The sequence below is a fragment of the Enterococcus malodoratus genome (genome assembly GCF_027659535.1).
In the GTDB taxonomy this organism is placed as follows: Bacteria; Bacillota; Bacilli; order Lactobacillales; family Enterococcaceae; genus Enterococcus_A; species Enterococcus_A malodoratus.
In genome coordinates, this window is record NZ_JAQDPG010000005.1 from 57672 (window position 1) to 173014 (window position 115343).

At 41.3% G+C, this 115343-nt stretch carries 121 protein-coding genes, 1 tRNA gene, 1 riboswitch and 1 other annotated feature (2 of these 124 cut by a window edge); of the genes, 17 read left to right on the plus strand and 105 right to left on the minus strand.

Going from position 1 to position 115343, the window contains the following annotated elements:
* Both smc and rnc read right to left on the minus strand, forming a co-directional pair.
* On the minus strand, positions 1-689 hold the 5' portion of the coding sequence (gene smc, locus PGP85_RS09365) for a chromosome segregation protein SMC (protein WP_270327268.1). 2905 nt of this gene lie to the left of the window's left edge; the window shows 689 of its 3594 coding nt (coding positions 1-689); the start codon lies at positions 687-689; its stop codon lies beyond the left edge, outside the window.
* Positions 690-724: 35 nt separating this feature from the next.
* Entirely contained in the window at positions 725-1420 is a 696-nt protein-coding gene (rnc, locus tag PGP85_RS09370) for a ribonuclease III (protein WP_010742798.1), read from the minus strand.
* 167 nt (positions 1421-1587) lie between these two features.
* On the opposite strand from rnc, the gene PGP85_RS09375 reads away from it, so the two are divergent.
* Entirely contained in the window at positions 1588-2091 is a 504-nt protein-coding gene (locus PGP85_RS09375) for a cysteine hydrolase family protein (protein ID WP_090407582.1), read from the plus strand.
* A 37-nt stretch (positions 2092-2128) separates the two neighbouring features.
* On the opposite strand, the gene PGP85_RS09380 is transcribed toward PGP85_RS09375, so the two are convergent.
* The 6 genes from PGP85_RS09380 to PGP85_RS09405 form a co-directional block, all read right to left on the minus strand.
* Complete coding sequence (locus PGP85_RS09380) at positions 2129-3589, minus strand: GH25 family lysozyme (protein WP_270327269.1); 1461 nt, start codon at positions 3587-3589, stop codon at positions 2129-2131.
* A gap of 170 nt (positions 3590-3759) precedes the next feature.
* Positions 3760-4005 (minus strand): acyl carrier protein, encoded by a 246-nt coding sequence (gene acpP, locus PGP85_RS09385; RefSeq protein WP_034708719.1) that lies wholly within the window; start codon positions 4003-4005, stop codon positions 3760-3762.
* A gap of 115 nt (positions 4006-4120) precedes the next feature.
* Complete coding sequence (plsX, locus tag PGP85_RS09390; protein WP_010742794.1) at positions 4121-5122, minus strand: phosphate acyltransferase PlsX; 1002 nt, start codon at positions 5120-5122, stop codon at positions 4121-4123.
* 41 nt (positions 5123-5163) lie between these two features.
* On the minus strand, positions 5164-7197 hold the full coding sequence (gene recG / locus PGP85_RS09395) for an ATP-dependent DNA helicase RecG (RefSeq protein WP_270327270.1): 2034 nt from the start codon (positions 7195-7197) through the stop codon (positions 5164-5166).
* Positions 7198-7375: 178 nt separating this feature from the next.
* Positions 7376-9058: a DAK2 domain-containing protein gene (locus tag PGP85_RS09400; protein WP_270327272.1), complete on the minus strand. Its 1683-nt coding sequence runs from the start codon at positions 9056-9058 to the stop codon at positions 7376-7378.
* 29 nt (positions 9059-9087) lie between these two features.
* A complete protein-coding gene (locus PGP85_RS09405) occupies positions 9088-9450 on the minus strand; it encodes an Asp23/Gls24 family envelope stress response protein (protein ID WP_010742791.1) in 363 nt (120 codons plus the stop codon).
* 319 nt (positions 9451-9769) lie between these two features.
* On the opposite strand from PGP85_RS09405, the gene rpmB reads away from it, so the two are divergent.
* Positions 9770-9958: a 50S ribosomal protein L28 gene (gene rpmB, locus PGP85_RS09410; RefSeq protein WP_010742790.1), complete on the plus strand. Its 189-nt coding sequence runs from the start codon at positions 9770-9772 to the stop codon at positions 9956-9958.
* Positions 9959-10275: 317 nt separating this feature from the next.
* A complete protein-coding gene (locus tag PGP85_RS09415) occupies positions 10276-12873 on the plus strand; it encodes a YfhO family protein (protein WP_270327275.1) in 2598 nt (865 codons plus the stop codon).
* Between the two features lie 47 nt (positions 12874-12920).
* On the opposite strand, the gene PGP85_RS09420 is transcribed toward PGP85_RS09415, so the two are convergent.
* The 6 genes from PGP85_RS09420 to rihB all read right to left on the minus strand — a co-directional run bounded on the left by PGP85_RS09420 (position 12921) and on the right by rihB (position 19718).
* Positions 12921-13874 carry an ABC transporter permease gene (locus tag PGP85_RS09420; protein WP_270327277.1) on the minus strand — a complete coding sequence of 318 codons (954 nt, stop codon included), beginning with the start codon at positions 13872-13874 and terminating at the stop codon, positions 12921-12923.
* Entirely contained in the window at positions 13871-14998 is a 1128-nt protein-coding gene (locus PGP85_RS09425) for an ABC transporter permease (protein WP_010742787.1), read from the minus strand. The genes PGP85_RS09420 and PGP85_RS09425 overlap by 4 nt, the downstream gene beginning before the upstream one ends.
* The gene (locus tag PGP85_RS09430) at positions 14991-16526 is read right to left on the minus strand and encodes an ABC transporter ATP-binding protein (protein ID WP_408639894.1); all 1536 of its coding nucleotides are present in this window, start codon (positions 16524-16526) and stop codon (positions 14991-14993) included. The genes PGP85_RS09425 and PGP85_RS09430 overlap by 8 nt, the downstream gene beginning before the upstream one ends.
* Positions 16527-16616: 90 nt before the next feature.
* On the minus strand, positions 16617-17696 hold the full coding sequence (locus tag PGP85_RS09435) for a BMP family lipoprotein (RefSeq protein ID WP_251865352.1): 1080 nt from the start codon (positions 17694-17696) through the stop codon (positions 16617-16619).
* 47 nt (positions 17697-17743) lie between these two features.
* Positions 17744-18610, minus strand: a complete 867-nt coding sequence (gene rbsK, locus PGP85_RS09440) for a ribokinase (RefSeq protein WP_270327282.1) — start codon at positions 18608-18610, stop codon at positions 17744-17746.
* A gap of 154 nt (positions 18611-18764) precedes the next feature.
* Positions 18765-19718: a ribosylpyrimidine nucleosidase gene (gene rihB, locus PGP85_RS09445; protein ID WP_010742783.1), complete on the minus strand. Its 954-nt coding sequence runs from the start codon at positions 19716-19718 to the stop codon at positions 18765-18767.
* A gap of 102 nt (positions 19719-19820) precedes the next feature.
* Here rihB and yeiL point away from each other — a divergent pair, with 102 nt between their 5' ends.
* Positions 19821-20492 carry a transcriptional regulator YeiL gene (gene yeiL / locus PGP85_RS09450; protein WP_270327286.1) on the plus strand — a complete coding sequence of 224 codons (672 nt, stop codon included), beginning with the start codon at positions 19821-19823 and terminating at the stop codon, positions 20490-20492.
* Positions 20493-20540: 48 nt separating this feature from the next.
* Here the strand turns inward: yeiL and truA are convergent, their stop codons facing one another.
* From truA to rpsL, 39 genes are all read right to left on the minus strand, one after another.
* A complete protein-coding gene (truA, locus tag PGP85_RS09455; protein WP_010742781.1) occupies positions 20541-21287 on the minus strand; it encodes a tRNA pseudouridine(38-40) synthase TruA in 747 nt (248 codons plus the stop codon).
* A gap of 156 nt (positions 21288-21443) precedes the next feature.
* A complete protein-coding gene (locus PGP85_RS09460; protein ID WP_010742780.1) occupies positions 21444-22016 on the minus strand; it encodes a DUF6434 domain-containing protein in 573 nt (190 codons plus the stop codon).
* 129 nt (positions 22017-22145) lie between these two features.
* Positions 22146-22943, minus strand: a complete 798-nt coding sequence (locus PGP85_RS09465; RefSeq protein ID WP_010742779.1) for an energy-coupling factor transporter transmembrane component T family protein — start codon at positions 22941-22943, stop codon at positions 22146-22148.
* Entirely contained in the window at positions 22933-23802 is an 870-nt protein-coding gene (locus PGP85_RS09470; protein WP_270327288.1) for an energy-coupling factor ABC transporter ATP-binding protein, read from the minus strand. The genes PGP85_RS09465 and PGP85_RS09470 overlap by 11 nt, the downstream gene beginning before the upstream one ends.
* Entirely contained in the window at positions 23778-24614 is an 837-nt protein-coding gene (locus PGP85_RS09475) for an energy-coupling factor ABC transporter ATP-binding protein (protein ID WP_270327289.1), read from the minus strand. The genes PGP85_RS09470 and PGP85_RS09475 overlap by 25 nt, the downstream gene beginning before the upstream one ends.
* Before the next feature lie 253 nt (positions 24615-24867).
* On the minus strand, positions 24868-25248 hold the full coding sequence (gene rplQ, locus PGP85_RS09480) for a 50S ribosomal protein L17 (protein ID WP_010742776.1): 381 nt from the start codon (positions 25246-25248) through the stop codon (positions 24868-24870).
* 27 nt (positions 25249-25275) lie between these two features.
* Positions 25276-26214, minus strand: a complete 939-nt coding sequence (locus PGP85_RS09485; protein ID WP_010742775.1) for a DNA-directed RNA polymerase subunit alpha — start codon at positions 26212-26214, stop codon at positions 25276-25278.
* 79 nt (positions 26215-26293) lie between these two features.
* Positions 26294-26683, minus strand: coding sequence for a 30S ribosomal protein S11 (rpsK, locus tag PGP85_RS09490; protein WP_010742774.1), 390 nt, complete (start codon positions 26681-26683; stop codon positions 26294-26296).
* A 24-nt stretch (positions 26684-26707) separates the two neighbouring features.
* A complete protein-coding gene (gene rpsM / locus PGP85_RS09495; protein ID WP_010742773.1) occupies positions 26708-27073 on the minus strand; it encodes a 30S ribosomal protein S13 in 366 nt (121 codons plus the stop codon).
* A gap of 18 nt (positions 27074-27091) precedes the next feature.
* Complete coding sequence (gene rpmJ / locus PGP85_RS09500; RefSeq protein ID WP_010742772.1) at positions 27092-27208, minus strand: 50S ribosomal protein L36; 117 nt, start codon at positions 27206-27208, stop codon at positions 27092-27094.
* A gap of 33 nt (positions 27209-27241) precedes the next feature.
* Complete coding sequence (infA, locus tag PGP85_RS09505) at positions 27242-27460, minus strand: translation initiation factor IF-1 (RefSeq protein WP_010742771.1); 219 nt, start codon at positions 27458-27460, stop codon at positions 27242-27244.
* Between the two features lie 173 nt (positions 27461-27633).
* Positions 27634-28281 (minus strand): adenylate kinase, encoded by a 648-nt coding sequence (locus tag PGP85_RS09510; protein ID WP_010742770.1) that lies wholly within the window; start codon positions 28279-28281, stop codon positions 27634-27636.
* A gap of 62 nt (positions 28282-28343) precedes the next feature.
* The gene (gene secY / locus PGP85_RS09515) at positions 28344-29645 is read right to left on the minus strand and encodes a preprotein translocase subunit SecY (protein WP_090407621.1); all 1302 of its coding nucleotides are present in this window, start codon (positions 29643-29645) and stop codon (positions 28344-28346) included.
* The gene (rplO, locus tag PGP85_RS09520; RefSeq protein WP_010742768.1) at positions 29645-30085 is read right to left on the minus strand and encodes a 50S ribosomal protein L15; all 441 of its coding nucleotides are present in this window, start codon (positions 30083-30085) and stop codon (positions 29645-29647) included. Before rplO ends, secY begins: the two co-directional genes overlap by 1 nt.
* 40 nt (positions 30086-30125) lie before the next feature.
* Entirely contained in the window at positions 30126-30305 is a 180-nt protein-coding gene (gene rpmD, locus PGP85_RS09525) for a 50S ribosomal protein L30 (protein WP_010742767.1), read from the minus strand.
* A gap of 14 nt (positions 30306-30319) precedes the next feature.
* Positions 30320-30820, minus strand: a complete 501-nt coding sequence (gene rpsE / locus PGP85_RS09530) for a 30S ribosomal protein S5 (RefSeq protein WP_010742766.1) — start codon at positions 30818-30820, stop codon at positions 30320-30322.
* Positions 30821-30840: 20 nt separating this feature from the next.
* A complete protein-coding gene (gene rplR / locus PGP85_RS09535; RefSeq protein WP_010742765.1) occupies positions 30841-31197 on the minus strand; it encodes a 50S ribosomal protein L18 in 357 nt (118 codons plus the stop codon).
* 52 nt (positions 31198-31249) lie between these two features.
* Complete coding sequence (gene rplF, locus PGP85_RS09540; RefSeq protein ID WP_010742764.1) at positions 31250-31786, minus strand: 50S ribosomal protein L6; 537 nt, start codon at positions 31784-31786, stop codon at positions 31250-31252.
* Between the two features lie 31 nt (positions 31787-31817).
* Positions 31818-32216: a 30S ribosomal protein S8 gene (gene rpsH / locus PGP85_RS09545; protein WP_010742763.1), complete on the minus strand. Its 399-nt coding sequence runs from the start codon at positions 32214-32216 to the stop codon at positions 31818-31820.
* Positions 32217-32248: 32 nt separating this feature from the next.
* On the minus strand, positions 32249-32434 hold the full coding sequence (locus tag PGP85_RS09550) for a type Z 30S ribosomal protein S14 (RefSeq protein ID WP_028020384.1): 186 nt from the start codon (positions 32432-32434) through the stop codon (positions 32249-32251).
* A 17-nt stretch (positions 32435-32451) separates the two neighbouring features.
* Positions 32452-32991 (minus strand): 50S ribosomal protein L5, encoded by a 540-nt coding sequence (gene rplE, locus PGP85_RS09555; protein ID WP_010742762.1) that lies wholly within the window; start codon positions 32989-32991, stop codon positions 32452-32454.
* 26 nt (positions 32992-33017) lie between these two features.
* On the minus strand, positions 33018-33329 hold the full coding sequence (gene rplX / locus PGP85_RS09560; RefSeq protein ID WP_010742761.1) for a 50S ribosomal protein L24: 312 nt from the start codon (positions 33327-33329) through the stop codon (positions 33018-33020).
* Between the two features lie 35 nt (positions 33330-33364).
* A complete protein-coding gene (gene rplN, locus PGP85_RS09565; protein WP_010742760.1) occupies positions 33365-33733 on the minus strand; it encodes a 50S ribosomal protein L14 in 369 nt (122 codons plus the stop codon).
* Between the two features lie 55 nt (positions 33734-33788).
* Positions 33789-34055: a 30S ribosomal protein S17 gene (gene rpsQ, locus PGP85_RS09570; RefSeq protein WP_010742759.1), complete on the minus strand. Its 267-nt coding sequence runs from the start codon at positions 34053-34055 to the stop codon at positions 33789-33791.
* 21 nt (positions 34056-34076) lie between these two features.
* Positions 34077-34268, minus strand: coding sequence for a 50S ribosomal protein L29 (rpmC, locus tag PGP85_RS09575; RefSeq protein WP_010742758.1), 192 nt, complete (start codon positions 34266-34268; stop codon positions 34077-34079).
* Positions 34258-34692 (minus strand): 50S ribosomal protein L16, encoded by a 435-nt coding sequence (gene rplP, locus PGP85_RS09580; protein ID WP_010742757.1) that lies wholly within the window; start codon positions 34690-34692, stop codon positions 34258-34260. The genes rpmC and rplP overlap by 11 nt, the downstream gene beginning before the upstream one ends.
* 2 nt (positions 34693-34694) lie before the next feature.
* Positions 34695-35351, minus strand: coding sequence for a 30S ribosomal protein S3 (gene rpsC / locus PGP85_RS09585; protein WP_010742756.1), 657 nt, complete (start codon positions 35349-35351; stop codon positions 34695-34697).
* A 13-nt stretch (positions 35352-35364) separates the two neighbouring features.
* A complete protein-coding gene (gene rplV / locus PGP85_RS09590) occupies positions 35365-35712 on the minus strand; it encodes a 50S ribosomal protein L22 (RefSeq protein WP_010742755.1) in 348 nt (115 codons plus the stop codon).
* 21 nt (positions 35713-35733) lie between these two features.
* The gene (gene rpsS, locus PGP85_RS09595; protein ID WP_270327298.1) at positions 35734-36012 is read right to left on the minus strand and encodes a 30S ribosomal protein S19; all 279 of its coding nucleotides are present in this window, start codon (positions 36010-36012) and stop codon (positions 35734-35736) included.
* A 42-nt stretch (positions 36013-36054) separates the two neighbouring features.
* Positions 36055-36888 (minus strand): 50S ribosomal protein L2, encoded by an 834-nt coding sequence (gene rplB, locus PGP85_RS09600; protein WP_010742753.1) that lies wholly within the window; start codon positions 36886-36888, stop codon positions 36055-36057.
* Between the two features lie 44 nt (positions 36889-36932).
* The gene (locus PGP85_RS09605) at positions 36933-37223 is read right to left on the minus strand and encodes a 50S ribosomal protein L23 (RefSeq protein WP_010742752.1); all 291 of its coding nucleotides are present in this window, start codon (positions 37221-37223) and stop codon (positions 36933-36935) included.
* Positions 37223-37846, minus strand: coding sequence for a 50S ribosomal protein L4 (rplD, locus tag PGP85_RS09610; RefSeq protein ID WP_010742751.1), 624 nt, complete (start codon positions 37844-37846; stop codon positions 37223-37225). Before rplD ends, PGP85_RS09605 begins: the two co-directional genes overlap by 1 nt.
* Before the next feature lie 27 nt (positions 37847-37873).
* Entirely contained in the window at positions 37874-38503 is a 630-nt protein-coding gene (rplC, locus tag PGP85_RS09615; protein ID WP_010742750.1) for a 50S ribosomal protein L3, read from the minus strand.
* Positions 38504-38524: 21 nt separating this feature from the next.
* Entirely contained in the window at positions 38525-38833 is a 309-nt protein-coding gene (gene rpsJ / locus PGP85_RS09620) for a 30S ribosomal protein S10 (RefSeq protein WP_010742749.1), read from the minus strand.
* A 294-nt stretch (positions 38834-39127) separates the two neighbouring features.
* Complete coding sequence (locus PGP85_RS09625; RefSeq protein WP_270327301.1) at positions 39128-39880, minus strand: type 1 glutamine amidotransferase domain-containing protein; 753 nt, start codon at positions 39878-39880, stop codon at positions 39128-39130.
* 186 nt (positions 39881-40066) lie between these two features.
* On the minus strand, positions 40067-41254 hold the full coding sequence (gene tuf, locus PGP85_RS09630; RefSeq protein WP_010742747.1) for an elongation factor Tu: 1188 nt from the start codon (positions 41252-41254) through the stop codon (positions 40067-40069).
* A gap of 161 nt (positions 41255-41415) precedes the next feature.
* On the minus strand, positions 41416-43500 hold the full coding sequence (fusA, locus tag PGP85_RS09635; RefSeq protein ID WP_010742746.1) for an elongation factor G: 2085 nt from the start codon (positions 43498-43500) through the stop codon (positions 41416-41418).
* Between the two features lie 80 nt (positions 43501-43580).
* Positions 43581-44051, minus strand: coding sequence for a 30S ribosomal protein S7 (gene rpsG / locus PGP85_RS09640; protein ID WP_010742745.1), 471 nt, complete (start codon positions 44049-44051; stop codon positions 43581-43583).
* Between the two features lie 44 nt (positions 44052-44095).
* Positions 44096-44509: a 30S ribosomal protein S12 gene (gene rpsL, locus PGP85_RS09645; protein WP_010742744.1), complete on the minus strand. Its 414-nt coding sequence runs from the start codon at positions 44507-44509 to the stop codon at positions 44096-44098.
* Positions 44510-44917: 408 nt separating this feature from the next.
* Between rpsL and rpiA the strand changes: the two genes are divergently transcribed.
* Positions 44918-45598 (plus strand): ribose-5-phosphate isomerase RpiA, encoded by a 681-nt coding sequence (rpiA, locus tag PGP85_RS09650; protein ID WP_270327303.1) that lies wholly within the window; start codon positions 44918-44920, stop codon positions 45596-45598.
* 131 nt (positions 45599-45729) lie between these two features.
* Complete coding sequence (gene gpmA / locus PGP85_RS09655) at positions 45730-46416, plus strand: 2,3-diphosphoglycerate-dependent phosphoglycerate mutase (RefSeq protein ID WP_270327304.1); 687 nt, start codon at positions 45730-45732, stop codon at positions 46414-46416.
* Between the two features lie 85 nt (positions 46417-46501).
* Here gpmA and PGP85_RS09660 read toward each other — a convergent pair.
* The 5 genes from PGP85_RS09660 to PGP85_RS09680 all read right to left on the minus strand — a co-directional run bounded on the left by PGP85_RS09660 (position 46502) and on the right by PGP85_RS09680 (position 50116).
* A tRNA-Leu gene (locus PGP85_RS09660) sits at positions 46502-46585 on the minus strand.
* Between the two features lie 74 nt (positions 46586-46659).
* Entirely contained in the window at positions 46660-47286 is a 627-nt protein-coding gene (udk, locus tag PGP85_RS09665) for a uridine kinase (protein ID WP_270327306.1), read from the minus strand.
* Between the two features lie 71 nt (positions 47287-47357).
* Positions 47358-48044 (minus strand): YjjG family noncanonical pyrimidine nucleotidase, encoded by a 687-nt coding sequence (locus tag PGP85_RS09670; RefSeq protein ID WP_090407627.1) that lies wholly within the window; start codon positions 48042-48044, stop codon positions 47358-47360.
* Positions 48045-48055: 11 nt separating this feature from the next.
* Complete coding sequence (locus tag PGP85_RS09675) at positions 48056-48772, minus strand: 16S rRNA pseudouridine(516) synthase (protein ID WP_270327309.1); 717 nt, start codon at positions 48770-48772, stop codon at positions 48056-48058.
* An 84-nt stretch (positions 48773-48856) separates the two neighbouring features.
* Positions 48857-50116 carry a hypothetical protein gene (locus PGP85_RS09680; RefSeq protein ID WP_270327312.1) on the minus strand — a complete coding sequence of 420 codons (1260 nt, stop codon included), beginning with the start codon at positions 50114-50116 and terminating at the stop codon, positions 48857-48859.
* A gap of 600 nt (positions 50117-50716) precedes the next feature.
* On the opposite strand from PGP85_RS09680, the gene PGP85_RS09685 reads away from it, so the two are divergent.
* The 3 genes from PGP85_RS09685 (at position 50717) to PGP85_RS09695 (ending at position 53363) form a co-directional block, all read left to right on the plus strand.
* On the plus strand, positions 50717-51334 hold the full coding sequence (locus PGP85_RS09685) for a 50S ribosomal protein L25/general stress protein Ctc (protein WP_010742738.1): 618 nt from the start codon (positions 50717-50719) through the stop codon (positions 51332-51334).
* A 212-nt stretch (positions 51335-51546) separates the two neighbouring features.
* The gene (locus PGP85_RS09690; RefSeq protein ID WP_010742737.1) at positions 51547-51870 is read left to right on the plus strand and encodes a DUF960 domain-containing protein; all 324 of its coding nucleotides are present in this window, start codon (positions 51547-51549) and stop codon (positions 51868-51870) included.
* 122 nt (positions 51871-51992) lie between these two features.
* Positions 51993-53363: an MATE family efflux transporter gene (locus tag PGP85_RS09695; RefSeq protein ID WP_090407633.1), complete on the plus strand. Its 1371-nt coding sequence runs from the start codon at positions 51993-51995 to the stop codon at positions 53361-53363.
* 3 nt (positions 53364-53366) lie between these two features.
* Here the strand turns inward: PGP85_RS09695 and PGP85_RS09700 are convergent, their stop codons facing one another.
* The 4 genes from PGP85_RS09700 to rpsO form a co-directional block, all read right to left on the minus strand.
* A complete protein-coding gene (locus tag PGP85_RS09700) occupies positions 53367-53900 on the minus strand; it encodes a hypothetical protein (RefSeq protein ID WP_090407637.1) in 534 nt (177 codons plus the stop codon).
* Between the two features lie 173 nt (positions 53901-54073).
* Positions 54074-56071 (minus strand): KUP/HAK/KT family potassium transporter, encoded by a 1998-nt coding sequence (locus tag PGP85_RS09705; RefSeq protein ID WP_010742734.1) that lies wholly within the window; start codon positions 56069-56071, stop codon positions 54074-54076.
* A 290-nt stretch (positions 56072-56361) separates the two neighbouring features.
* Positions 56362-58491 carry a polyribonucleotide nucleotidyltransferase gene (gene pnp, locus PGP85_RS09710; RefSeq protein ID WP_010742733.1) on the minus strand — a complete coding sequence of 710 codons (2130 nt, stop codon included), beginning with the start codon at positions 58489-58491 and terminating at the stop codon, positions 56362-56364.
* Between the two features lie 274 nt (positions 58492-58765).
* Positions 58766-59035, minus strand: a complete 270-nt coding sequence (gene rpsO, locus PGP85_RS09715) for a 30S ribosomal protein S15 (protein ID WP_010742732.1) — start codon at positions 59033-59035, stop codon at positions 58766-58768.
* Between the two features lie 266 nt (positions 59036-59301).
* Here rpsO and def point away from each other — a divergent pair, with 266 nt between their 5' ends.
* Positions 59302-59865, plus strand: a complete 564-nt coding sequence (gene def, locus PGP85_RS09720; RefSeq protein WP_010742731.1) for a peptide deformylase — start codon at positions 59302-59304, stop codon at positions 59863-59865.
* A 13-nt stretch (positions 59866-59878) separates the two neighbouring features.
* Here def and PGP85_RS09725 read toward each other — a convergent pair whose 3' ends face one another.
* The 8 genes from PGP85_RS09725 to PGP85_RS09760 all read right to left on the minus strand — a co-directional run bounded on the left by PGP85_RS09725 (position 59879) and on the right by PGP85_RS09760 (position 67716).
* Positions 59879-60409, minus strand: a complete 531-nt coding sequence (locus tag PGP85_RS09725; RefSeq protein ID WP_010742730.1) for a transcription repressor NadR — start codon at positions 60407-60409, stop codon at positions 59879-59881.
* Between the two features lies 1 nt (position 60410).
* Positions 60411-61244, minus strand: a complete 834-nt coding sequence (locus tag PGP85_RS09730) for a chorismate mutase (RefSeq protein ID WP_010742729.1) — start codon at positions 61242-61244, stop codon at positions 60411-60413.
* Between the two features lie 112 nt (positions 61245-61356).
* Positions 61357-62055, minus strand: coding sequence for an NAD-dependent protein deacylase (locus PGP85_RS09735; protein ID WP_270327314.1), 699 nt, complete (start codon positions 62053-62055; stop codon positions 61357-61359).
* An 84-nt stretch (positions 62056-62139) separates the two neighbouring features.
* On the minus strand, positions 62140-63090 hold the full coding sequence (locus PGP85_RS09740; RefSeq protein ID WP_010742727.1) for a transketolase family protein: 951 nt from the start codon (positions 63088-63090) through the stop codon (positions 62140-62142).
* Between the two features lies 1 nt (position 63091).
* On the minus strand, positions 63092-63934 hold the full coding sequence (locus tag PGP85_RS09745; protein ID WP_090407648.1) for a transketolase: 843 nt from the start codon (positions 63932-63934) through the stop codon (positions 63092-63094).
* Between the two features lie 15 nt (positions 63935-63949).
* The gene (locus PGP85_RS09750) at positions 63950-65314 is read right to left on the minus strand and encodes a PTS ascorbate transporter subunit IIC (protein WP_010742724.1); all 1365 of its coding nucleotides are present in this window, start codon (positions 65312-65314) and stop codon (positions 63950-63952) included.
* Positions 65315-65404: 90 nt separating this feature from the next.
* A complete protein-coding gene (locus PGP85_RS09755) occupies positions 65405-65686 on the minus strand; it encodes a PTS sugar transporter subunit IIB (protein ID WP_010742723.1) in 282 nt (93 codons plus the stop codon).
* A complete protein-coding gene (locus PGP85_RS09760; protein ID WP_251865304.1) occupies positions 65686-67716 on the minus strand; it encodes a BglG family transcription antiterminator in 2031 nt (676 codons plus the stop codon). The genes PGP85_RS09755 and PGP85_RS09760 overlap by 1 nt, the downstream gene beginning before the upstream one ends.
* Before the next feature lie 369 nt (positions 67717-68085).
* Positions 68086-68259: riboswitch (Lysine riboswitch) on the plus strand.
* A 126-nt stretch (positions 68260-68385) separates the two neighbouring features.
* On the opposite strand from PGP85_RS09760, the gene PGP85_RS09765 reads away from it, so the two are divergent.
* Together PGP85_RS09765 and PGP85_RS09770 are read left to right on the plus strand one after the other, a co-directional pair.
* The gene (locus tag PGP85_RS09765) at positions 68386-69984 is read left to right on the plus strand and encodes an ABC transporter permease subunit (RefSeq protein WP_010742721.1); all 1599 of its coding nucleotides are present in this window, start codon (positions 68386-68388) and stop codon (positions 69982-69984) included.
* Positions 69985-70022: 38 nt separating this feature from the next.
* Entirely contained in the window at positions 70023-70766 is a 744-nt protein-coding gene (locus PGP85_RS09770; protein WP_010742720.1) for an amino acid ABC transporter ATP-binding protein, read from the plus strand.
* Positions 70767-70804: 38 nt separating this feature from the next.
* Here PGP85_RS09770 and PGP85_RS09775 read toward each other — a convergent pair whose 3' ends face one another.
* The gene (locus PGP85_RS09775; RefSeq protein WP_010742719.1) at positions 70805-71410 is read right to left on the minus strand and encodes a TMEM175 family protein; all 606 of its coding nucleotides are present in this window, start codon (positions 71408-71410) and stop codon (positions 70805-70807) included.
* 170 nt (positions 71411-71580) lie between these two features.
* On the opposite strand from PGP85_RS09775, the gene PGP85_RS09780 reads away from it, so the two are divergent.
* Entirely contained in the window at positions 71581-73083 is a 1503-nt protein-coding gene (locus tag PGP85_RS09780) for a helix-turn-helix domain-containing protein (RefSeq protein ID WP_270327317.1), read from the plus strand.
* A gap of 846 nt (positions 73084-73929) precedes the next feature.
* Here the strand turns inward: PGP85_RS09780 and PGP85_RS09785 are convergent.
* The 9 genes from PGP85_RS09785 to ispE all read right to left on the minus strand — a co-directional run bounded on the left by PGP85_RS09785 (position 73930) and on the right by ispE (position 84654).
* Entirely contained in the window at positions 73930-74649 is a 720-nt protein-coding gene (locus tag PGP85_RS09785; RefSeq protein ID WP_270327319.1) for an ABC transporter ATP-binding protein, read from the minus strand.
* A gap of 4 nt (positions 74650-74653) precedes the next feature.
* The gene (locus PGP85_RS09790) at positions 74654-77080 is read right to left on the minus strand and encodes a hypothetical protein (RefSeq protein ID WP_270327320.1); all 2427 of its coding nucleotides are present in this window, start codon (positions 77078-77080) and stop codon (positions 74654-74656) included.
* A gap of 184 nt (positions 77081-77264) precedes the next feature.
* Entirely contained in the window at positions 77265-78236 is a 972-nt protein-coding gene (locus PGP85_RS09795) for a ribose-phosphate diphosphokinase (RefSeq protein WP_010742715.1), read from the minus strand.
* Positions 78237-78333: 97 nt separating this feature from the next.
* Positions 78334-79701, minus strand: coding sequence for a bifunctional UDP-N-acetylglucosamine diphosphorylase/glucosamine-1-phosphate N-acetyltransferase GlmU (glmU, locus tag PGP85_RS09800; protein ID WP_010742714.1), 1368 nt, complete (start codon positions 79699-79701; stop codon positions 78334-78336).
* Positions 79702-79904: 203 nt separating this feature from the next.
* Positions 79905-80723: a pur operon repressor gene (gene purR, locus PGP85_RS09805; RefSeq protein ID WP_090408647.1), complete on the minus strand. Its 819-nt coding sequence runs from the start codon at positions 80721-80723 to the stop codon at positions 79905-79907.
* A 343-nt stretch (positions 80724-81066) separates the two neighbouring features.
* Positions 81067-81897 carry a metal ABC transporter permease gene (locus PGP85_RS09810; RefSeq protein ID WP_010742712.1) on the minus strand — a complete coding sequence of 277 codons (831 nt, stop codon included), beginning with the start codon at positions 81895-81897 and terminating at the stop codon, positions 81067-81069.
* On the minus strand, positions 81870-82550 hold the full coding sequence (locus PGP85_RS09815) for a metal ABC transporter ATP-binding protein (RefSeq protein WP_010742711.1): 681 nt from the start codon (positions 82548-82550) through the stop codon (positions 81870-81872). The genes PGP85_RS09810 and PGP85_RS09815 overlap by 28 nt, the downstream gene beginning before the upstream one ends.
* A 20-nt stretch (positions 82551-82570) precedes the next feature.
* Positions 82571-83536, minus strand: a complete 966-nt coding sequence (locus PGP85_RS09820; RefSeq protein ID WP_177184097.1) for a metal ABC transporter substrate-binding protein — start codon at positions 83534-83536, stop codon at positions 82571-82573.
* 266 nt (positions 83537-83802) lie between these two features.
* On the minus strand, positions 83803-84654 hold the full coding sequence (gene ispE / locus PGP85_RS09825) for a 4-(cytidine 5'-diphospho)-2-C-methyl-D-erythritol kinase (RefSeq protein WP_177184098.1): 852 nt from the start codon (positions 84652-84654) through the stop codon (positions 83803-83805).
* 253 nt (positions 84655-84907) lie between these two features.
* Between ispE and PGP85_RS09830 the strand changes: the two genes are divergently transcribed.
* Positions 84908-85312, plus strand: coding sequence for an Hsp20/alpha crystallin family protein (locus PGP85_RS09830; protein WP_270327327.1), 405 nt, complete (start codon positions 84908-84910; stop codon positions 85310-85312).
* A 43-nt stretch (positions 85313-85355) separates the two neighbouring features.
* Here PGP85_RS09830 and mprF read toward each other — a convergent pair whose 3' ends face one another.
* The 9 genes from mprF to yfmF form a co-directional block, all read right to left on the minus strand.
* Positions 85356-87917 carry a bifunctional lysylphosphatidylglycerol flippase/synthetase MprF gene (gene mprF, locus PGP85_RS09835; RefSeq protein ID WP_090408652.1) on the minus strand — a complete coding sequence of 854 codons (2562 nt, stop codon included), beginning with the start codon at positions 87915-87917 and terminating at the stop codon, positions 85356-85358.
* Between the two features lie 180 nt (positions 87918-88097).
* On the minus strand, positions 88098-89654 hold the full coding sequence (gene rny / locus PGP85_RS09840) for a ribonuclease Y (RefSeq protein ID WP_010742706.1): 1557 nt from the start codon (positions 89652-89654) through the stop codon (positions 88098-88100).
* Positions 89655-89905: 251 nt separating this feature from the next.
* Complete coding sequence (gene recA, locus PGP85_RS09845) at positions 89906-90955, minus strand: recombinase RecA (protein ID WP_010742705.1); 1050 nt, start codon at positions 90953-90955, stop codon at positions 89906-89908.
* Positions 90956-91077: 122 nt separating this feature from the next.
* On the minus strand, positions 91078-92325 hold the full coding sequence (locus tag PGP85_RS09850; RefSeq protein WP_270327328.1) for a competence/damage-inducible protein A: 1248 nt from the start codon (positions 92323-92325) through the stop codon (positions 91078-91080).
* Between the two features lie 94 nt (positions 92326-92419).
* Positions 92420-93001 (minus strand): CDP-diacylglycerol--glycerol-3-phosphate 3-phosphatidyltransferase, encoded by a 582-nt coding sequence (gene pgsA, locus PGP85_RS09855; RefSeq protein ID WP_010742703.1) that lies wholly within the window; start codon positions 92999-93001, stop codon positions 92420-92422.
* Positions 93002-93034: 33 nt separating this feature from the next.
* A complete protein-coding gene (locus PGP85_RS09860) occupies positions 93035-93901 on the minus strand; it encodes a RodZ domain-containing protein (RefSeq protein ID WP_270327329.1) in 867 nt (288 codons plus the stop codon).
* A gap of 224 nt (positions 93902-94125) precedes the next feature.
* The gene (ymfI, locus tag PGP85_RS09865) at positions 94126-94851 is read right to left on the minus strand and encodes an elongation factor P 5-aminopentanone reductase (RefSeq protein WP_010742701.1); all 726 of its coding nucleotides are present in this window, start codon (positions 94849-94851) and stop codon (positions 94126-94128) included.
* A gap of 44 nt (positions 94852-94895) precedes the next feature.
* A complete protein-coding gene (gene yfmH / locus PGP85_RS09870) occupies positions 94896-96206 on the minus strand; it encodes an EF-P 5-aminopentanol modification-associated protein YfmH (protein WP_270327330.1) in 1311 nt (436 codons plus the stop codon).
* Positions 96199-97461 carry an EF-P 5-aminopentanol modification-associated protein YfmF gene (yfmF, locus tag PGP85_RS09875; protein WP_010742699.1) on the minus strand — a complete coding sequence of 421 codons (1263 nt, stop codon included), beginning with the start codon at positions 97459-97461 and terminating at the stop codon, positions 96199-96201. Before yfmF ends, yfmH begins: the two co-directional genes overlap by 8 nt.
* Before the next feature lie 337 nt (positions 97462-97798).
* Here yfmF and mscL point away from each other — a divergent pair, with 337 nt between their 5' ends.
* Positions 97799-98239 carry a large conductance mechanosensitive channel protein MscL gene (gene mscL, locus PGP85_RS09880; RefSeq protein ID WP_010742698.1) on the plus strand — a complete coding sequence of 147 codons (441 nt, stop codon included), beginning with the start codon at positions 97799-97801 and terminating at the stop codon, positions 98237-98239.
* Between the two features lie 28 nt (positions 98240-98267).
* Here mscL and PGP85_RS09885 read toward each other — a convergent pair whose 3' ends face one another.
* The 13 genes from PGP85_RS09885 to PGP85_RS09945 all read right to left on the minus strand — a co-directional run bounded on the left by PGP85_RS09885 (position 98268) and on the right by PGP85_RS09945 (position 111287).
* Positions 98268-98513 (minus strand): Veg family protein, encoded by a 246-nt coding sequence (locus tag PGP85_RS09885; RefSeq protein ID WP_010742697.1) that lies wholly within the window; start codon positions 98511-98513, stop codon positions 98268-98270.
* A gap of 113 nt (positions 98514-98626) precedes the next feature.
* Positions 98627-99184 (minus strand): sigma-70 family RNA polymerase sigma factor, encoded by a 558-nt coding sequence (locus PGP85_RS09890; RefSeq protein ID WP_010742696.1) that lies wholly within the window; start codon positions 99182-99184, stop codon positions 98627-98629.
* Between the two features lie 70 nt (positions 99185-99254).
* Positions 99255-99782, minus strand: coding sequence for an NYN domain-containing protein (locus PGP85_RS09895; RefSeq protein WP_010742695.1), 528 nt, complete (start codon positions 99780-99782; stop codon positions 99255-99257).
* Positions 99782-100615, minus strand: a complete 834-nt coding sequence (gene rlmB / locus PGP85_RS09900; RefSeq protein WP_010742694.1) for a 23S rRNA (guanosine(2251)-2'-O)-methyltransferase RlmB — start codon at positions 100613-100615, stop codon at positions 99782-99784. Before rlmB ends, PGP85_RS09895 begins: the two co-directional genes overlap by 1 nt.
* The gene (locus PGP85_RS09905; RefSeq protein WP_010742693.1) at positions 100605-101003 is read right to left on the minus strand and encodes a Mini-ribonuclease 3; all 399 of its coding nucleotides are present in this window, start codon (positions 101001-101003) and stop codon (positions 100605-100607) included. Before PGP85_RS09905 ends, rlmB begins: the two co-directional genes overlap by 11 nt.
* Positions 101003-102412, minus strand: a complete 1410-nt coding sequence (gene cysS, locus PGP85_RS09910) for a cysteine--tRNA ligase (protein WP_010742692.1) — start codon at positions 102410-102412, stop codon at positions 101003-101005. Before cysS ends, PGP85_RS09905 begins: the two co-directional genes overlap by 1 nt.
* Complete coding sequence (gene epsC, locus PGP85_RS09915; protein WP_010742691.1) at positions 102405-102938, minus strand: serine O-acetyltransferase EpsC; 534 nt, start codon at positions 102936-102938, stop codon at positions 102405-102407. The genes cysS and epsC overlap by 8 nt, the downstream gene beginning before the upstream one ends.
* A 300-nt stretch (positions 102939-103238) precedes the next feature.
* Positions 103239-103436, minus strand: a binding site (T-box leader).
* Entirely contained in the window at positions 103433-104890 is a 1458-nt protein-coding gene (gltX, locus tag PGP85_RS09920; RefSeq protein WP_270327332.1) for a glutamate--tRNA ligase, read from the minus strand. (Overlaps the previous feature by 4 nt.)
* Before the next feature lie 96 nt (positions 104891-104986).
* A complete protein-coding gene (locus tag PGP85_RS09925) occupies positions 104987-106141 on the minus strand; it encodes a PIN/TRAM domain-containing protein (RefSeq protein WP_010742689.1) in 1155 nt (384 codons plus the stop codon).
* Positions 106142-106226: 85 nt separating this feature from the next.
* Positions 106227-107600: a DNA repair protein RadA gene (radA, locus tag PGP85_RS09930; protein WP_010742688.1), complete on the minus strand. Its 1374-nt coding sequence runs from the start codon at positions 107598-107600 to the stop codon at positions 106227-106229.
* Positions 107601-107630: 30 nt separating this feature from the next.
* Positions 107631-108137: a dCTP deaminase/dUTPase family protein gene (locus PGP85_RS09935; protein ID WP_010742687.1), complete on the minus strand. Its 507-nt coding sequence runs from the start codon at positions 108135-108137 to the stop codon at positions 107631-107633.
* A gap of 176 nt (positions 108138-108313) precedes the next feature.
* Positions 108314-110113, minus strand: coding sequence for a glycerophosphoryl diester phosphodiesterase membrane domain-containing protein (locus PGP85_RS09940; protein ID WP_010742686.1), 1800 nt, complete (start codon positions 110111-110113; stop codon positions 108314-108316).
* Positions 110114-110330: 217 nt separating this feature from the next.
* Positions 110331-111287, minus strand: a complete 957-nt coding sequence (locus PGP85_RS09945) for a cation diffusion facilitator family transporter (RefSeq protein ID WP_010742685.1) — start codon at positions 111285-111287, stop codon at positions 110331-110333.
* Between the two features lie 139 nt (positions 111288-111426).
* Here PGP85_RS09945 and PGP85_RS09950 point away from each other — a divergent pair, with 139 nt between their 5' ends.
* On the plus strand, positions 111427-111798 hold the full coding sequence (locus PGP85_RS09950; RefSeq protein ID WP_270327336.1) for a TIGR02328 family protein: 372 nt from the start codon (positions 111427-111429) through the stop codon (positions 111796-111798).
* On the opposite strand, the gene PGP85_RS09955 is transcribed toward PGP85_RS09950, so the two are convergent.
* Both PGP85_RS09955 and PGP85_RS09960 read right to left on the minus strand, forming a co-directional pair.
* The gene (locus tag PGP85_RS09955) at positions 111788-112534 is read right to left on the minus strand and encodes a TIGR03915 family putative DNA repair protein (RefSeq protein ID WP_034708729.1); all 747 of its coding nucleotides are present in this window, start codon (positions 112532-112534) and stop codon (positions 111788-111790) included. The two genes, PGP85_RS09950 and PGP85_RS09955, sit on opposite strands and share 11 nt — an antisense overlap.
* A 5-nt stretch (positions 112535-112539) precedes the next feature.
* Positions 112540-113835 carry a putative DNA modification/repair radical SAM protein gene (locus PGP85_RS09960; protein ID WP_010742682.1) on the minus strand — a complete coding sequence of 432 codons (1296 nt, stop codon included), beginning with the start codon at positions 113833-113835 and terminating at the stop codon, positions 112540-112542.
* 150 nt (positions 113836-113985) lie between these two features.
* Between PGP85_RS09960 and PGP85_RS09965 the strand changes: the two genes are divergently transcribed.
* Positions 113986-114201 (plus strand): zinc ribbon domain-containing protein, encoded by a 216-nt coding sequence (locus PGP85_RS09965; protein WP_010742681.1) that lies wholly within the window; start codon positions 113986-113988, stop codon positions 114199-114201.
* Between the two features lie 45 nt (positions 114202-114246).
* Here the strand turns inward: PGP85_RS09965 and PGP85_RS09970 are convergent, their stop codons facing one another.
* Positions 114247-115343 carry the 3' portion of a C39 family peptidase gene (locus PGP85_RS09970; RefSeq protein ID WP_270327339.1) on the minus strand. It continues 232 nt past the right edge of the window, so only the last 1097 of its 1329 coding nucleotides appear in the window; its start codon lies beyond the right edge, outside the window; the stop codon is at positions 114247-114249.

A 115343-nucleotide genomic window follows, 5' to 3' on the forward strand; every position in this document is an offset into this window, starting at 1 on the left:
GTCAAGCTGACATCCGTCGCAGTCAATTCCTTTTTGAGCGCCAAAAACTCCTTGGCTGCTTCACTTTGAGCAGCTAAAGGAGTCAGCTGATCTTCTAATTCATAAATGATATCTTGAACTCGGCTTAGATTATCTTCTGTCTCAAAAAGTTTCTGTTCCGCTTTGCGTTTCCGCTGCTTATATTTCAAAACCCCGGCAGCCTCTTCAAAGATCCCGCGGCGATCTTCTGGTTTACTAGCGAAAATTGCCTCAACTTTCCCTTGAGATATGATTGAGAAAGATTCTTTTCCTAAGCCGGAATCCATAAATAAATCTTGGATATCCCTTAAACGGCAAGCCTGTCTATTAATGAAGAAGTCACTTTCACCGGTTCGACGATATCGTCTCGTCACACTGACTTCACTAAAGGCTAAGGGCAAGTAATGATCCGTATTGTCCAACACGACCGTCACTTCTGCAATATTCAATTGTTTTCGAGACTCTGAGCCGGCAAATATAATGTCCGGCATTTTGCCTCCCCGCAAACTTTTCGCGGACTGCTCTCCTAGGACCCAGCGAATCGCTTCAGTAATATTACTTTTCCCACTGCCGTTTGGCCCTATGACCGCTGTTACGCCTTGCTCAAATTCGATCTTTGTTCGATCAGCAAATGATTTAAAGCCAGCAATCTCAATTCGTTTTAAATACAAAATGTTCCTCCTAAAATTTCACTAGGAAATGTAGACTAGTTTGCGACAATTTTGCGTAAAGCTTTTTCCGCCGCATCTTGTTCAGCCAATTTCTTCGATTTGCCTTGTCCTGATCCAATCATTTGATCATCAGCATATACATCAATCGTAAAGATTCGTTCGTGTGCAGGACCTTCTTCATTAACCAATCGGTAATCAATCGTGACATCGCCGCTCTTTTGCAACACTTCTTGCAAGCGTGTCTTGTGGTCCATCTCCCGAGTAAAAACTCCAGCTTCAATTTTTGGAAAAATCACAGTCTGAATGAAGTTTAATGCTACATCATAGCCTTGATCCAAATACAAAGCACCCAGAAAAGCCTCAAACAGGTCACATAGGAGCGCTGCACGATCCCGTCCACCAGAATTTTCTTCCCCTTTGCCTAACATAATATACAGATCGAAATGACACTCTTTCGCAAATTTCGATAAACTTTCTTCACGTACGATCGCCGAACGCAGACGTGTCAAACGTCCTTCCGGCAAATTTGGATAATGGTGATACAAATAGTCCGATACCTGAATTTCTAAGACAGCATCCCCTAAAAATTCTAACCGTTCATTATCTGAAATATTCATGTTACGGTGTTCATTCACATATGATGAGTGGGTAAACGCCTGTTCTAATAGGTTAACATCGTGAAAGACGATGCCGTAGTTTTCTTTCAATTCATTGATCAACTGTGTATCCATGGGCTCATTCCTTTTTTTGAGATTTCCATCACGCTTCATTATACTGTTTTTTCCCCAATTTTTAAATCAGAAGTCGTGATCGTAGGAAATTTTCAAAAAATGATCGAATTTTTTCTTCTCCTCGTCAAAAAAATGCTAAAGTAGAAAAAACGACCGGAGGAATTACGATGGAAAAAATTTCTGACGCATTAGTGATTATTGATTTGCAAAAAGGAGTTTGTTTCGGTGAACAAACAATTGATCATTTCAATGACTTGATCACACTCGTCAATCAGCGTATAAAGCTTTATCGCGACCAAGATAAGCCGATTCTTTTCATTCAGCACTGCGACGAAGACTTAATTCCGAATTCAGCAGCTTGGGAAATCGTAGATGAACTTGCTCGCAAAGACAGTGATATTGTTATTCAAAAGACTCATGCTAATTCCTTCTATCACACTGACCTGCAAAAGGTATTGCAGCAACAGCAAATAAATAAGCTGGAAATCTGCGGAGCACAAACCCAATACTGTATTGATACGACCGTAAAATTTGCTCATGGTTTAGGGTATCAGTTGACCATGCTGAAGAACGCCTCAACGACTTACGCTAATCGGTTTCTTTCAGCAGCTGACACGATTGCCTTTTATGAGAATATTTGGGACAAGCGCTTTTTGCATTTGATTCAATAAAAAAACTTCGTCTCAGAGGACGAAGCTTTTTTATTCTTTATTTTCCGTACCACGCGACACCTTCATAACGCCAACCAACTTGGGTTAAATTATCTCGTTCATTGGTATTCAGCGTGTAATGGTGCGTGCCTGTTCTTGCATTCGGATTGTAGAGTCGGTATAAAAGCTGTCCGCCTCCAGAATACCAAGAAATTCCCTCATAACGCCAACCGGCCTTTTTTAAACTATCTCGCTCTGAGGTATTTAAGGTATAGTGATGATCACCAGCATTCGGATTGTACATACGATAGACCGGATTTCCATTTTGCGGTGCATTCCAAGCAACGCCTTCATAACGCCAGCCAGCTTGGGTCAGATTATTTTTTTCGTTGTTGTCACGTGTATAAAAGTGTTCCCCGCTATTAGGATTATACAATCGATACATCGCGTCTGTTCCAGCAGGACTCGTATCTGGATTTGATCCTTCTGACGTATCAGCCTGAAAAATCCCAGTATAGTCAGCGGAAACATCAAATGTGCCGTTAACACTTGGAAAGGTCACTAGTGAAGACCATTGCCAAGCTCCATAGGCCGTATAGTAATTATCAGCAGATAAATTATAGGGATACGCCGCTACCCAAATATTTTTATTTCCTAACGTGTTTCCATTCAGCAAACCATTGCTGAGCCAGCCATAACTAGCATAATGTCGCACATTTCCATACCCTAACCGATGTAGCTGATCTGCAAATGAAGCAGAATCATTTGTATGATTTCCTTGATTGACGATACCAGGCGCCTCGATATCATTCACCATTACCGTTGATTTTGCTAATCCAATCCGATTTGCGTATGCCGCGAAATAATTTGCTTCCGCGCGTGCGCTCTCATCTGAAGTGAACCAGCTATAATGATATGCTGAAACTTTTAATCCTGCTGCTTTAGCATTTGCAATCTGGGTAGGTGCGTAAGGATTTTGATAAGACGTACCTTCTGTCAATTTCACAACCACACCTTTTACTCCGTAAGATTTCATCTTTTGAAAATCAGCAACGCTCACATTTCCATTGTAAGATGCGATATCGACAAAACTCTTTGTTGGCAGATTGGTATTTGCTGCGGAAACAGTGGGTAAAGAATACAGTTCTAAATCAAAAAGATTGGTTTCGTTCGAGCTATCGGTTTTATTTAAATCAGAATGTTCTGTCCCATCAGGCAGATAATAACTTCCTGACTCATTCTCACCACCCATTAATGCCGAATCAATTTGTGCATTTTTTTCTTTGGCGGCCTCTTTAGCTTGTTCAACCTTATCTTGAATCTCAGCTTGTGCTTGATTATCTTTTTGTTGTACTGCGGCTTGTTCTAACCCATCTGATTGGGCTTGTTTTTCAACTTGCTGCTGCTCATTTTGCATGGTATTTCCAGCTTCTGGTGCGCGTTCTTCAGCAGATACATTTCCAGAAACAAACAAACCCATCAATAAAAGACTGCTTAAATATAATTTATTCTTAATCATCGTATGATTACTCCAAACATTTCAAGTTGCGTTTACTATACGCCCGTGTTTTCGAGCTGGCAACTTTCGTTCATTTTTAAGCTTTTTTTGTGAGAAAACGTGAGGATTGTGAAAAATTCGTCCGTGGATGATAAAAAAAATGCACTGACTATTGTCAGCGCACCTTGTTGTTAAGCTTGGTTGTTTTCCATAATGTAATCAACTGCAGCTCCAACTGTTTCAATTTTTTCAGCATCTTCATCAGAGATTTCTGTTCCGAATTCATCTTCCAATTCTAAAACAAATTCCATAATACTGATTGAATCTGCATTTAAGTCGTCTTTGATACTCAATTCAAGAGTTACTTTGTCCTTATCAATTTCAAAGTGATTTGAAATTATTTCAGCAACTTTGCTAAATACTTCTTCACGAGTCAACAACATTCACCTCCGCCTGATCAACTAATATTCGTCTATGTTTTACCAGAAGGTCACAGTTCATTTTACTGATGTTTATCTGCTTTGTCTACCTTTTTCGGGAATTTATCTGGTGCTATTTGTCTTTAGGTGTTTCGAAAAACTGGACCAATTGACCTACTACATTCGTCTCTAGCATCAGGTAGATTTGATCAATGGTATTCGCTACAGCTTCCGGACCGGTTGATCCATGCGTTTTAATGACTGGTGCTTTTAGACCAAATAATACAGCACCGCCGTGAGCCGAATAATCTAGCTTGTCTTTTAGGCCATACAAAGTATCTTTCAACATTGCTGCACCTAATTTCCCTTTAAGCCCTGCATCATTGATACTGCCTTTCAATAGACTCATTAAGCCCATAGCTGTTCCTTCGATCGTTTTCAACACAGCATTTCCGGTGAACCCATCCGTCACGACAACATCAGCTACACCATTCAACAGCTCCCGTGCCTCTACATTGCCGATAAAGTTGATACTTTCTTCAGCTTGTAGCAATTTGAATGCTTCTTTCGTCAACTCACTGCCTTTTGTTTCTTCCGTACCGTTGTTCAGTAGTCCAACACGAGGAGACTTGATCCCTCGAACATGTTTCGCATAGAAAGAACCCAAAATCGCATACTGATGAATATGTTCTGCTTTATTTTCAGCATTAGCACCTAAATCTAGCATGTCAAAACCCATATCGCTATTTAAAACGGGCAACGTTGACATTAACCCCGGACGTTCAATTCCTTTGATCCGTCCCACCACAAACAAGCCTGCCGCCAATAACGCTCCAGTATTCCCAGCAGAAAAAATCGCATCTGCTCTACCTTCTTTAACAGCTTGGGCAGCTAGGACCATTGAAGCATCTTTTTTACGACGGATCGCCTTAACAGGTTCATCATCACTATTGATTTTTTCATCTGTGTGAATAATCGTAATATTTTTTTCATTTGTAATATATTGACGAATGGCGTCTTCTTTTCCGTATAATTGAAACTCGATATCTGGATGATTTTTTTGCGCTAACATCACGCCTTCAACGATGGCTTTTGGTGCGAAATCGCCACCCATTGCATCTACAGCAATTTTCATGAAAAGCTTCTCTCCCTTAATTTTTCTACAGTATAGCATACCTAATCGAAATATGTTTCCCCAGTTTCTGTTGGTTCTAATGTCTCTGCCAACGGTTCAAAGGATGGCTGTTCACGCCAATTATCTATCTGCCAAATCTGATTGGCTTCGTCGCGAGCCACTTCTAATACATTTGCATCGTTCACCAGATCAGCAACCAAAAACTGCGGCAAACCGGATTGCCGAAAACCAAAAACTTCACCAGGTCCTCGTAATTCTAAATCTTTTTCACTCAAAACAAAACCATTAGTTGTCTCGGTCATGATTTTCATGCGCTCTTTACCCATTTCATTTTTGGGACTAGCAACCAAAATACAGTAAGAAGCATCAGAACCACGACCAACTCGGCCGCGCAGTTGGTGGAGCTGAGCCAATCCAAAACGATCTGCATCCATAATAAACATGACTGTGGCATTCGGCACATTGACGCCGACTTCAATAACCGTAGTGGAAACCAAAATCTGACTTTGATTATTCTTGAATTCTTCCATAATCGCATCTTTTTCGGTATTCTTCATTTTTCCATGCAAAAGACTGACCTGATAAGCTGGTGCGTAGTATTCCTTTAAATGCTCATAAATTTCTGTTGCATTTTTTACATCCAATGCTTCGGACTCTTCAATCAGCGGACAAATTACATAAAGCTGATGACCAGCCTGCAATTCTTGCTTTGCCCAATCTAAAGTGTGTTCCAGCTGCTTTGGTTTGATCCAACTGGTTTTGACTGGAATACGTCCTGCTGGCATTTCATCAATAACGGAAACATCCATCTCACCGTAGGCCGTAATTGCTAATGTTCGCGGAATCGGGGTTGCTGTCATAAACAAGACATCGGGATGCAGTCCTTTTTCTCGTAAGACTCTTCGCTGGTTCACACCAAACCGATGCTGTTCATCAGTAATGACTAAACCAAGATTAGTAAACTGTACGTCATCTTGAATCAATGCATGAGTACCGATCACCACATCAATCTCACCATTTTGCAGACCGGCTAAAATCGCTCGCCGTTCTTTGGTTTTAGTAGAACCCGTCAGTAACGCAGTTGTCATTTCTAACGGATCAAACAATTGATTTAAACTTTCTAAATGTTGTTGTGCCAAAATTTCTGTCGGCACCATCAACGCTCCTTGGAAGCCCGCTGTCATAGTTGCATATAAAGCAATCGCCGCTACGACTGTCTTACCGCTCCCAACATCTCCTTGCAGCAGACGCTGCATGTGCTTCTTGCTGCGCAGATCATAGCAAATTTCGTTGGTTACTCTCTTCTGTGCATCAGTTAGTTCAAAGGGCAGCTCCTGTGTAAATCGTTTCAATCGTTCCACATCGTAACGAATCGCGATCCCATTTTTCTCGCTGCGTTCGCTCTTCTTCAACCCCTGCATCCGCATTTGGAATAAGAAAAATTCTTCAAAGACCACTCGCCGTTTAGCTTGATGGCTCTCTGTCGGATTTTTTGGAAAATGCATCGCCCGCATGGCTTGCTTTCGCGGCATTAGCCGATATTTTTCCAGCAGATAATCCGGCAAGTTCTCGGTTACCTGATCACCGAACTTTTCAAACGCGACCTTGATCAAGTCCACTAACGTACTTTGACGGATTGACTTGCTCACATGGTAGATCGGTGCATATTCTTCCGTTTGTTTACCGCCTAAAATTTTCATTCCCGTCAAAGACTTACGCTTGGCATCCCACTTTCCATAGACTGCCAACTCTTCGCCAACTTCGACTTTATCCTTTAGATATGGCTGATTGAAAAAGGAGACCATGAAGACCGCATGATCTTGCATCATCCGAAACTGCAGCCGGCTTTTTTTATATCCGAAACGACTAACTACGGGGGCCGAAACGATCACACCTTTTAGTGTAACCTTCTCTTGATCATTGATCTCTAATAGATTTTTTTCTTGAATATCCTCATATCGAAAAGGATAGTAGCTCAATAAATCCTCAATCGTTACAATCCCTAATTCGGCTAACGTTTGTGCTCGCTTTGGTCCTACACTAGGTAAAACCGATACGGATTCTAGAATCCTCATAAGATATCCTCCCTTCTATAATTATTTTATTGATCAAACTAGGAATGACTCTACGTCAAAAATAAAGTACGAATTTTCGTATACAGATCGTTTTTTACTTCATATCTAATTAGATGACCATTCACAAAAAGGAGTGTGCCAGATACTCTTGGCCCACTCCCTCCGACTGTTTTACTTGTTATTCTGCTGAAAGCAAGTATGGATAGACCGGTTGTTTTCCTTCGTGGATCTCAACTTCTAGGTCTGGATGACTTGCTTCAATTGCTTCACTTAATTTTTCTGCTTCGGCCTTTGTACCTTCTTCACCGACAATAATCGTGATAATTTCGATTTCATCGCTGATCATTTTGTTCAAGGTATCTAAAGTTGCTTTGTATCTATCGGCTTCGGAAAGAGCGATCTTTCCATCGATCATACCTAAGTAATCACCTTCATGGATTTCCACACCGTCGATCGTCGTATCACGAATCGCATTGGTGATTTGACCGCTGACTACAGATTCAAGCATCTCAGTCATTGCCGACTTATTATCCTCTAGACTTTGATCGCCATTGAAAGCCAGCATCGCTGTCATTCCTTGAGAGACAGTTTTGCTTGGAACAACGGCTACAGGAATATCTGCGACTTCTGCTGCTTGATCGGCTGCCATAAAGATGTTTTTATTATTCGGTAAAACAATTACTTGGTCAGCATTGACCTCTTTAATTGCTTTTAGAATATCTTCTGTACTTGGGTTCATCGTTTGGCCGCCGCTGATTACGTAAGCCACGCCTAAACTTTTGAATAATTCTTGAACACCTTCGCCAGCTGCAATTGCAATCACTGCATAAGGCTGATGTTCTACAGGTTTCGCTTGAAACTCAGCTACTTCTTCATCATGTTCCAAAATCGTTTCATGCTGCAAGCGCATATTATCGACTTTGATTTTGATCAAGGCACCGAATTTTTGACCATAATTCATCACTTCACCTGGATGCTCTGTATGGACATGGACTTTGACGATTTCATCATCATTAACAACAAGTAACGAATCTCCGATACCATCTAAATAGTTTCTGAATGAATCGTAATCAAATTTACTGTCCACGGTTGGGCCTTCACCTAAGCGAACCATAATTTCGGTACAATAACCGAATTTGATATCCGCTGTTGCTAATTGGCCTTGGATACTGCGATGATGTTCGGCATTGACCATTTCGTCCATTTCGGCTGGACTTGGTTCATACGTATCGTCTGCTTGAAATTCACCATTTAAAGCATTCAAAAATCCTTCGTAAATGAACAATAGACCTTGGCCTCCACTATCGACTACGCCAACTTCTTTCAAGACTGGCAGCATATCCGGTGTTTTATCTAATGCCTTTTTTCCATACTTAACAACGGCGGTCATCACTTCGATCACATCATCCGTTTGTTTAGCCTTACGTTCACCAGCTTTTGCTGATTCGCGAGCCACTGTTAAAATCGTTCCTTCAACAGGTTTCATCACTGCTTTATAAGCTGTTTCCACTCCATGAACCAATGCCTTGGCTAGATCTTCCGCATTTAAGGTATCAACCTCTAAGATTGCTTTAGAAAAACCACGAAATAGTTGAGACAAGATAACGCCAGAATTACCGCGTGCTCCCATCAATAGGCCTTTTGCTAACACGTTAGCCAATTCGCCGACTTTTTCTGAAGTAGAATTGACCACGGCAGTTGCGCCACTGGTCATTGATAAATTCATATTGGTCCCAGTATCGCCATCAGGCACGGGAAAAACGTTTAATGAATTGACATATTCTGCATTGACTTGCAGACGTTTAGCGCCAGCCTCTACCATTTCTTGGAATTGACTCGCGCTGATTTCTGTTACCTTCACTTACTTAGTCCTCCTTAAGAACACTGCCCTTAGTCAGGCAGAACACGTACACCTTGAACATAGACATTCACTGAGTTTGCTGTAACCCCAAGCATCGTTTCCAAATTATATTTCACTTTTTCTTGGACATTGCGCGATACTTCTGAGATCTTCGTGCCGTAGCTGACGATCGTATAGACGTCGACCGCGATACCGTTCTCTTCTTGACGTACAACGACGCCGCGTGAATAATTTTCTTTTCTTAAAATTTCTGTGATATTGTCTTTGATTTGATTTTTACTAGCCATACCGACGATACCAAACACGTCAGTAACTGCACCGCCGACAACCGTCGCGATGACGTCGTTTGAAATTTCGATCATACCAGTCTGTGTATTGATTTTCACAGCCATAGTTGTTAGCCTCCTTAAATAGGCCTAATCGCCCATTTTTTCTACTATAACAGTTTATCATAGCCCTATGACAAATAAAAGAAAGTTCCATTGCGATTTGCTGATAAGACGCTCCCTGCTTGCCGCAATCTTCTGCTAACTTTCTTGCATCAAAACTTTTGTTAAAATTTTTACGCTAACAGAGTATAATTTACCTGCAAATCCTTTGAATGTCAATCTTTCTAGAAAAATTCACTTGCTAATCTTGTCATTCTATGCTAAATTGTTTTAGTATGAGCCAAAGAAGCGCTCCAATCAAGGCAAAAGGAGGAAACAACACATGGCAAAAGTTTGCTATTTTACTGGTCGTAAAACAAGAAGTGGAAATAACCGTTCTCACGCTCTGAACGCTACTAAACGTACTGTAAAACCTAATTTACAAAAAGTTCGCGTATTAGTGGACGGAAAACCTAAAAAAGTTTGGGTCTCAACTCGTGCTTTGAAATCTGGAAAAGTTGAGCGTGTTTAATATTATCCAATCAAACCGTTCTTGAAGAACGGTTTTTTATTTTGTCCGTCTACTTTATCATTCACGTAATTTTAGAGGAAATTGTTCACTTTTCGTTCTTTAATTTCAGCCTATACATATTTTTTAGTCATTCTAAACATAATAGAAAAAATGAGTACGACGCTTATCCAGAATAAGCGTCGTACTTTCTTTTATTTATTAAATTTTTGAAAAAAATTTCCAAAAGGTTACGGCTCTTTCACAGCTCATTCACAATATTTCATTCCTTCTATGGTAAAATTTGGATAGTCTGTTGAAAGAAGTTTGGTGATTTTTATATGAAAAACTATCTTAAAGAAAATCGTTGGTATATATTGGCCAGTTTTTTCCTGCCGCTTGCGCTCATGGTGATCGTCTATTTGACGATCGGTATTTATCCTGGATCTAGCCGCAGCGTCTTAGCCAGTGATGCCTTCTCACAATTTTCAAATTTCCACGCAAGTTTTCGGAATATGCTTTTAGGCAAACAAGGCCTTTTTTATAATTGGAATGCCTCCATGGGATTGAATTACCTCTCACTAGTTTCCTATTATCTCGGCGGCTTTTTTACGCCATTAGTAATTTTCTTCCCGAATCAGCTGATGCCTGATGCTCTGTACTTTTTGACGTTGCTGAAAATCGGCGCAGCCGGATTAGCATTCTGGTTTTATGCCAAGGGCAGCTTTAAATTACCTGATTGGTCACGAGTGGCTTTAAGTGTCACCTATGCTTTGATGTCTTTTGCTATCGCACATTCTGAGATTATTATGTGGCTAGACGCCTTTGTCTATCTGCCTTTAATCATCCTAGGAATCAATCGTGTGATGGATCTGAAAAAGCCGACCGTACTTTTTGTTTCCTATTTAATGTTGTTTTTAACCAGCTTTTATATGGGCTTCATGATCGGTGTCTTCTCGGTACTGTACTTCATCGCTCGCTTGATTACAAATTGGAAACTATACAAAAAAAGTATTGTTCCTTATGGTGTCACCTCATTGTTGGCCGGTTTTGCTTCCATGATCATGATCTTGCCATCAATTCTTGATTTGCGAGCAAATGGTGAAGAGCTGTCGCAAATTTCCACTTTCAAAACGGAAGCGACTAGCTGGTGGGATTTTATCGCCAAAAATTTGATTGGATCCTATGATACGACGAAATACGGGTCGATTCCCTTTATTTATATTGGTCTCTTGCCGCTGGCTTTATGTTTATTTTTCTTTATCTGCAAAAAGATTCCTTGGAAAAATAAAATTGCCTACGGCGCAATTGCTGCAATTTTAATCGCTAGCTTCTATATCCAACCCCTGAATTTATTCTGGCACGGCATGCATGCTCCGAACATGTTTTTATTCCGCTATGCGTATTTGCTCTCATTTTTAGTAATCACGTTAGCTGCTTGGGGCTGGGAAAAATTAGATCATGAGAATATTTTACAACTGGTCGCCGTTTGTCTCTTGCTAATTGCACTCTTTGCGATTTTCTGGGGCATGAAAGGGAAAGACTATAATTACCTTAAAAATATTTCACTCTATATCACGATCGGCTTCTTAGCCGTCTATGCGCTGGTCCTTACCGGGCATTATTTCAATAAGATCCCTTTGAAAGTACTCAGCGTTCTATTACTGCTATTAATGTGTACCGAGGCTTTTATTAACAGTGATTTTATGGTCCGAGGTGTCCTAAAAGATTGGAATTATGCGTCACGCAGTCTTTATACTCAGCCATATCCTTCAATTAAAGCTTTAGTTGATGAAACAAAGGATGAAAATAAAACTTTTTATCGCATGGAAAATCTTGATCCTGTCTCTTCCAACGATGCCTTTAATTATGGCTACAGCGGAGTTAGCATGTTTTCATCCATTCGGAACCGCCATTCCTCTGGCTACATGGATCAATTAGGTTTTCGTTCAAGAGGAACCAGTCTGAATATTCGTTACCAAAATAATACCTTATTAGCCGATGCTTTCACTGGGATTAAATACAATATCGCCAAGGCGAAAAACTTGAACAAATACGGCTTCAAGAAAACGAGTACTGTTGGCGAATACAATCTTTTTGAAAATAATTACGAATTGCCGTTGGCCTTTACTGCTCCTCGGAGTATTGATAAATTGCAGGCCTCTCCAAATGACAATTTGGGTACACAAACACAGTTATTCAATGCTTTATCACAAGAACAGTTCCAATACTTCCAGTTCTTGCCGATGACACAAGTAGATACAAAAAACGCCATCGTCACCAACGCTGGCAATATTACGACGATCACGGAAAAACAAGGCAATGTCGCAAAAGATGTTTCTTGGCGCGTACAGGTTCCGGCAAATACGCAGGCTTACTTAAGTCTCTATCCTTACGACTTCGCTGAATTAGAAAGTTCGACTGCCACCGTCACAGCAAACGGCCAGACACGGCAAGCTCAGATTGGTATCAGCGGACAGTATTACGATTTGGGCTACTATCAAAAAGCCACGACCGTCACTTTCACGGCCAACTTTTATGGCACAAAGACAATCAGTTTCCAAAATCCGCAGGTTTTAGCTTTAGACACGGTAGCCTATCAACTAGCTGTCGACAAGATCAAAGACAACGGTGTAGATATGAAGGTGGGCAACCGCAGTGCTGAAGGAACAGTAAATGCTAAAGAAGCTCAGACGTTGATTACGACAATCCCCTACGACGAAGGCTGGACTGCCAAAGTAGATGGTAAAAAAGTAGACACAAAAGCGTTTCAAAATGCGTTTGTCAGCATTCATGTACCAAAAGGAAAACACAAAGTAACCTTTAGCTACTTGCCTAAAGGCTTCATCGCTGGTGCAGTTTCTTTCATTGTTGCCATTGGACTGTTTATCCTTTATCTTCGAACGTTAAAACCAAGAGAAACACATCGTCATTCCTAACTAAAAGGAAGCCCAACAATTAATGTTGAGCTTCCTTTTTTGCTAATCTATTTCGATTTTATGTAGTTGACACCTCCTGCCTTTGGTCCTGTAGCTTTGCCTAAAAAGATTACTAAAACAAGAATCGTCAATACATAAGGGGCGGATTGCAGATAGACATCTGGAATTTGCGAAATGACTGGCAGATTCGCTCCGGCGATGCTGAGATTTTGAGCAAAACCAAAGAACATAGCTGCTCCCATCGTTCCAAGTGGGTTCCATTTACCAAAAATCATCGCAGCTAAAGAGATGAACCCTTGTCCCGCAATCGTAGTGATCGCAAAGCGTCCAGCGATCGATTGCGCGAATACCGCCCCGCCCATTCCACCGAGAAATCCTGAGATCAGTACACCCGCATATCGCATCGCGTATACGTTAATTCCCAGAGTATCTGCTGCCTGTGGATTTTCTCCTACTGAACGCAAACGCAGCCCAAATTTTGTCTTATAAATAATAAACCAAGCAGCCAGTGCTACTACAATTGCAAAATAAGCAGGCAAACTAGTTTTATTAAAGAATAAATCTCCGATGATCGGAATCTTACTCAAGCCTGGAAAATCAAAATAGCCAAACTGTTCTTGGATCGTATCGGTCTGACCTTTACCATAGATCACTTTGATCAGAAAAATTGTCAGCGGCGGTGCCAATAAATTCATGACCGTTCCGCTAATTACGTGATCGGCTCTAAAATTGATCGTCGCTGCTGCATGCAGACAGGAGAATAATAACCCAGCAAATCCACCAACCAAAACACCCAGCCAAGGGGTCAGCGCACCAAATTGATCAGCAAAACTCAAATTGAAAATAACCGAACTGAATGCCCCAGTTACCATGATCCCTTCTAATCCAACATTTACGATTCCGCTGCGCTCTGAGAAAACACCGCCTAATGCCGTTAAAATCAGCGGTGCAGAATAAACGAGTGTTTGAGAAATCAGTGAACTTAATAATTGAATAGTCATTCCAAATCAGCTCCTTCTTGCTTTAACGGCGTTATTTCTAATTTCTCACTTTTTTTTACGATCTTTTTGTTCACGGAAATCTTTGTCAAAGCAACTCGAACCACATAATTGATCCCCACGAAGAAAATGATCAACGGAATGACACTATTCGCCAATTCACTTGGAACACCTGCAAATTGCATACCTTGTCCCCCGAGCTTTAAGACACTGAATAATAAAGCCGACAGAAGAATTCCAACAGATCCGCCATTTCCCAGTAGAGAGACCGCCATGCCGTCAAAACCAATACTAATAGACGAGCCTTGAACGAAATAATTGCCAAAAGTTCCTAGTCCTTGAACTACACCGCCCAATCCTGCTAACAGCCCTGAAATGAGCATTGAGATAACGATCGTCCGTTTACTGCTCATACCCGCATATTCGGAGGCAAACGGGTTGATCCCTACGGAGCGAATCTCAAAACCTAAAGTGGTTCGCTTCATCAAAAACCAAACCAATCCTAAAAAAACCAGCGCCAGAACAAACCCCATGTTGACGCGTGAACCACCGAAAAGATTTGTTAACCAGGGTTCTCGCAATAAGCCATTTGCTCCAACAATTTTAGTAACGCCCTTATTAGAAATGATTTCCGGAGACATCACATTATTGACTATATGATTGGCCATATACAACAGCACATAATTCATCATGATCGTAACGATAACTTCACTCGTACCGAAATAAGCTCGTAATAACCCGGGAATCGCCGCCGCCAAAGCACCAGCCAGTGCTCCCGCAATAATTGCTAATGGAACAACAATAACTTTCGGGGTCGTCGGCATACTAAGCGCCACCCAAATACTTACCACCCAGCCGCACAAGGCCTGTCCGGACAACCCAACGTTAAAGAACCCAGCAGAATTAGCAACCGAAAATCCCAAAGCTGTAAATATCAATGGTCCTGCACCAACTAAAATCTCGCCAATTGAGATGCTGTTTTGGAATGCCGAGCGAAACATCGCTTGATAACCCACGATGGGGTTATAACCCGTTACCAGCATCAGCAGCCCGCCAAGCAGGAAACCCAGAATCACTGAGATAAATGGTACCAATGTATTTCTGATCCGTTCTGAACGGTCATTCATTTGTTTCACCAACCTTTACTAACTCTTTTCGCGCTTCCGCCAAACTATACCCTGCCATCAGCAACCCCAGCTCATTTTCCGACGTCTCTTTTGGATCAACGATTCCAACGATCTCGCCTGCATGAATAACTGCAATTCGATCGGAAACATTTAAGATCTCGTCTAGTTCAAAACTTACTAACAAAACGCCTTTATTTTTATCTCGCTGCTCGATCAAGCGTTTATGGATATATTCGATTGCGCCGACATCCAAACCACGAGTTGGTTGAGCCACAATCAACAGTTCTGGGTCACGATCGACCTCACGGGCAATAATCGCTTTCTGCTGATTCCCGCCAGATAGAGAGGCAGCGGGCGCCTGCTCACTTGTTGTCCGTACATCGTATTCCTCAATCAATCGATTGGCATATTGCTGGATTTCATTAAAATTCAAAATCCCATTTTTGCTGAACGGAGCATGATAATAGGACTGCAATGCAATATTTTCAGATAACGGCAAAGGCAGGATCAACCCATACTTATGCCGATCCTCCGGCACATGACCAACACCCATCTCTGTGATCTCCCGCGGTTTATTATTGGTTGCTTCATTTCCATTAATAGTGATCGTGCCGCTTTCAATTTTGCGTAACCCTGTTAATGCTTGAACCAATTCCGATTGACCATTTCCATCAATTCCGGCAATTCCTAAAACCTCGCCGCGATGAACATCTAAACTCAAATTTTTCACGGCTTCCAGCCCGCGGCTTTCCTTCACCACTAGATCCTTAATAGAAAGGACGACTTCGCCAATACTCGTCGCTTGTTTATCTGTTTTAAAAGAAACCGAGCGCCCCACCATCATATCGGCCAACTCTTGTGAACTGACATCCTTCACATTGACCGTCCCGATATAACGTCCCCGGCGAATGACTGAACAACGATCAGCGACCTTTTTAATTTCATCAAGCTTATGAGTTATTAAAATGATTGACTTCCCCTCTTTAACTAACGTCGCCATAATTTCGATCAGCTCATCAATTTCCTGCGGCGTCAAAACGGCAGTCGGTTCATCAAAAATCAAAACGTTTGCTCCACGGTATAGCGTTTTCAAGATTTCCACCCGTTGCTGCATCCCAACTGAAATATCGCGCACATACGCGTCTGGATCTACCTGAAATCCATAATCATTTGATAAGCGCGTGATTTCTTCTTTGGCTTTTTGCGTGTCCAGCACACCGTTATTGTTGAGTTCGCTCCCTAAAATTATATTTTCCGTTACCGTAAAAGCATCCACCAGCATAAAATGCTGATGAACCATCCCGATTCCTAATTGATTGGCTCTAGTAGGACTCGTAATCTTAACCGCTTGCCCATCCATATATATTTCTCCGGAAGTTGGCTGCAGTAATCCCGATAAAACATTCATCAAAGTTGATTTGCCTGCGCCGTTCTCGCCTAACAAGGCATGGATCTCGCCTTTGCGAATTTTTAGATTGATATCATCGTTGGCTTTGAAGTCGCCGAACTGTTTAGTGATGTTCCGCATCTCAATGACATACTGTTCTTCCGTCACTTTTATTTCACACCTCTCTTGTTCCAAGAGTGCCCGCTAATTACAGTGGGCACGATCAGTCAACTAGTCTTCCGGTGTCTCCGGAACTTTTACATCACCAGCAATAATTTGGTCTTTCGCTTCTTTCACTGCGGTTTTCGCTTCATCGCTTAAGTAGCCGTCCGTCATCGCAACACCGCCATCTTTTAAACCAAAGGATAAGTGTTTGCCGCCAGGAAATTTATCCTTTAAGGCTCTGGTTGAGATATCTTGCACGACGACACCAACCGATTTGATGGTTGAAGCCAAACAGAAATTGCTCTCTTTCCCATCTTTTGATTTATAGTTGCCCTCATCCTGCTGATCACGGTCCACACCAAGCACCCAAACTTTGTCTGCTTCACTTTTTTCCTGATTCAAGGCTTTCGCTTCTGAGAAAACACCCGCTCCGGTACCGCCGGCTGCTTGATAAATAATATCTGACCCATTTTGATAAATGTTCGCCGCTAACGCTTTCCCTTTTGCTGGATCGCCGAAAGACGCCGCATATTTTACATCGACAGAAATGTCTTTATTCATTTTCTTCGCTGTATCTTTTACACCTTTGGTAAAACCAGCTTCATACCGATCGATGACTTTTCCTTCTTCTCCACCAATAAATCCAACTTTGTTTGTTTTAGTCGTATAAGCAGCGGAGACTCCGGCAATGTAACCAACCTCATTATCGCGGAAGGTTGCCGACACTACATTTTTCTTTCCTTCGATTACAGTATCGATAATAACGAAATTCGTTTCTGGATTTTGTCCGGCTGCTGCTTCGATTGAATCCGCCAACAAGTAACCGATCCCGAAAACGGTCTTGAAGCCATTAGATGCAGCGGTATCAATATTCGAAGCAAATTGCGCGATCTCGTTCGATTGAATGTAGTCATAACCACCAACGCCGCGTTTCAATTTTTGTTCCTTGCCCCATTTTTGCAGCCCTTCCCAAGCCGACTGATTGAAAGACTTGTCATCTACTCCACTAACATCGGTCACCATTACGACACTGTGATCCGCATCCTCATTTCCCGACGCGCTGCTTTTATTCCCTCCGCACCCGCTAAAGGTCAGCAAAGCCGCCATTGCTACGACACCCAAAGAAAAAAGTTTTGTATTTTTCATTTTTAAATTCCTCCTATTTTTGACAGCGCTTACTAATTTACGCGTCTTTATCCTTCAATCAATTCTTCGATCCTCGGCATGGCACTTTGCGCTCCTAAGCCTTGGACTGTCTTACTAGCTGCTAAATTAGCAAAGTTGATCGCTTGTTCAAGCACATGATCTTTGGCATAGGAAACTGCAAAAGCAGCGTTGAACGTATCTCCTGCCCCAGTTGTATCGACAACGGGAACTTTATAACTCGGTACCTCAACGAGCTTGTTGCCGTCGTAAAAGCGCACCCCTTTCGCTCCATAGGTCATAATAATTTGATTGGGATGTTCCTGCAAAACAGACTGGGCATCTTGTTTAAATAATTGATTGATCTCAATTTCATTCGGTGTTAAAAAAGTCACCTTAGCCAAATACTCTGGTGCAATCTCCGGCGTTGGTGCAGGATTCAATACCAAACAGACGTTATTTTCAGCACAAAAATCAATCAAATACTCAATCGTAGCAATCGGAATCTCACATTGTGCGATCACGATATCCGCTGCCAAAATTTGTTTTTTATAATCATCTATCAGTGAACGATTCACACATGCATTTGCACCTTGCACCAGAATAATTGAATTATCATTTTCCGCGATTGTTATATAAGCGACACCCGTCGGTTCCGAAACTTGTCTGATGCATGATGTATCCACCCGATTCTCTTCAAAATTTTTCAACACGATTTCGCCATAAGCATCTTTCCCGACACAACCAATCATGGTCACCTCTGCTCCTAACCTCGCTGCCGCAACAGCTTGATTGGCACCTTTTCCTCCAGGCAGCATTTTACTATCCGTTCCAAACATCGTCTCTCCGACTCTTGGGAAACGCTCTGCTTGTACGACTAAATCTAAATTAATACTTCCAACAACAACGACTTTCATTTGCTTTCCTCCTACGTATTCATAAACTATCTCTTAGTTCTAAAAAAAATTCACTATATCACTTCGCCCGTTTTTTTGAACCGCTTACAAAAGATGGAAGAAAAACAATCTTTGTTCGCGGTTAATCAAGTTGTCTCTCTTCCTTTGAAGCGGTTTATTTTACGACAGCATAGACGTCTGAATACATTCGGATACATTCTTCCACTAGATCCCAGAATCGTTCCGCATCAATCTTTTTACCAACCTTTGCATTTGCCTTCTTATTTAGAACATTTAACTCATCGCAGACCGTTCGCCCATAGCTAGGACCACGATTAATATCAATCTCAACAAACATTTCTTGCGTTTCAAAAGCTTCCGGACAAATGAGATAGCCGACACAAGTTGCATCATGTAATGGCCCCGCGGCTAATCCAAAACATTCGAATTGGCTCTTCAGTGTGAAACGCATAATGTCCCCAAATAATTTTGCCGCATCATTGCCGATTGCTTCCATACGTTCAATGATATCCTCTGTACAAATCGTTTGATGAGTCAAATCCAGCCCCATCATGACGAGCGGTGCTCCCGAGCTAAAGACAACATGCGCCGCTTCAGGATCAGCAAATATATTAAATTCAGCAGAAGGCGTGAAATTACCCGTTCCGTAAGCTCCGCCCATTAAAACAATTTCTTTGATTTTAGGAATGATTAACGGTTCCATCCGCATCGCGACAGCAATGTTTGTCAATGGACCAACAGGAACCAGCGTAATATCCCCATCACTCGCTAACAATGTATCAATAATGTATTTGACCGCATTTGTTCCTTCCACCTGCCGATTTAGCGGACCAAAAACTGGACCATCCAATCCAGATTCTCCGTGAACATTATCCGCAACAACCTGCTCACGCACCAACGGCTTTGGCATTCCCGCATAGACATTCGCATCAATATTCAGCAGTTGGGAAACGTTCAAGCCATTCACAACTGTCTTGTCTAACGTTTGGTTTCCTGCTACAATAGTGATTCCCAACAAATCAATTTTCGGGTGGATAGCCGCCATCAACATTGTAATGGCATCATCATGCCCCGGATCACAATCCAAAATAATTTTCCGTTTTTCCATTTTGAAGCCCCCTAAGAAGATTTATTTCCTTTATCTATTTGCATTATATAAAGTTCCTGCTTATGATAAGTATGAGAATTCTCACATATGGGAGGCAGAAAAATGAAAAAGTTGCAAAATGAACAATTAAAACAGCAATTCATTCAAACTTCCGGTTACCTCGATCAATTTTCCTTCGATGTCAGTTTAGACACGCAGTTATTTTTCTTTCCGGCCAATAGTTATCTCGTTAAAGAGAACCAGCCGCCTTCTCATTTATTTTATCTGGTCAAAGGCAAAGCAAAATTATATGACACTTTAGCTAATGGAAAAGTCGCGTTGATCGATTTCTTTTCTCCTCCTTGTTTTATCGGTGAGATGGAACTCGTTGACGAAACTCAGACCGCCTTCAGTGTCCAGGCAATTGAGGACTGTTGGTGTTTGGCTCTAGCAAGGAAAGACTGCCAAAAAAAATTATTGAAGGATGCTCTTTTTCTTCAAAAGCTTTGTATGTATTTCGCACACAAAAACTATCGGAATATCAAAGCCTCTACGCAAAATCAAGGCTTTCCGCTTTCTCAGCGCTTAGCATCCTTTATCCTATTGACTCAAAATGAAGGAAGGTACCGAGAAAAGCACACACAAGTTTTCGAATATCTAGGCGTTTCCTATCGGCATCTACTCTATGTCATCGCCCAATTTGTCGATGATGGGTACCTTAAAAAAGAAAAAAACAGTTACCTCATTCAGGACACTGAAAAATTGATCCAACTTGCCGCAGAGGTAAAAGCCTAAAAAAGCATCCAGCAACAGTCAAAATGACTATTGTTGGATGCTTCTTTTCTATTCGTATTTTACTTCTGCCAAATACAATCCTTCTGGGTGAGCAGTCGGCCCGGCAGCGTTGCGATCCTTCGCCTCAAGGAGCGCCGGAATGCAATCAGCCGGCATCCGGCCATTTCCAATTTTTAACAACGTTCCCACTAAAATTCGAATCATTTTATATAAGAAGCCATTTCCTCGAAAAATGAACGTTAATTCCGTTCCGGCCTCATTGACTTCTAAATCAGCCTGATAGATCGTCCGAACTTTGTCCTCGATTGACCCGCCAGTTGCACAAAAGGAAGTAAAATCATGGGTGCCTAACAAATCCGGCAACGCTCGTCGAATCAAATCCACATCCAGCGGATAGGGATAGTAGGCGGCGTAATAACGGCGAAACGGACTTCGCGGCTTGGCTATCTGAACTTTAAAGTGATAGGTCTTCTCCACGACATGATAGCGCGCATGGAACTCGTCATCCACGATCTCGACTGACGAAACGGCGATATCTTCAGGCGTCTGAGTATCTAAACCAAATCGCATTCGCTCCAATGGACGTTCGTGGGGATAATCAAAATGAATGACTTGACCGATCGCATGAACACCAGCATCCGTCCGCCCCGAACCAAAAATCGTTATAGGATTTCCATTATTCATTTTTTGCAAGGTCTTCTCAACTTCCTCCTGCACCGTACGGCCGTTGGGCTGCCGTTGAAAACCATTGAAATTTGTCCCATCATAAGCAATCACTGCTTTATATCTAACCATTCTCAATCTCCTTTTTCATATTGAGGAATTCATTATTCAAGTCTTGCACCATTCCACTCGTCAACTTAACTACGGATTTTTCTCGTAATAAAACTTAGAGAAAGTGGAATTAATATCCTCAAAATAGAATTCTGCCGGAGTCATTATATCAGCTTTTTAGTCGGATTCCAACGCGCTTAAATCCTGTACATGATATTTATTACTGCCCGGCAATGCTTTTTTGTGTTTCCAGCAAGCGATCGCCTCTTGCAATGATCTTCCTCGGTTATCCGCAAAAAAATCACGAATATACGTATTGTACTCAAACTGTGAATCAATTTTTTTAGGTTTCCTCGCTGCGATCTCCGGATAAATCGCAATTGCTTCACGATACGTTTTTCCGGCATTCTCCTTTAGCCAATTTTGAAAAGCTACCTTGAATACAAACGTGTCACCCAATTCTGATTTAAAAAAAGCACGATGTTTTTCAGAGAAAACAATTCCTTGCTCAATCAAACTATCAAGTGTTAGATATTCTTCCCGAAAAACTTTTTTCTCACTACTCTTACTAGCAAGCCGCTCCCCTGTACGCAAATAATGAGTGATTCTCTGATTCAGATCCGCTTTACTACCTGGTTTCGCCAACCCTTGTTCTTGACAAAAATCCTGCAGCTCCACTTTCAAATAATAATACTCGCTAAATACTTCTGGTGCTAAGCCAGCTTGCAGCTTTGGTCTATTTTCAGTCATTTTTCGTCTCTCCATTGATTTATTTCTTTCATCCTACCATAAGAAAAACACTTCAAGTCTACATGTTTGGATTTTGTGTGCAGGTTTCTAACGTAATAAAACACAAAAAAAGCTTGGATTCCTCCAAGCTTAACTGCGTAAAAAGATTAGTATAATTGTTGCAATCACAAAAACGCCCAAAACCAATGTATCTCGTAACGCCCATTGCAGCTTGCGGTATTTGCTGCGGCCCTCACCACCACGGTAACCACGGGCCTCCATTGCAGTCGCTAGATCCTCAGCACGATTAAAGCTGCTGACAAACAACGGAATAAGCAAAGGAACGATTGCCTTAACCTTCTGAATCAAGTTCCCATCATTAAAATCAACTCCGCGTGCCCGTTGTGCGTTCATAATTTTTTCTGTTTCATCCATCAATGTTGGAACAAATCGTAAAGCAATAGACAGCATCAAAGCAATCTCATGAACAGGCAAATGGAATCTTTTTAACGGATTCAATAAAGATTCGATCGCATCTGACATCGATAATGGCGGTGTCGTTAAAGTTAATAATGTCGACATGAAGATGATTAAAACAAACCGACAGAAAATAAACAGACCATTTTGAATTCCGTAAGAAGAAAGGCTAAATACGCCCCATGACCAGTACAAAGTTCCCCCACGCGTAAACAACATCTGCAACGCTACCGTAAAGATGATCAACCAGATCAGCGGCCGAACCCCTCTTAAAAAGAAATTCAAATTTATCTTTGATAAAAACACTGCGAATAGTGTGAAAGCAGCTAAAAACAAATAACTCTGCCAGTTATTCGCCAAAAAAATAATCCCAATAAAATAAAAACTAGCAACCAATTTGGCGCGCGGATCCAAGCGATGAATCAATGAATCCCCTGGGATATAACGACCGAAAATCAATTTATTCATCATGAGCAGGGCCTCCTGCGTGTTTGACGATCCAGTCCGCCAATTCGTTTTCTGTTAACGGCAGTTCTTTAAATTCTGCTCCTCGTGCTTGCATTTTTTCGGCAAAAGCACTCGCCTGAGGCACGCCTAATTGTTTTTCTTTCAACCACGCAACGTTTTCAAAAACTGTTTGTGGATTTCCATGTTTTACGACAAGTCCATTTTCCAAGACATAGACATAGTCCGCAAAATTTGCAACATCATCCATTAAATGAGTGACTAAGACGATCGTCATATTTTTTTCTTTGTGCAAGCGCCAAAACATTTCCATCATTTCTTTGCGTCCAAGCGGATCTAACCCTGCCGTCGGCTCATCTAAGACCAAAACCTCTGGCTCCATAGCCAAGACACCAGCGATTGCTACACGACGCATTTGGCCTCCAGAGAGCTCGAATGGGGAACGTTCTAAATACTCTTCGTCCATTCCCACTAATTTTAAGTTTTCTTTTGCTAAAATACGTGCGTCCTCATCACTCACGCCAAAATTCTTCGGTCCGAAAGCAATATCTTTGACCACAGTTTCCTCAAATAATTGAGCCTCAGGAAATTGAAAAACGATCCCAACTTTTTTGCGAACCGGTTTCAAATTTTTATTATCGGTCGTCGAAGTAATCGTTCGATCTCCAATTATGACTTTTCCATCGGTTGGTTTCAACAGAGCATTCAAGTGTTGCAGCAAAGTCGATTTTCCACTACCAGTGTGCCCCACCAAAGCGGTATAAGAGCCTTCTTTAATGTTCAAGTCGATATCATATAGTGCACGTTGTTCAAAGGGAGTATTCGGTTGATAAACGTAGCTTACTTTTTCAAAACGGATGTCCATAACCAGTCCATCATCCCTTCTTCATCCAAATAATTCGTTGGTACTGTCACCCCACGAGCTTTCAACGCTGATTTCAATTTCTCAGGAAATGGTAAATCTAATCCTAAAGAAACCAATTCAGGTCCAGCAGAAAAAATTTCATCTGGCGTTCCTTCTTGATATAATTCTCCGTCTCTCATCACCAATATTCGATTGGCACTTGCGGCCTCATCGATATCATGAGTGATCGAAATAACAGTCAGATCGCTTTCTTCTTTAATTTTGTGAATCGTCGCGATAACATCATCACGACCCTCAGGATCTAACATGCTGGTTGCTTCATCCAAAATAATAATATCTGGACGCAAAGCGACTACACCCGCAATCGCCACCCGCTGCTTTTGCCCACCAGATAAGCGAGCTGGCTCACGAGTCGAAAAGTCTTGCATTTTTACTTTTTCCAATGCGTCTTGAACACGACGTTGCATCTCACTACGTTCGATTCCTTGATTTTCTAAACCAAAGGCAACATCGTCTTCCACTGTTGCACCGACAAATTGATTATCTGGATTTTGAAAGACCATCCCCACCATACGGCGAATATCCCAGACGGATTCCTCTGATAATTCCATCCCACCAACGCGGACGGTTCCCTTTTGCGGTAAATGAAGTCCATTGATCGCTTTGGCTAAAGTAGATTTTCCAGATCCGTTATGCCCAACAATAGCGATCCATTCACCTTTGTTGATCGAAAAATTGACATCTTTCAAAGCCGGTGCGGCTTCTTCTTGATAGCTAAATTCAATATGATTGATTTCAATAATTGGCTCCATGGTTACACCCTTCCACCTCTTTGCAAATCTGTTCTAAGCCTAGCAAAAAAGCCTCGTTTTATCAATCCTTGATACTCGATAAAATGCTTTTGTATACCGATCTGTCTTGACAGTATTTTTGGGTATAAAAAAACACTTTATGATGAGTGCCGGCTTCCCAGACATTCTGGGAAGCGGCGCTGAGCTAGACTCGGAGAAAATCTCCAACATCATAACACTCTAAAAGAATCATCTATAAAGTGAAGAGTGATTATTATACAAGTTCTATAACGACCATAGGGGCGTTGTCGCCACGACGAGGTTCAGTTTTTAAGATACGAGTGTATCCTCCTTGACGTTCAGCGTAACGAGGAGCAATGTCATTGAATAATTTTTGTAATGCAGATTCAACAACGATTTCTTCGTTTTCTTCGCGAACTTCAGCTACTTCATTACGCACAAAGCTAGCAGCTTGGCGACGTGCATGAAGATCCCCGCGTTTTCCTAAAGTAATCATCTTTTCAGCAGTTGAACGAACTTCTTTCGCACGAGCTTCAGTCGTAACGATGCGTTCGTTGATAATTAAGTCAGTTGTTAAGTCACGCAACATCGCTTTACGTTGGCTAGATGTGCGTCCTAATTTACGATAACTCACGTAGGTTTCCCTCCTTTGTCAACAATATTAATCGTCTTTACGTAGTCCTAATCCTAGATCATGTAATTTAGCCTTCACTTCTTCAAGTGATTTACGACCCAAATTACGTACTTTGATCATTTCGGGTTCAGACTTATTCGTTAGTTCTTGAACCGTATTAATTCCAGCACGTTTCAAGCAATTGTACGAACGTACAGACAAGTCTAGTTCTTCGATGGTCATTTCTAACATTTTTTCTTTTTGCGTTTCTTCTTTTTCTACCATGATTTCAGCATTTTTCGCTTCATCAGTAAGATTAACAAAAATATCCAAATGTTCAGTTAAAATTTTCGCTGCAAGACTCAATGCTTCTTGAGCAATGATCGATCCGTCAGTCCAAATTTCCATCGTTAATTTATCGAAATCATCACGACGACCAACACGTGTGTTTTCAACTTGATAGTTTACTTTACGTACAGGTGTATAGATAGAATCGACTGGAAGGACACCAATTGGCATATCTTCCTTTTTATTTTCGTCTGCTTGAACATAGCCTCGACCAGGTTTTACTGTTAAGCGAGCATGAAATGTTGCGCCTTCAGAAACAGTACAGATGTACATATCTTTATTCAAGATTTCAACGTCACTGTCAACGATAATATCGCCGGCAGTTACCGTAGCTGGTCCAGTAATATCGATCTCAAGGGTTTTTTCTTCTTCGGCGAATAATTTCAACGCCAAACCTTTGATATTCAAGATGATTTGTACAACGTCTTCTCTTACACCTTTGATGGTTGAAAATTCGTGTAACACCCCATCGATTTGAATATTAGTAATGGCAGCGCCTGGTAAAGAAGAAAGTAGAATACGACGTAGAGAATTACCTAAAGTAGTTCCATAACCTCTTTCCAAAGGTTCAACAACGAACTTGCCATAATCTCTGTCTTCATCAATTTTTGTGATTCTTGGTTTTTCGAATTCAATCATTCTTGTCTTTTACCCCTTTCAAAACGAAAAGTGTCTTGTTCAATGACGTTCCTGTAAAACTCATAGAGTTGGGCACTCATTAAACACGACGGCGTTTTGGAGGGCGGCATCCATTATGAGGTACTGGAGTCACGTCACGAATTGCAGTTACTTCTAAACCAGTTGCTTGCAATGAACGAATCGCTGCTTCACGACCAGAACCAGGTCCTTTAACAGTTACTTCAACACTTTTCAATCCATGTTCCATTGCAGCTTTTGTTGCTGTTTCAGCAGCCATTTGAGCAGCGAAAGGTGTAGATTTTTTACTACCCTTGAAGCCTAATGAACCTGCAGATGACCATGCAACGGCATTACCGCTTGCATCAGTAATCATGATGATTGTATTATTAAAAGTCGAATGAATATGAGCAATACCGGTTTCAATATTCTTCTTCACACGACGTTTACGATTAACTTTCTTTGCTACCATGAAGATTTATACCTCCTTCACTAATTATTTTTTCTTGCCGGCAATAGCGCGAGCTGGGCCTTTACGAGTACGAGCATTGTTCTTAGTGTTTTGTCCACGTGTAGGCAAGCCACGACGATGACGGATTCCACGGTAAGAACCGATTTCCATCAAACGTTTGATGTTTAAGTTAGTTTCACGACGAAGATCGCCTTCAACTTTTAATTTATCAACTTCAGCACGAATAGCGTCAGTTTGTTCATTTGTTAAATCACGTACACGAACATCTTCTGAAACACCTGCATCGGCTAAAACTTGTTTCGCTGTAGTATTTCCAATACCGTAAATATAAGTAAGTGAAATTACCACGCGTTTATCACGAGGAATATCTACTCCTGCAATACGAGCCATACTTAATTACACCTCCAATTATCCTTGACGTTGTTTATGTTTTGGGTTTGCTGGGCAAATCACCATAACACGTCCATTACGACGAATTACTTTACAATGTTCACACATTGGTTTTACTGATGGTCTTACTTTCATGATTATACCTCCTGAAGTTTTACGGAGTACAACTTACTTAAAGCGATAGGTAATGCGACCACGGCTCAAATCGTATGGAGAAAGTTCAACAGTAACCTTATCTCCAGGTAAAATTCTGATGTAATACATCCGGATTTTACCAGATACGTGTGCAAGAACTTCGTGTCCGTTTTCCAATTCGACTTTAAACATTGCATTCGGCAAAGTTTCGACGACTGTTCCTTCGATTTCAATCATATCTTCTTTTGCCACGCAGAGTACCTCCTTGTAGTTGTTTCGCATTTTCACACGATAAAATGGCGGAAACTGCAGTTCCCACCCTAATTCTAAAGTTAACTTCTAAATAACTAGAAGTCAGACTGACAAATTCTATCATAAAACATCGAACTTGGCAAGATAAACTGCATCTCAAGTCGGTAGGCAAATTATTTTTCGATAATCTTTTCTACATCCGCAAATACGGCATCAATTTCACGATCTCCATCAACTGGATACAGCAGAGCTTCTTCATCATAGTAAGCTAAAATTGGTTCACTGTTTTTAACATTCACAGATAAACGATTTTTAACTGTTTCTGGCTTATCATCTTCACGTTGATAGAATTCATGACCACCGCAGCGATCACAAGTTCCTTCTACTTTCGTAGGATTGAAGATTTTATGATAAGTTGCGCCACAATTGCGGCACATGAAGCGTCCTGCCAAACGTTCAACTAACACTTCTTCTGCTACTTGAATTTCAATCACAGCATCAATCTTTTTATTCAAGTCTTTTAACATCTCAGCTAATGCTTTGGCTTGATCCAAAGTACGAGGGAATCCGTCCAACAAGAACCCTTTATCAGTGTCCTTTTGAGCTAAACGTTCCTTCACGATACCGTTAGTAACTTCGTCTGGGACCAAATCCCCTGCATCCATATAAGATTTTGCTTTCAATCCGAGTGTTGTCTCGTTTTTGATTGCTTCTCGGAACATATCCCCCGTGCTGATGTGTGGAATATTGTACGTTGCAACAATTCTTTCTGCTTGTGTTCCTTTTCCTGCCCCTGGCAGCCCCATTAAGATCAGGTTCATTGCTTTCCCTCCTAAGTATTTGAAGCCAGAACGGCGTTGAGGAAAACCCTCAACACACGAATCTATTCTTCATCCATGAATCCGACATAACGTCGTTTTAACATGAGTCCTTCTAATTGTTTTGCAGTTTCTAGCGCAACTCCGACCACGATCAATAGACTAGTACCACCCAGCCCGATTGATTGCGGCAAGTTCCAAATCATTTGCGCGATGATTGGAATCAAGGCGATCAAACCTAAGAAAATAGCTCCGACCACACTTAAACGCATCAAAATTGCAGAAACATATTCTTCCGTACCTTTACCTGGTCTTACACGAGGAATATAACTTCCTTGTTTTTGTAAGTTCTCCGCTAGTTTTTCAGGATTGACCTGAACAAATGCGTAGAAGAAGGTGAAGGCAACAATCAGAACAGTATAAATCGCAGCACCTGGAATCGTGTTATAACTGAATAACTTCGTTAAAACATCATACCAGCCTTCCGCGCTATACTTGCTAGCTAATGCCTGCAATACCGCGTTCGGTGTTGCTATGAATGAGCTGGCAAAGATAACTGGAATAACCCCAGCAGCATTTACTTTTAATGGTAGATAACTGCTTGTTGGCGCGCCAACGACTTGTTTTGTATATTGAATTGGAATTTTTCTTTCGGCTTGTTGGAAGTACGTTACAAAAACGACAATCAACAAAATTGCGACAAGTAAAATTACAACGAAAATAACCGATTTCCAAAGATCACTAGAATCAATGTTTACGAAATAATCATCATAAATATCTTTGATGCTTTGTGGTAATCGAGAAATGATCCCCGCAAAGATAATCATTGATACACCATTTCCAATTCCTTTTTCGGTGATCTGTTCTCCCAGCCAAGTAACAAACATGGTACCCGCTGTAAGAATGACACCAATCGTTACGAATGTTTGAACGTTACGATTTGGTACAAACCCAAATTGCGCAAAATAGTCAAACCCAGCTGTAATACTTACAGACTGAATAAAAGCCAAGACTAAAGTCAAGTAACGAGTTGCTTGATTCAGCTTCTTACGACCGACCTCACCTTGTTTTGACCATTCGACAAATTTAGGAATAATATCCATTTGCAACAACTGAATAACAATTGAAGCAGTGATATATGGAGAAACCCCCATAGAAAAAATTGAGAAGTTTTGCATAGCCGAGCCACTAACCATATTCAGCATTCTGAAAAATGGCATTTCACTCAGACCTTGCAACCCATGCGCATCAACACCCGGTACAGTGATTTGTGCACCTAACCGGAAAATCAATAGCATTAAAACGGTGAATAGAATCCGTGATCGGATGTTCTGAACTTTGAATGAATCCTTTAAAAGTTTGAACATTAAATCACCTCGATTGAACCACCAGCAGCTTCAATTGTTTCTTGAGCATGTTTAGAGAATTTTGCTGCTTTAACGGTTAGTTTCTTGTCTAATGATCCGTTTCCTAAAACTTTGATTCCAGCTTTTTCGTTTTTCACGATTCCAGCTTCAACTAGAGCAACAGGTGTTACTTCAGTTCCATCTTCAAAACGATTTAAGACATCTAAATTGATTACAGCATATTCTTTACGATTCACGTTAGTAAATCCGCGTTTTGGTAAACGACGGAATAAAGGAGTTTGACCACCTTCAAAACCTAAACGTACACCGCCGCCTGAACGAGCCTTTTGACCTTTTTGACCACGTCCAGATGTTTTTCCGTTACCTGATGAAGTACCACGTCCAACGCGGTTGCGAACTTTACGTGAACCTTCGGCAGGTTGTAATTCATGAAGTTTCATTATATTGGGCACCTCCTTAGATTTTAATCATCATTGGTTTTTAAACTTCTTCTACGTCCACTAAATGAGACACTGTGTTAACCATACCTTTGATTGCATCATTAGCAGGTTTAACAACTGTGCTGTTCATTTTCTTTAGACCCAACGCTTTAACAGTATCGCGTTGGTTTTGAGGACGTCCGATAATACTGCGTGTTAAAGTAATTTTCAATTCAGCCATTTCATTCGTCCTCCTTAATTAGCTAAGTTTTCAACAGAAATGCCGCGTAATTGCGCCACGTCTTCTGCTTTTTTCAATTGAGTTAACCCTTCAACAGTTGCGCGAACAACGTTGATTGGTGTATTTGAACCTAAAGATTTAGAAGTCACATCAGCAACGCCAGCTAATTCCAAGACGGCACGAACTGGTCCACCAGCAGCAACCCCAGCCCCTTCAACGGCAGGTTTCATTAAAATACGTCCGCCGCCGAATACACCAATAACTTCGTGAGGAAGCGTAGTTCCTACCATTGGTACTTCGACTAGATTTTTCTTAGCATCTTCGATTGCTTTACGAATTGCTTCAGGTACTTCTTGTGCTTTACCAGTACCAAAGCCTACGTGTCCGTTCTTGTCACCGACAACGACTAATGCTGCGAAACGTAGACGACGTCCACCTTTAACAACTTTAGTAACACGGTTGATCGCAACAACGCGGTCTTCTAATTCCAAATGTTTTGGATCGATATAAACCATGAATGGTGTTCCTCCTTCTCCTAAAATTCTAGTCCATTTTCGCGTGCAGCTTCAGCTAAAGTTGCTACGCGGCCATGGTAAAGGTATCCACCACGGTCAAAGACTACTTTCTTAATACCTTTTTCTGATGCACGTTCTGCGATTAGTTTCCCAACAGCTTGTGCTTGTTCAGTTTTTGTTCCACCTGAAATTTCTTTATCCAAGGCAGAGGCACTTGCTAGCGTCACACCCGCTACGTCATCAATTACTTGCGCGTAGATGTTTTTGTTAGAACGGAAAACGTTCAAGCGTGGGCACTCAGCAGTACCAGAGATTTTGTTACGTACACGCATATGGCGCTTTTGGCGTGTTTTGTTTTTATCTGGTTTTGTAATCACAATTGTCACCTCTATATTTAAGCTGGCCTAAGCCGCATGTAGGTTCAACCTACTATTTACCAGTTTTACCTTCTTTACGACGTACATATTCGCCAACATAACGAATACCTTTGCCTTTATAAGGTTCTGGAGGACGAGTACCGCGGATTTTCGCAGCTAATTCGCCAACTACTTCTTTGTTTGATCCTTTAACCACTACTTGAGTGTTTGCAGGAACTTCGATTGTAACGCCTTCTGGAGCTACGATCTCAACTGGATGTGAGTAACCAACGTTCAATACAAGTTTTGAACCTTGTAATTGAGCACGGTACCCAACCCCGATTAATTCTAATGCTTTTTGGAACCCTTCAGAAACACCAACAACCATGTTATTGAAGTTTGCACGAGTTGTTCCGTGAATTGTTTTCATCTCTTTGCTGTCGTTTGGACGAGTGAATGTTACTTCGTTCCCTTCGATATTCATTGCGATATCAGAAGAGAAAGTACGAGTTAATTCACCTTTAGGTCCTTTAACAGTAACGTCGTTTCCGCTTTGAGTTACTTCAACTCCTGCAGGTAAAACGACTACTTTATTACCAATACGGCTCACTTAAAGACACCTCCTCATGGATTGTTTGATCTTACCAAACGTAAGCTAGCACTTCGCCGCCGACGTTTTTACCTCTTGCTTCTTTATCGGTTACTAAACCTTCAGAAGTAGAAATGATTGCGATACCTAAACCGTTTAATACTTTTGGTACTTCGTCAGCTTTGACATAAGCACGCAAGCCTGGTTTAGAAATACGTTTTAAGTTTGTGATAACACGTTCGTCATTTTTACCGTATTTAAGAAAAACACGGATCATGCCTTGTTTGTCATCTTCGATATATTCAACATCACGTACGAAACCTTCACGTTTAAGGATTTCGGCGATATCACGTTTGATTTTTGAAGCAGGTACTTCTAACGAATCGTGTTTTACCATGTTGGCATTACGAATACGTGTTAGAAAATCTGCAATTGGATCTGTCATGACCATTGAACTGTTTACCTCCTTTATGCGAGTTTGTTTTACCAGCTAGCTTTCTTCACGCCGGGAATTTGACCTTTGTAGGCAAGTTCGCGGAAGCAAATACGGCAAAGATGAAATTTACGATAAACTGAATGTGGACGTCCGCAACGTTCGCAGCGAGTATACTCTTGCGTTGAATGTTTTGCAGGGCGTTTGTTTTTAGCAATCATTGATTTTTTAGCCAATTTTTTCGCCTCCTTGATTATTTTTGGAATGGCATTCCAAGTTGTGTTAATAATTCGCGTGATTCTTCGTCGGTTTTAGCAGTTGTTACAACAACGATATCCATACCACGGACTTTATCAACTAAATCATAATCTACTTCAGGGAAGATCAATTGTTCTTTAACACCTAAAGTAAAGTTACCACGGCCATCAAAGGATTTTTTGCTTACTCCATGGAAGTCACGTACACGTGGAAGTGATACAGACACTAATTTGTCTAAGAATTCATACATTCTTTCTCCACGTAGTGTTACTTTCGCACCGATTGGCATTCCTTCACGCAAACGGAATCCAGCGATTGATTTTTTAGCTTTTGTGATAATTGGTTTTTGACCAGAAATTAACGCTAATTCTTCAACAGCTTTATCTAAGTTTTTTGCATTTGATACCGCATCACCAACACCCATGTTGATGACAATCTTTTCAACTTTAGGAACTTCCATAACTGAATCATAATTGAATTTTTCCATCAAAGATGGTGTAATTTCACTTACAAATTTTTCTTTTAGGCGGTTCATCTATAAGATCCTCCTTCCTTGTTTAATTATTTATCTAAAGTTTCGCCGGTTTTCTTAGAAACACGGACTTTTTTTCCGTCAACCACTTTATAGCCAACGCGTGTCGCTTCTCCGTTTGAAGGGTCGATCACCATAACATTAGAAGCATGAATTGGTGCTTCTACCTCAACGATTCCGCCTTGAGGGGCTTCTTGAGAGGCTTTTTTATGTTTTTTAACGACATTGATGCCTTCAACAACGACTTTATCTTGTTTAGGAAGGGCTTCTAATACAACGCCTTCTTTATTTCTGTCTTTACCAGAGATAACTTTTACTTTATCGCCTTTTTTAACGAACATTACTGTTGCGCACCTCCTTTGGTTGAATCTTTCGATTATAATACTTCCGGTGCCAATGAAACGATCTTCATGAAGTTGCCTTCGCGTAATTCACGAGCGACAGGTCCGAAGATACGTGTTCCTCTTGGGCTCTTGTCATCACGAATGATAACAGCTGCATTTTCATCAAATTTGATATAAGAACCATCAGTACGGCGAGCGCCTGATTTAGTTCGAACGATAACGGCTTTAACGACATCACCTTTTTTGACAACACCACCTGGCGTTGCTTGTTTAACCGTAGCAACAATCACATCACCGATATTTGCGGTTTTGCGACCAGATCCGCCAAGAACTTTAATAGTTAAAATTTCACGAGCGCCTGAATTGTCAGCGATTTTTAAACGGCTTTCTGCTTGGATCACTTGTGTATCCTCCTTTCAGATTTAAAAAACATCTATATAGGAAAATCTCGTGTGATTAGATAATCACTGCTTTTTCAACAATTTCAACCAGACGGAAACGTTTGGTAGCTGATAATGGACGAGTTTCCATGATTTTCACGATATCGCCAATTTTTGCTTCATTGTTTTCATCGTGAGCTTTGTATTTTTTAGAATACTTCATACGCTTACCGTAGATTGGATGGTTCTTCTTGGTCTCAACGACAACAGTGATCGTTTTGTCCATTTTGTCAGATACCACGCGTCCTTGATAAACTTTACGTTGATTTCTTTCTTCAGTCATACTGGAAATGGCCTCCTTCCACTATTTGTCAGCTTGCTCGTGCAACACAGTTTTAATGCGTGCAATCGATTTACGTACTTCTTTAATACGTGCAGTGTTTTCTAATTGACCTGTTGCTAATTGAAATCTAAGATTGAACAATTCTTCTTTTAATTGTTTTTCTTGATCTAGCATTTCGGCAGTGGTTAATTCTCTGATATCTTTAACCTTCATTCGATTCACCACCCATTTCCTCGCGTTTTACGATCTTAGTCTTCATTGGTAATTTGTGAGAGGCAAGACGTAATGCTTCACGCGCAACTTCTTCAGGAACGCCGGCGATTTCAAACATAATCTTACCGCGTTTAACTGGTGAAACCCAGCCTTCAGGAGCCCCTTTACCTTTACCCATACGTACGCCGATGGCTTTTGATGTATATGATTTATGAGGGAAAATCTTAATCCATACTTTCCCACCACGTTTCATGTAACGAGTCATAGCGATACGTGATGCTTCGATTTGGCGGTTAGTGATCCAGTGTGATTCAACAGCTTGTAAGCCGAATTCACCAAATGCGATTTCTTTACCACCTTTAGCTTCTCCACGCATTTTACCGCGGAATTCACGACGGTGTTTTACACGTTTAGGTACTAACATGATTATTTCCCTCCTTTCTCAGTGTTTTTCTTTGTAGGAAGAATTTCTCCACGATAAATCCACACTTTAACTCCTAGTTTTCCGTATGTTGTATTCGCTTCTTCCCAAGCGTAGTCGATATCTGCACGCAATGTATGAAGAGGAACAGTACCTTCTGAGTATCCTTCTGAACGAGCGATATCCGCACCATTCAAACGACCAGATACTTGAGTTTTGATTCCTTTAGCGCCTGAACGCATAGTGCGTTGGATCGCTTGTTTTTGCGCACGACGGAAAGCAACACGGTTTTCTAATTGACGTGCAATTCCTTCTCCGACTAGTTTTGCATCTAAATCTGGTTTTTTGATTTCAACAATGTTGATGTGAACTCGTTTACCAGTTAATTTATTTAATTCTTTTCTTAGGCTTTCAACTTCAGATCCGCCTTTACCGATAACCATGCCAGGCTTAGCTGTGTGGATTGAAATGTTTACACGATTTGCAGCGCGTTCGATTTCAACTGTTGACACAGCGGCATCAGCAAGTTTAGTTGCGATGAACTTACGGATTCTCAAATCTTCGTGTAGAAATTCAGCATACTCTTTTTCGGCATACCATTTAGCATCCCACTCACGGATAATGCCTACACGCATTCCAATAGGATTTACTTTTTGACCCACTGATTATCCCTCCCTATTTTTCTGATACCACAACGGTAATATGACTTGTACGTTTGTTAATTGGTGAAGCTGAACCTTTTGCACGTGGACGGAAACGTTTCATTGTTGGTCCTTCGTTAACAAATGCTTCAGAAACTACCAAATTTTCAACATCTAAGTCAAAGTTGTTTTCTGCGTTAGCAACAGCTGACATCATAACTTTTTCAATGATTCCAGCAGATTTATTTGGTGTAAATTTCAAAATCGAAATTGCTTCCGCTACGCTTTTTCCTCTAATAAGATCGATAACTAAACGCGCCTTGCGAGGAGAAGTGCGAACTGTTTTCGCAGTTGCCTTAGCTGATGTAATTTGTTCTGCCATGTTAATATCCTCCCCTCAAAATTAACGTCTTGTTTTCTTATCGTCGGTGGCATGTCCACGATAAGTTCTTGATGGTGCAAATTCACCTAATTTATGTCCTACCATGTCTTCCTGGATGTAAACTGGCACATGTTTGCGTCCGTCATAAACAGCAATTGTAAATCCTACAAAACTAGGGAAAATTGTTGAACGACGAGACCAAGTTTTAATAACTTTTTTCTTTTCAACACCTTGTTGCGCTTCAACCTTTTTCATCAAATGGTCATCAACGAAAGGTCCTTTTTTCAAACTACGACCCATGGTGTACCTCCTCTCAAAATATGCGACACATAGTCAATGGTTCTATTTAGTCTTACGACGACGTACGATAAGCTTATCAGACGCAGCCTTCTTGTTACGTGTTTTATAACCCAATGCAGGTTGTCCCCAAGGAGATACTGGAGCTTTACGTCCGACTGGAGCTTTACCTTCACCACCACCGTGTGGGTGATCGTTAGGGTTCATTACGCTACCACGTACTGTTGGACGTTTACGCATCCAACGAGAACGACCAGCCTTACCGATGTTGATCAATTCGTGTTGTTCGTTACCAACAGAACCAATGGTTGCACGGCAAGTAGCTAAGATCATACGAACTTCGCCAGAGTTTAAACGTACTAATACGTATTTTCCTTCTTTACCAAGTACTTGAGCACTTGTACCAGCTGAACGGATTAATTGTCCGCCTTTGCCGGGTTTCATTTCAATGTTGTGGATTACAGTACCAACTGGAATGTTTTCAAGTGGTAAAGTATTTCCGATTTTGATATCTGCATCTGTTCCAGATACGATTGTCATGCCAACTTCTAAGCCTTTAGGGGCCAAGATGTAAGCTTTCACTCCGTCTGTATAATGAACTAATGCAATGTTTGCTGAGCGGTTTGGATCGTACTCGATCGTTTGAACTGTAGCAACCACGTTATCTTTGTTACGTTTAAAATCGATAACACGGTATTGACGTTTATGTCCGCCACCTTGATGACGTACAGTGATTCGACCGTTGTTGTTACGACCGGCGTTGTTTTTCAATGGTTCTAATAACGTCTTTTCAGGCGTTGAAGTCGTGATTTCAGCGAAATCAGAACTTGTCATATTACGACGACCATTTGTGGTAGGTTTGTACTTTTTAATCGCCACGTCTAGTTTCCCTCCTACTTACTTTACTAGTGATTTTCTGACGCTTATTCAGCAGCGTCAAAAAGTTGAATTTCTTTTGAGTCTTCAGATAAAGTCACAACAGCTTTGCGACGTTTTTTCGTGAAGCCTTGATATTTACCCATACGTTTTGCTTTTGGTTTAGCATTCATAATGTTTACATTTTTAACTTTAACGTCAAAAGCAGCTTCAACCGCTTGTTTAACTAAAGTTTTATTCGCACGAGTGTCAACTTCGAAAGTATATTTCTTTTCATCCATGTCTAACATAGATTTTTCAGTGATCACCGGGCGTTTAATTACGTCTAGTAAGTTCATTATGCAAGCACCTCCTCAATTTGAGTAAGAGCGGTTTGCGTTGCTAAGATTTTTTCATTAGCGACTACATCTAATACAGTAACGTTGTTTGAAGTAGTTACAGTCACGTTTGATAAGTTACGAGCAGCTAAGCCAGCAACTTCGTTTTCTGTTTCAAGAACAACTAATACCTTAGAATCGATAGACAAGCCAGTTAATACTTGCTTGAATTCTTTTGTTTTAGGTGCGTCAAAGCTTAAAGCGTCAACAGCAACTAAATTATTTTCAGCAACTTTTTCTGACAAAACAGATTTAATTGCTAAGCGACGAACTTTTTTAGGAAGTTTGTAACTGTATGAACGTGGTGTAGGTCCGAAGACGATACCACCTCCACGCCATTGTGGTGAACGGATAGAACCTTGACGAGCACGTCCAGTTCCTTTTTGACGCCATGGTTTGCGACCACCGCCACGAACTGCGCTACGATTTTTCACAGCGTGTGTTCCTTGTCTTAATGACGCGCGTTGCATAACGATTGCATCGTAAACAACACTCTCATTTGGTTCAATTCCGAAGATTTCTTCATTTAAAGTGATGTCACCGTTTTGAGTTCCATCTTGTTTGAATAATGCTACAGTTGGCATTCCTTAGTTCCTCCTTTCCTCTAACTATTATTTAGCTTTTACAGCTTTTTTGATAGTGATTAATGATTTTTTAGCTCCAGGTACATTACCCTTAACTAAGATAGCATTACGTTCAACGTCAACACGAGCAACTTCAAGATTTTGAATTGTCACGCGATTGCCGCCCATACGACCAGCTAATTTTTTATTTTTAAATACGCGGTTTGGTGCAACAGGACCCATAGATCCAGGACGACGGTGGTAACGAGAACCGTGAGCCATTGGGCCGCGGCTTTGTCCATGACGTTTGATAACGCCTTGGAATCCTTTACCTTTAGTCGTTCCGGTAACATCAATGATGTCTCCAGCTTGGAAAGTATCAACTTTCACTTCTTTACCTACTTCATAGTCTCCTAGCTCAACATCTTTGAATTCTCGAATGAAGCGCTTAGGAGCCGTGTTTGCTTTTGCAACATGACCTTTCGCAGGTTTGTTAGACAAAACTTCACGCATATCTTGGTAACCTAATTGAACTGCTTCGTAACCATCATTTTCCATTGTTTTCACTTGTAAAACAACGTTTGGAGTAGCTTCGATAACAGTAACTGGAATTAATTCACCAGATTCTGTGAAGATTTGAGTCATTCCCACTTTTTTCCCTAAGATTCCTTTGGTCATGATTACACCTCCATCTTCTTATTATAGTTTGATTTCAATATTCACACCTGATGGTAAGTCAAGCTTCATTAAAGCATCAACTGTCTTCGGTGTTGGGTTCACAATGTCGATTAGACGTTTGTGAGTCCGCATTTCGAATTGTTCGCGTGAATCTTTGTATTTATGAGTCGCACGGATTACAGTGTAAAGACTGCGTTCAGTTGGTAATGGAATTGGACCTGAAACGCCAGCTCCAGTTCTTTTTGCAGTTTCCACGATTTTATCCGCTGATTGATCTAAAATACCATGTTCATACGCTTTTAAACGGATACGAATTTTTTGTTTTGCCATCTTGTTCCCTCCTTCGCCTATTTTAAAAGTAGACATAGCTCCACGAAAATCTCCGTCACGCTCGTTCGTGGCAAAGCGTCCGGGCGTGTCGCAACCTCTCGTTTCAAAGCCGACGGATTCTTTTCGAACCCCCCAGTGTTTGTTGCACTCCTGCAAACAGCACCTTTATGATTATATTATATGAGACCTATGATTGCAAGGATTTTCTGAGTAATTTTCGATTTTTCGTCCTGTTTTCAGAAAACAGTAAAATTTAACAGATAGAAAAAATTTTCTTTCCTATTATTTAGGTATTCATTTCACCTTTTTTAACAGATGATAAAATCTCTTTGAAAAGGTATAAGCATCTCCAGGCCAGCGAGCTGAAAGATAATTACGATCTTCCGTGACAAATGCTGGTGATTCATTCTTTAGAGAATCACGACGTAGCGAAAAGGCACCTGATTGAAATTGTTTCGAACTTTTCAGACCAGATTTCACTTCATCCTCCACTGTTATTGGATAGGTTCGATAATAATCACCCAGCCATAGCACCGTTAAATAGTACGCACTCATTTCCTGCATTTTTAATAGAGAAGTTGTTTGATAATCATAGAGCACGGATCGTTGATTTTGCGGATTTATCGTTCTAATTGCTAAAATAGTACCATGACAGATCGCACCTATTATTTTCTTTTCAGCAAAGAATTTTGCAACTTTTGCTTGTAAGACCGAGGACTCTAAATAAGTCTTCATTCCTTTATCGTGCCCTCCTGGCAATATAAGTCCATCGTAGTCGCTTACTTTGATCTCCGAATAACTGATCGGATGCTTAAATGCGGTATCCGCACTCATTCGTTGGTACGCCTCGATCGCTGTATCATTTGCCATTAAAAAAGTCTTGAAAACGCCAAAACCTCTACCCGTGATTAGGCGCTCATCCGCAGCAGCAGCCTTTCCGTTGGGCGTCGCAAAAACGATTTCAACCCCTCGGCTCGTTAGGTATTCCCAAGGCACCGCTGATTCTGTTGGATCGAACCCGTAATGAGGCAATGGAATAAGGATCATATTACACCTCTTCTTTCAAAAGATTTACATTGGTATCGTACTAAAATTTTTAATAAATTTGAAACGATAGCATCTAAATCAGTTTTAACCAGCAATTCGAAATGTGAACGTGTAGCTAACAAAAAAAAGAGTCACCGATAAATCGGTGACTCTTTACGTCCGAGCAAATTTTAAGTTGTAGGTTGATTAAGCTTTGATTGTAGTTACAACGCCTGAACCAACAGTACGTCCGCCTTCACGAATAGAGAAACGAGTTCCGTCTTCGATCGCGATTGGGTGGATTAATTCAACTTCCATAGTTACGTTATCACCAGGCATTACCATTTCAGTACCTTCTGGTAGATCAACTACACCAGTTACGTCAGTTGTACGGAAGTAGAACTGAGGACGGTAGTTAGTGAAGAATGGAGTATGACGTCCGCCTTCTTCTTTAGTTAAAACGTAAACTTCTGCAGAGAATTTTGTATGTGGAGTGATTGAAGCTGGTTTAGCCAATACTTGCCCACGTTGGATGTCTTCACGTGCAACACCACGTAATAATGCACCAATGTTATCGCCTGCTTCAGCGTAATCTAACAATTTACGGAACATTTCAACACCTGTAACAGTTGTTTTAGCAGTTGCTTCAGCAATACCTACGATTTCAACTTCGTCACCAACGCGAACTTGTCCACGTTCAACACGACCAGTTGCAACAGTTCCACGACCAGTGATTGAGAATACATCTTCGACTGGCATCATGAATGGTTTGTCAGTATCACGAACTGGTGTTGGGATATATTCATCAACAGCAGCCATTAATTCTAAGATTTTTTCTTCGTATGAAGCATCGCCTTCTAAAGCTTTCAAAGCTGAACCAGCGATAACTGGAGTGTCGTCACCTGGGAAGTCGTATTCTGACAATAAGTCACGAACTTCCATTTCAACTAGTTCTAGTAATTCTTCATCATCAACCATATCCATTTTGTTTAAGAATACAACGATGTAAGGAACACCAACGTTACGAGATAACAAGATGTGTTCACGAGTTTGAGGCATAGGACCATCAGCAGCAGATACTACTAAGATAGCTCCGTCCATTTGTGCAGCACCAGTGATCATGTTTTTAACGTAGTCCGCGTGTCCTGGGCAGTCAACGTGAGCATAGTGACGGTTGTCAGTTTCATACTCAACGTGAGCAGTGTTAATAGTGATTCCGCGTTCGCGTTCTTCTGGAGCACCATCAATTTGTGCGTAATCCATAGCAGTCGCGCCGCCTTTTTTAGCAAGTACAGTTGTAATTGCTGCTGTTAAAGTAGTTTTACCATGGTCAACGTGTCCGATAGTACCAATGTTAACATGGGGTTTTGAACGGTCAAATTTTTCTTTAGCCATTTAAAATGTTCCTCCTAAATGAGTTTTGTTTTTTATTCTGATAGGTCCGTACCGCAGAAGCGATACGAGCCCATATCATCAGTTAATTATTTTACATGAAATACTGTTAAAAATATAGGTCTTTTACTAGAAACCTGCCAAAATCAATTGACTTTTAAGAATTATTCAGCTTTGCCGCCGTTTTTCTTAATAATCTCTTCTTGAACAGATTTTGGTACATCTTCATAGTGGTCAAAGACCATCATGAATGTTCCGCGTCCTTGAGTAGAAGAACGAAGCGTTGTTGCGTAACCGAACATTTCAGCTAACGGTACAATAGCGTTAACGATTTGTGCGTTACCATGAGCTTCCATACCTTCAACACGACCACGACGAGCAGTTACGTGACCCATAACATCACCTAAGTAATCTTCTGGAACAGTAATCGTAACCTTCATCATTGGTTCAAGAATCGCAGGGCTAGCTTTCTTCGCAGCAGCACGGAGCGCCATAGACGCAGCTACACGGAAGGCCGTTTCATTCGAATCGACATCATGGTATGAACCATCATAAAGTTTCGCTTTAATATCAACCAATGGATAACCAGCTAGTACACCGTTTGCCATTGAATCTTCTAATCCCTTTTCAACTGCTGGAATGTATTCACGAGGAACCACACCACCGACAATTGCATTTTCAAATTCAAAGCCGGCACCTTCTTCGTTTGGCGTAAATTCTATCCATACGTGACCGTATTGACCTTTACCACCAGACTGACGTACAAACTTACCTTCTGCATTTGTCGCAGCACGGAATGTTTCACGATAAGATACTTGAGGCGCACCAACGTTTGCCTCTACTTTAAATTCACGACGCATACGGTCGACTAAAACGTCCAAGTGAAGTTCACCCATACCAGCGATAACAGTTTCGCCAGTTTCAACGTTTGTTTCAACGCGGAATGATGGATCTTCTTCAGCAAGTTTTTGTAATGCAATACCCATTTTATCTTGGTCAGCTTTTGATTTTGGTTCAACAGCAACTTCGATAACTGGATCAGGGAATTCGATAGATTCTAAAATAACTGGTGCATCTTCAGCACAGAGTGTATCCCCAGTTGTTGTATCTTTCAATCCAACAGCGGCAGCGATATCACCTGAGTAAACTGTATCAATTTCTTTACGAGTATTTGCATGCATTTGCAAGATACGACCGATACGTTCACGTTTACCTTTAGATGCGTTCAAAACGTATGAACCAGAGTTTAAAACACCTGAATAAACACGGAAGAATGTTAAACGACCTACGAATGGGTCAGTCATAACTTTAAACGCTAGTGATGAGAATGGAGCTGAATCATCAGCCGGACGTTCAGTTTCTTCGTCAGTTTTAGGGTTAAAACCTTTGATTGCAGGTACGTCAGTAGGTGCTGGAAGATAGTCAATGACTGCATCCAACATCAATTGAACCCCTTTATTTTTGAATGCTGATCCACATAAAACTGGATAGAAATCAACAGCTAGTGTAGCTTTACGGATACCCGCTTTTAATTCTTCATCAGTGATTTCTTCACCTTCTAAGAATTTCATCATTAGGTCTTCATCAGTATCAGCAACTGCTTCAACTAATTTTTCACGCCATTCTTCAGCTAACTCTTGATAATCTGCAGGGATTTCAGTCTCTTGGATTTCAGTCCCTAAATCATTTGTGTAGATTTCAGCTTTCATTTTAACTAAGTCGATAATACCAGTGAAGTCATCTTCAGCACCAATTGGTAATTGGATTGGATGAGCATTCGCTTGTAAACGATCATGTAAAGTGCTCACTGAATAAAGGAAGTCCGCACCGATTTTATCCATTTTGTTACAGAATACAATACGTGGTACAGCGTATTCTGTTGCTTGACGCCAAACAGTTTCTGTTTGTGGTTCTACACCTGATTGTGAGTCCAACACAGTTACTGCACCGTCAAGAACACGTAATGAACGTTGAACTTCAATTGTGAAATCCACGTGCCCTGGGGTATCAATAATATTTACGCGGTGACCCTTCCATTGTGCAGTTGTTGCAGCAGAAGTGATCGTGATACCACGTTCTTGTTCTTGTTCCATCCAGTCCATTTGAGAAGCGCCTTCGTGGGTTTCACCAATTTTATGGATTTTACCAGTGTAGTACAAGATACGCTCAGTTGCTGTAGTTTTACCTGCATCAACGTGGGCCATGATCCCGATATTACGAGTATTGTCTAGAGAAAATTCTCTTGCCATTTCTTTGTTTGCTCCTCTCTTAAATTGAAATTAGTATTGTTGAGTCGTTTTTCTGCCAACTTTCGTCGGCAGAAAAAATCTTACCAACGATAATGAGCAAATGCACGGTTGGCTTCCGCCATTTTGTGTGTATCTTCGCGTTTTTTAACAGAAGCGCCAGTGTTATTAGCAGCATCCATAAGTTCTTTCGCTAAGCGTTCTTCCATTGTATGTTCGCCGCGTAAACGAGCGAAGTTAACAACCCAACGCAATCCCAATGTAGTACGACGTTCTGGACGTACTTCAACGGGTACTTGATAGTTAGAACCCCCAACCCGGCGAGCTTTAACTTCTAATACAGGCATAATATTCTCCATTGCTTGTTCGAAAACTTCCAATGGATCATTTCCTGTTGATTCTTTAATTGTGCTAAAAGCATTGTATACGATATTTGAAGCAGTACCACGTTTGCCGTCAACCATTACACGGTTGATTAAACGAGTTACTAACTTAGAGTTATACATAGGATCTGGCAAAACATCACGTTTTGCAATCATTCCTTTACGAGTCATACGTAACTCCTCCTTCCGAAAATATGTCTTATCTATTCGTTTGATTAAGCTTTAGGTTTTTTAGTACCGTATTTAGAACGGCTTTGTTTACGATCGTTTACACCGGCAGTATCTAGTGCGCCACGAACGATATGGTAACGTACCCCTGGTAAATCTTTTACACGTCCACCACGTAATAGAACAACACTATGTTCTTGTAGGTTATGGCCGATACCTGGAATATAAGCTGTTACTTCAATCAAGTTTGACAAACGAACACGAGCATACTTACGTAACGCTGAGTTAGGTTTCTTAGGTGTCATAGTCCCCACACGTGTACAAACTCCACGTTTTTGTGGTGAGTTCACGTTTGTTTGAGCTTTTTTAAAGCTATTATATCCTTTGTTCAATGCTGGTGAATTTGATTTTTCCACCTTTGATTTACGAGGTTTACGTACTAATTGGTTAATTGTAGGCATTCCTTGTTTCCTCCTTCCTCGATTCGCTTTCTAGTACCACACATCCTGGTGGTTCTTTTTCGGCGATAAAAAATAATGCATCCCTGCATTCTCTATCAAGCGTACCTTGACACAGTCAGCACGTCCCATTCGAGAGACCTGTTCACAAAGCACCTTTGTTAGCATACCACGGTTGGATTTTACTGTCAACAAACATTCTGGACTTTTTTCTTCTTTTATTCTCAAGTAGTTTTTTTGCATAAAATATTTGGACTAAGAAAAATTTCATTCTATTCCAATTGGCTTTTTTTCTCATAAAGACAGTAAGTAAACGCATTCACTTTTTTGGTCTTTTTTACTGAAAAGGCTATCTTTTTTCTTTTTTTGCGATTACAATGGACGTAACTTAGCAGAAGGTGGGATTTTTCAATGAATTTGAAAGAGTTAGTTGGGATCGAAGCAGCGAAATATGTCAAAGACGGGATGATTGTCGGATTAGGAACTGGATCTACGGCTTATTACTTAGTAAAAGAATTAGGGCGTCGAGTAAACGAAGAAGGCTTGAAGATTACTGGTGTAGTAACTTCATCTAAAACAGAGGAGCAAGCAAGAGAATTAGGCATTCCTCTGAAAGCTATCGATGATGTAGAATCCGTCGATCTTACTATTGATGGTGCAGATGAAATCAGCGATGACTTCCAAGGTATCAAAGGCGGCGGCGCAGCTCTGCTTTTCGAGAAAGTGGTAGCAACTTATTCAAAAGACTGCATGTGGATCGTAGACGAAAGCAAGATGGTCAATAAACTGGGTAAATTCCCTTTACCAGTTGAAGTCGTACCATTTGGTAGTCATAACGTTTTTCGTTTATTTGAATCGCGCGGCTATACTCCGACTTGGCGCATGAATGACGCCAATGAATATTTGTTAACAGATGGCGGGCATTACATTATTGATCTGCACCTAGATACGATTGAAGATCCTCATGCATTAGCTGAAGAATTGGACACTTGTGTGGGTGTTGTTGAGCACGGATTATTCATTGATATGATATCGCGTGTAATCGTCGGCACGCCAGAAGGGCCAAAAATCCTCGAAGTACCTGGAAAATAATTTTTATAAAAATCCCTTTAAAGCTCGTGATTTGATAAAAAACACACTCAATTTAATGGAAATCATGGCAGAAACATTGTACAATGAATCAGGAATTGAAAATTTCAGAAATTTCAAAAGGAGAGAATGATATGCCAAAATTAGTTTTTTCTCGTCACGGCTTAAGTGAATGGAACAAATTGAACCAATTTACAGGCTGGGCAGACGTTGATTTGGCTCCAGAAGGTGTCGAAGAAGCAAAAGAAGGCGGACGTAAAATTAGAGAAGCAGGAATTGAATTCGATGTAGCTTACACATCTGTTTTAACTCGTGCGATCAAAACTTGTGACTTGATTTTAGAATACTCTGATCAACTTTGGGTACCAACGATTAAATCTTGGCGCTTAAACGAACGTCACTATGGTAAATTGCAAGGATTGAACAAAAAAGAAACCGCTGAAAAATACGGTGACGAACAAGTTCATATCTGGCGCCGTTCATACGACGTATTACCTCCATTGATGGAAGCTACTGACGAAGGTTCAGCAGCACAAGAACGTCGTTATGCAATGTTAGACCCTCGCGATATTCCTGGCGGCGAAAACCTAAAAGTTACTTTGGAACGTGCATTGCCTTTCTGGCAAGATGAAATCGCTCCTGCTTTGAAAGATGACAAAACTGTTTTAGTTGCTGCGCATGGTAATTCATTGCGTGCATTAGCTAAACACATCGAAGGCATTTCTGATGCAGATATCATGGACTTAGAAATCCCAACAGGTCAACCATTAGTTTATGAATTAAACGATGACCTAACAGTAGCTAAAAAATACTATTTATAAAATTCTTCCCGGCTCAATAATTGGGCCGGGTTTTCTGTATAAAAAAAGACATAAAAAGAAAAAATTCTTTTCATGTCTTTTTTTATGCGGCCGAGAAGACTCGAACTTCCACGGTATTACTACCACTAGCGCCTGAAGCTAGCGCGTCTGCCAATTCCGCCACGACCGCGATTATAAATCACTTCTTTATTTTAGCATAAAATAAAGATTTTAATAAAAAAAAACGCTGGGAAACCCAACGCTTTAATCATGACTCAAAAAACTTGCAACCTTTGTAGCAATCAAATCAATCGCTACATGATTTTCTCCGCCTTCTGGCACGATGATATCTGCATAACGCTTCGTTGGTTCAATAAATTGATGATACATCGGTTTCACTACGGTCAGATATTGATCAATCACTGAATCTAACGTTCGACCGCGTTCATTCATGTCACGCTTAATTCGACGAATGATTCGGGTATCGTCATCCGTATCCACGTAGATTTTTATATCCATCAAATCTCGCAAGCGCTCGTCTTCCAAAATTAGAATACCTTCTACTATAATAACTTCCTTCGGTTCCTGTACATAAACTTGATCACTGCGTGTATGTGCTACGTAATCATAAATTGGTACTTCCACCGTTTGGTAACTCGTTAATCCTTTTAGATGCTCGATCAATAAATCTGTGTCAAAGGCAAATGGATGATCGTAATTAGTTTTTAATCGTTCATCAAAGCTGATACCGCTTTGGTCTTTATAATAAGAATCATGCTCCAACATCATAATAGAGTGATTTGGAAATCGATTGTAGATCGCACGACTGACACTCGTCTTCCCACTGCCTGAACCGCCTGTTACACCAATAATGATCGGCTTGTTTTTCATGCAAATAAAACCTCTTTCGTTTTTTCATTAGTCCTATTATAGCGAAACAGCGTTAAATTGCTATTAAAAACTCAAAATTCTTCTAAAATTTGATAGAGGTCGGTCAATTCTTTAATTTGAAATGTCGGTTTGATCTCATTTGGTTCTTGTTGTTGTGGATTCATCCAGATCGTATCAATGCCAGCCACTTGTCCGCCTTTGATATCTGAGGTTAAAGAATCACCAATGATCACCGTCTTTTCCTTATTCAAACGTGGAATCTCAGAAAAAACAATATCAAAAAATTCTTTCATCGGTTTATGAACACCCATTTCTTCAGAGATAAAGAATTTCTTGAAGTACGGTGCTAGACCCGATTTTTTCAACCGCTGATGCTGTGTTACGGAGACACCATTCGTCACGATGTAAAGGTCCTCTTTCTGACTTAGAGCTTCTACGACCTCTAGACTATTTGCGATCAATTGATACCCTTGATTCAAATACTGGCGATAACGTGCTTCGGTATTGGGCCCATCCACTTCTCGTTCATACTGTTCGAAAAATAAACGAAAGCGATTGTCTAGCAGCTCTTGGCGTGACAGCAAACCTGCTTCATGATCGCGCCAAAAACCTTGATTCATTTTTTTATAATTATTTTTTACTGATAATGAGGGTTCTACCCCCATATCTTGGAACAACCAGCTAAGCGCTTGTTCTTCCGCTGCTTTAAAATCTAGCAATGTATCATCAATATCAAATAAAATTGTCTCGTATCGCATCTTCAAACCTTCTATCTAAAATATGTTTTTAATTGTTGAAGCTCCTCTTGTGCCAGTGAACGATAGTCGCCTTGCGCCAAATCTTCCGGCAACTGTAGCGGTCCCATCGTAAGTCGCTTCAAACTTGTTACTTTTTTCCCACAAGCCAAAAACATTTTTTTGACTTGATGAAATTTTCCTTCTCGAATTGTCAGCAATACTTCCGAATGGCTCGGCTCAGAACTCAAAATTTCCAATTGTGCTGGCTGACAACGAATCCCTCCGTGAAAAACGATGCCTTCTTCAAATGCCGAGATATCTTCGTGTGTCACCATTTCATTGACCGTCGCACGATATGTTTTCGTTACCTTGGAGCCTGGTTGCAAAAGATCATACCCTAATTGGCCATTATCAGTCAAAAGTAACAAACCTGTTGTGTCACGATCCAAACGACCGACCGGATACAAGTCGGCCGGCCGTTCAGTTTTCGCGACCAATTCTATTACCGTTTGAAATTTCGAGTCGCTCTTCGCGGTTACAACACCTGCTGGTTTATTCAGTAAATAATAGACATGGTTCGTCTGCAGATTCTGACCATTAACCTGGATTTCATGCAGTTGGCTATCCACGTTGCGCTGCTGATTGAATTCAGCAACACCATCAACAAAGACTTTCTTCATAAGAAACAAACGCTTCATTTCTTTGCGAGTTGTCGCTAAATTTTGTTCGATTACTTTGTCTAACCGCATTTTTGAAACTCCTTCAAATCTGTCGGACTCATTATACCGAAATTTCAAAAAAAGACAAAACCACTTAGGTCTTGTCTTTACATTTTATTCATTTTTGAAGGTAAACGTCACATCATCCAGATTTGTCATTGAAGCAAATTTTTCGTCATACAATCTGACTGACAGTTTGAATTCTTGCTCGTGATAAAGTTTTTCATACGACTCTTTGTCTGTCGCAAACACTAGATACTTCGTTGCCTCTTCCCCAACAGGTAAATCCGTTTTCTCTGCTGTGACCTCGAGTCCATTTTGAGACATCGTTTTTACAGAGTTTCCCATCGTTAATGAACCCGACGTATTGCCAAATTTTATTGGCGCTTTTCCATCATTTTTCACCATAAGTTTGGTCGTCAACAAAACAACACCGGTCTCAAATTTCTTGAAGCGGGAAGCCTGATCTTCATTTGGAACAAATTCAGTAAATTGATAACCGTCTAAGGTCACCTTAATACCTTCAAATTCTTTCGTTTCATTTGGTTCTTTTGAAGCTAGTAGTGTTTTGGTCCCCATATTCTCTACAGTTGCTTTGTCTTGATAGAAAGCACTAGCATCTTCGACTTTCTTTTCACCCTCAACATTGAAAGAGACTGGCTCTTCTTTTTTTGCTAAAACGGCATCAGCTGATTTAAAGCTGTCCTTTTTAGTATAGATACCAGGAATTTCCAGCATTGCTTCGCCGTGTTCGACAATTTTCTCCATCGCCTCTGGTTTTATCGACAATGCTACAAATCCACGAATTTGCGCTTTTTCTGCCACTTCATTATCTTTTTTGATCAGGTCGCTGACTAAGTCTTCCGCTAACAGTTCTTTTTTGCGCATAATTGCGGCATTGTAACCGGTCAGATTTAAAGAAAAACCAGGACCTACGTAAACCTTTTGATCCATCTTGTTTTGAATCGACGCATCCATGATTACTACGCCGCCCTTTTCATGCTGACCACCGAATGGAATATCAAAGTTGCGAGAAAAGTTTTCGATCTGGTAATACCGATAGCCCTCGATCGTTACCTTAGCATCCTCGTTCTCCGATACAATCGGTTCTTTATTTTCATAAAGCAGATTGATCTTTTCCGCTTCCGTTTCCGTCTTCAACACTTTTTCGACTGCTTCCCAATCCCCAGATTCCTCACTTTGTTTTCCTGCATCACTTTCTTTCGTGCTCTCTTTTGTACTTCTTTCAGTCGTTTTTTCGGTTTTGCTTGTTTGCTCACTGCTGCTCGCTGTATCCTCAGATGTGTCGTTACCACACCCTGTCACTAAGACTAACCCCATCAATAAACTTGCAACCAACTTCCACTTTTTCATTGTTACCCTCCATTTTGCTACTTGATACTTTAAGATAGCAGTTTCAAACTAATAAGACAAATACGCTTTCATTCTTATAAAATAGCTCGAAAATCAATAATAAATGGCGGTGACTATTTATAAATCGAAAAAATGAACACTTATCTGCGTGTGTTTATTTTTCATAGTTATTCTTTTTTAATATACACAGCTTATTTATAAAGAAAAAATATTTTCTTTTGATGTCATTTTTGCTCGTCTTTTAGCAAATAATCCCTCGTGTGAAAGTCTTTTCTTAAACTTTTTGGCTTGCTCCTTTTGTCTCTTTTCAATAAAGAAAAGGGATTATCCTTGCAATTTCATGAGATACGTCCTAGAATTTAATTATACGAGTCAGAGATTCGTATGATTAAGTGAATCGACACTTCGGTGTCAAAGGTTTCTCATACACAGCGTTACGACCTGGTAGAGAAAGTTGAACTTAGACTTTTTTTGGACAGTTGTGTATTCAACTGTCTTTTTGCGTTTTCGCGAAGCCATTGTGCTGAGAATAACCCGTCACTTAAATAAAATCTGTCTGAACAAACCACAGACAGTCACATTTTAAGGAGGAATTTGGTTATGGCAGTATCATTGAAAGTAGAAGAAAGAGCAACTCGTCCCCGTTCCGTTCGCAATCAATTGCGTCACGAAGGAAAAGTCCCTGCAGTCGTTAATGGTTACAAAGTAGAAAGCACACCTATCTCAATTGATGAACGTGACTTCTCAAAATTATTGCGTGAAAATGGTGCAAACACTGTTTTTACAATTGAAATTGGCGGCAAAAAAGTAAATACTTTATTGCGCGGATCTCAAATGGATACTTTTACTCATCGTTTAACTCACGTTGAATTATTATCAGTAAACTTATCAGAAGAAACAGAAGCAGAAACAGAAATCAACTTAGTTGGTGAATCTGCAGGCGTGAAAGCTGGCGGTGTATTAACTCAAACACTTTATACAGTAACTGTTTCCGCAACACCAGAAAAATTACCAGAAGGTATCGAAGTAGACATCTCTGGATTAGAAATCGGCGAATCGATCTCTATCGGCGATCTACCTAAAAACGCTGATTACACGATCGTAACGGATGCTGAAGAACAAATCGCAGCGATCCAAGAAGCTCAAGAACTTCCTGAAGAAGACGCTCCTGCTGAAGGCGCTGAACCAGAAGTCATCGGCGAATCAACGGAAGAATAGAAACTTAGCGGGGCATGCCGAAAGATATTTCGGCATGCCTCTTTTTATGGTAGTAACTATCTCTTAACCTGATCAGCAAATGTACGTTCTTTTACTTTTTCTTATATACCAAGCACAATGAGTGGTCTTTTTGGAAAAAAAGATTTACAATAAGTCACTACAAAGCTTACTTGTACTTTAAGTAAGTGATTCCAACTAAAGGAGGAAAATCTATGTTTGAAACATTTGATTCGAAAAAAAGTCGTTATGCCTCTGTCGGTGTGGTGTCCAGCTTGCCGGGCGAGCTGATTGATAGTATCTGGTATATCATTGACTTAGACTTGAAGGGTTTGATCCCATTAGAAAATATCTTAAGTTTTGACTTAATCAACAATGATGGCCATGTCACGATGCACTTCTCTCAAGAGGGAAGCAGCGTTGAGATGGGAATTGATTTACCCTTTGGCTACTCTAATGAGTTTCCGCAAGAGGTCTATGCTTATGATGACGGCAGCCGTCAAACTATTTTGTTGCCGAATGAGATTCGCCAACGTTAGCTGATAGGACAATCCTTTTTTGAGGGTTGTCTTTTTTTCTTAACATTTTAAGCGAGACTCTTGCTTTCAGAAAAATATGTGGTACTATCAATCAGAAAATTTTTTTAGAAAGCAGGAAAAAAATGAAAGAGTTGACTCATGGAAATCCAGCAAAGCTGATTATTCTATTCGCTTTGCCTTTATTTGTAGGAAATGTTTTTCAGCAATTTTATAGCATGGTGGACATGGTCGTGGTTGGGCAGACTTTAGGAAAAGATGCGCTTGCCGCAGTTGGAGCCACCAGCAGTGTCAGTTTTTTGATTATTGGTTTTGCGCAAGGATTGACAGCGGGTCTCTCGATCATTACAGCGCAGCGGTTTGGTGCTAAGGATGCTCAAGGGGTTCGAAAAAGTTTCGCCACCTCTATTATGATCAGCCTCGGAGTAACTGTTGTTTTAACAACTTTGAGTTTGCTATTTTTGCGCCCTTTACTGCTTTTGATGCAAACGCCGCCGGAACTTTTAAATCAAGCGCAAGAATTTATTTCAGTCATTCTAGCCGGAATTTTCGCCTCAATGAGCTTTAACCTTTTATCTAATATGGTTCGAGCGTTAGGTGATAGCCGGACTCCTTTATTTTTCTTGGCATTTGCAGTCGTAATCAATGTTGTTTTAGATCTCGTTTTTATTATTTATTTTCATATGGGGGTTGCCGGAGCCGGATTCGCTACAGTCATTGCACAAGTATCAGCAAGCCTCATGTGTGTCTGGTTTATTCGCAGGAAAATCCCTCTGCTGCAAATCAGCCGAAAACATTTCACTTTCGATAAACAAGATTTCCGAACACATCTAAACGCAGCTTTGCCAATGGGATTTCAGTCATCCATTATTGCGATTGGCGCGGTAATTTTACAATCTGCCCTGAATACGTTAGGAACTGATGTTGTTGCTGCTCAAACAACGGCCAACCGAATCGATCAATTTGCGATTTTGCCTATGATGTCCTTTGGTATCACTATGGCGACTTTCACGGCACAGAATTTAGGCGCGAAGGAATATGGACGAATTTTACGCGGCGTCAAACAATGTTTGATGATGAGTATTGCATTTAGTATTCTTGCCGGTGTGCTGGTAATAACTTGTGGTCACTTCTTCGTCGCTCTATTTGTAAGTCGGAGTGAAGTACAAGTATTTGAATTAGCGCAGACTTATTTCAATATCAACGGTTCCTTGTATTGGGTTTTGGCTATCTTATTTATTCTTCGATACACTTTACAAGGATTAGGACAAGCAAAAATCCCGACAATTGCCGGGATCATGGAATTAGTTATGCGTTCCTTCGCTGCTATTATCTTGACTCATGCCTTTGGTTTTGCAGGTGCTGCTTTTGCTTCTCCTTTGGCTTGGATTGGTTCAACAGCTGTCTTGTTGGCTTCCTACTTCAAAGCGATGAGACATTTGAAAAAATTGGATCATGAACAGCAAGTCCAGCTGCAAATAAAGAGTGAGGCCTAGGCCTCACTCTTTTGCTAGCTGATAGTAAACATTCAGCATATTTTGTGAAAATTCTGAAGTAAACTCTTTGGCTGTATCAATAATCTGGTTGCATCTAGAAAAATAGAGATGAAAATAAATTTGCGAATCATCCTCTAAAATTCGCGCCACTGCCGAAGCATAATTCGTAATCAACAAATCTTTGACTAATTCATCCGACTCCCCAAAAATACCCGTAAAATCCAATCCGCACTCTACAAAATAGAGTTCTACATCAATTAATGCCCGCTGATTTAAGCAGCTTTTTCGGAAGTGCCGCAATAACTCCTTGGCCTTCTCCAAGGAATAATCAATCTTTCCTCGTGGGAAAAATGCTTGATCCAATTTTTGCTTGGTTGCTTTGGCCAAACGTAATCCGTAATCATCTCCCAAAAAACGCGAATCGACAATTTGTTGAGAGACTTCAGAATGTTTGTATAGCTGACAGATCAATTCTCTTAACTGTTCGTCATCCGCTTCACGAAGTTTTTCTCTTAATCCCGATATTGTCATTTCCATTTTGCAACCCTCCCCTTCACTATTTTCTAATCTTAATTTAACTTATTAGCAATAAAAAGAAAAGAGCTTTTGCCTTTTCTTTAAGCCAAAAGCTCTTATTAAGAATAAATTTTTTGGATGAGAGTGTTTGGATCAGTCTTTTCTTAGAGATCGAACTCCCTATTTCTAAGAATCTATATTTTTCGTTCCTTAAGCCATGTTTTTCTTGTTTCACCAACGATCAACGGCACTGTTTCATAGGTTACTTCACTATACTCTATCCCAAACCAGCGTTCTGGAGTAACCGTATGGTGCTTAATTGCCAGTCGTGCCTGCATGACTTGACGATCCCATTTATCTAACTTCGTCGTCGTAGACAATACTTCTTGGATCATCACAAAGCGAAAATCACCAACTTGGCGTCCCGGTGTCAAAGAATAATGCTGCGGTTGTTTTGGCAGCCGTCCTTGTTTCATCAAATCATGAATAATTTGGCGCAAGTAAACATTGACGTCCTGCGCGACACGAAAACCTAAGAACAGCTTGACCTTAACGATGAAATCCGTTCCCATCATATCGATACTGTACTCTTCCGTGTACGGTTCATCCGTTACTTCAACATTTACAAACCAATAGACTTTTGCCCGTTTCAAGCGTTTATCTAAAATCGAGTAGATAAACTGTTGAGGAATTTTATCACCATCCAAGCGCGGAACTAAAAAGACCACGTTGGTTTGATAATATGGAATTTTTTCATCACTATGCAATTCTTGTAATTGCGGGAGATAATCCTTAAAATTCACATCTTGGCTGGCATTTTCTTGTACGCGATTGCTGCGATACCAAATATACATGACACTCAATATCAAGAGTGCCATTCCCACTGCTACAAAACCACCGTGGAAAAATTTGGTAACACTTGAGAGGAAGAAAAAGCCTTCTAACGTACCGAAAAAGAGCAGCATCAAACCGGCTAAAATCCGTGATGTTCCATTTTGCAGTAAATAATGATACAACAAGAAAGTTGTCATCAACATGGTTACTGTAATGGATAGGCCATAGGCTGCTTCCATATGACTCGATGTACGGAACGTCAAGACGATTAACGAACAGGCCCCCCACAAAATCATATTGATCGCGGGAATGTACATCTGCCCAATGCTTTTCCCAGGATACATGATCCGCATTCTTGGCAATAATTTCAGTTTAATCGCTTCAGAGACTAATGTGAACGAGCCAGAGATCAAAGCCTGGGAAGCGATAACCGCAGCGATCGTCGCAAAGACTACCCCGAAAATCATCCAGCCATCCGGTAAAATTTGGAAGAAAGGATTTAAATTTTCGATTCCTTCAATTGAAGCATTGCCCTTCGCATGTAAAATCCATGCCGCTTGTCCCGCATAGTTTAACATTAAACAAAGCAAAACATAGGGCCAGCTGAAACGAATATTCTTTTTACCTACATGTCCCAAGTCAGAATACAATGCTTCGGCACCCGTCGTTGCCAAGAAAATACTTCCCAAAATAAAGATACCCATTTTATTATCGGGGTTGAACAATAAATGGATTGCATAATAGGGATTCAAAGCCTTGATTACACTGAAGTCATACGGAATATTTAACAGCCCCATCAACCCCAAAAATGTAAACCATAAAAACATGATCGGTCCAAAGGCCTTCCCAACGAAGTCCGTCCCAAATCGTTGAATCAAAAATAAAAAGAGCAAAATCACTAATGTAATGATTACAATGACATTTTGATTATTCCCAAACTCTTGATAAAAATCAGGAATCCCCCGCAAACCTTCGATCGCTGTTGTTACTGTTACGGCTGGCGTCAACACACCATCAGCCAGTAATGCCGCCCCACCAATCATCGCCGGCACAATCAAATATTTACCGCCTTTGCGCACCAACGTATACAATGAGAAAATTCCTCCCTCACCATGATTATCGGCTCTTAAAGCGATCAATACATATTTAACGGTAGTTAACAGCATCACCGTCCAAAAAACTAACGAGACCGCACCCAGAACAAAGTCTTGAGTTACAGTACTTAATCCGCCATTTTCTTCCAAAATAGCTTTCATTACATATAATGGGCTTGTTCCAATATCGCCATAAACGACACCCATCGCAATCAACAGCCCTGCCGCTGAAAGCTTTTTGATATGTTCTTTCTTTTTTTCCATTTCGCACACTCCTGTTACAGCCAAATGCTGAATCGGTATTCATTTTTCTATATAAAAGTTTCAAGTTTGCTGCGCGAATCCGCTAAAGCAGGAAGTGAAACTCGCAAAAAAGACCTAAACAACAGCTTCCACTATTGTTTAGGTCTTGCAAATTATCTCTTAGACCAGCGCTGAGCACTAGTTGTTGATCTAAAAGCATAGAGTTTACTCTATGTCGCTACTCCCCTAAAACTTAACCGTATTATCCAGTTTTCAAAGAGAATTGTCAAAGAATACCCTCAAAATAGAAACTATTTTTCTTCTTTTTTGCTTTCTTCTTCTTTCAGCATAGCTTTACGAGAAGCGTTCACACGACCTTGACGATCGATTTCTGTAACCTTAACTAAGACTTCATCACCCATTTTTACAACGTCTTCAACTTTATTGACACGTTCGTTGGCAAGTTGTGAAATATGAACCAATGCGTCTTTGCCCTTGATCAAGTTTACAAAAGCACCAAATTTTTCAACTCGAACGACTTTACCTAAGTAAACTTCGCCGACTTTGACTTCTTTGGTCAATTCTTCAATGATCTTGATGGCTTTCTTGATCATGTCTGCGTCAGATGAAGCGATGCTGACATTGCCGTCTTGATCGATATCGATCTTCACGCCAGTTTCATCAATGATTCCATTGATTGTGTCGCCGCCTTTACCGATAACTGTCTTGATCTTATCTGGATCGATTTGGATCATTTCAATCTTCGGTGCGTATGGGCTTAATTCTTCACGTGGTGCAGCAATTGTATCTGTTAAGACTTCAAGGATTTCCATCCGGGCTTTTTTCGCTTGAACCAATGCTTCAGAAAGGATTTGTTCAGTGATCCCTTGAATCTTGATATCCATTTGAAGTGCAGTGATCCCATCTTTTGTTCCAGCAACTTTAAAGTCCATGTCGCCAAGGTGATCTTCTAGCCCTTGGATATCTGTTAAGATCGTATAGTTTTCACCATCAGAAACAAGTCCCATTGCGATCCCGGCAACTGGTGCTTTAATTGGTACCCCAGCATCCATCAAAGCCAATGTTCCAGCACAAATACTTGCTTGGGAAGAAGAACCATTTGATTCCAACACTTCCGCTACTAGACGAATTGTGTAAGGAAAATCTTCTTCGCTTGGGATAATTTGAGCTAAAGCACGTTCCCCTAATGCACCATGACCGATTTCACGACGACCTGGTGAGCCCGCACGACCTGTTGAACCAACTGAGAATTGCGGAAAATTGTAATGATGGATGAATCGTTTGCTTTCAACTGATCCCAAACCATCAATAATTTGATGTTCGCCTAAAGGAGCCAATGTACAAGCAGACAATGCTTGCGTTTGTCCCCGAGTGAATAGACCAGAACCGTGAACCCGCGGCAATAGACCTGTTTCAGCAGCCAATGGACGAATTTCGTCTAATTGACGGCCATCAGGACGAATTTTGTCGATCGTGATTAACTCACGAACCACATCTTTTTCAAGATCTTCTGCAATTTGTTTTACTTCTTTAGTAATTTGAACTAAATCTTCTGTTTCAACATTTGCAAATTTTTCAGCGTAAACTTCTTTAACGGTTTCTTTAACCTTTTCGATTTCATCTTCGCGATCTAATTTATCCATCGTCATTACAGCTGTTTTCATTGTTGAATAATAGCTGTCGAAGATTTCTTTTTTCAATTCAGCGTCCACTTGTAATAAAGAAATTTCCATTTTTTCTTTACCGACTGCCGCAACGATTTCAGATTGGAAAGCGACCATTTCTTTGATTGCTTCGAAACCAAACAGCAATGCGCCTAGCATATCTTCTTCAGAAACTTCTTTTGCACCAGATTCTACCATGTTGATAGCTTGCTTAGTTCCGGCAACCGTTAAATCGATATCTGATTCTGCATGTTGTTCCACAGTAGGATTCAACACGTATTCGCCATTCACACGACCTACGTCAACACCTGCGATAGGTCCGTCAAATGGAACATCCGAGATAGCTAACGCTAATGAAGAACCAAACATCGCTGCCATCGCTGGTGAACAATCTTGTTCTACACTCATTACAACGTTTGTTACTTGAACTTCATTACGGAAACCATCCGCAAACATAGGACGAATTGGACGGTCAATTAAACGTGCAGTTAATGTCGCATCTGTACTTGGACGACCTTCACGTTTGATAAAGCCGCCAGGGATTTTACCCACTGCATACATTTTTTCTTCGTAATTAATTGTTAATGGGAAAAAGTTCGTATCCTTCGCTTCTTTTGAGGCAACCGCCGCACTTAATACGACTGTATCGCCATAGCGAACTAAGACTGCGCCATTGGCTTGTTTGGCAAGCTGACCGATTTCAACTTGCAGAGGGCGTCCGCCCCAAGTGGTTTTGAAAACTTGTTTTTCTGACATAATTTCTCCTTTTCCCTTTGACCAGTGCGACGCTACTAAACAAATGAAAACAGCGAAATCATTCGCTTCTTGCATTTGGTTAGTAGAGTGACAACACGCCAATCAAAGGTTTTTTTATTTTATCTGAGCTTGGCTCAGATGATTACTGAATTAAAATCATCAGGCTGATTCATTTATACTATATGAATTTTCTATCGTAAAAATTCAAAACAAAAAGTATAACTAGCAAAAAAAGTGAGATTCCTAGGAACCTCACTTTTAATAGTAGTACGAATTAACGACGTAGTCCTAGACGTTGGATTAATTCACGGTAACGTTGTACTTCGTTCTTACGTAAGTAAGCTAACAAGTTACGACGATGACCAACTTTTTTCATTAGACCGCGGTATGAATGGTGGTCTTTTTTGTGGACACGTGCATGCTCATTTAGTTGATTGATTTCTTCCGTTAATACAGCGATCTGTACTTCTGGAGAACCAGTATCTCCTTCATGGCGAGCAAAGTCATTGATGATTTCGTTTTTACGTTCTTTTGATAATGCCATGGTTTTCACCTCTTCCTTTTTTCTTCCTATGACTGAGTAAAGCGTTGGTGAATCGCCTAACCAAGTGATAGGTGGTGCGCTATGCACACTCTAACACTTTACTTTATTTGTTCTAAAAAATCAAGCTGTACAACAATTTAAGCCAATCTTTTAGAATCATTACAATCTTTTTAAGGAACACTATTATTGAAGACAGTTTTTTTACCTTACTTACTTTTTGTGTTAAACTAACGTGATGAAATACAGTATTGAGAGGAGATTTTTTAATGATCACTATGGATGATATAATTCGGGAAGGCCATCCGACATTACGGGCTGTTGCCAAAGAAGTCCCGATTCCTCCAACTGCTGAAGACGTGGAACTTGGAAAAGAAATGTTGCAATTTCTTAAAAATAGTCAAGACCCTGAAAAAGCAGAAGAATTACAGTTACGCGGCGGTGTCGGCTTGGCGGCTCCCCAATTAGATGTCTCAAAACGGATCATCGCGGTCCATGTTCCAAGCGTCGATCCAGAAAAACCGGAGAGCGGTATCAGCACCGTAATGTACAATCCTAAAGTCTTGAGCCACTCGGTCCAAGAAGCTTGTCTAGGCGAAGGTGAAGGCTGCCTTTCAGTTGATCGCGAAGTACCTGGTTACGTCGTTCGCGCTGCAAGAATTACCGTTTCTTATTTTGACGCAGAAGGCGAAAAGCATAAGATTCGTTTGAAAAATTATAACGCCATCGTAGTACAGCATGAGATCGACCACATTAACGGTATCATGTTCTATGATCATATTGACGAAAAGAATCCGTTGCAATTGAAAGACGGTGTCTTAGTCATTGAATAAACGAAAACACCATTCAGGCTGAATGGTGTTTTTCTTCATATAAAATTCCTTTTTCCGAAAGCGCCGCTTTGATCTCTGTTAGATCCTCCAGTGTTTCGTAGGCAATCGTGTGCAGATGAATCCCCGCAGTTAATTCGGACAAAAGTGTCACCTGCAATCTATCGGCCTCTTCAATGAAGTCCGAAACGTCTTGTTGTGATGCCAAATGCAATCCGCCGACTAATTCACCATATAAAGGATGTTCTACCACTACATCGATAACTTCACCGCCATGTTCAACGATTGTACGCAATTCATCTTCGGTCTGTTCGGGACTATGCTGTACCGCGAGCTTACTGATCAATTTTTCCGACTCGCGTTCCAATAAATAGCCGCGAGCAGTCGCAATAATATTTTCTCCTGCGGCTCTCAAAAGGGCCACATCCCCGACCACAATCTGACGGCTTACACTAAATTCTTTAGCAAAGCTCGTGGCACTGATGGGTTTTTCTGCTTGCTGCAACGCTTCTAAAATCTGTGCCTTGCGTCTGTCGCCATCAACCATACTATTCTAACCGCCCTTCTTGATATTTTCTTGACTGTTTCATAATATCCTTAAATGTCTCAACAATCGTTTCACGATAATTCTCATCTTTCACTAAATCGGCAACGTTTGCCAAGACTGTCTCCTCACGAGAGGTATCCAAAACAGCTTTTTTCGTTTGCGCTTTATAAGCTGTGACTTCACTAACCGCCGACATTCGTTTTTCTAACAATGCAATTATTTCACGATCGATGTGATCGATTTTTTCCCGCGCTTGAGTCAGTGCATCTTTGTCCGATTCCTCTTCAATCGTTTTGATGATCTGAGCGGGATTTCCACCTACTACGACATTCGCTGGAAAAGATTTCGTCACCACTGCACCAGCAGCAACGACCACATTATCACCTAGTGTTACACCGGGAATCACTACCGAAGACCCGCCAATCCAGACATTGTTGCCGATCGTGATCGGTTTGCCCAACTCTTGTCCGCTGTTCCGCTTTCCTGGCTCTAATGGATGGCTTGCTGTATATAGTTGGACATTCGGCCCAAACAAACAATTATCTCCAATGGTAATTGGACAAATGTCCAAAAAGACATTGTGGAAATTACAATAGAAATTTTCTCCTACAAAAATATTATAGCCATAATCAAAAGAGATCGTCGGCTCTACATATACCCGATTTTTAGTCCTGCCAAACGTTTGCTTTACAAGCTCTTCCCGTTTTTTCTTATCAGTCTCTTGGTTAATCCCGCGCAATTTAATACGAGCGTCTTTTCGATCTGCCACTAATTCAGGGTCGCCGGAGAAATATAATTTTCCGGCGATCATTTTTTCCTTCTCCGTTAATTCCACACATTTTCCTCCTAATATCTATTAAAAACATTCATTCTTTTTTTGAGTTGCATCCTATTCAACAAACTAGAATAACCAATTTCCCACCTAACTCTGCCAGCCAACGAACAGTTTACACTTTTTCAAAGACCGTTGTTCCATTCGTTTGGACAAAACTATACTCCCCGGTTAGTTGGATCGGTGTTTGATTGATCACTAATACATTCGTGTCTCTGCTTTTTTCATAAATTAAATCACAAAATGGGTGAACTTGGAAGCTTGTGCCCACGATCACTACAAGTTCCGCGTTTCTAACAGCCGCAATCGCCTGTTGAATCACAGCCTCTTCAAATCCCTCACCATACAAAACAATGTTTGGTCGGATTTGTCCCCCGCAATCTTCATGCTGAGCACTTTGTAAATACTCCGACCAATCCACTGATTGATGGCACTTGCGACAATAGCAATCATAAAGCGAGCCATGGAAATTCACTAAGTGCTGACTTCCAGCCGCCGCGTGCAGTCCATCAATATTTTGCGAAACTACCCAGACATCTTTTGTTTTTTCCATCTGAGCCATTGCCTGATGAATAATATTTGGTCGAGCTTTCTCGTGATATAAGTGTTTGACAAATTGGTAAAATTTCTCTGGTTCGTGAATCAAGCATTCATTACTCAACAAATACTCGGGCGCTTCCAGCCCATGATAAACACCTTGTAACGAACGATAATCCGGCACTCCAGAAGGCGTCGAGACACCTGCTCCCGTCAAAAATGTGATTTTTTTACTTTGCTGAATCATTTTTACCGCTTGATCGATTGTGATTTCCATTTCTGTCACCTCAAGGATTAGTATAGTATAAATGCGCGGTAAAATAAAAATAGTTCCCCAGTCAAACGACTTAGGGAACTATTTTTATCTACTTTTTAACTGTTCTAAAATTTTTTCGGTGGTTAGGCCAAACGCCGTTTGTAGAAAATCAGGTGTCCCAACTTGACCGAAGCGTTCGTTGACACCGATTCGTGTCAACGGTATCGCCAATCCATTATCCGCTAGAACCTCGGCTACAGCGCTGCCTAAACCGCCCGTAATCGAATGATTTTCAATCGTAATAACGGCTTTCTTTCCAATAAAACGTTCCAGCAGCAACTCTTTGTCCAGAGGTTTAATAGTAAACATATCGATCACATCCATTGAATTGCCTTCAGCCTCTAGCTTTTCCGCAACCTCTAATGCCTCGGAGACAAGCTGTCCGGCAGCCACTATCAAGTAATCTTGCCCTTCACACAGCAGATTTCCTTTACCAATTTCAAAAGCTGAGCCCGGTGCATAAACATTTTTTACACCCTTTCGATTACCGCGAACATAGTGTACCCCTTTTAATTTCGCAAATTCTTTGATAATCCAATCCATCTGTATCTCGTCTGCCGCATCACAGATTACTACCTCTGGAATCGAACGCAGCAACGCGATATCTTCCCAAGTAGTATGCGTCCCGCCGTTATGCCCAGCCGCAAAACCGGGATCAGAACCAAAGATATTGAGGGTATTCTCCCCGTAAGCTCCGGAAAGATAAATCTGATCTAACACCCGCCGTGTCGCAAATGGACCAAAAGTATGAATGAAAGGTGTGTAACCAGTCAAGCTCAGGCCAGCGGCTACACCAACCATGTTCGCTTCCGCAATCCCTACATTGATAAAACGGTCTGGTGTATTTTCCGCAATATCTGTCCATTTACTTGCACCGCCAAGATCTGCATCTAGAGCGACAACTTTTGGATCATTTGCCATCACATCTTTCAGTGCATCAACCACGGTCGCTCGTAATTCTTTTCCGATTTCATGATTATCTGCCAAGGTAAACATGTTACGCACGCCCCTTTCTTAGTTCCTCTAGGGCTTGGTTTGTAGCGATTTGAACAGCTTCACTAGCAAACTTCACTGAATGATTGGCGTCCATCTCCTCAAAGAATTTTACACCCTGTCCTTTGATGGTATCTAAAACAATGCAAACAGCCTGATCTTCAATTTTTTTGCAATCTTCGATGGCTTGATCGATGGCGATAAGATCGTCACCCTTAACTTTATGTGTGACAAACCCGAAAGCCCGCATTTTCTCTTCAATATCAAAAGGATTTAAAATATCTTGTGTCGTTCCATCTAATTGTTTTTTATTTTCGTCAATAATCACGATACAGCGGTTCAACTTAAAGTGGGCGAGATACTGAAAAGCTTCCCAGCACTGTCCTTCATTCAATTCCCCATCGCCGACGATCAAATAAACGTAATTCTCACTGCCCTGCATGTTCAAACCGGTTGCGATACCGGCTGCCAACGATGTTCCTTGTCCTAAAGAACCCGTGGTGGCGTCAACACCCGGCGTTTTTATGCGATCCGGATGTGAAGGCAAGTTTGTGCCGCCTTCATTCAAAGTCCACAACCATTCTTCATCAAAGAAGCCTACCGCTGACAATGCGCTGTATAACGCGGGGCCTGCATGCCCTTTTGATAATACTAAGCGATCTCGCTTTTCCCATTGCGGATTCTTTGGATCATAAATCATTTGTTTGCCATACAGCACCGCCAGCAAATCCGCGATAGAAAGCGAGCCGCCAATATGTCCCGAACCAACTTTGCGAATTGCTTCAATACTGTTGATACGAATTTTTGCCGCTAGATTTTCTAACTCTGCTATTAACTCTCTATCCATTTTGTTTTTCTCCTCTTATTCTGAGACAGCCTTTGATTTTTTGTTTTTTCCTAATACGGTCAAGCCAACCAGTACTGCTAACACAGCAACGATCCCTGAAATAACTGCGATCTGTCCGCCAGCATTCGCTAAGTTTCCTAAGAAGATGCCGACAACCCCATAGTCAGTATCCGAGAAGGTCGATCCTTGGAACCCTAAATCACCCATGACAGGCATTAAAAGAATCGGCATAAAGCTGATAATTACCCCATGAACAAAGGAACCAACCACCGCACCGCGTAATCCACCAGTCGCATTTCCATAAACTCCGGCGGTTGCGCCGCAGAAGAAATGAGGGACCACGCCAGGGATGATAACTGTCGTACCCGTAAGCACCATAATCACCAGACTTACAATCCCGCCGACAAAGCTTGTAAGGAAACCAATCAATACCGCATTCGGCGCATATGGAAACACGATTGGGCAGTCCAAGGCAGGAACTGAATTCGGGACCAGCTTCTCTGAAATCCCTTTGAAGGCTGGGACGATTTCCGCCAAGATCAAACGAACCCCAGCTAGGATAACGAATACTCCGGCCGCAAATGATCCAGCCTGCTGCAAGGAGTAAATAATATAGTTTGTTCCGTCACTCAAATTGGTTGAAACATAAGAATTCCCTGCAAATAGAGCAACGACTACATAAACGATCGCCATCGTAATCGTGATACTTACAGTTGAGTCACGTAAAAATGACAAGCCTTTCGGGAAATTAATATCTTCGGTCGATTTTTCTTTATTACCAACATATTTTCCGATCAGCCCACTCAAGGCATAACCAAAGTTCCCCGTATGACCCAAAGCGACGGTATCATTTTTAGTAATCTGCTTCGTAAAGGGCTGAGCAACTGCCGGGAAGATCGTATTGGCGATTCCTAATGCCAATCCGCCGAAAAGGACCAAAGGAACGGATCCCATTTTTGTTACGCTCAAAATTACACCGATCATACAAGACATATACAACGTTGCGTGTCCTGTTAAATAGATATATTTAAAGCGTGTGAAGCGAGCGATCAAAATATTAAAAGCCATTCCGACTAACATAATAAGTGCTGTATAGGTACCATATTTCGTTAACGCTAGTGCAACGATCGCTTCGTTATTCGGTACGACACCTTGCATATTGAAGGCTGCTTGGAACATCTCGCCAAAGGGTGCCAATGCCCCTTCGACTACACCAGCCCCAGCGGTCACAACTAAGAAACCGACAAACGTTTTAATTCCGCCCTTAACGATTGACGCGGTATCCTTCTTCTGCAAAAGATTTCCTAAAATAGCAATCAGTGCTACTAATAGTGCTGGTGTACTTGCGATATCGATTAATATGTCTAAAATCCCATTCATTTGTATTCCTCCTGTTTCCTTTTAAAGTACTCATTTTCAAAAAAGAAAATTGACTGCTCGTCACATCACCTGTAGTATCATTCCGTTTAATTAGAGCAAGCCTTTTTCTTCGCAAACGGCCTGTACCTTGGTTTTTAATTCATCCAGATCAATGATGCTGTCTAACACGACAACTTCTCCTAAATGCTGCGCACTGTCTGCTAGATCGGTCCCTACAAAAAAGACATCTGCAAGGTCTGGCGTCGCGCTTCCCATATCGTAATGAGCAACTTCGACATCAGTGACACCCAACTCTTGTAAAACGCTATTGATGTTCATTTCTACCATAAAACTTGATCCTAATCCTGATCCGCACACTGCTGCAAATTTCATCATTTATTCTCTCCTCTAGTTAAAATAGTTGTGATTTCTTCTTTAGTTGTTGCCGCTAATAGATCATCCAAATTTTCTTTATTGGATAATAATTTTGTCAGGCTGGATAGCGCTCGTAAATGCGCCTCGTTATCAACCGCAGCTAAGCAAACGAATAATTGAACCGCATGCTTTTCATCATCCAGTAATAAGACTGGGTTTTCTACTTTTAATAGCGACATTCCTAATGCCTTTACCCCATCTTCTGGCCGGGCATGCGGCAAAGCGATGCCTTTACCGATATGGATAAAAGGCCCATATTGTTTTACTTTTTCGATCATAGCATCTGCATATCGATCTTCGATTTTTCGGCTGGCCACTAGTGGCTTGGCAGCCGTACGAATCGCCGTTTCCCAATCAGCGACCTCATCGCAGATTTGGATCATTTCCGGGGTAATAAGTTCTGTTAGCATTGGACGATTGTCCTCCTTCTGCTCAATTAGTCGATTCATTTTCTTGTTCAACACTTTATATAGTTTTTCCTTGGTTACTCCACTTTTCAACTCGATATGAGGGCTCAATGCTTTGAGAATTTCTTCGGCACTGGGCATGGAAAAACCGGGGACAAGCAATTCTTCCTGGACTTGATTGATCAATTGATTTTTTTCTAATTGCGACATCAACGGTTTGACGAGATAGACTCGTTTTTTACTCTCCAAAGGGATAGTCGAAAAAACAACATCGTAATTTTCTTCCGAAACATTTTGCAATTGATCCACGGAACTGGCTTCTTGAAAACGAATCGTCGAGAACATTTTTTTCAGTTCAGTCTGTAAAATCAACGATGAGCTGATTCCGCTGGGACAGACGATCAACGCTCGTACATCTTTATCTGCGGCTTCCGCCTTTTGATTCGTGATCGCTCCGCCAAAGAGGATCGAAAAGAAGCCGACTTCTTCGATAGGAATCTTCCGCCCGACAACTTTTTCCAATGGATACAGTGCTTCTTTAGTGAAATCGAAAATTTCCGGATAATCCATTTGAATATTTTCGATCAAAACATTCGGCAGGTAAAAGCCAAAACGAATTCGAAAATAGGCCGGGACAAGATGATAAAACAAGTTCATCAGCAATTCGCGAAAATTGGAGAATTGAATCGCGGAGTAATTTTCCATTCGATGAATGATTTCAGCGGAACAGCTCAGCAGAAAATCTAATTGCAGATCCCGAATCTCGCCTTGCACGATCGTCATCAATGCGATCGTCATGTAACCCACTTCATACGGATTCCTTTCATTGAAAACCTCTTGAAGGAACAGCTCGCTGGCCTGGTAGGCTGTCAGTGATTCCAAAACGGTCATTTCAGACAAATTTTTCAACTGGGTTTCTTTGATCCGCTTGTAAGATAAACCAATCAATAAGCTGACCTCATCGATTCGGCTCGGTACGATTGTTAGTCCCAAGACACTGGTTTGTTCTTGGATGCCATCACGAACCTGCGCGTATAAAGTCAGATCATAGTGATTCAACCAATTAAACAAACTAAACTTTCCAGTCGTGTCTTGTAAAAGCTGTGCGACAAAATTTTGAGCAACACGCCGAATCTCCAACTCCGCTCCATTCAGGAAAAAGCCTTGCTTTCTGGAATAAACCAGTTCAATCTGTTGCGTAGCCAGATAGCTGCGCAGTTTTTTCACGTCGGCGATCGCTGTCCCTTTTGAGATTTCCAAAAAATCTTGAAAATGAAACAGTGACAATTCTTCGAAAGTGGAATAGCTCAACAAGTAAATCAACGCTTGCCGCTGCTCCTCGGAGTAAACAAAGTAATCTCGTGTTTCATTTACGAGCTTTCGCGTCCATTGTTCAGTCGCTATCGGTGCGATGAACACGCGCTGCTCTTCTGTGCCAGCAATTGTCTCAACGGTCAAATCTAACTCTGCTAATTGAGTCGCGAGCTCATTGGCAGACAAACCCGTTTGTTGAATTGCTTCTTTTAATGTTACGTAACAATTAAAATTGTTGGATAGGAGATAGCTCATCTTGTAATTCACTTTCTCCTCACCTCCTGACTAAAGTATAGGGTGTAACCGTTTTATTATCGATCATTCTTCAGTACAATTTACGTTTGAAAAATTCTTTTGATTGTACCGAAGCACTTTTTTGTTTATTTATGTAATACTTAATCGTATCATTGAGCCTTCAATTTTTCAGTTGAATTCTTTTAGTCAAAATGAAAAGAAAGTGGTTTTTCTCAAAGAAAGAGCTTTTTTTTCATTTTTTTGTCTTTTTGAACAATCAAATCTATGCAGATTAAAAATTTCACCCATTATTTTTGTTCGTTCCAAATGATTTCCATTGACTTTTTCATTTGTAGGCTTTAGACTGTGAAACATAATAACTGAATACGAGATGCCTCAAATCAATGAGGTAGAGGTCGCGAACCTTATTAACCCTATGGAGTGCAGAGACACGATGAAATAGGTCTAGGAAGTTTCGCCGAAATGTACAGAATTCTCTTTATTTTGTATGTTGGGACGCAAGCAAATAACTTGCGGACTGTCTTAGCAGTGATGCTAAGTTGCGCTATGTTTTTGTGAGAGGGAACACCATCTTCTTATTATCTGCAAGCGGCCTTATACACAAATCGGCGGCTTTTTTTGTTGCAGATTTTTCAAAAACACCCCTTACCCAATCTCGTCATTTCAAGAAAGGGAGAAATTATGAATAGAAGAAGATTTTCAGTTATCGCACTCATCGCATTATTTATTTCATTTTTAGGAGCCCCGTTAATCACGCGGGCAGACGAAAAAACACCGGAGGGAGAACTGCGGGTCGGCATGGAAGCAGGCTACGCCCCTTTCAACTGGACCCAAAAAGATGACCGTAACGGCGCCGTTCGAATTCAAGGCGACAAAGCATATGCTGGTGGTTACGATGTTCAGATGGCGAAAAAAATCGCTGATAAAATGAACCGTAAATTAGTGGTTGTCAAAACCGAATGGGACGGCTTATTGCCCGCTCTTCAATCTGGCAAAATCGATGCCATTATTGCGGGGATGTCCCCAACAGCCGAACGTCGCAAAGAAGTCGATTTCTCTGATCCGTATTATGAATCACAACTTGTTATCGTTACTCGTAAGGATACAAAATATGCAAAAGCTACTTCGATTAAAGATTTTGCTGGCGCGAAGATTACCGCGCAATTGAGTACTTTCCATTATGATGTTATCCCTCAGATCCCTGACGTAAATAAACAGGAAGCCATGGATAATTTTCCGGCAATGCGAGTTGCTTTGGAATCCGGTACAATCGATGGTTACGTCAGCGAACGACCTGAAGGGGTAACAGCTGAAAGTGTTAACTCTGATCTGAAAATGGTCGAATTTGATAAAGCAAATGGGTTTCAAACTAACCCTGAAGATGTTCAAGTCTCAGTTGGGATGCGCAAAGGCGATTCTGATATGGCCCAAGTCAATCAAACTTTAGCAGGCATCTCACAAGATGAACGCGTCAAAATCATGGACAAAGCGATCAAGGATCAACCGGCGACAGATGAGACACAAAGCGCTTCTGGTAAAAAAGAAAATGTCTTTGTTCGTATCTTGAAACAAAACGGTTCGATGTTCCTACGCGGGACTGGTGTGACCTTGCTGCTTGCAATTGTCGGCACGACTGTCGGTACCTTGATTGGTTTACTAGTCGGTGTTTTCCGCACCTTGCCTGAATCAGACAATAGTGCTAAACGCGGGCTGCAAAAAGTTTTCGGTTGGTTGCTGAATATCTACATTGAAGTTTTCCGCGGCACACCGATGATCGTTCAATCTGCCGTAATTTATTACGGTATCGCAATGGCCTTCGGAATCGATTTGAACCGAACCGCAGCTGCCTTGTTCATCGTTTCTATTAATACCGGTGCTTATATGTCCGAAATCGTCCGCGGCGGGATTTTCGCTGTCGACCAAGGACAGTTTGAAGCCGCTCATGCGATTGGGATGACACATGGACAAACGATGCGCAAAGTAGTCCTGCCGCAAGTTTTGCGTAACATCTTGCCGGCCACCGGGAATGAATTAGTCATCAATATTAAAGATACTTCCGTATTGAGTATCATCTCTGTTTCTGAATTGTTCTTCCAAGGGAAATCAGCAGCCGGAACGAACTACATGTTCTTCCAGACGTACTTCATTATTTGTGTCATTTACTTCGTCTTGACCTTTACCGCGACACGTATCTTGCGAGTCGTTGAGAAGAAAATGGACGGTCCTTCTGCCTATGTTCGTTTAGACGATGTAGAAGTAGCGGTTGGAGAAGACAAATAGTCAGTTAGCAGTATTCGAATGAAATAGGGAGGATTATTATGAACAGTATCATTGAAATTGAACGTTTGAAAAAAAGTTTCGGCGACAATCTCGTCTTAAAAGATATCAGTATGAACGTCAACAAAGGAGAAGTTGTAACCATCATCGGTGCATCTGGCTCGGGGAAATCAACTTTTCTGCGCTGCATCAATTTATTAGAGACTCCAACAGATGGAAAAATCATGTATCAAGGAGAGAATGTTTTAGCTCCAGGTTATAATTTGCCAAAATACCGCACCCACTTAGGAATGGTGTTTCAATCCTTCAACTTATTTAATAATATGAACGTCTTGCAAAACTGTATGAGCGGACAAGTGACCGTCCTAGGTCGTAAAGAAGAAGAAGCGAAAAAAATCGCGATTGAAAATTTGGAAAAGGTCGGCATGGATCGTTTTATCGATGCGAAACCAGCACAGCTTTCCGGTGGACAAAAACAACGGGTAGCAATCGCTCGCGCATTGTCGATGGACCCGGAAGTCATGTTGTTCGATGAACCGACCTCTGCTCTCGATCCTGAAATGGTCGGAGACGTACTGCGGATCATGAAAAAATTAGCCGAGAGCGGTTTGACGATGGTCATCGTAACTCACGAAATGGCCTTCGCCAAAGAAGTCTCCGATCGCGTGATCTTCATGGATCAGGGCGTCATTGCTGAAGAAGGATCACCCGAAGATATTTTTGGAAATCCAAAAGAAGCTCGAACCAAAGAATTTCTACACCGAGTACTGCATCCAGAACCTTAAAACAGAACTTGAAAAACAAAAAATCGCGGCAGAAGATTTCAGCTTCTGCCGCGGTTTTTTTTGCCAATTATTTTTTGATAGTATTGATCCGCTTTGCGATAGGAAACGACCCAGATTCCAGAAACTAAGAACCGGCCTAAAATTCCAATCGGTGGAAAAATAAATACACCGGCCAGAACGACCAGATTGATCACCATTGATAATCTGCTTCGTTGATCCCGATCTAAAACTTTTACTACATGGCTGTCTGGGTCATTCGCTTTGCTCAATTGCTTCGATAAAATACCATACGAAAAACTCCACATTGTATAAATCAGTACATAAGAAAATTCAGGCCAAAACTGGTTAGGATTCCGCCCCACCCAACTCGTTACAGCGGGACATAGAGTTAGCCAAAATAACCAAAAAATATTTGCCCAAATCACACGATAATTTATTTTTTCTGCCATCTGCATCATTCGATGGTGGTTTACCCAGATCACCGCGACAAAAATAAAACTAACGATATACGCGAAGAGCGTATTCGTTATACTTAATAATGAAGCCAGTGTTGGCGCGTCTGGTATCTGAATATCCAATATGAGAACTGTTAAAACGATCGCAACAACACCATCGGTAAATGCCTCTAAACGTGACTTTGTCATTTTCTCACCTTCTTTCTTAGAATAGCATGATAATTGCTTTTCCCTATATAATTTTACTCACTTTTTATTGGTTAATAACTGACAGTTTTATGTAAATAAAGTACAATATAGAAGAAATATACTTAAAAAAATTCAGATTAATGACCTAATTTAATAAAGGAGGAATACAGATGTTATATGAGGAACTTATGTTTGACGCGTCACTCCTCTTACGTTTTAATATTTTTAAATATTTAAACCAATCGACTAAACAAGTTCTAGCAATCAACCAATTGTCAGAAGATTTAGATTTAAACTACCAACAAAGTGTCATTGAACTAAATGAAATAGATCAAGAATTGGCAGAAATTCGACCGAATCACGAAACACTTATGATGCGTGCCGGCAAGGTGAATCTGGAAAATCTTAACGCTACTGTTGATGAGTATCGTTACCACTTATTGCAGCAGGCGGTACCTTTCCAATTCATGTTATACTTCTTAAATGAAGAAAATCCAACTATTGAGCATTTTTGTGAAAAATATTTTGTGAGTCGTTCCACCGTTTCACGTAAAATCGATAAATTGAAGAGACATTTAAAACGCTTCAATATCCGCTTTACATATACCGAAGCTGGGATGTCTGGGGATGAACGCTTGATCCGATTGGCACTATTTGATCTTTTATGGCTGGGAACTCGCGGAATCGAATGTCCTTTGGATGTTGATCAGCATCAATTGAGTCAACTTATTGACACGTACAAAGACTATTTCCCTTTGTCACGGACCTACTTTGGTTCACAAGAGATCAAATTATTTACATGTATCAATTTAATTCGTGTTAATAACAAAAAGTTTGTCAAATACGATCCGCGTTATAATTTCTTGATGAAGGACAATCCGTATTACGATTTTACTTCGTTACGCGAATTAGTGGATGTCCCAATGACAACACGTCAATTAAAAGGTGAATCGAGCTTTATCTATTTCTTAGCTCACTATTCACCGTTCTATACCATTCGTGACGATCAAAGTATGAAACAAACGATTCATGACTTTGATGCTCGACCAAATCCAGTCAACGATTTTGTCACAGAGTTCAGAAATTTCGCGAAAAAAGCGTTGTTCCCTGATCGCCCGGATATAATGGATGATCCATTAGTCGTTGCCAATATGTTAAACATTACCTTTGGCTACTTTATTTTCCGTCAGCCATTTCCAAGCATCATCGAATTGGTGATGGATCCAAATGAAAAACAAACACGCGGCGAATATATTTTATTCCAAAACATTCAAAACTTTATGCAAATGGCTAAAGACAATCCGTCATACAGCTTCGTCGGCTCTGTCCACCCAATGATCACACGGGCGTTCAAACGGTTGCTGCTGCCTTACTTCAACCAGTTCCCATATGCGCATAATTTGAAGGTCGGAATCGCGTTGGAACACAACGCTATCTTTGTCCGTGACTTGTATCGTTTCTTGGAAGATCTGCGCTTCATTGACGCGGAACCTTACGACATCTCATTGAAGGATGATTATGACTTGATCATCAGTTCTTCTTCATTGTTGAAAAAAGAGAAACCAAATATTCCTTTGTATCAATTGGACTTTCCTTACACGAAAAACGAACTTGTTCCACTGTACTTGGAATTACGTAATATTTACGACAAGAAAAATCGTGTTTATGAATAAAACGATGACCGAAGCGCAATGCTTCGGTCATTTTTTATTTTTGAACGGTTCCTTATAGAAATCGACAAAGAAAACCCATTTTTAGTTTTCGAGTATCATATTTGACCTGTCTAATAGAGAACGGATGTAATTTTTCAGTTTCTTTCGAACGAAATTAAATATTCTTTTCGTAAATATATGTTAGTGAGATTTATTTTTTTTAAAATTAATGGTTTCTCTAACCTTTCATCACATTTTATTCATAACTCGTTGCTATTATACATACATACCAACAAACAACCCTAACACTTTTTCATTTTTTAACTCCTTTGCTCATCGGCTACCCACCGGTGAGCTCTTTTTTATAGAAAATAAAAATAATATATTTGTCCAAATAATTAAATCCCAATTTCTTTACAAATATTTTAATGTTCGAACAATCATCGTTCACACTTTTTTCACAACTACTTGCTATTATATATGTATACCAACAAACAACCCTAACACTTTTTCATTTTTTAACTCCTTTGCTCATCGGCCACCCACCGATGAGCTCCTTTTTTTTATAAATAAAATAATTTATATCCCAACTTAATTTAGTTTCAGTTTCTTTATAGAATTTTTAATTTTCGAACAATCTTCATTCACACTTTTTTCACAACTACTTGCTATTATATAAGCATACCAACAAACAACCCTAACACTTTTTCATTTTTTAACTCCTTTGCTCATCGGCCACCCACCGATGAGCTCTTTTTTTGGAAAAATTTATCTGTTCGAACTTCGGCATAGCAGATACTGCAATCCTCTTAGCTATAAAAAGGAACGCACCGATTTTCCGATGCGTTCCTTTTTCTCATCTATCAATTAGACTTCCAGCATTTTTTCTGCGATTTGGGCCTCAGAACCAATGACATTTACTAAACGGTCATAGATTTGTCCATCCTTTAAGAAGATGACCTCTTTGGCGGCCTGGGCCACTTTGCTGTCATGGGTAATCATTACGATGGTGATTCCCAGCTCTTGATTGATCCGCTGGAAAATTTTAATCACTTCCGCGCCTGCGTTGCTATCTAAATTCCCAGTTGGTTCATCGGCTAAAATAATCTCTGGCGCATTTATCAATGCACGACAAATCGCGGCACGTTGCTTTTCACCTACAGATAATTCATGAGGCAGCTTGTCCAAAAGATGTTCAATCCGCAGCACTTGAAAAAATGGCTTCATCTTTTCCTCAGCCTCGGCGGGATCCTGCTTGTCTAAAATTGCCGGCAAAAGAATATTCTCCCCCACGGTAATACTCTCCATCAAATTAAAATCCTGAAAAACAAATCCGATTTTTCGTCTTCGAATATCCGAGATTTCATCTGGAAAAAGCTCGTGGGTCAGTTTATCTTCGAAAAAAATCTCTCCCGCAGTTGGCGGATGCATCAGTCCCAGAATCTTCAGCAACGTCGTTTTGCCGCACCCGGAACGCCCCATGATACAAGTGAAATCTCCTGGAGCAATCGCAATATCAATTCCTTTTAAGACTTCTTGTTGCGCATATTTTTTTGTAATTGCCGTGGCTTTGATGACTGACTCCATTTGTTTACCTCCATTTTTCGATTCTACGATATATCAAGCTGGCAATGATTCCCCAACCTAATAAGTACACACTGTAATCCAACAAAAAGACGCGTCCAAATTGCAGCCATTCCTGTATTGAGAAAAAGCGCAGCGCACCCATGATTCCAATAAATCCACAGCTTAGTATCAAACCTGCGACGATTGGCAAAACGATAAAGAATCCGACTTGTTGTTTCAGCACACCGCGCTGTTCTTTTTGCCGCATGCCTAATTGATCCAGTAGTTTTCGGCGTGCAATCAAACTGGTCTGTTCGCTCTCAAACTTCGCTACTAATAAGCCGACACTCATAAAAATACAGATAATTAAGGTGAATATTAGCAGCAGGACCTGCAGATGATTTTCGGTGATGACATTATTTTTACGCTGCGTCTTTTCATACACTGGTTCAATCGTCGAATCCCATCGTTTATCCGCCACATATTTTTGCTTCAAAAAATTCAGTGAAGGGACGATTTTCTTATCGCTGTTTATCAAAAACAATTGATTGGGATGTTCTTTTTTCGTCTGCTCCGCAAATTCCTGATCCGTAAAGACCAAAATATTTTCTTGCAGCCCCCGCTGAAACATCCCGGTCAATATCAAGCGTTCTTGACTCTTAATATGACGCATTGGATAGATCATATCGACATTCGCCGTATTGTAGCTCTCTAATGGTGTCCCGATTCTTAATCGCGGTCGTGAACTTTGCGGGTCCCAATCGATCGGTTGTCCCCGGATACTGATTGCCTGTTGATAGACCACATGCCATTGATCCTTTTTCAAATTCAGTGGATGAGGCTCTAGTTTATTCGCCTGGCGTAATTGTTGATACGTCGTTTCAGAAATCCCGATATGCTGTCCTTGAATAAACATGACTGGTCGAGCGGTTCCGTAAACTTCCCATTCAGGATCACCATCGACTGACGTTACAGGGACGAATGGGTATTTTTTCCACGAAGCCTTTTCCTTATTCAAAATCGTTTCAGTTTGAGAAACTTCTGGCTGCTTCACTTTCGCAACGACTCCATAAGGAAATTGATCATCGACTGAAGTCAGTTGAAAAGTCACGAATCGCGGTAAAAAGAAGCCCACTACTAAAACCTGCAAAAGTGTTGCTAATAACAATACGTTAATACTTTTATGGAAACGATAGAATAAGTCATTGCGAGAAAGTAAGATGCCAAGCTTTCCCCGATTGCGCTTCACATAAAGACCACCGCCTCCTAAAAACAAGCCCCACAAAGCAGCGACTAATGCCCCAACTACTAATAATGTCTCCGCTGATTTCCGGCGCTGGAACCACCAAAAAGTGATTGCTAGTGAAAGACCCCCTACTAATAATAAGATGGGCGTCCAACGCTGTCTTGGCCGATCCGCCTTGGCTTGCTTCCGCGGCTGGAATTGGATCAAACGCAAGATTTTTTCTTGATGAAAGGCCATCGCAAGAATGACCAGCCCTGTGTACAACAGCAATGCCCAACCAAAACTGGATGGTTCTCTGACGATTATTAGACCCGCTAGTCCTCCAAGCAGAATCCCCGCTAACGCACAAAAACTAAATTCCTCCAACAACATCGTTAGAAACGTATTTTTTCGAATACCTAATTGAATAAACAGCTCCATATGTTTCGCTTTAAAATCGACATATAGACCATCCATAAATGATAGAAATAATAATAGCAGTAGCAAAAGAACGCCACCTGATTCGATAAAAATCCGCAAAAGTCCGGTCTTGTCAAAAATCGCATCCTGCGTATGCGTCCCACTAAACGTATGATAGGTAAAAATCAGAATACTTAAAACGAAGAATGCCAGTGCATTAGCAAAAATCAATAAAAAATAATTTTTCCGATAGAAACGAAAGTTTTTACGAATCACCTGGTGAAACGCAGGTGGGTATTTCCCTGGAAAGGCCAGCCGTCTTTTCCGATCTTCAGTATAAGTTTTTTCAATTTTTTGCGACTCCGCATATTTTCGATCACGCTCAATTTTATCTTCCAAATATCGATTCAACAGAAATTCCAGAGCACCTATGATAAGAATTAAAACCAACCACATACTGCTGGAGTAAAACTGAATAAAAATAAAGTAAAAAAACATCGTGAAGTACAGCCATGCTGACTTAGCCGATTGTAGAAAACTCACCTGTCGATGCCGGGTTATCAGCAGTGCATCGAGAACATAGATCAGTACTAACAACAGAAATATTCCCGTTCCTACTAAAACACCGATCCCAGAAGAAAATTCTGTACGCCAAAAATGCAGGAAATCTCCACTGATAAGGCTGCGAACCCAGACTTCAATCAAACTGAAGCGTCGATTTTCCCCACCAACTATTTTTAAAAATAAAGCAATTAATAAAATTCCATAGCCGGCTACCATGGAAATTCGATCCATTCGTTTCTGCATGACGCCCTCCCCATTACTATCTTCTAATTAGTATCATATCAGAAGCTGTCCCGCGTGAAAGCGTTTGTTCAAAATTCTTTGATAAGCTAAAATATCTTCCAAAATGATTGGTCATCCATCCGAAAATTATTTATAGATGAAAAAAACTAGGCACTCTCAGCGAGTACCTAGTTGTATAGATAGTTTATTTTTTATGCGTTTCGAACAATGGGCTGACTGGTTTATTTTCGTGGATACGTTTGATCGCATCACCCATTAATTCACCAACACTGATTTCGTCGATCTTATCGATTTTACGTTCATCAGATAAGTAGATTGAATCTGTTACGACTAAATGTTCAATCGCTGAATCTTGGATCCGTTGCATCGCTGGACCTGATAATACAGGATGAGTACATGAAGCATAAACTTTTTCTGCACCAGCTTCTTTTAATGCATTCGCAGCTAAAGTGATCGTACCCGCTGTGTCGATCATATCATCGATAATGACACACGTTTTTCCATCAACTTTTCCGATGATGTTCATTACTTCGGCAACATTCGCTTTTGGACGACGTTTGTCGATGATCGCGATTGGTGCTTTCAAGAACTCGGCTAATTTACGGGCGCGTGTTACACCACCATGGTCAGGTGAGACAACTACAACGTCGTCGCCGCAGATTTCTTTTTCTAGGAAGTAATCAGCAATTAATGGTGCACCCATTAAATGATCCACAGGGATATCAAAGAATCCTTGGATTTGAGAAGCATGTAGATCTAAAGTCAATAGACGTGTTGCGCCAGCTTTTTCGATCATGTTAGCAACAAGTTTAGCAGTAATTGGTTCCCGTGCACGTGCTTTACGGTCTTGACGAGCATAACCATAATAAGGCATTACGACGTTGATTGTTTTTGCACTCGCACGTTTCAAGGCATCGATCATAATCAACAATTCCATCAGATTATCATTTACCGGACTACTTGTAGACTGAACGACATAGACATGACAGCCACGAATACTTTCTTCAATGTTTACTTGAATTTCACCATCACTAAATTGGGTCACTGAACTTTTTCCTAGTTCAACACCGACTTCTTCAGCGATTTTTTCAGCTAGGGGACGATTTGAATTCAAAGCAAAAATTTTCAATCTTGGATCAAAATAATGTTTCGACATGGGGACCTCCACTTTCTTTTTAAACATACGTTACCGATTATATACCATTTCAAATAAAATACTAGTCATTTCCTTTTAAGAAATCAAGAGATTTTCCTTAAAATGGCAAACGATTCGCATAACCTGTTTTGTTCACTTGACGCGCACGAGCAATCGCCATATCACCTTCCGCGATATCATCTGTGATCGTCGAACCAGCTGCTGTTACCGTATTGTCAGCGATATTAACAGGGGCAATGATATTTGTACCCGACCCGATGAAGACATGATCGCCAACATTCGTATGGTGCTTGTTCTTGCCGTCATAATTGACAAAGACAACGCCGCAGCCGACGTTGATGTCTTTTCCAAGTGTCGCATCGCCAACATACGTTAAATGACCAACCTTGGTGTTTTCACCAATCGTTGCTTTTTTGACCTCTACATAATTTCCGATATGCGCATTTTCACCGATATCCGCTTGCGGACGCAAGTGTGCATTCGGACCAACATCCGCATTTTTGCGCACGATACATTGTTCTAAGACAGACGCTTTGATTTCTACCTTGTCCTCAACAATGCTGTCAACGATTTTTGAGTGCGCTCCGATAATACAATCAGAACCGATCACAGTCTTGCCTTGGATCTGCACGCCAGGTTCAATGATCGTGTCTGAACCGATCTCAATACCTGCGTCAATATACGTCGTTGCTGGGTCAATAAAGGTAACGCCGTTAACCATATGCTGTTTATTGATACGGTGACGCATGATTTCATTGGCATGAGCCAAAGCGATCCGATCATTCACACCCAATGATTCTTCAAAATCATCCGTTTGGTATGCGGCAACTGTTTGTCCGTCATTTTTCAAAATCTCAACGATGTCGGTCAAATAATACTCACCCTGAGCATTGTTCGTACCGATTTTTTCTAATGCCGCAAATAATTGTTCATTATCGAAGCAATAGGTTCCTGTATTAATCTCTTGCGTCCGGGCTTCTTCCAGCGTCGCATCTTTTTGCTCCACGATTTTTTCAACAATGCCTACGTGGTCACGTAAAATACGGCCATAGCCTGTTGGATCGTCAGCATGAGCAGTCAGAATCGTCGCACTCGCTTTTTTCCCTTGATGGTAATCGAATAAATTGTTCAACGTTTGGGTCGTAAGTAACGGTGTATCCCCACTAATGACAAGTGTTGTTCCCTTTTTTCCCTTTAAAAAATCCGCTGCCTGCATAACCGCGTGGCCAGTTCCCAATTGTTCGGCCTGCAAGACATATTGACTGCGATCGCCTAATTGCTCCTTAACCATTTCTGCGCCATGTCCCACAATCGTTACGATATCCGCTGGCTGCGTTTCAACCACGCGTTCGATAATGTGCTCCACCATCGGCTTTCCCGCCACTGGATGCAGAACTTTGTATAATTTTGATTTCATGCGAGTTCCCTTACCCGCTGCTAAAATAATCGCATAACGATTTTCCAAAAGAAGTCACTCCTATTTCGTTTTAATGTATTCAATTTTAAAAAAATGAAACTAATGCTCAACGTGTATATCCTTCAATAGTGAGGATATCGTTTTTTTAATTTCTGCCACTATACTATTTTACTAGCCTGACGCAAAAAATACTAGCTCGTCAGACGCTCTCCAAAAAAGGAGAGCGTTTTAACAGTCTAGCATTTTGTTTTCTATTTATCGAAGCAATTACCTGGTACGACCGAGATGGTTTTCGTACTAGTATCTACGTCTTGAACAAATAGTAATGAATTGTAATCATCGATCGCGCGTTCACCTTTGAACTTAGATTCCGCAAAGACAGTGATTCCGACAAGTTCAGCCTCGAACTCCTCGATCAAGCTCTTCATGCCGTTGACGGTTCCGCCGCCTTTCATGAAGTCATCCACGATCAAAACTCTCGAACCACGCTTCAAGCTGCGTTTTGACAGCTCCATTTTTTCGATGCGTTCAGAAGAACCGGAAACATAATTCACGCTGACTGTAGAGCCCTCCGTGATTTTTGAATCCCGGCGAACGATAACGAACGGCGCATTCAAATAATAAGAAACTGCTTGAGCAATCGGCACGCCTTTCGTTGCGACTGTCATGACTGCATCCACTTTTTTATCCAAATATTGAGCCGCAATAATTCGACCCACTTTACGTAATAAGTCAGGCTGACCCAACATATCAGATAAGTATACATACCCACCCGGCAATAAACGATCTTCTTCCGACAAACGTTCAGCCAAAGATCCGATATATTCTTGCGCCTCTTCATCCGTAATGCTCGGTGTAAAAACAACTCCTCCGGCAGCACCTGGTATTGTTTCTAAGAACCCTGTTCCTCGTTCTTTGAAGGTCTTTTTAACAATTGCTAAATCTTCACTGATCGAAGATTTTGCCGAACCGTATCGAGCCGCAAAAAAAGTCAATGGGATCAGGTCATGTGGATGATCCAACAAGTATTGTGTCATGTCGATTAATCGTTCACTTCGACGCACTTTCACGTAATTCACTCCTATTTCAATTTAATGTATTTTTTCCTCGCTGAAAAAAATTTGATGTCAAATCCGTAGAGCTTCCGATTAATGGACCAAAGCCCAACATAAAACTGGCCGCCTAGTTCATTTTAGTCAAACTGTTTTTCTCCGAGAAAAATAATTCTGATTCTCAACGCGTATCATCCCGCTGTTTCAGAAAGAAAAAGCGCATGATAAGCCTATTCTGATTTATCGTTTCCCATTATAAGGGTTTAGCCAATAAAATTCGAGCATTTTCTCGTTTTAAAGTCGAAAAGTTCGGAATTTATTAATTATTCCACAAAAAAAGAGGAAAAGCTTTCGCTTTCCTCTATTTTTGCAACTGTTTTCGCTGAACCAAGAACCGCAATTGACGAATGCCATTGATTACTAGGAACAATAAAATGAATCCTAGAGTAATCGTGGCTCCTGGCGGCGTGTCTAAATAATAGGATCCTGTTAATCCGCCGATCATCCCGACAAATCCAACAAGGACACTGATCAAGATGACCAAGTTAAAGCTTTTTCCTACACGCATGCCGATTGCAGCCGGCAATACCATAATCGCTGAAATCAACAAAGCCCCTGCGATCGGGATCATTATTGCAATCGCTACACCTGTAACGATATTAAAGATCATTGACATCATACGGACAGGCAGATTATCTACCGCCGCAATATCTTCATCAAAGGTCAGCACATACATCGGACGTTTAAATAGCAAGAATAAGATGCCGACTAGTACAAAGAGAACGCCTAGGAAGACAACCTGCTGCCACGTAATCGTCACGATCGAACCAAATAAATAGGATTGGATACTGACCGCTGAGCTTCCTGGTGCCAAACTCATTAACACCAAAGCAATTGCCAAACCTGCCGCCATTAAGATCGCGATCGATATTTCTGAATAGGAGCTGTACATGTTTTGCAGGTATTCCATGATGATCGCAGCAATGACCACTACTAGCAGTGTCGTGGCTGTGGGATTTAAGTTTAAGAAGAATCCTAACGCTACACCGGCCAACGAAACATGAGACAAGGTGTCCGCCATCAAAGACTGCCGACGAATGACTAGAAAAACACCCAGCATCGGCGCAATTCCGGCAATAAAGATCGCAGCTAGGAAGGCCCGTCTCATGAACTCATATGAAAGCAACGCCATTTTGAATTCTCCTTTCGCACCAATCGAATATGGCGATCAATGTATTTTTGCGTATCCTCGTGATCGTGTGTGATCATTAAAATACTTTTTCCATGGGCATGAGCACTATGTCGTAACAATTCATAAAAATCGTTGCGGGATTTTTCGTCCATCCCGGTTGTTGGCTCATCCAGAATCAATAGATCCGGGTCCTTAGCAAATAAACGGGCCAAGCTGATCCGTTGTTTTTGTCCACCGGATAATTCGCCCACTTTTTTATGACGCATATTCCACATATCTACTGATTCCAACGCTTTTTTCACATGTTCATGATCACGCTCGGATAGTTTTTTGAACCATTTTCCTTGCGGATAACGGCCAGATTCCACCAATTCCAAGACTGTGCTGGGAAATCCTGCGTTAAATGACGAGACCTGTTGTGGAATATAGCCAATGCTCAATTTTTGACCCTGAGCATTTTTTTTCGCGATCGTCACTTTTCCGCTGCTGGGTTTTAATAACCCTAATGTCGCTTTGATCAATGTCGATTTTGCGGCACCATTTTCTCCTGTCAAAATGACAAACTCGCCTGGGTCCACATGATAAGACACATTCTCCAAGACTGGTTCATTGTCATAATAGAACGAGAGATCTTCCACTTCGATATACGACATTTTTTCTCACCTTTTTCCTATTACTGAATACTTTCCTTCAACGCGCTCAAATTTTCACGCATAACAGAAAGATAGCTTTCACCATCTTTGATTTGTTTATCCGTCAAACTTTCTAACGGATTTAAGACTTTTAATTTCACACCGGTTTCTTTAGACAAGGTTTCGGCGACTTTCGATGAGGCATTTTCTTCAAAGTAGATAACTTTGACTTGATTGTCATCAACATAGTGCTTCAGTTCGCTTAAACGGCTTGGTGATGGCTCTTGATCGGGGGAAATTCCGGCAATCGCTTCTTGGGTCAAACCGTATTGTTTGGCTAAATAACCAAAGGCCGCATGCTGTGTGACAAATGTTTTGTTCTTCGCATCTTTGAATGCCGTTTGGTATTCTTGATCCACCGCTTTTAATTCGTCGATATAACTTGCCGCATTTTTTTCAAAGGCCGCTTTGTCCTCTGGGTATTTTTTACTCAATTGATCGCGAATCGTTTCCACTTCTTTGATCGCTAAGACTGGATCTAACCACACATGAGGATCCAAATCATGATCGTGTCCATGTTCTTCATGCTCATCTGAATCATGATCATGCGCTTCTTCGTGATCATGTTCCGCGCCTTCCATCAATTTAATATCTTTAGAGGCTTGAATAACTTCGGTTTTCTTCGTATTGATTGTATCCGTCAGATTATCCGTCCATGTTTCCAGTTCCGGACTATTGTAGACAAACACATCAGAATCTGAAATTTTCGCTAAATCCTTGGCCGAGGGCTCAAAATCGTGAGGCTCAGTTCCCGCTGGAATCAATAATTCCACGTTTCCTTTGTTACCTACCACTTGTTTGGTAAATTCGTACATCGGATAAAAAGTCGTCATCACATGGATTTTATCCTCAGATGTCGTTTCTTTTTTCTCTTGACCCCCGCAGGCAGTCAGCACGACTGATAATAGCACAGTTCCTAATAAAAGTAGTCCTTTTTGCATCTTCATCTATCTAAACACCTTCTCTTCTCTTTTAAGACATGAATTAATTTAACAAATGTTTTTCTATCCGTCAACTCAAAGCGTAAAATTTACGATTTACAATAGAATAATACCCATAAACCGTAAAACAAATGACATTACGCTCATATGAAAAACGAAACCTGTATCCGGTTCATTACTGTTTTCACGTTATTTAATTACGACCTCTACTTAAAATGAATGAGAATTTCACCTCATATACGAGCTCAAAAAAAAATAGACCCTCATTGGATCTACTTTAACGTACGTACAAGATAGACTTCATCGCAAAAACCTTTTAGCGCGTTAAAGACATGCTTTGCTCGTGAATACTTATGACACAGTGCATAAACGGTAGGTCCGCTGCCGCTCATCATTGCCGCATCCGCACCATATTTCATCATTCGGTCTTTCAACTGCTGAATAACCGGATGCTTTTTAATCGTGACAACCTCCATTGAATTCCCCAAGTTTTCAGTCATCTTTTGATAATCATTCTCTTCGATCGCCGAAACAAGGGACGCGATATCCGGATGATACAAATCCTCCATCACAATTTTGGCAAAAATCGTGCGTGTCGAAACACTCATACGCGGTTTGACGACAACGACCCAACATTGGGGCATCGGTGCGATCGGTGTCACCTTTTCGCCAAACCCTTCTACTAGAGAAGTCTGTCCATAAACACAATAGGGAACATCTGAGCCGACTTCTGCTCCTAGTTCAGCTACTTCCTCGATCGATAATCCCAAATTCCATAAACGATTGACTGCTCGCAAGGCCGCAGCCGAGTCTGTCGATCCGCCGCCTAAGCCAGCCGCTACTGGAATTTCTTTATGAATCTTGACCCGCAGGCCTTTTTTTATATCAAAGCGCTCTTTTACTAAGTCCAATGCTTCGTAAACATGGTTCTTTTTATCCGTGGGTAAAAAAGCCTTGTTGGTTTCAATGATAATGCGATCTTCAGGAATCTCTTCCAGATACAAACGATCTGCTAGATCGATGCTTGCCATGACCATCGCCAATTCATGTAAGCCATCTGGTCGTTTGCCTAAAATATCGAGGCCCAAGTTGATTTTCGCTGGGGCTTTCTCCATAATTTCCATTTTCTCACCCGTTCAAATTTTTCACTAGACGATTCTATCACAGCCCATAGTAAATGTATAGATAATTCATTCTAGCATAGGCGCCTCAAATTAGTTGAATATTTCTACCGGAGGCTTTACCATTAAAGAAAGAGAAAGTCACGAAGTCAAAGATTGGTTGTCGGATGCACCTGTCGTTGCATAATTTCGGCTTTTTATTTGTCCGCTTTAGACAATGGAAGGTCAAATTATGAAGAATTAGGAGGAATGCTGTATGAGTCTATTACCAAAAAACGAGTGGTTGGATGGGGAAGATTTAGTTGGACGCCTGATGAATACATTTTGGGATGATCGAAAAATGAGTGTCGATATCCGGGATTTAGAGGATCATTATGAAATAAAGGCGGACCTGCCAGGATTTGAAAAACCGGAAATTTCTGTTCGCTACAACAATGATATCCTTTCGATCGATGCTGAACATACCAGCGAAAATGAAGTCAAAGATGATGGGCGTTTTGTTCGCAGAGAGCGTTCCAACAGTGCCTATCACCGTCAATTTGTTGTAAAAAGTATCGACGAGGAAAAAATCACTGCCGCCTTTGAAAATGGTGTCCTTACTTTGAAATTGCCAAAAGCTGATTATGAAGAAAAGAAAGGGAAAGCAATTACGATTGATTAACCTTTGAATAGTAAAAAATACGAGCCGCTTGGGCTCGTATTTTTTATACTTCGATCATTTCTTCCGAGATGGTCGCTCCTTTATTCTTTCCACGACCGATCAGCAGTAATAATTGCAACGCTGAGAACAAGAAACTGCTGTCTTTCATATAGGCAAAGTATCTTGGCCGCCATTGATCAACATAAACGGTTTTTTCTTCAGCAACTTGTTGAAACGCATAAATTGAATGACCGTATTTATAGATCAAATTCATGATCCGCTCTCCTAAGAAAGCAAAAGAAGTCTCACCAACTTTTGCCAGTGGCGCCATCCCTTGATAGACTTCCACATAGCCTTGTTCCTTCAATTCATCCATCAAATGCAGCTTCAGAAAAGTTGGCAGCTCATTAGGAACATCATTGCGAAAACGCAAAAGATCAAAAGAAGCTCTTTCCCGATTGACCGGCTGCTCGGTAATAAAACCGACGATCCGGTTTTGCGGGTCGCGAGCGATTCCTACATTGCTGGTTTCGATATATGCTCGATCAAATCGGCCAACTGAGAAACATTTCTCTTTTTCCCCATTTAACCATTCATCCGAGATTTCTTCCAGCTCTTCAAAAACTTCTTCCGGCAGCTTTTCAAAATAGATAAATTGATAACCTTCGTTGGTCAATCGCTTAAATTCGAAACGATCAGAGAAAACATCGTGCTTATGCCGCGTGAAATCTGTCACGCCAGTTTCACCGATCTTGTCAAAATGAAAACCAACATCGTGTAACAGCAGCACATAGTCTTCCGATATTTTATAAAACGCCAGCTGATAGCCAAGTTGATCCGCATGCTCCATAAACGCCAAAGTCGCCGCCTGCCATTTTTCAGGATTTCCTACAGGATCACCCAAAACAAAACATTTATTGGCACGCGTTTGGAATCCGAAAACAATTTGATCATTGCCGTTTTCCTGATAATAAAAATACTGGTAACCCGATACGCGCAGATAATGACTGGCCGGCGTACCGCCATAGCGGTTAATCAAATAGTTGAACCGTTTTTCATCCCAAGCAACGCCCAATTTTGTTTCACTCTGTGTCAGATACTGATACAAAATCGCCAGACATAAAATCGAGAGAATCAAGCCAACTAGTCCAGAAAACCAAATCTCTTCAGATGGAAAAGCAAAATATTTCGTTGATAATCGTTCGGTACTCCAAATCTGACCACTATGATAGCCTGCTACCGCATAGAAAATGAACAATAGCCCAAACAAAATTCCATCGAAAGTCAAGGCGCCCCAAGAATAAACAAAGCGTTCGCGATAAAATTCTTTCCGTGACATCCAGACAAACAATAAAATCACCAAGTAAACGACAATCAAGCGAATGGATGCTGTCCGCGCCACTGTATTGACGATCCCAAAGATCAATAATAAAATCGTCGGCCAAAAAGCCCGTTTGACCTTTTGCGAGATGCCGCGAGCAAAGCCCAGCAGCAAAAAGCCAATCAATAGATTCAACGTCTGATCTAAGAAATCAAAAGAAAACGGCAGCAGCACCTGAAACAGGCGGCTGATATTAGATAAGTTCGTCAGCGTAGATAATAGAATCATCATAATTCCGGCAAAATAAACGGCACTGACCATAAACACGTGAGCAACCTTTTGTGAAAGCAACCGCGGTAAATTATCAAAGTAGCGATTCATTTTGACACTGGTATTGGTCAAAAAGATCACGATACCAGTCAGAAATGGAACCAAATAATAAAAGATCCGATAAAACAAGATCCAGACTACTGCGGTGCTTTGATTCAACCCAAGATGGCCTAACCCTAAAATCATCATGACATCAAATGTACCCGCGCCTCCCGGTACCATCGTCAGCATCCCTAAACCAGTCGCGATCACAAACATCGGATATACTTCACCGATATTCAATTTCACGCCCATCAAATAGCCGACTACTAAAAAGACCGTTAAAGCACCTAACCACTGCCCCATTGAGGCCAAATATAATTCAAAAATTTGTTTCAGTCGAAACTCTTTAAAAATCGTGCGGCGCCGGCTATAGACAAAGCCGAAAAGAATCGGCGCAAAAGCTCCGCCAGCCAATAACCAGATTCGATATCGGACAAATGGATTTTGTGTACGGAAGAAAAATAAATCCAAAGCCGTGATCAATGCCATAATCGAAAGACCCGCCAACATGAATAGAGCGATCTTAGAAATCACAGCCAATACTTTTTTCTTTTCCATTCCTTTGCCGTAAAAACTTGATCGCAGACTTACACCGACAACTCCGCCAAAGCCGGCCAAGTTATTGATCGTGTTAGTGGTCCAAGCAGAGACCAGCCATTCTTTGCGATTCATCCGTGGGCGTCCGCCTTCTTCCAGCGTTGTAATCGCCACATGATCATATAAAAGCATGGGTAGAACGCCGCATAGGCCGATTCCCAACATACTTAATAATGCAATTTGGTCTTGTTGTTTGATCGTTTGCCAAACCGTTTGCCAGCTCATACCATGGGCGATATTTTTCACTTGATTCGCGACGAAAAATAAAACGACCCCGAAGAAGATAATTTTGAGCAAAGTGGCGTACCGTTTGAACCAGCGACTGATAGTCGTCATCCTACTACTCCCATTCTTTCTTTTCTTGTACTCTATTTTAAATGAATTCTTGTTTTGAAGCTATCCTTTTAAATTTAGGATTCCCTTAAAAATTGATTTGTTATTCTTTACAGTGATTGCTTGAATATCTACGTACTCGAAAATGAACAAAAAGAAAAAGCCTCAAATTGAGGCTTTTTACTATTTTGCATAATCAGTCGCACGTGTTTCACGAATAACGACTACTTTGATGTGTCCTGGGTAATCCAGCTCATCTTCGATTCTGCGACGAATATCGCGAACTAAACGAGTGGCATCTAAATCAGAAATTTCTTCTGGTTTGACCATGACACGTACTTCACGTCCTGCTTGAACAGCAAAGCTTGAATCAACTCCGTCAAAACTATTCGAAATATTTTCTAAGTTTTCTAAACGACGGATATAGTTTTCTAATGATTCGCTTCGTGCACCTGGTCTAGCAGCTGAAACTGCATCGGCAGCGGCTACTAAAACAGAGATAACTGAAGTTGCTTCTGTATCTCCATGGTGAGAAGCAATTGCGTTGATAACAACTGAATTTTCACGATACTTGGCAGCAAGTTCTGCGCCGATTTCCACATGCGATCCTTCGATCTCATGGTCTAACGCCTTACCGATATCATGAAGCAATCCAGCTCGTTGCGCTAATTGAACATCTTCACCTAATTCTGCGGCTAAGACACCAGTCAATTTAGCAACTTCCACTGAGTGATTCAACACATTTTGACCATAACTGGTTCGGAAATGTAAACGACCTAAAATCTTGATCAAATCTGGATGTAAGGTATGAGCGCCAACTTCAAAGGCTGCTTGTTCACCATATTCGCGAATGCGTTCATCCATTTCCTTGCGAGATTTTTCAACCATTTCTTCGATCCGTGCCGGATGAATCCGACCGTCTTGAATCAATTTCTCTAACGTCATACGGGCAATTTCCCGTCTGATTGGATCAAAACCGGATAGAACGACTGCTTCTGGCGTGTCATCGATAATTAAATCAATTCCCGTCAAGGTCTCAAGCGTCCGAATATTCCGGCCTTCTCGTCCAATGATGCGACCTTTCATCTCATCATTTGGCAACGTTACTACCGAAACAGTCGTTTCAGAAACAGCATCGGCGCCACAACGTTGAATCGCCATCGCTAGAAGATTTTTCGCTTTGCGATCCGCTTCTTCTTTGGCACGTTGTTCAGATTCCTTGACCATCACTGTTAACTCATGGTTCAATTCCTCTTCAGTCGTCTTCATGATTATTTCTTTCGCTTCATCTCTTGTTAAAGAAGCAACTTGTTCCAATTTTGTTTGTTGTTCATTGATTAGTTGTTCTACATCTTTTTCTCGCTCGTCAATTAATTGCTGTCTAGCACTGATTTTTGTTTCTTTTTCTTCCAGTGAGTGCTCACGCTTCTCGAGAGAGTCGTCTTTACGATCTAAAGTCTGTTCTCTTTGAAGCAAGCGATTTTCTTGCGATTTTAGTTCTTGTCTGCTTTCTTTCAACTCACTTTCAACTTGTGCGCGATACTGCTGGTTTTCTTCCTTGGCTTCCAACAAAGCTTCTTTCTTCAAGGTCTCCGCTTCTTTATTTGCATGCGTAATGATCCCTCTAGCTGTGTTTTGTGCCCCATCAATTTCTTTTTCATGGCGTGATTTTGCCACCACGAAACCCAAACCAAGACCGACAATTAAACCGATGATAGCGAGGAGAATAGGAACTAACATTAAATCCACCTCCGTACTATCTTATTTACTTATCTGTAGTTTTTTGATAAACGAATGTCAAATTATCAATATGCCTACTTGCATATGTGTTTGTCACACAACTTTATTCTAATGTTTGTCTGATAGCGTGTCAACTTTATTTCCCTTTTGTCGGGCTAAGCAGTAAAGCGCTTTGCTTTGTTTTAAAAAGTCACGAAAAAAAACACTAATGACTAAGCAAATGCGCTCTGTCATTAGTGTTGATTTGTTTTTTATTCATCTAAAGGCAATTCTTCTTGACCGGCTTCCTCAGCTTCAATCGCTTCGCCTTCTTCACCGATACCGTAAGCTGCACGTACACGTGTGGCAACTTCTGCCATCATTTCTGGATGATCAGCAAGGTATTTCTTCGCATTCTCACGACCTTGACCAATACGATCTTCTTTATAGCCATACCACGCACCGCTCTTATCAACGATGTCTTTTTCAACAGCCATATCCAGCAATTCGCCTTCTTGCGAAATTCCGAATCCGTACATGATATCAACTTCAGCCACTTTAAATGGCGGTGCTACCTTGTTTTTTACGACTTTGATCTTCGTACGGTTACCGACGATATCTGTTCCGTTTTTCAATTGTTCTGCACGACGCACTTCTAAACGAACAGTCGCGTAGAATTTCAGTGCACGTCCCCCTGGTGTTACTTCAGGATTTCCGAACATAACGCCGACTTTTTCCCGAATTTGGTTGATAAAGACTGCGATTGTCTTCGTTTTATTGATCGAACCAGATAATTTACGCAACGCTTGAGACATCAAACGAGCTTGTAAACCAACGTGAGCGTCACCCATTTCGCCATCGATTTCGGCACGCGGTACTAACGCCGCCACTGAGTCGATAACGATAATATCAACAGCACCACTAGAAACTAAAGCATCAGCGATCTCTAATCCCTGTTCACCAGTATCTGGTTGTGAAAGTAACAGCTCATCAATGTTTACACCTAAGCGCTGTGCGTATTGAGGATCTAACGCGTGCTCGGCATCGATAAAGGCTGCCGTGCCGCCATGTTTTTGCACTTCTGCGATTGCATGCAATGCCACCGTCGTTTTACCAGAACTTTCTGGACCGTAGACTTCAATAATTCGCCCACGAGGGTAGCCGCCTACACCTAGCGCCACATCCAATGCCAAAGAACCACTTGGGATCGTTGAAATTTGTTGATCGACCTTTTCCCCTAATTTCATGATCGAACCTTTTCCGTAGTTCTTTTCAATCTTCTTCATTGCAGCATCTAAAGCTGCCTTACGATCATTAGCCAATAGCTGATCCTCCTATTTCGTATAATAAATATGCTTCCACATCATTACTGCTTTTTCAATATCCCTAGTTTATCGGTTTGAAATCAAAAAAGCAAGCAAAAAACGAACAAACATTCGCATTTTTAATTTTTGTTTAGAATTGCCCGCCGAACCATATCCAAGCCCTTCATTACAGAACTATGACGAACATACGAACGATCGCGAGAGAAATGATTTTCACTTATGAGTGTCTCGCCATCTTTTTGCGCCAATGCAATATAAACAGTCCCTTTAGGTTTTCCTTCCAACTCATCTGGACCAGCTACTCCCGTAAAAGATACGGCAAAATCAGTATCCGCTAAACGCAATGCTGCTTCTGCCATTTCTTTTGCACACTCTTCACTGACCACACCGACGCGTTCTAATAACGCTGGATCAATCCCTAGAAAGCTTGCCTTCGTTGTTTCGGAATAAGTTACGAAACCTCCCGGAAAGACCTCTGAAACGCCTGGAATCGTGCCTAACGTTGCTTGAAATTCTCCAGCCGTCAAACTTTCCGCTGCAGTGATACTCAAACCTCTGTCTTTCAATAAATCTACTACGACCTCGACCAAGCTATTCTCTTCTCCATAACCATAGAAGAACTCGCCGACTTTTGCCAATATCTCCGCTTCTGTTTGATCCAATAGAGCATTGGCAGAAATTTCATCTTCGGTCTTCGCAGTGATCCGCAATGTTACTTCGTTTGGTTTAGCATATGGCGCGATTGTCGGATTCGATTGATGTTCGATCATTTCCGCTAGATCTGTCACTAATTTTGATTCTCCGATACCGAAGAAACGCAAGACGCGAGAAGTAAGTTTTTCCGTTGTTGGAAATTCCTTTTCCAGCAACGGACGAGCCTGTTCCAAGAACATCGGCTTTAATTCACTCGGTGGCCCTGGTAATAGAATATAATTGTTCTTCTCGCCTTTATATAAACAGCCAATCGCCAACCCTGTACGATTCGGCAACGGGATTCCATCCTTCAGTGTCTCGATTTGTCTTAAATTGTTTGGCGTCATGACGCTTTGACGCTGTGCGAAGAAGGCATTCAATGCTTCTAATCCTGCTTGATTTTGTACCAGCGGGACACCTACATGATCAGCCAAAACATTTTTCGTTAAGTCATCATCGGTAGGCCCTAAGCCGCCGCCTAAGATAATCAGGTCGCTGCGAGTATCCGCTAATTGAAGCAGTTCTTCCAAACGTTGCGGATTATCTCCTACAACCGTATGAAAATATACTTCGATCCCCATATCTGCTAATTTTTCTGATAAAAACGTCGCGTTCGTATTCACGACTTGTCCTAATAAAAGTTCTGTGCCCACGGCAATAATTTCTGCTCTCATTTGTTCCTCTTCTTTCTAAGATACGCCATTTTTCCTCAACTATAACAGAAAAAACGATCAGAACGATAGATTTCCTACCGCGCTGATCGTTTTTTTACATTGAACCCTTAAAGATAGCTGTGTTTTTAGCAAAGTAATCGTACCCTGAATAGATTGTAAAGAATAGACAGACGTACAACATAATTTGATCCATTGGAATACCGATAAAATTGAATGGCACATTGTTTAAGTACAACAGTACAATCCCAACCATTTGAGTTGCGGTTTTGATTTTCCCTGGCATGGCTGCCGCCATAACGCCGCCGCCTTGTTCCACGATCAACAGACGCAAGCCGGTCACCGCTAGCTCTCGACATACAATGATGGCGATTACCCAAGAAGGAGCTTTACCTTGTTCGACTAAAACAATGAATGCTGTCATCACAAGCATTTTGTCTGCTAATGGATCAGCAAATTTTCCGAAATTGGTAACTAAGCCGCGAGCACGGGCGATTTTCCCGTCTAAATGATCGGTGTAGCTGGCGATTGCAAAAATGATTGCCCCGACTAACTGAGTGACGGCTAAGCTCGTATTTCCAACCTGTAGTGTTCCCCAATCCCATGGGACTAAAACGACGATCATAAACAAGGGAATCATAAAGATTCGAATGACGGTCAATTTATTTGGTAAATTCATTAGTGTTTCCTCCTAATTCTATTAAGCCTGACATTATGACGCGTAAGCGATGTTCAGTGTCACATTCTTTTGCAGCAATGAGTCACCGGGTTGAAAATCGAGTGCTTGATCATTCACTTTGACTTCTGCATATTTTGCCATGCCAACCGTAATAATCGCTTGGGCCGCATCTGCCGGAAGTTCTGTAGTCTGTGATTCTCCTGGCTGCAATGTGTACTGATAAGTCAAAGCGCCATTGATCTGCACCCCTACCCATACACGCTCTTTACCGGTAAAGGTAATTTTCAATGGTTTCTCCGCATGTTCGATCTTCATCGTTGCCGAGTTCGTTGTATTGTTTTCCATCGCAAAAGCCATCTTTGGTTTTTCTGGTTTCTTCGATGATTCTGTCGTTGGTTTAGGTTGTGATGATGAAACCTTTTCTGCCGCCGATGATGACACATCTGAACGCTCGACTTGAACGGAACTATTTTCTGGAATAATTGCGGTTTCTTGATGGTCCAACCAAGTCATATATCCTACTACCGAGATAATGGCTAGTGCCACCAGCCCTAAAATAATCATCGGTAATGTCGCTCTGAAACGAGCCCGTGTAGGATTTTCAGCATGTTTGTTTTTTCTCAGTTCATCCACGGTCTCCAGTTCTGGATAACTCGGCAATGGTCGATCCTTGCCATCCAGCACATCGATCAGATGATTGCCGTCAAGTTTCACTTCATCAGCATATTGACGAATAAACGTCCGCAAATAATAATCACTAGGCAATTCTTGAAAATCGTTTTCCTCAATCGCCAGCAAATACCGCTTTTGGATCTTCGTGCGCTGCTGCAGCTTATCTAAACTGATTTTTTTATCGATACGGGCTTTACGTAACGTTTCTCCAATATTAATACTAGCCACTTGATTCTCTACTCCTATTTCATAATAATGGAATAATTTTTTTGAAGAAAAATTATCTCCGATTTTCAACACGTATATCATTCCACTAAATGTACTAAAGTACAAAGTGGAACTGACATCCTATTTCATAATAATGGAATAATCCTCTTGAGAAAAATTATTTCCGATGCACAACACGTATCCCACTTTTTTGATTCTGCTAAAAATATGTAATGGGACTTAAACTATTCCATCCAACCACCGGCGACAGGCAAAACAATGCCGGTCGTGTAGCTGGCTTCTTTTGAAAATAAATACTGGCAGGCAGCCGCGATTTCCTTTGGGTCAGCCAAGCGTCCTAAAGGGATGTCTGCCTTTAAATCTGACAATTCTTGCGAGTCCCAATTGTCATTCATTTTCGTCTGTACAGCACCTGGAGCTACGACATTCACCGTAATTCCTAAAGTAGCGACCTCTTTTGCATAAGCTTTCGCAAAAGCTTCCTGCGCGCCTTTTACAGCACTATAAACGGTCTCCATGCTGCTGCCGCGATGACCATAAACTGAGCCGATAAAAACGACCCGTCCATTTCCATTTTTAGCTAGTTTTTCCTGCAACCCCTGCAATAAGAGCAACGGTGTTTTCAAATGGACCTGCCATAGAGCGTCCATTTGATCTGCTTTTGTTTCTGGCAATAACTCATAAAATGTAAAGCCTGAGGCAAAAACAACGCCATCTACTTGGAACAATTGGGCTAGAAATTTAGGGATCTCCGCTTCCCTCAACATGTCTAAGGATACCATAAAAAAATCTTGCTGAGGATAACGTTTCTGTAAGTCTGAAACGAAATTTAAGACTTTTTCTTTTTGCTGATTGTAGTGACAGTAGAGGGACCAGCCTTGCCCCGCTAATTTTTCGCAAACAGCTTGACCAATATCGCCACTGGCCCCCATTACTACCGCATAAGGCATATTATGCCTCCTTTATTAATGATTGTTGACGCTCTTCAGCAGATTTAACTTGGAAAAGCGGAGCTGGTCTCCTTGTCCATGTAAAAACGTGTGAATGCATCTTCGTTGATAAATAGTTCGCCTGCTGCCAAAACATCCGCCAGTTCGATTTCTTGGATGATTTCCGGCATATCAAACAACGTCCATTCCCCGAACAATGACTGCGTAAACTGATTGGCAACATATTCTAACGAGTTCAGTGATTGGAAATACTTGCCTAACATTTTCTTCTTCAGTAAAGTCAGATTTTTTTCATTGATCTCTGGGTCAGTCGCAAAGTGCAACAATATCTCAGTTAAACGATCGGCTAATTTCTGTGGTTCTTCGCTATCGCCGCCGAAATCTGCAAAATAGAAACTGCGGTCTAATGAGAATTCATACCCAAAACTGTCATCTAGCAACCCTTCATTGTACATCCGTAAATAGTTCTGTGAAGTTGATCCCACTAGCATTTGGAATAATAGATCCATCGACACTTTAAAGATCAAGCGTTCCTTGTCATCAGCCGGCAGCTCTGCCAAGCCTTTGACCCCTACGATTGCTTTCGGCATCGTTATCGGCATTTTTTCTTCACTAAGTTTGATGATCTCGTCCGCCGTTTCTTGTGGGAAACGGCGTTGAATTGGTTCTGGCGCTTCAAACGTTTTTTCAGCTTGATTTTTACGAATGAAGTCCATCAAGGCCTCTGCATCTAAATTCCCTACTACGAATAATGTCATGTTGCTAGGATGATAGAAGGTGTTGTAGCAAGTGTACAAGTCTTCTGCCGTAATCTCTGCGATCGAATCAATCGTCCCCGCAATATCAATATGCAAAGGATGTTTTGGATACATATTCTTCAAGATAGCAAAAAACTGCTGCCAGCTTGGATCATCTTGATACATTTGGATTTCTTGACCAATGATTCCCTGCTCTTTTTGTACGGACTCTTCAGTGAAATACGGCGCTTGGACGAAATCCAGCAACGTCGCCAAATTCAATTCCAAGTGATCCGTGGTAGAGAATAGATAGCTCGTACGGGTAAAGCTGGTAAATGCATTTGCGGATGCTCCTTGTTCGCCAAATTTTTGGAAAACATCCCCGTCTTCTTTTTCAAACATTTTATGTTCTAAAAAGTGGGCGATACCATCTGGTACTTTCACGTATTCTTTTCCGCCGCGCGGAATAAATTCATTATCAATCGAACCATAGTTAGTGCTAAACAAACCATACGTTTTATGATATCCAGCTTTCGGCAGCAAATAGACTGTCAACCCATTCGGTAAAATTTCTTTATATAAAGTTTCATTGATTTTTTGATACGCTACTTTATCCATTCTGCTGTCCTCCATCTAGAAAGAAGATCGCTTGCAGACGAATTTTTTTTGCGACTTTTTGGACATCTTTCGTTGTCACTGCCTCCAAGCGTCTCAACCATTCTTCGTCTGTTAGTTTACTTTTCGGCAACCATTGTGCCAAGTAAGTAGTCTCGATCGTATTTTGCATGCTGTCTAAGCCCAGCAAATAGTGATTTTTCAGCATTGCCTTGGTTTGTTGAAAAGCCAGCTCGGTAAAATTGCCGGCTTGCAGTTCAAGTAATTGTTCATTGATTAGGTGTAGAACCTTCTCACGATTGTTGCTGTTGATTCCCGTTTGCACCTGTAAATAGCCTCGGAAAGTATCAAAGGAACTAGAAGCATAATAGGCTAGACTCGCTTTTTCCCGCACGTTCATGAATAGCTTCGAATGCGGAAAACCGCCAAATAACCCATTAAAAACCAACAATGCAAACCGATCGACATCTTCATAGTAAACATCCGTCGCGTATGCAAGATTTAATTTTCCTTGTGTGACCGCTTCTTGAACTTGCTGCTCACGAATGACATTGTCATTTGTTTGATAGTAATAGATTGCAGGAACACTTTCTTCTCGATCCGCAAATGGCAGTTGTTTGAATACTTCAGCCATCTCAGCTTCGTCCACATCACCAATCACGAACAGATCTACTTGATCTTGAGTGATCATTTCTTGATAATATGCTGCCAAAGCTTCACTGGTTTCATCAGCCAGATCGTCGACCGTACCGAAACTTGGTAATTTTTGAGCTTCGTCCGTAAAATAAGTCTCTTTGATTTTTAAAGAAGCCATCGTTTGTTTGTCTTCGTGCAATGTCTCGATATAACTTTGCAGATTTTCTTTTTCCAGCTGGAAAGTTTGTTCATCAAATTTTCCATCATGGATATTGGGATAAAATAGAACTTCCTGCAAGAAATCCATAACAGCCGGAAAAAGCTGTGGATCATTCACATATTTTCCATTCACGACTCCTAAACCAACATCCAGCCAATGCAGGTTTCCTTTCCGGCCAACATTGAGACCAAAGCTAGCGCCATAAAGTTCAGCCAATTGCCCGCTTAATTTGGTTTGGTCAGGATAACGCAATGAATTCGTCTCCAACATATTTGCTAAAAGCGCTCGCTTAGTCATAATTTCTTTGGTTAAACGGGTAGTAAAGCGCCCGTAGATTTGAATCGTTTTATATTTTTTGGTCGCAATCACGTGCAAACGCACGCCCTTTTTAAGTTCAATCATCACAAAGCTCCTTATTCTAACTAATGTATTTATTTTTTTCCGCAGAAAAAATAAGGCTGACACTCTGCCGCATACCATAATGGTGATGCTAAAAATCAATTGGCACATTAGCAGCTTAAATACTTCTAACGCAACCATTTAGACAATTTCCGATTTATTTCCTGCTAAAGCAGAAAATAGACCTGGCAGCTGGCAATATCTGTCAATCATTAAGGACAATTATAGCACAGGCACGGTCTAAGAACTGGAATCAGCACTGGCTGACAGGCTCATTTATTTCAATTTTTTTCTTCTTTCGCTATACTAAAATTAAGAACAAGGAGAGAGGAGTGACATAATGTTTAAAGAGTTTAAAGAGTTTCTAATGCGAGGCAATGTCATCGATCTTGCCGTTGGTGTTGTTATTGGTACTGCCTTTACTGCAATCGTTACGAATGTCGTTAACGGATTGATTACACCACTAGTTGGATTAATCGTTTCATTATTTACTAAAGGAAAAGATTTGAACGAGGCCATGTCGGTCTTAGACTGGACACCAGTTAAGGGTGTGACATTTGCCTTTGGCGATGTTGTCAGCGCACTGATTACCTTCGTAATTACTGGTTTTGTTTTATTCTTGATCGTTAAAGCAGCGAACAAAGCAAAGGATACTGCTACCAAAGAAGAAGCTGTCGTACCCGAAGTCAAAGTACCCACAGCCGAAGATTATTTGGCCGATATTCGCGATCTTTTAGTTGAACAAAATAAAGCTGCGCAAGACAATGGCGAAGAAAAATAAAAACCATGGAGCATCCGCTCCATGGTTTTTAAATTGCTTCTGTTAGAAATTCGATTTCTACTGTGCGAGTCAATACATCGGAATAGCTGTATGAAACACGTTCGAAAGAATTTTCTTCTGGATCCAAATCAACCACAAATACTGAAGGGTAAGTCTCAGTCAAGATCCCTTTACGTTGTGTCTGACGCTTGCGTCCCGTCTGAGCTACAAGCATTATCGGAGCTCCAATACGATCTTCCAAGTTTTTCTTGATAGTCGCTAAAGTTGTTGGCATACAGTTCACCTCAACTTATATTATAGCACAAATATAAAACTTTTCAATGTTATCATAAGATAAATAAATTTGCAAATTTCTATCCGATAAATGTGAAGTTTTTCCTTTAAAAATCATGATTTCAAACTATATATTTTTTTCTTAATTTTATTTTTTGCACGGTTCAGTGCGTTATGAATCGCCTTCTCTGTTTCGTTTAACCGATTGGCGATCGTTACTAGCTCCTCGCCCTTTAAGTAATAATACAACGTTCGATTTTCTAAGGTCGAGAGTGGAATTTCACCCGCCAGCAGCAGCTCGCTGATGTAAATATTCTCCTCCGTGAACTCATGATATTGAAAATGCTCACTGAAGGCCTCTGCCCCCACCTTTTCAATCGATACAGCTTGCTGTTGAGCCAAACGCTTCTTTGCTTGCTGGCGGCGTAAAAGGGAACGAATGCGATTTTCAAAAATCATTTTATAGTATAGACCGAACGTCGTCCCACGACCTCGGCGATAACTATGCAACGCATCATTCAGCGCGATCCGCCCTTCCTGCAGCCAATCATCATACTCAAAATCACGAATCAAGTAGCGAGCCTGCATACTGTAAATAATCGGCAAGTATTGCATAAACAGTTTCTCAAAAGCATCATCATCAATTTCTTCCAAACGCATTAAATCTTCCATTTTATACACCCCTCTCAACAATTAAAAGCATACACTTTCTGAGTGGAGTTGAGGCGTGTCGACAGTCGATTTATTTTTTTCGGCTCAATTCGTCCAATTTATGTGACAATTTTTGCAATTGTTCATTATTCCATGGAGAATTTCGGCGAAAATTTTTAAAATGCGTATCTTCTGTATCCCCAGTAATTAAATCTTCCGTTTGTTGGAGGGTTTTATATAGTTCCCGTGCAGATGTTCGCAAAGCACCTTGAGAAAAAATCGTCCATTGTTCAGCTAAATCACTCGTGGCTACTGTCACCTGAGTCAGGCGATCATTCAGTTCACCCGCGATCCGCTCAATATAGCTGTCAGCAGTTTCATCTTCTTTCGTGAAAACCACTGTCAATTGATATTTTTTATAGCTTTGCGTGATCCCCGGAACGAATTGAGCATCAAACACAACGATTGTTTCCAGCCCTTGATACTTCGCAAAATTAGAAAGTCGAAACAGTAACGCCTCGCGGGCTTCTTCCAAACGATCTTGGTTTTTTAACGCCGTTAATTCGGGCCATGCGCCGATCATATTGTAACCGTCAACGATCAACAATTGTTTTTTCATTACGGTTCACTTCGCTTTCGGAAGACTTCATACATCAATAGACCGGCGGCAACTCCGGCATTCAGGCTTTGAACATGTCCGGTCATAGGAATCGTCAACATTTCATCAACTTCCTTTTTCAAGCCGGCACTCATGCCCTTGCCTTCATTTCCGATAATCAAAGCAATCGGACCGGAAACCTTCCATTGACGATAATCGGTTCCTTCCATATCCGTTCCGAAAATCCAATAGCCAGCATCCTTTAATTGCTTGATGCTTTGGGCTAAATTCGTTACCCGTGCAATCGGTACATATTCTACCGCGCCGGTCGAAGCCTTCGTCACAACAGGTGTGATCCCCACTGAACGGTGTTTCGGAATAATCACTCCTGTCACACCGCTAGCGTCCGCTGTTCGTAAGATCGAACCAAAATTATGTGGATCTTCCAAGCTGTCTAAAATCAGCAAGAAAGGTGCTTCTTCTGAAGATGTCTTTGTCAGTAAATCATCTAATGTCAGATATTCATAAGGAGTGATTCCTAAAACAATCCCTTGATGGACACCGCCATCACTTAATGTATCTAATTTTTGTTTAGGTACCCATTTCACTGGAACTGCTTGTTCCTTTGCTAAACTCTTCAACTGATCGATTTTATCGCCATGAGCATCTTCTTGTATGAATAATTTATTTCCTCGTCCCGCCTGCAGCGCCTCAACGCTGGCATGATGACCGAAGACAAAATTATTTTCTTCTACCTCAGCTATTTCTTCTTGTTCTTTTCGGCGATCCTTCGGTCGATCATTTTTTCGCTGATTGCGTCGATCGTTTCCTCGCCATTGTTTTTTATCCTTCATTTGCTTCGCCCGCTTTCTCTAAACACCATCCGATTAATTCTTCCAATCGCTCTTTTTGTTCCAATAAATGCAAATACCCCATTAATGCTTCAAATCCAGTAGACATACGATACGTCATGATACTGGTATTTTTTGCGGAGGTATAACTTTTGGCATTCCGTCCTCGCCGATAGATTCCCTGCTCTTCTTCCGTCAGCATACCATCATCTAACATCTTTTGGATCAATGTTGCTTGAGCTTTAGCCGATACATAGTGGGTTGCCATGTGATGTAGTTTATTCGGGCGGGTTTGCCCCTTGCGAACGAGATAGTCCCGCACGTAAGTTTCATAGATCGCATCGCCGACATAGGCCAATGCTAACGCGTTTAATTGTTTATAATCTGTCATTATGCTCGTCTCCAACGGACGCCTTGCGGGGTGTCTTCCAAAATAATTCCTTGTTCCTTTAATTGGTCACGAATCTCGTCACTGCGAGCAAAGTTTTTATGTTTGCGGGCTTGGTTGCGCTCTTCGATCAATTGATCAATCTCTTCATCCAATAGACCAGCCGTTTGAAACTCAATGCCAAAAACGGTCATCGTCTCCGTAAATATTTTCAATGCCGCAGACAAGATTGCTGCCGAAACTTTTTCTTGTTCATTATAGTTGTTCATCCATTTAGCCAATTCATAAACGACCGTGATGCCGTTCGCCGCATTGAAATCATCATCCATCTCTTCGATAAAACGAGCCTCCAACGCCTGCAGCTCAACCAGTTTTTCCTGATCATCAGCTAATTCGGCTTCAGCTGTCGCTTGACGGAAGGTCGCATTTTCAAAAGCGGTCCGTAATTTTTGCAGATTTGCTTGAGCATCTTTCATGGTCGCTTCGCTGTAACGGATCGGACGGCGATATTGTGTCGTCGCCATGAAGAAACGCAAGATTTGCGGATCAATTTCCTTAACTAAATCATGGACCGTTACGAAATTCCCCAACGATTTACTCATTTTCGTATCGTCTTCACCAATCGTCACGTAGCCGTTATGCATCCAATAGTTAGCAAAATGCTTGCCTGTCTTAGCTTCACTTTGAGCGATCTCGTTTTCGTGATGCGGAAACTCCAAGTCTTGTCCGCCGCCATGAATATCGATTGTATCCCCTAGATGCTTCGTCGCCATTACCGAGCATTCGATATGCCAGCCTGGACGACCTGCGCCCCAAGGAGATTCCCATGAAATTTCATCTGGCTTCGCGCTTTTCCATAAAGCAAAGTCTAACGGATCTTCTTTGATTGCCTGTTCCGCACCGGTCCGTTGACTCGCACCAATTTCTAATTCATCGATTGATTGGTCACTTAGCTCACCGTAGTGCTCGAATTTACGCGTACGGTAATACACATCGCCTTGCGCTTCGTACGCGTAGCCTTTTTCAATTAGAACGTCGATAAATGCTAATATATCTGGAATATGATTGATTACACGTGGATGCAGCGTCGCGGGCTTCACATTCAGCGCAGCTGTATCCTCCTCAAAAGCCTCAATAAAACGATCCGCAACTTCTGGAGCGGTGATTGATAACTCCTTCGCCGCCTTGATTATTTTGTCATCTACATCGGTAAAATTCGATACATAATTCACTTCATAACCGCGGTATTCAAAGTATCGGCGGATTACGTCAAAGGCAATCGAACTCCGAGCATTTCCAATATGGATATAGTTATAAACAGTTGGTCCACAGACATACATTCGAACTTTATTCTCTTCAATTGGTTTAAAAAGCTCTTTCTCTCGTGTCAATGTATTGTGTATTCTAATCATGTTGAACCTTCTCCCCTTTTATTCTTACTACCTTAGCCGGTACTCCTACAGCGGTTGTATCAGCAGGTATATCTTTTAAGACTACGGCGCCAGCGCCGATCTTAACTCTTTCACCAATCTCAATTGGGCCCAATATTTGAGCATTAGCCGAAACAAATGCTCCCTGACGCACCGTTGGATGCCGTTTACCAGTATCTTTTCCGGTTCCGCCTAAGGTTACCCCGTGGAATAATACAACATCGCGCTCAACTTCTGCGGTCTCACCAATCACTACACCCATTCCGTGATCGATAAAAACGCCGGGGGCGATTTTTGCCCCTGGATGAATCTCGATGCCTGTCAAAAAGCGCCAAAATTGCGAGTGAATCCGCGCCAATAAAAACCAGCGATGTCGATAAAGAAAATGTGAAAACTTATGAAAAAACAATGCATGAATTCCTGGATATGTAAGTACGACTTCTACGTTTGACCTGACTGCCGGATCATTTCGTTTCGCTGCTGTGATTGCATCTTGCCACCATCCCATTTACACCAACTCCTTTTTCGTTTAAATGTAACTATTTTCCATTCCATTTGCCAACCAACATTTTACTTCTATCCATTATTTGATTCTTGTGTCATATGAAACTGCGAAAAACGAAACTCGCAGCTATCTCGTATTAAAGAATGAACTTTTTCCAAATACAAAAAAGTTCGTTTGATTCTCAAATCGCATATCATCCAACTAAACTTCTTAATCTATAATTTGCTTCAAACCAATACTTTAATGCTTTATTAAAACTACTGCTAAAGTTGGAGTGACAAAAAAAGCGTCTTTTGAGTTTCCTCAAAAGACGCTTTTACGTGGTCCCACTTTTGTTTGCAGTTATGCCTTGAAACAGGTAACGTCTGTGAACCGTTCTTGGCTACGTATCGCCAAGACCACTCTGAGATGCATTTCGTAAGTGTTGATCTGACTGCTTTCACCACCCGCAATCTCTCTGAATAACCATCACTTACTACTTCTTCTCTTCTTTGTGTTTACATTACTTGATTTAAATGTGCTAAGGCTTTTTCTTTGCCTAATATTTCGACTGTTTCTGGTAATTCTGGTCCATGCACCATGCCGCTGACCGCTACACGAATCGGCATCCAAAGGTTTTTCCCTTTTACACCGGTTTCTTTTTGAACGGCTTTGATCGCTGCTAATACACTCGCTGCATCGACAGTATCCATCGCTTCAAGTTGGGCTTTAAAAGCATTTAACACGGTTGAAACATCTTCACCTGCTAAAACTTCTTTGGCCGCATCGTCTAGCTCAAGCTGATCTTGGAAAAATAGATTAGAAATTTCCGTAATCTCTGCCGCATAACTCATTTGCGGTTGGTACAAGCTGACTACGCGTTTGACCCATTCCTTATGCTCCGGAGCTGGATTTTCTTCGACTTTACCAGCCTTGATTAAATAAGGCAAGCATAATTCAGTTAATTTATCTAAATCCATTGCTTTGATGTAATGGTTATTGACCCATTCCAATTTCTTCTGATCGAAGGCTGCTGGAGATTTACTCAAACGTTTAGTATCGAAAATTTTGATTAGTTCATCCTGCGGGAAGATTTCGTCTTCGCCAACTGGTGACCAGCCAAGCAGTGCTACAAAGTTGAACATTGCTTCTGGCAGATAGCCTAATTCACGATATTGTTCAATGAATTGCAGAATGCTTTCATCGCGTTTGCTTAATTTTTTCCCTGTCTCACTATTGATGATCAAGGTCATATGGCCAAATGTTGGACGCGGCCAACCAAATGCGTCATAGATCATCAATTGTTTCGGTGTGTTTGCGATATGATCATCCCCGCGCAACACGTGCGTGATCTTCATCAAATGATCATCCACTGCTACTGCGAAGTTATAGGTAGGCATTCCATCGCGTTTTTGGATGATAAAGTCGCCGCCCACATTATCTGATTCAAAACTGATTTCACCTTTGACCATATCATCAAAAGCAAAACTGGTATTGCGAGGAACACGGAAACGAATCACGGGTTCTAATCCAGCCGCTTCTTTTTCCGCTTGTTCTTCTGGAGTTAAGTTGGCACATTTGCCTGCGTAGTGAGGCATTTCACCGCGGGCACGCTGCTCTTCCCGTTCAGCTTCCAACTCTTCAGAGGTACAGTAGCATTTATACGCTAAATTGCTCATCAATAATTGGTCAATCAGCGGTTGATAAACTTCACGACGTTCAGATTGACGGTAAGGTCCGTATTCGCCAGGATTTTCTGGTGATTCGTCCCAATCGATTCCTAGCCACGCTAAATTCTCTAACTGGCTTTTTTCGCCGCCTTCAATATTTCTCTTTAAATCAGTATCCTCGATCCGAATGATAAACTCCCCGTCATTGTGACGAGCAAAAAGATAATTGAACAACGCTGTTCGGGCATTTCCGATGTGTAAGTGTCCAGTAGGACTTGGTGCGTAGCGCACACGAATTTTCGACATATATTAGTTCCTCTTTCCCGCTTATTTAGTAAATAAAATCATTTACTACTCAACATAAATTGTACAATCAATCCACTGTTTAGTAAAGCTGCACTGTTATTTTGCTGCTTTATCATTCGTATAATCTAATTTCTTATCAGGTGTATCATCTTTGATATTGCGGCTTGAATGTGCAGGTTTGGCGAAAATCATTCGGCCAGCCGCTGTTTGCAGGGCACTGGTTACGACTACTTCAATGTGTTCGTTCATGTAATGCTGTCCGTCTTCCACGACCACCATCGTACCGTCATCCAGATAAGCAACCCCTTGTTGTCGTTCTGTCCCAGCCTTCACGACTAAAACATTCATGTTTTCTCCCGGGATTACGACCGGTTTCACAGCGTTTGCCAACGCGTTGATGTTCAATACGGCCACATTTTGGAACTCGGATACTTTATTTAAATTGTAATCATTCGTCACGATTACACCATCTAGCAATTTAGCTAACTTGATCAACTTGCTGTCAACTTCGCTGATGTCTTCGAAATCCCCGTCGTACATTTCAACGGCGATCCCTTCTTCTTTCTGCAAGGCGTTTAAGATGTCTAACCCGCGTCGTCCCCGGACACGCTTCAAGCTGTCCCCAGAATCGGCGATGTATTGCAATTCATACAACACGAAATTCGGAATCATCAAGACTCCTTCTAAAAATCCGGTCATCGCAATATCATAGATTCGGCCATCAATGATCACGCTGGTATCTAAGATTTTATACTTATGGAAATGATCATCCGCTTTACGCTCAAGGACTTCGCCATCATTTGTTTCTGCTTTTTTGTTTCGACCGCTGAAGAATTTTTTCAATTCATCAATCCGCGTCGTCCCCATCCGAAAGCCTAGATACCCTAATAACAGCATGATCAAAATTGGTAACGCGCTGTTAATGAATGGGATTGGAATTTGATACAAAGGTGTCGTCCCAATCAATCCTAAGGTCAAACCTAGGATCGCACCTACTACTCCAAATAAGATATACGTCAAGCTAAGTTCATTTAATTGTTTCTCAATTCTTTTTACTCCAACTGTGATTGGGTCTACGATCGCCAAAGAAATAATATAAAAAATAATTGCACCAATTAGGCCGTTCGTAAGTGAATTATTCAACCACATGTTGTCTGCATAATTAATCGCTGTCCAAGCTGTTGGTAGGAAAGTGATTCCTAAACTGATCCCAACAAGCAGAACAATTACTGTCAACACACGTTTCTGCATGCCATCCCTCCTCAAAATAATAGCTCAAAGGCCGAAACCTTTGAATAAAGGGCGTGCCAGAAATACTTTCCGGCACCACCACTTATTAACGAAATACTTTTCTTAATGTTTCTCCTAAAGTCGCTACCGGGACCAGCTCGATCCCTTTTGGCGGCGTCCAATCGCCCATATTGTTCTTGGGCAGATAAATCTTTTTGAACCCTAATTTGCTGGCTTCTTTGACCCGCTGTTCAATGCTGCTGACGCGGCGAATTTCGCCGGTCAAACCAATTTCACCGATAAAACATTCGGTCGCCGCTGTGCCATTTTCTTTATAGCTGGAAGCGATCGCTACAGCAACAGCCAAATCGATAGCCGGCTCATTTAATTTTACACCGCCGGCTGCCTTTAAATAGGCATCTTGATTTTGCAGCAGTAGACCGGCGCGTTTTTCTAAGACCGCCATGATCAAAGATACTCGGTTAAAATCTAGTCCGGTCGTTGTCCGCTTGGCGTTCCCGAAAACCGTCGGCGTTACTAACGCCTGCACCTCAACTAATATTGGCCGGCTGCCTTCCATCGCTACAACGATTGCCGATCCAGTCGCACCTTCCAGTCGTTCTTCTAAGAAAACCTGAGAAGGATTGGCGACTTCGACTAACCCTTGTTCACGCATCTCGAAAATACCGATTTCATTGGTGGAACCAAAACGGTTTTTTACCGCCCGCAATATTCTAAAACTATGGTGCTTTTCTCCCTCAAAATACAAGACGGTATCCACCATATGTTCCAGCATACGAGGACCGGCAATATTCCCTTCTTTAGTAACGTGACCCACGATGAAGATCGCAATCCCATTCGTTTTAGCCAGCTTCAATAACTCCGCTGTGGTTTCACGAACCTGACTGACAGACCCTGCCACACTCGTAATATCCGGCTGGGTCATGGTTTGAATCGAGTCGATGATCACATAATCGGGTTTCAGATTTTCGATCGTCCGGCTGATTTCCCCCATATCTGTTTCTGCGTACAAATAAAAATCTGTATCGCTGGAGCCTAATCGTTCCGCCCGCAATTTAATCTGCTGAGCACTTTCTTCTCCTGAAACGTATAAAACATTTCCACCCGTCGCTGCTAATTGATGCGACACTTGCAATAGCAAGGTGGATTTACCAATACCGGGGTCCCCGCCGATCAATACCAATGAGCCCGGCACCACACCGCCGCCTAATACCCGATTCAGCTCGGCTAACTGCGTTTGAATCCGCGTTTCTTTTTTGAAGACGACATCTTTTAATTTAGTGGGTGTCGCGCGTTCACCGGTTATACTGACCCGATTGCGACGATCTTCCGGATGGTTTTGTTCAATTTCTTCCACCATCGTGTTCCAGCTACCGCAGTTAGGACATCGCCCTAAATACTTAGGCGAGACATAACCGCATTCTTGGCAGATAAATTGTGTCTTGGATTTTTTTGCCAAAACGTTCGCCTCACTCATTTGATTAATAGTTTATTTTTTGTCAGATGAACCAAATCCGCCAGTTCGTTCTGTAGCGGCTTCATCATTGTCGGCCTTAAGAAACGGTAAGAAAATCCCTTGTCCGATTCGTTCACCTTTTTTGATGTGAATATCCGTCAAACCGAAATTCGAAAATTGGAACATAATATGCCCTTCGTTGTCAGGGTTATTATAATAATCGCTATCGATCACTCCAATACCATTGCTCAGCGTCATGAAACGCTTCAACGGGTTGCTGGACCGATTCGCTAGTTGTAAATATTCATCTTGCCCCATATAAGACTTGATACCTGTGGGAACTAAGACTGGTTTAACGATTTTTTCAGCTGCCTCTGTCCCTTTGGTAAAATGTTGAATGATTTGTTTCCAAACCGCTGGGATCACGATATCTTCTGCCGCTTCAAAATCATAGCCCGCCGCATTTTTAGTTGCTCGTTTTGGTAAATTGATTGCCTTATCTTGATACGCTGCGGTAACTTCAAAACCTCTTTTTTTCATTGTAAACTCCCTTTTAACTGATTGCCTAATTCGCATTCTCCCAATAAAAAAACTGGGAGGTAAGAAACTGACATCCTTTGTGAAATATATTGCTATTCTACCATAGAGCGGGCATCTGTTCGAAAATCTTTTGCGAAAACTCTATGGAAATTTAATGAATTTTTTGCGCCTTTTGATCAATTTTCACCAATTCGTTCATCCAGCGCTGGAAGACGGTTGATGTACATCTCGATCCGTTTTGCATAGGAAGGATTTTCCTCATAAATTCTGATCTCTTTTTGCAATGTTTTAAGATCATCCGTCACGATGCCGTTAACATTCAGAGAAATCATCCGATCCATTGAATCGGCGTCATTGACTGTCCAAGCATAAACATCTTTTTCTTCCTGATGGGCCCGTTGAACAAAATCACTCGTTAACGTTGTTTCTTCCATTGTATAAGCATTCGCCGGGGTTTGCGGGAAAACTAAATTATAAGGTAAGACATAACTCACATACAACTTTGGCGCTTTCTCTTTCAGTCCGATCACCACATCATAATCCAAGGAGTGGATTCGATGATGATGAGTTAAAATATTCTGCTGGTATTTCTTGATGAAATTTTCCAGCATTGATTTAGAATACCCAGAGTACGTTTTGATTTCAATCAGCAATTTTTGCCCATGTTCATTGGCAAAAGCCAAATAATCATCAAAACTTGCGATCGGAGCTACATGTCCATTCTCTGTTGCATGTAAATCTTGCAGCTCAGCCAGTGTTAGTTCACGGATTGTTTTGTTCTCACCGGTAAGATTTTTTAAATTCTTATCATGGAACACGACAAATTGATTGTCCTTAGTTTCTTGGATATCCATCTCAATATAATCCGGCTTTTCTTTGATCGTGGCCGCCATCGCCGGGATCGTATTTTGCACCCCGTTGCCATTATCGACTCCTCGATGAGAGATCGTTAACGGTGTAGAATCTGCCAAGCCAGTTAAGTACAGTACATTATTGATCAGAATCGATCCGCCAAAAAAGATACATAGCAGGATCGCGGCGATTCGTGTCCACAAACTTGGACGAATCATACGCAGCGGGCGTTCACCGCTGATCACTAGCGGATGAAATTTTTGTACGAGTACACTGAAATACAAAACAGTTGCCCAAGCCAGCATTAATTGACTGAAGAATTGGATACTCGTCAAGGTAAGCATTGCACCGATCGCTGGAAATGGTTTCGGCAGCAAATCTAATCCAACCTGCAAACCATAGCTTATTCCATACCCAACATAAGAAACGATCGTTAAGAAAACCGTCAAAATGAAAATCCGCCAAGCATAATGCCAAAAGCGATGGTGGGTCAATGCCAAACTTTTTGACACCGCTTGTTTGGGCGTTTCGTCAGAAAATATCATCAGCGGCAGAACGAACAGCAAGCGAATCCCGATATACGAAATGACCAGTGAAGCAATCGACAATAATAGAAGAAACAGTAAGTTCTCACTTAAATAGTCCAAAATAAATACGGGAATCGTCACCTTGCTTAATAAAGGAGTACGAAAAATGGCATTCGCAAAAGGTAAAATCAGAACAAAATAAAATAGAAAGAAAAAAAACGTCGCCGGTCGTAAATGCCGCATGTGATAGATGGATTGCTTAAATAGCTCCCATAACGAACGGTCCTCTTTTGTTTGAATACTTTTGATTCCAAATAGCTGAAAAGTGAACTGTAAAAAAACCAGGGTCAGTACCAGTGCCAATAGCAGCAATAAGGCCCCCAAGACAGCGGGATGTTTCGTTAAAATCGTTAAAATATTCGTATTAGAAACATACGGGATATTTCCTTGTTTCAAAATGAACGCGACCAGAAACTGGACGCAGGGAATCACCAGCATTTCCAAAACAATATTCGTTCCTACGATCAAAAGAATGTAACTGCCCCAATGGCGTAAAAATTCTTTTGAATAAGTGAAAAAGAATCGTAGTGAAGACATTTGTCCACTCCTCTCTGCGGATAATGATGAATCTGTTTACGTACGCATACCATTTTACTAACCTGTTAAAGCAGGAAGTAGAACTGGCAGCTAGCTGCATGCTTTGATGTAATCATTTTTCTAAAAAACAGAAAAATGAATTTGTTTACGTACGCATACCATTCTAACTAAACTGCTAAAGCAGGAAGTAGAACTGGCAAAAAATCGGGCACAAAGATCATGTGTCCGATTGGATTTGACGTTTTTGATCGTAATTCGGATCAAACTCGTCAGTCTCAATATAAATATAGGCTTTTTTATCGGGTAAGGCTTTACGGATCATTTGCTCAATTTTATTCACTACATCGTAACTGACCCCTTCATAAGAATCCGCGATATCGATTTTCGCCGCAATCATTACTTCCGTTGGGCCTAAATGAACGGTTTTGATGTCGATTACTTTTTTGACCTCGTCACGTTTGAAAGCATTTTGGATTTTTTCCAGATCATTTTTAGAGACACTTTCTCCAATAATCAGACTGTAAAATTCCCGTGCTAAAAAGATCGAGGCGAATAACAGCATCATCCCGATTAATAGTCCGCTCAATGCATCAAACATCGGATTTCCTGTAAACATGGTCAATAAGGTCCCGATGATCGCTAATACTAACCCGATCACCGCACAAAAATCCTCCGTGAAAATAATCAAGATCTCGCTGTGGCGGCTCTCGTGTAAAAATCGAAATAATGGCAATTTGTCTGTATTCAGCTCATGAATTTCTTTGATGGCCACGCGTAACGAACTGCCTTCAACTAAAATACCGAAAACCAAGATCCCTAATACGATCAAAGGATTCGAGACTTCATGACTGGGGTGAAATAATTTTTCCACCGCTTCCCAAATACCCAACGCGCCCCCACCGAAAAACAGCATCGTTGCGACAATTGTACTGAAAAAATATTTTGCCCGCCCTTCACCAAATTGATGCAAATCGCTTTGACCTCGCGCCGCTCGGCGATCGCCAAATAAAAGCAATATCTGATTGCTGCAATCCACAACACTGTGGATACTTTCATTCATCATCGCGGCACTGCCGCTAAGCATGTAACCAACAAACTTGCTGATCGCCACTAACACATTGGCAAACAGCGCCGCTAATACAGCCATCGACCCTTGCGCTTTTTTCTCTTCCATTTGATTCACTCGCTTCCTGATTATGCCTATTATAAATCAGAAAGGAAAAATCATAAAAGCAAAGCCCTCCAAGCAAAACATTCGTCAGGCTCCGCTATTTATGAAAAAATCAGTTTAATGAAAGATTGGAGGAGAAAACATGCGGCTTTGGCACGAAGCATTGATCCCGCTGCTCCCTCGTCCGCAATTATTGGGACAACATCGTGAGGCGGCAGCGCTCAGAGGCAAGGGATGGGGAAAGAAACACGCAACCGTCGACTATGTCTTCACTCACCCTTATTATAAGTTGTTTCAATTTCATTTATTGGTTTTAGCAGAAATGGAAAGACGCGACTATGCTCCCGACCCTTTGTGGCATGATCCGCTGTATCGCGGAAAAAATCTGCCATTATTAGAAACAATCAAACCACTGCCTGTGACCCATCCATTATATCCGGAACATGACGATGCCTACTTAGAAGCGTGTCTGCTTAATCTCGCGCAAAAAGGCATCCTGCTGCCTAAGCCTTGAATTCCGTCATATTTCCACGAAAACGCAAGGGCAGATGATTCCGCTGTGCTTTATAATTCGCCCGCTCATCAATCGTTACTGCCCGTAAGAAGGTTTTCCATTGCTGGCGAATCTCCTGTTCATCACTCGCCTCCGCAAACTCTGGACAGCTGGTATTTTCCATTAAATGAATGTCGCCATGATCAATGATCCCCAGCAGCTCATGGGTCTCGTCATAAATCATGATTTTTTCCTGCGGGTAACGTTCCGCAAAATGTGGACAAAGATACGGCATTACATAATGCTTCGGGTTAATCTTGCTGAACAAGACATCTCCGACATACTCAAAGCGGACAAACCCCGTCAATGCATGATTCTCTCCCAACATTGTTCGAATACTTTTCCGCAGGGCTAAAATCGATGGATGCCCTAAATGATTTTCCAGCAAATCCTTTGTCTGCAAAGCGATCTCGATAGCATCCAGCAAATAGCGTTCTTTACCTTCAAGGGTCGCGTAGAAACCATTTTGGATGAACAAAAAGTTTTCCGGCCGCAGCCGTTGGCGCAAGCGATGATAAATTTTCTCACCCCGCCTCGGATCGGTCGTGACCCATTCGGACAAAAATAAACTTTCCACTGCTGTTTCTGGTGATAGGATCAATGCCGGAAACTTTTTTTCGCGGAAGCTGCGATCCACGATCGTCATAAATCCTAAAAAGCTGCCATCATATTCCCAATGCTCTGCTGATTCTTGCATCATCCTCACCTACTCTTCGCATGTTCAAACCGTTCCACATCAAATAATGACAATTGCTCACTCGTTGATTGCGTGTTGTGCTTTTTCAATACTTCATATTGCTTTGAAGAGATCAATGACGTAATGATCCATTCAGGATCTTTGATCAAACCCGCGGGTGTCTCATGATTACACGCAATAAAATATTGCGCCCGTTTGATGACGATTCCTAATTTTTTCAGATCGGTCAGATGCAGTCGATAATACTTGCGGGCTTTTACGATATTTTGTGCACTCTTTGGGCCAATCCCCGGTACTCGCAGTAATTGATCATAAGGCGCGGTCTGCACATCTACGGGGAAGCGTTGATAGTTTTGCACCGCCCAATTGGCTTTGGGATCAAGATAGAGATTGAAATTCGGCTTATCCTCAGACAAAATTTCATCGGCACTGAACTTGTAATAGCGCAGCAGCCAATCCGCCTGATACAAACGGTGTTCCCGCAGCAATGGCGGTTCAGTCGTGACCGCTGGCAATAAATTGTCTTGATTGACGGGGATATAGGCCGAATAGTACACCCGCTTCAACTGATATTTTTGATACAAATTCTCCGAAATCTTCACGATCGAGCGATCACTCTCAGGACTGGCCCCGATAATCATCTGTGTTGACTGCCCAGCTGGCACAAAACTTGGTCCGCGCCGAACCGCTGGTAAAAATTCCTGTTCTTTTTTTACCGTCGTGATCTGCTTCATGGGTTTATATAAGTCAAACGGATCTTTATCCGGAGCCAGCAATTTCAAACTTTCGCGGGAAGGCAGTTCGACATTGACGCTCATCCGATCTGCCAGAAAGCCTAATTGTTCGATCAGCTTTTCATCCGCGCCGGGAATCGCCTTGACGTGGATATACCCGCGAAAACCTTTTTCTTCGCGTAAAATTTTCAAAGTTTTAATCAAGAGTTCGCAAGTGTAGTCCGAGTTTTTGATAATCGCAGAACTCAAGAATAAACCTTCGATGTAATTACGCATGTAAAAATCCATCGTTAAATCCGCCACTTCCTGCGGCGTGAAGGTCGCTCGTGGAATGGCATTTGATTTTCGATTGATGCAGTAATGACAATCAAAAATGCAGGCATTGGTAAACAGCAGCTTCAATAACGATACACAGCGGCCATCCGGTGTGAACGAATGACAAATTCCTGAAAGCTGGGTACTGCCGACTGTTCCTGGCCGCGTATTATTTTCGACACCGCTGCTGGAACAGGAAACATCATATTTCGCAGATTCAGCTAAAATCTCTATTTTTCTCTCCAGTTCCATCGAAAAACATCCTCCTTATACGAACGTATGTTCTTATTTAACCAAAAAAAAGCAGACTTGTCAAAAAAGAATTTGATAGATACTCCTAAAGACGGATGAAGGCCGCGCTGGATTTGCTATAATTTAAGACATCAAAGGAGTGTGAAAAAGATGGAAAGGAAACAATATGTTTGTGATAAATGCGGGTCGCAGCATTATACGTCCGATCAGTTTCAAGCAACGGGTGGAAATTTTTCAAAGATTTTCGACATTCAAAACAAAAAATTTACCACGATCAGCTGTAAGCAGTGCGGGTATACAGAACTTTATCGCAGCGAAACCTCTGATGGCTGGAATATTCTTGACTTCCTCATGGGTGGAGGCTAAATAAAAAAAAGCGGCAGTCGCCGCTTTTTTTTATTTTGCGCTCGCTTATCGAACGACCACCGCATATTTTCTTGCGTTGTAGATATTTTCAAAAGTCGTACGACTCAGCCAATAAGAACCGCTGATCGGGTCAGAGACGTGGACTTGATTTCCAGCCTTGTTGAAACCATCTAAAGTAACCGCATGATTGTTGTTCGCAGCAACACCAAAGTTCCAATTCCCCCAACGAATCGGTTGGAAATTGATCGTTACCCATGCAACGACTGGATTGCCGTTTTTCACTTCATTGATCAAGGTGTTCATTGAGCTGCCGGAAATATTTTGAACATTGCCGTATTTTTGTCCCCAACTGGTCAAGGGAGCTGGATAGATGGCCGAATAAGTATAAGAATTTTCCACAAACGGCGAACCGACAAAACCGCTATTCGGATTGCCGTTCGTTGATTTCGGAATAGTGTTTAGGAAGGAGCGCAGACTCCAATTCGTCAGCTTGCCTTTGTATTGCAGGGCTTGCAGCAACGAAGCCCCTTCGCAGCCGCTTGGTGCACCAAGCGCATATTGATTATAATTGCGCACACCTAATAAACGGTAATCCTCATAGCTTTGTTCCCCGCTGCCAACCGCGTACCAAGCAATTCCTTCATACCGCCAGCCGGCTTTCTTCAACTGATCGCGTTCAGAGGTAATCGGCGTGTAGTGATGCGACCCGGCCTTAGCATTCGGATTATATAACCGATACAACGGCGTACCTGAGCTTGGGGAATACCAAGATATCCCTTCATCTCGCCAACCAACTTTTTTCAGCTGGTCCCGTTCACCAGCATTCAATGTATAGTGATGGTCACCCGCATTCGGGTTGTACAAACGATAAACAGGACTTCCACCAGTAGGAGCCTGCCAGCCAATTCCCTCATAGCGCCAACCGACAGAACGCAGATGGTCCCGTTCGCCAGTCGTCTTGGTGTAAAAATGCTCCCCGCTATTCGGATTGTATAGACGATACATTGGAATTGACGCAACAGCCGCTCTTGAAGCACGAGCATTTCCTTGTCTCAGCTCTTCCTTCGGTGCTTGAGTCGCATCTGCTTCTGCCTGTCCTTCCTTGACTGGCGGTTCTAATGTGACAACCTCGCCATTTACAA

What these genes read in the sequence shown, in the direction of transcription:
- rnc (WP_010742798.1), bottom strand. Translation starts at nt 1,420, where the DNA reads ATGGATACACAGTTGATCAATGAATTGAAAGAAAACTACGGCATCGTC.
- PGP85_RS09375 (WP_090407582.1), top strand. Translation starts at nt 1,588, where the DNA reads ATGGAAAAAATTTCTGACGCATTAGTGATTATTGATTTGCAAAAAGGA.
- PGP85_RS09380 (WP_270327269.1), bottom strand. Translation starts at nt 3,589, where the DNA reads ATGATTAAGAATAAATTATATTTAAGCAGTCTTTTATTGATGGGTTTG.
- plsX (WP_010742794.1), bottom strand. Translation starts at nt 5,122, where the DNA reads ATGAAAATTGCTGTAGATGCAATGGGTGGCGATTTCGCACCAAAAGCC.
- recG (WP_270327270.1), bottom strand. Translation starts at nt 7,197, where the DNA reads ATGAGGATTCTAGAATCCGTATCGGTTTTACCTAGTGTAGGACCAAAG.
- PGP85_RS09405 (WP_010742791.1), bottom strand. Translation starts at nt 9,450, where the DNA reads ATGGCTGTGAAAATCAATACACAGACTGGTATGATCGAAATTTCAAAC.
- rpmB (WP_010742790.1), top strand. Translation starts at nt 9,770, where the DNA reads ATGGCAAAAGTTTGCTATTTTACTGGTCGTAAAACAAGAAGTGGAAAT.
- PGP85_RS09415 (WP_270327275.1), top strand. Translation starts at nt 10,276, where the DNA reads ATGAAAAACTATCTTAAAGAAAATCGTTGGTATATATTGGCCAGTTTT.
- PGP85_RS09420 (WP_270327277.1), bottom strand. Translation starts at nt 13,874, where the DNA reads ATGACTATTCAATTATTAAGTTCACTGATTTCTCAAACACTCGTTTAT.
- PGP85_RS09425 (WP_010742787.1), bottom strand. Translation starts at nt 14,998, where the DNA reads ATGAATGACCGTTCAGAACGGATCAGAAATACATTGGTACCATTTATC.
- PGP85_RS09430 (WP_408639894.1), bottom strand. Translation starts at nt 16,526, where the DNA reads ATGCGGAACATCACTAAACAGTTCGGCGACTTCAAAGCCAACGATGAT.
- PGP85_RS09435 (WP_251865352.1), bottom strand. Translation starts at nt 17,696, where the DNA reads ATGAAAAATACAAAACTTTTTTCTTTGGGTGTCGTAGCAATGGCGGCT.
- rbsK (WP_270327282.1), bottom strand. Translation starts at nt 18,610, where the DNA reads ATGAAAGTCGTTGTTGTTGGAAGTATTAATTTAGATTTAGTCGTACAA.
- rihB (WP_010742783.1), bottom strand. Translation starts at nt 19,718, where the DNA reads ATGGAAAAACGGAAAATTATTTTGGATTGTGATCCGGGGCATGATGAT.
- yeiL (WP_270327286.1), top strand. Translation starts at nt 19,821, where the DNA reads ATGAAAAAGTTGCAAAATGAACAATTAAAACAGCAATTCATTCAAACT.
- truA (WP_010742781.1), bottom strand. Translation starts at nt 21,287, where the DNA reads ATGGTTAGATATAAAGCAGTGATTGCTTATGATGGGACAAATTTCAAT.
- PGP85_RS09460 (WP_010742780.1), bottom strand. Translation starts at nt 22,016, where the DNA reads ATGACTGAAAATAGACCAAAGCTGCAAGCTGGCTTAGCACCAGAAGTA.
- PGP85_RS09465 (WP_010742779.1), bottom strand. Translation starts at nt 22,943, where the DNA reads ATGATGAATAAATTGATTTTCGGTCGTTATATCCCAGGGGATTCATTG.
- PGP85_RS09470 (WP_270327288.1), bottom strand. Translation starts at nt 23,802, where the DNA reads ATGGACATCCGTTTTGAAAAAGTAAGCTACGTTTATCAACCGAATACT.
- PGP85_RS09475 (WP_270327289.1), bottom strand. Translation starts at nt 24,614, where the DNA reads ATGGAGCCAATTATTGAAATCAATCATATTGAATTTAGCTATCAAGAA.
- PGP85_RS09485 (WP_010742775.1), bottom strand. Translation starts at nt 26,214, where the DNA reads ATGATTGAATTCGAAAAACCAAGAATCACAAAAATTGATGAAGACAGA.
- rpsK (WP_010742774.1), bottom strand. Translation starts at nt 26,683, where the DNA reads ATGGTAGCAAAGAAAGTTAATCGTAAACGTCGTGTGAAGAAGAATATT.
- rpsM (WP_010742773.1), bottom strand. Translation starts at nt 27,073, where the DNA reads ATGGCTCGTATTGCAGGAGTAGATATTCCTCGTGATAAACGCGTGGTA.
- rpmJ (WP_010742772.1), bottom strand. Translation starts at nt 27,208, where the DNA reads ATGAAAGTAAGACCATCAGTAAAACCAATGTGTGAACATTGTAAAGTA.
- PGP85_RS09510 (WP_010742770.1), bottom strand. Translation starts at nt 28,281, where the DNA reads ATGAACCTGATCTTAATGGGGCTGCCAGGGGCAGGAAAAGGAACACAA.
- secY (WP_090407621.1), bottom strand. Translation starts at nt 29,645, where the DNA reads ATGTTCAAACTTTTAAAGGATTCATTCAAAGTTCAGAACATCCGATCA.
- rplO (WP_010742768.1), bottom strand. Translation starts at nt 30,085, where the DNA reads ATGAAACTTCATGAATTACAACCTGCCGAAGGTTCACGTAAAGTTCGC.
- rpmD (WP_010742767.1), bottom strand. Translation starts at nt 30,305, where the DNA reads ATGGCTGAATTGAAAATTACTTTAACACGCAGTATTATCGGACGTCCT.
- rpsE (WP_010742766.1), bottom strand. Translation starts at nt 30,820, where the DNA reads ATGGTTTATATCGATCCAAAACATTTGGAATTAGAAGACCGCGTTGTT.
- rpsH (WP_010742763.1), bottom strand. Translation starts at nt 32,216, where the DNA reads ATGGTCATGACAGATCCAATTGCAGATTTTCTAACACGTATTCGTAAT.
- rplE (WP_010742762.1), bottom strand. Translation starts at nt 32,991, where the DNA reads ATGAACCGCCTAAAAGAAAAATTTGTAAGTGAAATTACACCATCTTTG.
- rplX (WP_010742761.1), bottom strand. Translation starts at nt 33,329, where the DNA reads ATGTTCGTTAAAAAAGGCGATAAAGTAAAAGTTATCTCTGGTAAAGAC.
- rpsQ (WP_010742759.1), bottom strand. Translation starts at nt 34,055, where the DNA reads ATGACTGAAGAAAGAAATCAACGTAAAGTTTATCAAGGACGCGTGGTA.
- rpmC (WP_010742758.1), bottom strand. Translation starts at nt 34,268, where the DNA reads ATGAAGGTTAAAGATATCAGAGAATTAACCACTGCCGAAATGCTAGAT.
- rplP (WP_010742757.1), bottom strand. Translation starts at nt 34,692, where the DNA reads ATGTTAGTACCTAAACGTGTAAAACACCGTCGTGAATTCCGCGGTAAA.
- rplV (WP_010742755.1), bottom strand. Translation starts at nt 35,712, where the DNA reads ATGGCAGAACAAATTACATCAGCTAAGGCAACTGCGAAAACAGTTCGC.
- rpsS (WP_270327298.1), bottom strand. Translation starts at nt 36,012, where the DNA reads ATGGGTCGTAGTTTGAAAAAAGGACCTTTCGTTGATGACCATTTGATG.
- PGP85_RS09605 (WP_010742752.1), bottom strand. Translation starts at nt 37,223, where the DNA reads ATGAACTTACTAGACGTAATTAAACGCCCGGTGATCACTGAAAAATCT.
- rplD (WP_010742751.1), bottom strand. Translation starts at nt 37,846, where the DNA reads ATGCCAACTGTAGCATTATTCAAACAAGATGGAACTCAAAACGGTGAC.
- rplC (WP_010742750.1), bottom strand. Translation starts at nt 38,503, where the DNA reads ATGACCAAAGGAATCTTAGGGAAAAAAGTGGGAATGACTCAAATCTTC.
- rpsJ (WP_010742749.1), bottom strand. Translation starts at nt 38,833, where the DNA reads ATGGCAAAACAAAAAATTCGTATCCGTTTAAAAGCGTATGAACATGGT.
- PGP85_RS09625 (WP_270327301.1), bottom strand. Translation starts at nt 39,880, where the DNA reads ATGATCCTTATTCCATTGCCTCATTACGGGTTCGATCCAACAGAATCA.
- tuf (WP_010742747.1), bottom strand. Translation starts at nt 41,254, where the DNA reads ATGGCTAAAGAAAAATTTGACCGTTCAAAACCCCATGTTAACATTGGT.
- fusA (WP_010742746.1), bottom strand. Translation starts at nt 43,500, where the DNA reads ATGGCAAGAGAATTTTCTCTAGACAATACTCGTAATATCGGGATCATG.
- rpsG (WP_010742745.1), bottom strand. Translation starts at nt 44,051, where the DNA reads ATGACTCGTAAAGGAATGATTGCAAAACGTGATGTTTTGCCAGATCCT.
- rpsL (WP_010742744.1), bottom strand. Translation starts at nt 44,509, where the DNA reads ATGCCTACAATTAACCAATTAGTACGTAAACCTCGTAAATCAAAGGTG.
- rpiA (WP_270327303.1), top strand. Translation starts at nt 44,918, where the DNA reads ATGAATTTGAAAGAGTTAGTTGGGATCGAAGCAGCGAAATATGTCAAA.
- gpmA (WP_270327304.1), top strand. Translation starts at nt 45,730, where the DNA reads ATGCCAAAATTAGTTTTTTCTCGTCACGGCTTAAGTGAATGGAACAAA.
- udk (WP_270327306.1), bottom strand. Translation starts at nt 47,286, where the DNA reads ATGAAAAACAAGCCGATCATTATTGGTGTAACAGGCGGTTCAGGCAGT.
- PGP85_RS09670 (WP_090407627.1), bottom strand. Translation starts at nt 48,044, where the DNA reads ATGCGATACGAGACAATTTTATTTGATATTGATGATACATTGCTAGAT.
- PGP85_RS09675 (WP_270327309.1), bottom strand. Translation starts at nt 48,772, where the DNA reads ATGCGGTTAGACAAAGTAATCGAACAAAATTTAGCGACAACTCGCAAA.
- PGP85_RS09680 (WP_270327312.1), bottom strand. Translation starts at nt 50,116, where the DNA reads ATGAAAAAGTGGAAGTTGGTTGCAAGTTTATTGATGGGGTTAGTCTTA.
- PGP85_RS09685 (WP_010742738.1), top strand. Translation starts at nt 50,717, where the DNA reads ATGGCAGTATCATTGAAAGTAGAAGAAAGAGCAACTCGTCCCCGTTCC.
- PGP85_RS09690 (WP_010742737.1), top strand. Translation starts at nt 51,547, where the DNA reads ATGTTTGAAACATTTGATTCGAAAAAAAGTCGTTATGCCTCTGTCGGT.
- PGP85_RS09695 (WP_090407633.1), top strand. Translation starts at nt 51,993, where the DNA reads ATGAAAGAGTTGACTCATGGAAATCCAGCAAAGCTGATTATTCTATTC.
- PGP85_RS09700 (WP_090407637.1), bottom strand. Translation starts at nt 53,900, where the DNA reads ATGGAAATGACAATATCGGGATTAAGAGAAAAACTTCGTGAAGCGGAT.
- PGP85_RS09705 (WP_010742734.1), bottom strand. Translation starts at nt 56,071, where the DNA reads ATGGAAAAAAAGAAAGAACATATCAAAAAGCTTTCAGCGGCAGGGCTG.
- pnp (WP_010742733.1), bottom strand. Translation starts at nt 58,491, where the DNA reads ATGTCAGAAAAACAAGTTTTCAAAACCACTTGGGGCGGACGCCCTCTG.
- rpsO (WP_010742732.1), bottom strand. Translation starts at nt 59,035, where the DNA reads ATGGCATTATCAAAAGAACGTAAAAACGAAATCATCAATGACTTTGCT.
- def (WP_010742731.1), top strand. Translation starts at nt 59,302, where the DNA reads ATGATCACTATGGATGATATAATTCGGGAAGGCCATCCGACATTACGG.
- PGP85_RS09725 (WP_010742730.1), bottom strand. Translation starts at nt 60,409, where the DNA reads ATGGTTGATGGCGACAGACGCAAGGCACAGATTTTAGAAGCGTTGCAG.
- PGP85_RS09735 (WP_270327314.1), bottom strand. Translation starts at nt 62,055, where the DNA reads ATGGAAATCACAATCGATCAAGCGGTAAAAATGATTCAGCAAAGTAAA.
- PGP85_RS09740 (WP_010742727.1), bottom strand. Translation starts at nt 63,090, where the DNA reads ATGTTTACCTTGGCAGATAATCATGAAATCGGAAAAGAATTACGAGCG.
- PGP85_RS09745 (WP_090407648.1), bottom strand. Translation starts at nt 63,934, where the DNA reads ATGGATAGAGAGTTAATAGCAGAGTTAGAAAATCTAGCGGCAAAAATT.
- PGP85_RS09750 (WP_010742724.1), bottom strand. Translation starts at nt 65,314, where the DNA reads ATGAATGGGATTTTAGACATATTAATCGATATCGCAAGTACACCAGCA.
- PGP85_RS09755 (WP_010742723.1), bottom strand. Translation starts at nt 65,686, where the DNA reads ATGAAATTTGCAGCAGTGTGCGGATCAGGATTAGGATCAAGTTTTATG.
- PGP85_RS09765 (WP_010742721.1), top strand. Translation starts at nt 68,386, where the DNA reads ATGAATAGAAGAAGATTTTCAGTTATCGCACTCATCGCATTATTTATT.
- PGP85_RS09770 (WP_010742720.1), top strand. Translation starts at nt 70,023, where the DNA reads ATGAACAGTATCATTGAAATTGAACGTTTGAAAAAAAGTTTCGGCGAC.
- PGP85_RS09775 (WP_010742719.1), bottom strand. Translation starts at nt 71,410, where the DNA reads ATGACAAAGTCACGTTTAGAGGCATTTACCGATGGTGTTGTTGCGATC.
- PGP85_RS09780 (WP_270327317.1), top strand. Translation starts at nt 71,581, where the DNA reads ATGTTATATGAGGAACTTATGTTTGACGCGTCACTCCTCTTACGTTTT.
- PGP85_RS09785 (WP_270327319.1), bottom strand. Translation starts at nt 74,649, where the DNA reads ATGGAGTCAGTCATCAAAGCCACGGCAATTACAAAAAAATATGCGCAA.
- PGP85_RS09790 (WP_270327320.1), bottom strand. Translation starts at nt 77,080, where the DNA reads ATGCAGAAACGAATGGATCGAATTTCCATGGTAGCCGGCTATGGAATT.
- PGP85_RS09795 (WP_010742715.1), bottom strand. Translation starts at nt 78,236, where the DNA reads ATGTCGAAACATTATTTTGATCCAAGATTGAAAATTTTTGCTTTGAAT.
- PGP85_RS09810 (WP_010742712.1), bottom strand. Translation starts at nt 81,897, where the DNA reads ATGGCGTTGCTTTCATATGAGTTCATGAGACGGGCCTTCCTAGCTGCG.
- PGP85_RS09815 (WP_010742711.1), bottom strand. Translation starts at nt 82,550, where the DNA reads ATGTCGTATATCGAAGTGGAAGATCTCTCGTTCTATTATGACAATGAA.
- PGP85_RS09820 (WP_177184097.1), bottom strand. Translation starts at nt 83,536, where the DNA reads ATGAAGATGCAAAAAGGACTACTTTTATTAGGAACTGTGCTATTATCA.
- ispE (WP_177184098.1), bottom strand. Translation starts at nt 84,654, where the DNA reads ATGGAAATTATGGAGAAAGCCCCAGCGAAAATCAACTTGGGCCTCGAT.
- PGP85_RS09830 (WP_270327327.1), top strand. Translation starts at nt 84,908, where the DNA reads ATGAGTCTATTACCAAAAAACGAGTGGTTGGATGGGGAAGATTTAGTT.
- mprF (WP_090408652.1), bottom strand. Translation starts at nt 87,917, where the DNA reads ATGACGACTATCAGTCGCTGGTTCAAACGGTACGCCACTTTGCTCAAA.
- rny (WP_010742706.1), bottom strand. Translation starts at nt 89,654, where the DNA reads ATGTTAGTTCCTATTCTCCTCGCTATCATCGGTTTAATTGTCGGTCTT.
- PGP85_RS09850 (WP_270327328.1), bottom strand. Translation starts at nt 92,325, where the DNA reads ATGAGAGCAGAAATTATTGCCGTGGGCACAGAACTTTTATTAGGACAA.
- pgsA (WP_010742703.1), bottom strand. Translation starts at nt 93,001, where the DNA reads ATGAATTTACCAAATAAATTGACCGTCATTCGAATCTTTATGATTCCC.
- ymfI (WP_010742701.1), bottom strand. Translation starts at nt 94,851, where the DNA reads ATGCCTTATGCGGTAGTAATGGGGGCCAGTGGCGATATTGGTCAAGCT.
- yfmH (WP_270327330.1), bottom strand. Translation starts at nt 96,206, where the DNA reads ATGGATAAAGTAGCGTATCAAAAAATCAATGAAACTTTATATAAAGAA.
- yfmF (WP_010742699.1), bottom strand. Translation starts at nt 97,461, where the DNA reads ATGATTGAACTTAAAAAGGGCGTGCGTTTGCACGTGATTGCGACCAAA.
- mscL (WP_010742698.1), top strand. Translation starts at nt 97,799, where the DNA reads ATGTTTAAAGAGTTTAAAGAGTTTCTAATGCGAGGCAATGTCATCGAT.
- PGP85_RS09885 (WP_010742697.1), bottom strand. Translation starts at nt 98,513, where the DNA reads ATGCCAACAACTTTAGCGACTATCAAGAAAAACTTGGAAGATCGTATT.
- PGP85_RS09890 (WP_010742696.1), bottom strand. Translation starts at nt 99,184, where the DNA reads ATGGAAGATTTAATGCGTTTGGAAGAAATTGATGATGATGCTTTTGAG.
- PGP85_RS09895 (WP_010742695.1), bottom strand. Translation starts at nt 99,782, where the DNA reads ATGAAAAAACAATTGTTGATCGTTGACGGTTACAATATGATCGGCGCA.
- rlmB (WP_010742694.1), bottom strand. Translation starts at nt 100,615, where the DNA reads ATGAAGGATAAAAAACAATGGCGAGGAAACGATCGACGCAATCAGCGA.
- PGP85_RS09905 (WP_010742693.1), bottom strand. Translation starts at nt 101,003, where the DNA reads ATGACAGATTATAAACAATTAAACGCGTTAGCATTGGCCTATGTCGGC.
- cysS (WP_010742692.1), bottom strand. Translation starts at nt 102,412, where the DNA reads ATGATTAGAATACACAATACATTGACACGAGAGAAAGAGCTTTTTAAA.
- epsC (WP_010742691.1), bottom strand. Translation starts at nt 102,938, where the DNA reads ATGGGATGGTGGCAAGATGCAATCACAGCAGCGAAACGAAATGATCCG.
- gltX (WP_270327332.1), bottom strand. Translation starts at nt 104,890, where the DNA reads ATGTCGAAAATTCGTGTGCGCTACGCACCAAGTCCTACTGGACACTTA.
- PGP85_RS09925 (WP_010742689.1), bottom strand. Translation starts at nt 106,141, where the DNA reads ATGCAGAAACGTGTGTTGACAGTAATTGTTCTGCTTGTTGGGATCAGT.
- PGP85_RS09935 (WP_010742687.1), bottom strand. Translation starts at nt 108,137, where the DNA reads ATGAAAAAAAGAGGTTTTGAAGTTACCGCAGCGTATCAAGATAAGGCA.
- PGP85_RS09940 (WP_010742686.1), bottom strand. Translation starts at nt 110,113, where the DNA reads ATGTCTTCACTACGATTCTTTTTCACTTATTCAAAAGAATTTTTACGC.
- PGP85_RS09945 (WP_010742685.1), bottom strand. Translation starts at nt 111,287, where the DNA reads ATGGAAGAGAAAAAAGCGCAAGGGTCGATGGCTGTATTAGCGGCGCTG.
- PGP85_RS09950 (WP_270327336.1), top strand. Translation starts at nt 111,427, where the DNA reads ATGCGGCTTTGGCACGAAGCATTGATCCCGCTGCTCCCTCGTCCGCAA.
- PGP85_RS09955 (WP_034708729.1), bottom strand. Translation starts at nt 112,534, where the DNA reads ATGCAAGAATCAGCAGAGCATTGGGAATATGATGGCAGCTTTTTAGGA.
- PGP85_RS09960 (WP_010742682.1), bottom strand. Translation starts at nt 113,835, where the DNA reads ATGGAACTGGAGAGAAAAATAGAGATTTTAGCTGAATCTGCGAAATAT.
- PGP85_RS09965 (WP_010742681.1), top strand. Translation starts at nt 113,986, where the DNA reads ATGGAAAGGAAACAATATGTTTGTGATAAATGCGGGTCGCAGCATTAT.